This is a genomic window from Citrobacter sp. UYEF32 (genome assembly GCF_040546205.1).
Lineage (GTDB): Bacteria > Pseudomonadota > Gammaproteobacteria > Enterobacterales > Enterobacteriaceae > Phytobacter > Phytobacter diazotrophicus.
Genome location: NZ_JBEPNI010000002.1, coordinates 569,147 through 684,489, shown reverse-complemented (window position 1 = coordinate 684,489; position 115,343 = coordinate 569,147). Strand labels below are relative to the sequence as shown.

Sequence of the window (115,343 nt, the reverse complement as noted above, 5' to 3'; positions counted from 1 at the left end):
TTACAAACAGATTATCGATATGAAACGTGAGCTGGTGACCGCACGTTAATTCGCCCTCACGTGCGTTAAAAAAATAGCCCCTGGCTGAACGCCCGGGGCTTTTGTTCGAGTGTTGTCTCCGCCTGAGACCGGTTAGCCATGAACACGAATATGTCGTTTGAGCAGTATTACCAGAACATCCGAATGCGCCAGAAACGTGACACGGTCGCCTGGTCGCTTGTCTTACTCGTACTCTATTTTACTGCCGGAAACGCAGCGGAATTTAACCTGAACACCATCTGGCATTCACTGCCGAATTTCTTCGACTACATGCGGGAGACCATGCCGACACTGCATGTATCCACGCTCTTTGCCGACAGCCATACAAAGGGGTCGCTGGCCTATTGGGGCTATCGCCTGCCTATCCAGTTGCCGCTTATCTGGGAAACCCTGCAACTGGCGCTGGCAGCCTCGCTGGTATCGTTTGTCCTGGCAACGGTATTCGCTTTTTTGGCGGCAGGTAACACCTGGTCGCCGCCGCTGGTCCGTTTTGGTATCCGTGCGCTGGTGGCATTTTTACGTACCATGCCGGAACTGGCGTGGGCGGTTATCTTTGTGATGGCCTTTGGCATTGGCGCGATCCCCGGTTTTCTGGCGCTCATGCTGCATACCGTTGGTAGTCTGACCAAGCTCTTCTACGAAGCGATTGAAAGCGCTAATGACCGCCCCGTGCGCGGTCTGGCCGCCTGTGGCGCGAGCCATTTTCAGCGCGTCCGCTTCGCCCTGTGGCCACAGGTGAAGCCCCTTTTTCTCTCCTATGGGTTTATGCGCCTTGAGATCAACTTCCGCTCCTCCACCATTCTGGGGCTGGTGGGCGCTGGCGGCATCGGCCAGGAGTTGATGACCAATATCAAACTTGACCGCTACGATCAGGTCAGTATCACGCTACTGCTGATTATTGTCGTCGTTGCGGCACTGGATACCCTGTCTGGCCGTCTGCGCCAGTGGGTGCTGGAGGGTGGAAAATGAGTCACTGGCAGGCCGCACCCGATGTGGCATTAAGTCGTCAGCAACATAAGACGTTATTTCAGGCGCAGGGGCGTTATTTGCGCCATCTTGGTCTGATTGCCCTGGCGGGGTTGCTCTATTACGTCTGGTTTTTTGCCCGGTTCGGCATTCCCGCCGATCAGGCACTCAACGGCATCACGCAAATTGGCCGTTACATCCTGCGTATGTTTGTCTGGCATGACTTTATGCACTGGCCGTTTCGCTACTACTTCACCCAAATTGCCATGACGCTCGCCATCGTCTTTGCCGGGACCCTGACCGCCACCCTTATCGCGCTGCTGCTCTCCTTCTTTGCCGCACGTAATATTATGAAAGGCGGTATCGCCGGAGTGGTGGCGTTTTTGATGCGTCGTCTGTTCGATATGTTGCGCGGTGTTGATATGGCTATTTGGGGGCTTATCTTTGTCAGGGCCGTGGGGCTTGGGCCACTGGCCGGGGTGCTGGCGATCATCATGCAGGACACCGGATTGCTGGGGCGTCTGTATGCGGAAAACCACGAGGCGGTGGACCGCTCACCGGCTCGCGGGCTGACGGCTGTCGGTGCCAGCGGTCTGCAAAAACACCGCTTTAGTACCTTTACCCAGTCCTTCCCCACGTTTCTGTCGCTCAGCCTCTACCAGATTGAATCGAATACCCGGTCAGCGGCGGTGCTGGGCTTTGTCGGCGCGGGCGGGATCGGCCTGATTTACGCCGAAAACATGCGCCTGTGGAACTGGGATGTGGTGATGTTTATCACCCTGATTCTGGTGGCGATCGTGATGGCGATGGATGCGGCGTCCGCCTGGCTGCGACGCCGCTATATCACCGGAAAGCCGGTTCCGCTTTATAAAGCGCCGTAGCGGTTTAGTCCAGACGCCAGTTCAGCACCGGCCAACGGTGCTGTTCTCCCTGGGCGGCGAGCTGTGAACAGGGATTGACCAGAAAAACCTCGTCGGCACGCAGACACAGGGGCAGATCATTAATTGAATCGGTGTAAAACGTCAGCGGACCATTGGCTTGCGGATGCGCGTCGAGCCAGTGGTGAAGGCAGGTGATTTTGCCCTCCTGATAGCTCGGGGTGCCGTCAATGATGTCGGTATAGCGGTCGTTATCCATTTTAACCTCAATACCAATGGCGTGCCGGATACCCAGCACAGGCGCGATTGCCTTCACCAGCAGGCTGACGGAAGCCGAGATAATCAGCATCGGCTGATGTTGCGCCTGTAATAACTGGATAAGCGCGAGCGCCTGCGGGTAAATACGCGGACGGATGTCGGTTTGCACACAGCGCGCCACCAGTTGGTCAACGTCATCACGGCTGAGTCCGATGAGCGGAGAGAGGATCAGCGCAACGTATTCCTGCAAATCCATCTCCCCTCGTGCGTAATCGAGCATCAGGCGTTCTTCATGCAGCAAATATTCCGGGTCGCTGACATACCCTTCGCGGACCAGAAAACGGCTAAAGATGGTGCTGCTGTCGCCATCTATCAGCGTGTTGTCCAGATCGAATACGTAAAGCGGTTGCGACATTGTGGCTTCCTTTTTATCCGTTTTGGACGCACAGACTGACAAAAATATATGACATCACGATGTTGAGCGGTGCATTTTTTATGCATTGAAAAATGGCGATTTTACAAAAACAGGCACACGCTTGTGATCGGGGCAATACCGCTTTGTACCCGTCTTGATCAATGATGAGTCAATAAGAGCCGTTTTTATTTTAATTCCCCACAAACGGTGTTGCTTATAAGAAAGGAATTGGCTATCAAATCTGTAGATTCATTCAAATACCTCTAACTGGAAGCAGTGTATATCGTAACGAGACTCACTAGTGCAAATGGAGCCAGATATGAGCATGTCAGAAGATACGTCCCCGGAATCCTCCGCAGGCAAATGCCCTTTTCATGAAGGCGGCGCAAAACCCGCGAAGAAAAGCAGTGTCACCACCAACCGTGACTGGTGGCCAGAGCAATTGCGCGTGGACCTGCTTAATCAACATTCCAACCGTTCCAATCCTTTAGGCGAAAGCTTCAATTATCGTGAAGAGTTTAAAAAACTCGATTACTCCGCGCTAAAAGCCGATATCAGAAAAGTGCTGACCGACTCTCAGGAGTGGTGGCCTGCTGACTGGGGTAGTTATATCGGGCTGTTCATTCGTATGGCCTGGCACAGTGCCGGGACCTATCGCACTATCGACGGACGCGGCGGTTCAGGCCGCGGGCAGCAGCGTTTCGCTCCGCTCAACTCCTGGCCGGATAACGTGAGTCTCGACAAAGCACGCCGCCTGCTGTGGCCAGTGAAACAAAAATATGGGCAGAAGATCTCCTGGGGTGATTTGATCATCCTCGCCGGTAACGTGGCGCTGGAAAACTCAGGCTTTCGCACCTTCGGTTTTGGCGCTGGTCGCGAAGATGTCTGGGAGCCGGACCTCGACGTAAACTGGGGTAATGAAAAAAACTGGCTTGAGCACCGTCATCCAGAAAGCCTTGCCCAACAGGCCATCGGCGCCACCGAAATGGGGTTAATTTACGTCAACCCGGAAGGTCCGAACGCCAGCGGTGAACCCACTTCCGCCGGAGCGGCCATCCGTGCGACCTTTGGCAACATGGGTATGAACGATGAAGAGATTGTCGCCCTGATTGCCGGTGGGCATACGCTGGGGAAAACCCACGGTGCGGCCTCAGCCGACCATGTGGGCGCCGAGCCGGAAGCGGCGTCTATTGAAGCTCAGGGCTTAGGCTGGCAAAGCAGCTATGGCAGCGGTGCGGGTGCCGACGCCATTACCTCGGGCCTTGAAGTGGTCTGGACGCAAACCCCTACCCAGTGGAGCAACTACTTCTTCGAGAACCTCTTCAAATACGAGTGGGTACAGACCCGCAGCCCGGCCGGGGCGATTCAGTTTGAAGCGAAAGATGCGCCGGACATCATTCCTGACCCGTTCCACCCGGAGAAAAAACGCAAACCGACCATGCTGGTGACGGACCTGACGCTGCGTTTCGACCCGGATTTCGAGAAAATTTCCCGCCGCTTCCTGAACGATCCGCAGGCCTTTAATGAGGCCTTCGCCCGCGCCTGGTTCAAACTGACCCACCGCGATATGGGGCCAAAATCCCGCTACATTGGCCCGGAAGTGCCGAGCGAAGATCTGATTTGGCAGGATCCGCTGCCTGCCGCCATCCACCAACCGAGCGATCTGGACATTGCCAGCCTGAAAACGGCGATTGCCGAATCGGGTCTGTCGGTGAGCGAGCTGGTCTCCGTAGCCTGGGCGTCTGCGTCCACCTTCCGTGGCGGTGATAAACGCGGTGGCGCCAACGGCGCGCGTCTGGCGTTAGCGCCACAAAAAGACTGGGAAGTGAATGCGACGGCGGTCAAAGTACTGCCAGTACTGCAAGAGATTCAGCAGGCGTCCGGTAAAGCGTCGCTGGCCGACATCATCGTGCTGGCAGGCGGCGTGGGTATTGAGCTTGCGGCTGCCGATGCTGGCGTGAAAATCAGCGTGCCGTTCACACCGGGCCGCGTTGATGCCCGTCAGGATCAGACCGACGTTGAGTCGTTCAAATGGATGGAGCCGCTGGCCGATGGGTTCCGCAACTATCGCCGCGTGGCAGATGAGATGCCGACCGAAACGCTGCTGATTGATAAAGCCCAGCAGTTGACGCTGACCGCGCCGGAGATGACTGTTCTGGTCGGTGGCCTGCGTGCGCTGGGTGCCAACTACGACGGCAGCCGGCATGGCGTCTTCACCGACCGCGTTGGCGTGCTCAGCACCGATTTCTTCGTGAATCTGCTGGATATGCGCACCGCGTGGAAACCGGTTGATGAGAAAGCGGAGCTGTTTGAAGGCCGCGACCGGGCCAGCGGCGAAGTGAAATATACCGCTACCCGTGCCGATCTGATCTTTGGTTCTAACTCGATTCTGCGTGCGCTTGCCGAGGTGTACGCCAGCGACGATGCCAAAGAGAAGTTTGTCGCTGATTTCGTTGCCGCATGGACGAAGGTGATGAATCTCGACCGTTTCGATCTGCAATAACCGACAACCCGGCGAGACCTCTCGCCGGGTGTTTATTCGCTTAAAAAGAGATACGGTTTTTCACTGTGTGGGTGCTGCTCCACCCGCACATCCGCCTGATACCATTTTTCGATGATCGATTTCTGAATAACCGTCTGCGGCGTGCCCTGCGCCACCAGTTTTCCCTGATGTAAGAGCAAAATTCGGTCTGCCCACAGCGCCGCCAGGTTCAGGTCGTGAAGCACCGTACAAACGTGCAGTTTTCCGCGCCGGGTCAGGCTTTTCATCAGGCGCAGTAGCTGCTGCTGATGGTAGAGATCTAACGCTGAGGTAGGCTCATCAAGAAACAGCCAACCCTGCGGGCCATCATCCTGCCAGAGCTGCGCCAGACTGCGTGCCAGTTGAACGCGCTGCTGCTCGCCGCCGGAGAGCGTGCTATAGCGGCGACCCGCCAGTTCGCAACAACCGGTCAGCGCCATCACGCTGCGCACAATCTCACTTTCTTTGCCCGGTCCCCAGGGCGCGCGCCCCATGGCGATAATGCCCTCAACCGGCCAGTCAAATTGCATTCGGGTTTGTTGCAGCATCACCGCCCGGTGGCGGGAGAGCACCTCGGGCGGCCAGTCGTGTAGCGGGCGGCCATCCAGACAACACAGCCCCTCTTTGGCCTTTAAAAACCCGGTCAGCAGGCGCAGCAGTGTCGATTTCCCCGCGCCATTAGGGCCAATCAGCGCCACCAGTTCCCCTGCTTCGAGGGTGACAGAGACATCGTTAATCAACTGGCGCGCGCCCACCCAGAGGTTGAGGTGCTCAGCCGTTAAAGACTTAACCATGGGTCGCCCTCCCCTGACGGAAGATAAGCCACAGGAACCAGGGCGCGCCCAGTACACTGGTGAGCAGCCCCACCGGCATTTCCGCAGGCGCCACCACGGTGCGCGCAATCGTGTCGGCAATCAGTAACAGTATCGCCCCGGCCAGCACCGAACCGGGCACCAGCGCCCGATGGTCCGCCCCCAGCCACAGGCGCATCAGGTGCGGCACCACCAGGCCAATAAAGCTGATAATGCCGCTGATGGCAACGCTGGCCGCCACCAGCAGTGCGCTGCACAGCAGCAACAACCGCTGCAGCATGGGCACGTTCACGCCGAGGTAATGCGCTTCTTCATCGCCCAGTTGCAGCAGGTTGAGCTGCCCGGCCACGCGCCAGACCACGACGGCGGAGGGCACCATCAGCGTAGCGGCGACGGCAAGCGTTGACCACTGCGCCTGCCCAAGCCCCCCCATCCCCCACAAAGAGAGCTGGCGCAACTGGGCATCATTACTGATCCACGACAGCACACCCACCAGCGCGCCGCACAGGGCGTTAATGGCAATCCCTACCAGTAACAGTCGTGAGAGCGAACTGTCTCGGGTTTTGCTGAGGATGAAAATCACCATCATCACTCCGACGCTACCGAGAAACGCCGCCAGCATCGGGGCATACAGGGCCACCAGAGCAGGCACCGTCAACGGCAGCACCAGCCAGCAGGCTACCGCCAGCGCCGCACCACTGCTGACACCCAGCAGGCCTGGGTCTGCCAGTGGATTACGAAACAGCCCCTGCATCACGCAGCCGGAAAGCGCCAGCGATGCGCCTACAACCAGCGCCAGCAGCACGCGCGGCAAACGGATAGTCAGCCAAATCTGGCGCAACGCTTCATCACCGCTGTGCCAGAGGCTGGCAAGCGGGAGCTGCATCGCCCCCACCGTGCTGGCCATCAGCGTTAGCCCGGCCAGCAGCACCGTCAGCCCCCAGAGATAGCGGGTCACAGGGCGCATTACGGCAGTTGCTCCGCTTTGTCACGCAGCACTTTCAGCGCCTGTGGGGTGCGAACGCCAAAACCGAGTAGCGCGATATCGTCCACGATCAGCAGTTGCTTAGTGCGCCCGGCAGGTGTTTGTGCAAGACCGGGCAGTTTCCACAGGTTCTCTTCGCCGCCCATGCTTTTGACGCCGTCGGCGGAAATCACCACCAGGTCAGGTTTGCTGGCAATCACCCCTTCTTGCGAGAGGTTGCGATAGTGGCTAAAGCCCTGCATCGCATTGATTAAACCCGCGGCGCGAATCGCCCCGTCGGCAGCGGTCTCCTGCCCTGCGACCATCGACCCCATCCCGCCGTGGCTGAGGATAAACAGCACGCGTTTGTTAAGCGGTTGCGTCGGCAACGCGGCGATTTCGGCATCCAGTTTTTTGCGCAGTTCGGTCCCTTGTGCGGTTTTCCCGATGGCGGCGGCGACAGCGTCCACTTTCTTATCAATGGCCGCCACGTCATAACCGCCCGGAACGTTGACCAGCTTCACGTTGTTCTCTTCCACTTTTTTCAGCACCAGCGAGGGCTGCGCCTGGGCGCTTGCCAGTACAAGGGTCGGGCGCAGCGAGAGGATGCCTTCGGCATTCAACTGGCGCACATAGCCCACGTCGGGAAGCTTTTGCACCTCGCCAGGCCAGGTGCTGGTGCTGTCGCGCGCGACCATCTGCGGCCCCGCCCCCAGCGCCCAGGCAATTTCGCTGACATCACCGCCAAGCGTGATAATCCGTTCGGCGGCGGCGCTGGCCATCAGCGGCAGTGCCGCCAGCAGCAGGACGAGTTTTTTCATGCCGCTTTTCCTTTCTCTGCCAGCGCGTCAATCTGTGAGCGCCACTGGATCTGTTCCGGCTGGCCTTCGCTGCGCTGGCCGTACAACTGGGCGATTTGCGTGCCATCGGCGGCAAACAGCTCAAGACTGGTGACATGCCCGTCGGCGGTCGGCTTGCGGGTGATCCAACTTTCGGCAATGGTCTCCTCGCGCAGATGCAGGGTGAAGGCCGGGTTGAAGATGTTGAGCCAGCCTTTCATCGGCGTCACCTTTTCCAGCGCGCCGGTAAAGATCTGCACGCAGCCACGGTTGCCCACGAAAATCATGATTTCGTTGCCCTCCCGCAGCACGGTATTGAGCAGTTGCGACAGCGCATCGTTACCCACCCGCATAGCGAGATCATCCCTGACCAGCCGAAAGGCCTGCTGGCGGGAAATATTGTGTTGTTTCAACAGGCCAAAGAACTGATGCACATCGGTCATTGCGCGCCAGGCTTTGTCCAGCGTCGCGCCGTCGGCATCCTGCGCGTAGTCAGGTGCGTCGATGGGTTGCAGCGTTAACGGCTGTACTTGCGGGGCGCTAAAGCGGGCAACCACCTCACCCCACGCAGCGCGATCGGTCTGTTCCGTGGCGTACACCTTGAGCACCGCGTCCCCCTGATGATCAAAGAACTGTATGCTCTGGCGTTCACCGTGCGCACTTGCTTCACGCACAAAAAAGGCGCTGGCCCACTGGCTGATAAACAGGCGCAAATCCAGCGCCCGTGGGTTCAGTACCAGACCGGCACGCTCACTGATATGCAGGTTGGTAAAACTGCCCAGATGTTCATGAACCGCATAGTCATTGCGACAAATGCACTTCGTTTCCCCTACCAACTCGAGTGCGCTCAGGATCGCGCGTGCGTCATTGATCAGCGCGGTGGCGTCATGTCCTGTGCGGGCGTGCGTGAGTTCCGCTTCGCTTACCCCCAGTTCGCTGGCAATGTCGCGCGCGTATTTGCCCGGCGTCGCGGTTTTGATCTCCTGATACTGCTGCCAGAGTGCGGCGTAATCTTGCGATGAATGGGTCATGGGTGTGCTTCCTTTATGAGATTAAACCTCCGGCGCACAGGCCGGAGGGCAGGTTAAATGGAACAAAAATCAGAAATCGACGTTCACGCCCAGTTGCCATGTACGGCCAGGCATGACGGCCAGCGCTTTGTCGTAAGCATCCTGATTGGTGGTCTCCTCCTGGGTACGGCTGTTCAGGTAATCCCAGTATTTGCGATCGGTGATGTTATAAACGCCGCCGTGCAGTTTGACGTTCTTCGCCACCTGCCAGTACGCGGTCCAGTCCAGCAGGCCGTAGCCCGGCACGCGCATGTATTCGGCGCTGGATTCGCCAAGGGACGAACCGGTATTGCTGTAGGATTCACGGGTGGTCGCGGTGGCCTGCTTGCCTTTGACGAAGGTGGCGGTCAGCGCGGTGCCATACCGTTTTGCCGGGTCATCCCAGGCCACGCCTGCAATGGCTTTCATCGGTGCGACGCTATCAAGGTCGATGTATTTGTCGCCCATATAGCTCGATTTCGACTGGCCCTGCGTATAGCCGTACGCCAGGGTCGCGCTCAGGCCATTAACCTCTTCAAACCAGGTGCCGAAGTTAAATTTAGTGCTGATTTCACCGCCATAGATAAAGGCTTTATCGCGGTTTTCCGCCTGATAAATGGTGTAAATGTTGGACGGCACGCGGGTGAACTTGTCCGGGTTGCCGGTACGGGTGTAACGCGTATAGGCGATAAAGCTCTTGTAACTGTTGTAGAACAGCGCGGTGCGCAGGGTAATGCCTTCCATCACCTCACCTTTCATCCCCCATTCGAGATTATCGCTGGTTTCGGTTTTAAGGTCGGTATTACCCACCAGCGCATACTGCCCGCGCCCTGCATAGTTTGAGCCCAGATTCCAGGAGCCGTACAACTGGCTGGCGTTGGGGAATTCCGCCCCGCGTTTGTATTGCAGGTAGGTCATCAGGCGCGGCGTCAGATCGTACTGGAGGGTCAGCGATGGCAGCCACTGGGTGTCTGAGTTTTTGCCATACAGCGTGGACACGTCAGACTCATCCAGCACCGTGCTGTTGCTGGTCAGACTGGCGAGGTTGTCCGGCTTCATTGACTGATGCACAACGCGCACGCCGGGGATAATCGCAAAGTTACGATCGGCAAGGTCGAAATTAATCTGATCCTGGGCGAACGCCCCCAGCGTGTAGCCACGGCTATCGGCTTCCGGCTGCATAATCTCGCTAAACACACTCGGTATTGGCGACTGGCTGAACGGACGCTGTGTTTTGGTGGTGCTGGCGTTGAAACCGGCGCTTAAATCGTGGCGCCCGAGGGTTTTCGTCAGCGCGTTGGTGATGCCCCAGGTATCGGTATCGTAGTTTGAATTTACCGTCTCCATCGACAGCGTGGTGCTGTCCGGCATGTATGTCCAGTCGTGGGCTTCCGTATGCTGGTAGTAAACTTTGGTGGACATGCTGTCCAGCCAGGCATTCACTGGCGTCCAGTCATCTTTCAGGCTGACACCCCAGCGACGCGTCTGGCTGGTCTGGTTGGCGTTGCCGATAATGGAACTGCCTGCGCTGTTCCACGCATCGTAATGGGTGTGGTTGGTCTTGTGGTAGTAATCCAGCGTACCGGTAAATTTATGTACATCATTCGGCTGCCAGATACCGGAAGCCAGCATCGCATCGGAGTGCCAGTTGGCCGGGTAGGCGTCAATTGTGCCGCTGTTATTACGGGTCTGCTGACCGTCACGACGGCTGTAAACAAAGATGCCGCGCAGGGTTTCATCGCCGCCCGCCGCCGTCAGGCCGTTGTGCCAGCTACGATCCGCTGAATCATAATCCGACTGGTAACCAAAGTAGGTCTGCTTACCCGCGTGCAGGTAATTGTCCGCCGATTTCGGCTGGAACGAGACGTTGCCGCCGATAGAGGTATTGGCGGTTTCGGTGGAGGTGGCGCCAGACTGAATATCAATCCCACCGTACATATAAGGGTCGATATAATCGCGACCAATACCAAAGGTATTCAGGCCGGAGCGGCTGACATAACTACGCCCGGTGGCATCGGGTTGCGCAATACCGTCAACGTCGATACCGACACGGTTACTTTCCAGGCCACGAATGTTGTATCCGGTATAGCCACCACGGTCAAAGCCGCTTTTGCCATTGCCGGAACCCCCGCTTGCGCCGGTGGCGCTAATAAGCGGCTCGTAGCGCATGATTGAACCAAAGTCGTTGGCGCCTTTGTTTTGCAGATCCTCTGCGCTTACCGTATGGCTGCTGCCCGCTTTCAGTACCGGCGCAGGTGCGGTAACAACCATCTCATCGGCATTGTCCTGCCGGGTATCGGTTGCGGTGGTCTGTTTTACGTGAGCATCAGCCGCCACGGCGGAGGTCTGATACAGTGCTGCGAGCAGTGAAGTCACCAGAACGCTCTTGCGAAACGGTGTCCGGGAAAGTTGCGATGTACCCATAATGTTGCAAGCCTTAGAATTTATTAGTATCAGGCCCACCGTTGCTTCCAGTTTTTTTATTGAGCGGGTGCTGTCAGCACAAGACACACTGCACCGCTCTTTATCTTGATCGGAATCATAATGATAACTATTATCAGTTGCAACAACTTCACAATTTCTTCACGCTTTGCGCATTCTTTTGTCTACACTAAGCCAACGTTTACACTTGCTGGTTAACATGATTATGCAAAACAAACCCGCCATCACCTTACAGTACTGCTCCCAGTGCAACTGGATGCTGCGCGCCAGTTGGATGGCGCAAGAACTGCTTCACAGCTTTAGTGCCGACTTAGCTTCCGTCACCCTGATACCGGGTACGGGCGGTATTTTTGTCATTGATATCGACGGAAAGGTTATCTGGGACCGTAAAGTGGATGGCGGTTTTCCGGATGCCGCAGAGCTAAAACGCCGCGTGCGAGATTACTGCTTCCCGGAAAAAGATCTCGGGCATCTGGAAAAGAAAAGCGACTAGCCAACGTAAAATGTGCGAGCAGTTTATATTTGTTGCTCGCGCATAATCGAATAATAGTCAGACAAACAGCGCCCCGCCACCTTAATATCCCTGATCATCATTGCTATTTCACTTCCCAAAGCTACCGCTGCCAATAATTCTGCACAGAGTAAATATTTATTTACCGGATTTAATGCAACATCTTGATTCAAAATACATTATTCTATTAAAGTGATCCGCTTCATATTGTTTAGCGTTCTCTATTAAGCCGTTTCCGATGCCCGATATGATGCAAAAATATACCCAATGGAGATCGCAATGAATAAAGATGAATCAATCAAGGATATTGGCTTATTTACCGACGCAGATATCGAGTGCATGAAATCATTTTCACACCTTGCAGAAATGATCGCAGGCCTGATAGGGCCACACTGCGAAGTGGTGCTGCATTCATTTGAAGATCACAACGCGTCGGTGAATAAAATTATTAATGGCCACCATACCGGCAGAACGATCGGCTCGCCCATTACCGATATGGGACTTAAGACGCTGCAATTGTTTAACAAGACCGGCATCAATAATACGCTGAGCTATTTTACGCGAAATAAAAAAGGCGAGTTGTTTAAATCAGCGACGTCGGTGCTCTTTGGCGAAGAAGGCAAAGCGATTGGGTTATTTTGCGTCAATATCAATCTCTCTGTTCCCTTTCACCAGATGCTCGAAACCCTGATCCCGGACGGTGAGGAACCCATGCCTTTTGCCGAACATTTCGGTGCCAGCCCGCATGAGGTTGTGATGGAAGCGGCAGACAACGTTATCGCCAGCGTACAAAGAGACGTCATGATAACCAGCAAATTCAAAAACAAAGCGGTGGTTAACCAACTGTATAATAATGGCATTTTTGAGCTAAAAGACGCTGTGAAGATTGTCGCCGCCCGTCTTGGCATCACCCGCTACGCCATCTACAAATATCTGCGTGAACGTAAGTCCCGCCAGGCTTAATACCTTTCTTTGCGCGGCCATCATGGCTGCGCCCGGCTCATTTTTCCCTTCACTCCCGCTGCCAGTACCCGTGTACTTTGTGAACGGAAAACCAGGCGCCCCACTCTTTACGGTTCATTTAATTAACTGAAAAACAATGCTTTTACATCACAACACACTCTACCCGTAAAGTAATATTGACGATAATAAGTGGTCTTAATGAAATGAATGAAAGCGAAAACGGGATTTATTTCTCAATTTCGCTTCGCTGGTTCACATTTCAAAACAGCGACAAAAAAACGTCGTTCACCGAATGTTCCAGAATAAACGGGTTTATTGTGCTCTTTTTTATGTCATCATGACTTATCACTCGTACAATCAATTGAAAATACAATATATTTTATTATTACCGTGAACTTTATCACCCGTTTTACATTATTTAAAAAAGCGCCGAAATCGAATTACCCTCCCGCTATTCCCTTTGCCATCTCTTTATCGCATGATGCGTTTGCCAAATGATTCCCGGGAAAGGGAAAGGACAATAAGACGCCTCCAGAATTAACTGGAGGAATTCGATTCGCTATAACTTTTTAAATTACAGAACTCACTGGAGATATAAAATGATCTATCCGGCAGAACCATTCCGTATTAAAAGTGTTGAAACCGTCTCAATGATTCCCCGTGACGAGCGTCTTAAAAAAATGGAAGAAGCAGGCCTGAATACCTTCTTATTGAATTCCAAAGATGTGTATATCGATCTGCTGACGGATAGCGGCACCAACGCCATGAGCGACAAACAGTGGGCGGGCATGATGATGGGTGATGAAGCCTACGCAGGCAGCGTCAACTTCTATCACCTGGAAGCCACCGTACGTGAGTTGTTCGGCTTTAAACATATTGTGCCAACCCACCAGGGACGTGGCGCGGAAAACCTGTTATCACAACTGGCGATAAAACCGGGACAGTATGTGGCGGGCAATATGTACTTCACCACTACCCGTTATCATCAGGAAAAAAATGGCGCCTCCTTTGTTGATATCGTGCGTGATGAAGCGCATGACGCCACGCTGAACGTTCCCTTTAAAGGTAATATCGACCTGAATAAACTGCAAAAATTGATCGATGAAAAAGGGGCCAAAAACATTGCCTATATCTGCCTGGCGGTGACCGTTAACCTGGCAGGTGGGCAGCCGGTTTCGATGGAAAACATGCGTGCGGTGCGTGAGCTCACCAGCGCACATGGCATCAAGGTTTATTACGATGCAACGCGCTGCGTGGAGAATGCTTATTACATCAAAGAGCAGGAAAAAGGCTTTGAGAATAAGAGCATTAAAGAGATCGTGCATGAGATGTTCAGCTATGCCGATGGCTGCACCATGAGCGGTAAAAAAGACTGTCTGGTGAATATCGGCGGCTTCCTGTGCATGAACGATGACGACCTGTTCTCTCAGGCGCGTGAGCTGGTGGTGGTTTACGAAGGGATGCCCTCTTACGGCGGCCTGGCCGGACGCGACATGGAAGCCATGGCGATTGGCCTGCGCGAAGCCATGCAGTTTGAATACATCGAGCACCGTATTAAGCAGGTACGCTATCTCGGTGACAAACTGAAAGCGGCGGGCGTGCCGATTGTTGAACCCGTTGGCGGCCACGCGGTATTCCTGGATGCCCGCCGTTTCTGCCCGCATTTGAGCCAGGAACAGTTCCCGGCGCAGAGCCTGGCGGCCAGTATTTACGTGGAAACCGGGGTGCGCAGCATGGAGCGCGGTATTATCTCCGCCGGGCGTAATAAAGAGACTGGCGAGCACCATAAACCGAAACTGGAAACTGTACGCCTGACCATTCCGCGCCGCGTATACACCTATGCGCATATGGATGTCGTCGCCGATGGGATTATTCAGTTATATAAACACAAAGAGGATATTCGCGGGTTACGGTTCACTTACGAACCTAAACAGTTGCGTTTCTTTACCGCACGCTTTGAATATATTTAATGTGTTTTCCTGCCCCATGACCTGATGGGGCAGTTTTGTTTCTCGCCGATAAAAAATGATGTTCAAACTTATATAACGCTACCCTGACTATTCGCGTTGCTGCTAACCCATGTGCAATCTGAATAACGACGGGTAGGATACTTATTCAGGAATATCTATTATGGCCCTCTCTTTATCTGAACCGATTCGTGACGCCGGGCTGACCAACGGCGCCATGCTTGTTATTGCCACCGTGGTGGGTGGCGGTATGTTTTCACTGCCTATCGCTATGGCGGGCGTCTGGTTTCCGGGTGCCACCCTGATCCTTATCGCTATTTCACTGATGATGCTGATGACCGGATTAATGCTGGTTGAGGTGAATCTGCATTTTGATGTCGGTGCCAGCTTTAATACATTTACCCTGGAACTGCTCGGCAAACGCTGGAATTTCGTGGTCGGCCTCGCCTTCGGTTTTGTTTTATATATTCTGACCTACGCCTATATTTCCGGCTCGTCGGCGGTATTATCGAACACCATCGCCAAATACAGCGGGATGCACTTACCTTCCCCTGTGTCGATTATTCTGGTTAGTGTGATTGTCAGCCTGATTGCCTGGTACAGCTCGCTGCTGGTTGGCCGCATCACCACCGTTCTGATCTTCGGTAAATTTATCGCTTTTTTCGCCACTTTTTCCGGCATGATCGGCACGATTAACGTTGATAATCTGTTCGATACCGCCAGCGTCGCCTTGCCGCAAACCCGCTATTTGCCCTATGTGTTAATGACACTGCCGTTTTGTATTATCTCTTTCGGTTTTCATGGCAATGTGCCAAGCCTGGTGAAGCTCTACGGTAAAGAGAATATTCACCACATTAAAAATTCCATCATCGTCGGAACGTTATTTGCGCTGATTCTCTATATCTTCTGGCTGGCGGTGACCATGGGCAATATCAGTCGTGCCGACTTCTCGCCGATCATCGCCAAAGGCGGCAATATTGATGTGTTTGTTGAGGCGATTGGCGGGATTTTTACCAGCCGCTATATGGAATTGATTTTGACCTTCTTCGGTAACTTTGCCGTTGCCAGTTCGCTACTGGCTGCCACGCTCGGGCTGTTTGATTACATCGCCGACCTGTTCCATTTTGCCAATAACGGCATCGGGCGCTGCAAAACGGCTATTGTGACCTACCTGCCCCCGGCGGCGGTGTGCCTGTTCTTCCCCAACGGCTTTGTCCACGCCATCGGCTATGCCGGGCTGGCGTTTACCATCTGGAGCGTGATCCTGCCACCTTTCCTGGTCAAAAGCGCCCGCCAGCGCTTCGCCACAGCCGCTTACCGTGCGCCCTGCAATAATGCCACGCTTAACACCGTTATCGTCTGCGGCGGGATCGTCTATTTAACCGTTATTCTGGAAGTTTTTGGCCTGCTTCCCGTTTTTCACTGACGGACAGTAGCATGGAGGATGGCGATGTTTCTGACACTGCTCCAGTATCAGCAGCCGCTGTTTTGTCGGTTTACGTTGCTGCGTGTCATGGTGACACTTTTACGCAGCGTGGGGCTACGTAGTAAAACACGCTGCCAGTGAGCAGGGCCTGCATTGCAGGCCCCGGTGGTAAAACGCTTTGCTGTGCTCGAATCCCCGCTTAACCCGGCTCGACGGTTTGGCGGGGATTACGCCTGGCTCCTGGCTGCGGTGCTGGCGCGAACAATGTTACGCCCGGAACGCTTAGCCTCGTAGAGTGCGTCATCCGCCGCCTGAATTAAGCTGCCATAGTCTGTATGCACGCGTTGGTTGAGGCTGGCAACACCTACGCTGACGCTCACGATGTCACCCGGCGAGCCAGAATGCGGCAGCCCCAGCGCCTGAACACTCGCACGTAATCTTTCCGCCACGACGACAGCATCAGCCGAGCGCGTTTCCGGCAATAGCGCACAAAACTCTTCCCCGCCGTAACGGAAAAGCATGTCATAGGGGCGCAACAGTGAACCTCGCATGGCCGCCGCGATCTGTTGCAGGCATAGATCGCCCTGCTGATGACCGTAGCGATCGTTGTAGCGCTTGAAGTAATCCACATCAATCAACAACAGCGCCAGTGGTTTGTTATTACGCTTACTGGCACGCCACTCTTTCTCAATACACAGATCGAAATAGCGACGGTTACCCACCGCCGTCAGTCCGTCGGATAACGATTGTGAGAGCAGCACATGTGCCTGTTCGCGTAACAGCGACTCCCGGCGAACGGCCATGCTGACATCGACAATTTGAATAAGGCAGTAACGCTCCACATCGCCCAGCGGGACGATAGTGATTGCCTGGCTTAAACGCTCACCGGGCTGTGCGGGTTCCGCAAACAGCGGGAAAGGCGAACGATGCAGCGATTGCGACAACAGTGCCGGTAAGTTGTGGCATATCGCTTGTTTAATCGCTACGCCAACCCGGTGGTTACGCAAATCCGGAAAAACTGCGAAAAAATCCTGACCTTTGGCTGCGCTTGCCGCACGACCTGTATGTGCTTCTAACCACGCGTTCCACAACGTAATCTTGTAGTTCGCATCAACAACAATCACGCCCAGACTCAGGGCGGAAAATGCATCCAGTAGCAGCTTGTCATTCATGGTTATCAGAGCCCGTCGGAAGCAAGACCAGATTCAACGCGTTCAATATAGAGGCTGATTTGTTCGCGCAAATCACGCAACGCCGACATGTCCAGGATAAAAGCCAGATACCCTTCAATTTCCTGACGTTCCAGCGAAAAATCGATGCGCAACATCAGCACCGATGGGTCGCTGGGGTCGTGCGACGGGTTCAGGATCTGCTCACTGGTCCCCACACGAAACACGGGCAATGAACCCTGTAACTCTTTTTGAAACATATTCGCCAGCGTGCCCACGCAGGCATTGAGCACAATGTTGCCGATTTCGCTCATCGCTTCGCGCTCCATCTCACCCAGTTCATGGGCAGGGATGAGATCCCCTACCATCATGCGGACAATTTCAAAGCTGGCGGTCTCCGGAAACATCAGAATAGCTTCGGTGGCGTAAGCCCCTTTGTATTGCTGGCTGATGCCACACAATGAGAGACCGGCCCCGAGCTCATCGGCCGCTTCCGAACGGGTGGTAATGCGCACCGACGGGACAGACATGCGGACTTCTTCATTAACGATGTCACTCATCGCGGCAGCCGCGTGACCCACACCGATATTGAAGATCTCCATCAGGCTGTCTGCTTCGATTTCGCTCATATCCGTCAAATCGATCATCAGTTCGACTCCAGGTTTTGCAGCATGGCGCGAATTTGCGGTTCTTTAATCGGTTTGGATAAAAAGCCCAGACCAAGCTGGTCGGCCTGCGCCTGCACGGAGTTCTGCACGTTAGCCGTCAGCAGTACGATGTGCATATCCGGGTGCGTCTCACGCAGGATAGCCGCCGCCGCAAGACCGCCCATTCCTGGCATATTGACATCCAACAGGATCAGATACGGTTTTTTGATGGCCGCCATCTCAATAGCCTGCTCGCCCGTCATCGCCTCTTCAATCTGCCACTCAGGGTGCTGGCTGAGCACATACTGCTTTGAGATCATGCGTGACAACCGGCTGTCATCCACGATGAGAATATGTCTGGACATAATTTTACTTTCTCTTTTATTTATTCAACTGGCATAAAAATCACCCGACTAGCTGTGTCGGTCTTTGCACGCAGTACCGCTTATTCTCACCCTGATTGCGCAATATTTCCGTTAGGTAACACTATTCATCGGCAACAATGACGAATTAATTAGTGCCAGATTGTAAGAAGTTGCATATTGCGTGCAGCTTAGTCTGCTAATTGATGTTTTATTCGCCACAACGCCATTCTAGTGCGAAAACAGGCGGGCAATGCGCAGAAAAAAGAGGCATATGTGCAAGGCGGCCATACATTACGCAGGGTACCTCGCCGCTAAAAAGAGAAAAGCGGAGCATGGCTGCCCCGCTTTTCCCCGATGTTGACGCAATAAACGCAGTATTAGTAGAAGCCCATCGCCTTACCGCTGTAGCTCACCAGCAAGTTTTTAATCTGTTGATAGTGGCTCAGCGCGAGTTTATGGGTCTCACGCCCTACGCCGGAGTTTTTATAGCCACCAAATGCCGCATGGGCCGGATAGAGATGGTAGCAGTTGGTCCACACGCGACCGGCTTTAATGTTGCGCCCCATGCGCCATGCACGATTAATATCCAGCGTCCACAGCCCGGCCCCCAGTCCATATTCCGTGTCGTTCGCGATACGCAGCGCTTCCGCTTCATCTTTAAAGGTGGTGATCCCGATAACCGGCCCGAAGATCTCCTCCTGGAAGCAGCGCATATGGTTCTCGCCTTTGATCAATGTCGGCTGAATATAGAAGCCATTTTGCAGATGGTTATCGTGCGCAACGTGCGCGCCGCCGGTGATGATTTCGCCCCCTTCTTCTCTGGCGATATTGATATAAGAGAGGATCTTGTCGTACTGCTCGCGCGAGGCCTGCGCGCCGATCATGGTGTCGGTGTCAAAGGGGTCGCCTTTGCGGATGTTTTCCATACGCGCCACGACTTTTTCAACAAACTGCGGGTAGATAGATTCTTGTACCAGCACGCGTGACGGACATGTACAGACTTCGCCCTGGTTAAAGAAGCCCAGCACCACCCCTTCGATGGCTTTATCGATATACTCTTCGTCGCCATTGAGCACATCTTCAAAGTAGATGTTCGGCGATTTACCGCCCAGTTCGACGGTGCTCGGAATGATGTTGTCTGCGGCACAAGAGAGAATGTGGCGGCCAATAGGCGTTGATCCGGTAAAGGCGATTTTTTCAATACGCTTGCTGCGCGCCAGCGGTTCACCCGCTTCGGTACCGTAGCCGTGCACCACGTTCAGCACCCCTTTCGGCAGCAAATCACCAATTAACTCCATCAGCACGCAAATGCCGAGCGGGGTCTGTTCTGCCGGTTTCAGTACGATACAGTTACCTGCCGCCAGCGCCGGCGCCAGTTTCCAGGCGGCCATCAATAGTGGAAAGTTCCACGGGATAATCTGACCGACCACTCCCAGCGGTTCATAAATGTGGTAGGCGACGGTATTGCTGTCAATTTCTGCTGCCGTCCCTTCCTGTGCGCGGATACAGCCCGCAAAGTAGCGGAAGTGATCCACCGCCAGCGGCAAGTCGGCATTCAGGGTTTCGCGGATCGGTTTACCGTTATCCCAGGTTTCCGTCAGCGCCAGCAGCTCCAGATTCTGCTCAATGCGATCGGCGATCGCCAGCAGCACGTTGGAACGATCCTGCGCGCTGGTTTTGCCCCACGCGTCTGCGGCGGCATGGGCGGCGTCGAGCGCCTTTTCAATGTCTGCGGCACCTGAACGCGGGAACTCAGCAATCACTTCCCCGGTCACCGGCGTGGTGTTGGTAAACCAGCGCCCTTCTACAGGATCGACAAATTCACCGCCAATGTAGTTGCCATAACGTTTTTTAAAGGAGACTTTAGCGCCAGTCTGGCCAGGGTGAATGTATTTCATAAGATGTTCCTCTATTTTTATGGGTACAGGTGAGGCGTCGCGCCCTGTGCGGACATCCCTTCATAAGCAGCTCTTATGCCAAAACCTGCGCCGAACAGAGAAAATCTTTTATCTTTTTCTAAAACAGTAGGTTACGAAATTAAAATTTTTATCATTGCTGTCTGACAGGATAAAAAAATCGCACCGCCCTTCGCGAACTGTGTCGTCCATCGCTACACGCGGGACACTTTTATGCTACACAATTGTAACATCTCAGTTCTCCGGAGTGTGCCATGCCGCATCGCGTACCGTCTTTTACTCTCGCCCCGCAGACCACCGGGCTTCCCTGCCAACTGGAAGACTCCTGGCAGCGTAGCCTCAATTACGGGCTTCACCGCGACGACGACACCCAGCCGTGGGTGGCCAGGTCGATGCTGAAAGACGCGCGGGCGGAAAATGCCTGGATAAGCCAGTTAGTTGCGCCGCTTCTTGCCAGGCTGCAACCGGAATTGTCCAGCCATCCGTCTATTATGGTGATGTCGGATGCCACCGGCCTGGTACTGGAAACCCACGGCAATGCCGATTTCCTGCATAAAGCGCAGCGTTATGCGCTGGCGCCGGGCAATTTGTGGGGTGAACACGCACGGGGAACCAACGCCATTGGCACCGCGCTGGCTATGCAGCGCCACTGCGAGGTCTCCGGCGGTGAGCACTACCTTAACCGCAATGCCGGGCTGTTCTGTTCCGCTTCACCGGTGTTCCGCCCGGACGGCACCGTGGCCGGCGTACTGGACATCTCCACCCCGGCGCAACTGCCGAAACACGATGCGGCCGCCCTGATTCGCCGGGCAGTCTGCCAGATTGAGCATGCGTGGGCCGCCAGCACCGTCAGTGCCGATCGCTGGTTGCTGAGCCTGCACAGTGACGCCAGCGTGCTGGGAAGCGCTCAGGAGCTGCTGCTGATTTTTGAGCAGAACACGTTGCTGGGAGCAAACAAGCTGGCGATAGACGAGTTCTGTCTCACACCGGGACACTTTGGTGCGACAGCGATCGAGACACTGTTTCCAGGCATTACTCTTAATGCGGGTGAAACCACCCTGGAAGCCAGCAATTGTCAGCGTTATTACGCCCGCCAGACCACACCCACGCGCCGCTATATGGGGCGTGGCGTCGCCCGCACGCCGGTTACGGTTGACCCGGAAAAAGAGAAAGCGCTGCGGATTATCAATGCCGGGATTGCCCTGTGTATCACCGGCGAGACAGGAAGCGGTAAAGAGCATTGCGCCCGCGAGTTACACAGCCGCAGCCAGTGGCGGGAGGGTAATTTTGTCGCCATTAACTGCGCGGCCCTGCCCGAGAATCTGATTGAATCGGAGCTGTTTGGCTATGCCCCAGGCGCATTTACCGGGGCCAACCCGAAAGGTTATAGCGGGAAATTCCGCGAAGCCCACGGCGGCGTTCTGTTTCTTGATGAAATCGGCGATATGCCACCGGGTCTGCAAACCCGGTTGCTTAGGGTATTGCAGGAGAAAAAAGTGACGCCGCTCGGCTCAAATACCGCCTACAGCGTCAATTTTGCGCTGATCTGCGCCACCCATCAGGATCTTACCGCGCAGGTGGCCGCTGGGGCATTTCGTGAAGACCTGCTGTACCGCATTCAGGAGTTTCATCTGCGCATCCCGCCGCTGCGCGAATGGCCCGACACTCGCCAGTTTATCCAGAAATTGTGGCAGGAGCTGGGCGCCAGCGCGCGTGATATTACCCTTAGCGAAGAGGCTATCCACGCCCTTGCCGCCCGCCCCTGGCCGGGCAATGTGCGTCAGTTGTTAAGCCAGTTGCGGGTATTACTGGCGCTGGCGGATGACCATTCGGTGGTCCGGCTGGCGGATCTGCCCGGCGATCCCACTCCCGCCCCGGCGCCCGTTATGCTGTCTGCCCCTGCCGATGAGCAAATTGCCATCCGTGAGGCCCAGGGCAATATGAGCCTGGCGGCAAAAAAACTGGGAATTTCACGCAGTACGCTTTACCGGCGACTGGAAAAACGCCAGAGCGTCGGCAGCGTCTGAATTGCGCTTACCGGGGTGTTTCCCTTGCTCAGAACAGAGATTGGCTTTCCCTGCCTGTCGGGTTATTAGAGAGGATGAATCGGTGAGCCCTGATGTGAATTGATACCTCAGGGCTCACCGTTGTGCTTAGCGTAGCGGTATCCGGTGGTGATAAACGAAAATCGTCATATCGGCGTAGAGCAGCGTCTCGTCAGGTTTGCCCAACTGCGCCCTCACCGCCTCCAGGCGCGGATGGGGTGCCGTTTCCGTTTCGACTGCGGGGATCGCCACAAACTGGCGCTCCGGCGAGGTTTGCACGTAAGCATCGGTTAACCACGATCTCAGCGTCTGAGGGCGCGTGTTATCAAACTGAATATGGAAATCGGTTTGATCAAACATTACCGGGGAAATATGGATTTCACCAAACGATAACCAGTTAACGTTGTTAGATAATTTCCAGTAATCCCCGTAACCGAAAGTCAGATTATTCTTTTTCAGGAAGGAGATGTAGTCGTACGTCTGGTTTTCCTGGTCGTACAACGGCTTAGTAGTAACCTGATAAGAATAGAGAGAAGAGGCAATATAAAGCGGGAATACCAGCGCAATCACGGCCTTCTTCGTGAAGGAAAAGGCCAGAACGACCATCACAATAGCAAAACAGACCGCGCTGACAAAAAAGCGGGCGCTGATATCAGCGGGGGCATCATAGCTGATAATAAATGATGAAATAATGCCGGAGACGGTAAAGAAGCTGAACAGTGAGACAAAAATCGCCTCAGTGCCTTTCCTTAAACAAATAATAACGGCGCACAGGAACAGGGCCATCCAGATAACAAAAGAGGCGATATAGGCCAGCGGCGTGTGAACAAAAAAGAGATTCAGGCTCTTTCCTAAAAGCTGAACGACCCACGCGGCATTATCCGGCCATTGCGCCATTGGTATCAGTTTAAAACGCTGAATCGGCAAGCCCATCAGTCTTTGCAGAGCGTGGGACATGCTGATAATAAAACTCACACCCAATATGATACTGAACTTCTTAGGAAGAAGGCGTCGCCAGCTAAAATAGCCACAGGTCAGCTGTAACGGGAGAAAATACGTGGCCAAAAACCACGGGTCAGAAATAGAGGCAAAAAGCGCAATAAAGGTCGTCAGCCAGAGTACAGGTTGGGATTTTTTCTGGATATTGAAGAACGCCAGCGCAAAAACCAGCACCCCAAAGAAATTGGTAGAGTAATGCGAAAAAGGATGCGCAGCGAAACCAAAGGTGTAAACGTAAGCCGGGAGCAGAATCAGGCAAATAGCCGCAAGCAGTGCGTGCCAGGCTTTCGACATCGTATAAACGACCGATGCCAGAATAAAAGCGCTTAACCCCACAAATGCTGACGTAGACAGAACCAGCGGATGAATGCCGTCGCTCCCCATCAGCGCAAAAAAGAGGAAATTGACGGGATAGGTGGTGAAATACCAGTTATCCGGCGTGGGTGCCCAGTCTTTAAAAGCGGAAAACCCCTCGGTAAGAAACGCCCGCCAGACCAGAGGACTATTGGCAGAGTCCGGGTCCAGGGAAAAATAACGCATTGTCAAAAAGTAAGAACCACCAAGGGCAATAATTAACAACAACAGAAAGAATCCGACTTCTTTCAGGCTAAACTTAAACATTACTTATCCTTTTTCGCGCCTTTTACAATATAGCGAGGCCTTTTTTTGGTCTCGATATAAATCCTACCAATATACTCACCCAAAACCCCAATACCAATGAGTTGCACACCACCCAGGAACAGGATCGATACAAGTAACGACGGATAACCGGCCACCGCATTTCCCCATATCAGCTTATCGATAATCATCCATGTCCCATAAAGGAATGAGAGCGCGGCGACCAAAAAGCCAAGATAGGTCCAGACCCTGAGCGGTAAGGTAGAAAAGCTGGTAAAGCCTTCCAGCGCCAGGTTCCATAATTTCCAGCCGTTAAATTTCGACTCTCCGCGAACCCGTTTTGAGCGGGTATACTCGACCACCGCTACCTCGCCCTCAACCCAACTCAATAAGCCCTTCATGAACAAATTGCGTTCCTGTAGTAGCTTGATATTTTCGACCGTTTCACGCGACAACAGACGAAAATCCCCTACGTTCTCTTCAATCTTCGGTGAACTTATTTTGTTGTGGATCCGGTAAAACCAGCCGGCAGTTTTACGTTTGAAATGGCTGTCACTGCTTCTGTCGCTACGCTTGGCAAGGACCACGGACCAGCCTTCCTGCCATTTATTAATAAGCTCAGGAATAACCTCTAACGGGTCCTGAAGATCCACATCAATTGGGATAACCGCATCCCCCGTGGCATATTCGAGCCCTGCCAGCAATGCGGGCTCCTTACCAAAGTTACGGATGAAGTTAATCGCGTTAACGCCAGGATCTGCCTTCGCAAGCGCATTGATAATCTGCTCCGTGGCATCTGTACTGCCATCATTAATAAAGACAATTTCAAGATCGTATTCAGAAAGCGTCTCTTTCGCCGCCTGATAGAAAACAGGAATGGCGTCTTCTTCGTTAAAGACGGGAACAACCAAAGAAATCTTCACTTTTTCACCCTGAAGACAATGAATCTGGAGTAGATAAAACCGAAAACCAGACTGATAGCAGAAAACGCTACGAGTGTAATCACGGGGTTAATATGCGCGCGATCGGCCAGTTTACCGACGCCCGCCGCCATAGCCCCCATAAAAATGACATACAACACGTAGCGAACGGTCGTCGCCTGGGCTTTGAATGTCCAGCGGGCGTTGACGAAAAATGAAAACGTCACGGCGACACAAAAGGCAGCAAGATTGGCTATCGTCTGGCTGGCACCTGCAAAGAACAGAATGGCGAACACCAGCCAGTGGAGAAGCGTATTGATCACGCCCACGGAGGTGTATCGGACGAACAGTTTTAGCATAAGAATAGCCAGGGTTACCCTGGGCCAGGTCAGGTCGCTGTTTGGGCAGGGATTTTAGCAGTTGCCGCCATAGAGTGAAAGCCAGGATCAGGTAGCACGCAGTATGACGAGGCGAGGAAATTCGTCGGGGATGGATGGTTTTGTGGGGTATCGAGGGTTCACAAAATGCTGCACTGTGTTATTCGCGATGGTCGATCATAACAGCGCTTAGATACGCCGGATTAATTTCAAGAGTCCCTCACAAATTTGCCGCTTACCTACATCTTTCAAACAAATGTAAATCCAGGCTTAAACCGGTATTTCTTTTAAAAAGCGCTTTTTTTTAATAAGTTATAAACTTACAAACATTTACACAAAACCGTTTTCACACAATTTTTGTGTGTGTAATAGTCAGCGGACACAAGATGCTGAAGCCAAACAAGAGGGATTTTATGTTAAGCATCAGAGGATTAACTTTTTTTGAAATAGCTCAGGTGAGTGGTGGTGGCAATGCGGCTGTATCAAACATTGGTGCGACCTGTGATTTCGATTCTCATTCCAGCTCACGCTCAGGTGTGCCGTTTAGGTGATGAGCAAAATGAATTTTAATTTAACTGACTCGCTTACTTATCTGGCAAAAATCATTCTGGTTTTGCTGTTGAGTTACACTGTTTATAATCAGCTTAATAATGGATTGCAATGCAGTAACAGTCACAACATTGCAAATATACTAATTTATATGTGCCTGGTTAGCGGTATTATTTCGGTATCAAATACAGTAATTAATACAGTAGCAATGCTATTCAACAAAAAATCGATCAAAGCACCTCCTCAGTAACAGACTCACCATAACATACGAAAAGCGCCCATATCATACGGATAAGCTCCCGCCGCTCCCTGATAGTCCCTTTATCTGCACCGGGCCACTCTAAAGCAGAACCCGCCACATAAACAGCAAAACCCGCATTACCACGTACTACTCACAACATTCCAGCTTTTATCTCAAAGGCGACGGGTTGAAAGAGGCGGGATTTGAGACCGGGCGCAGCGTAACCGTGAAGATCTCACAGGGACGTATTGTGCTGATGGCAGAGGGTAACGAGGTGCAGGAGCTGCGTGAGCAGCTTTACCAGGTTAAAGAGGGGGTGAAAGAAATGAAAGGCGGAAAATCGGGCGTAATATGTGATATATAAAATAAAGGCAGCAAAGTGCTTGAGATATTTCCAGGCGTTTATTTAATGTAGGATTATTTTTCCTTTATATGGTACATATCTTTATCACTCTATATATAATACTTATATTTATCAAAGTTAATGTCTACGATAGCTAACAGGGGAAGTAACCTTCCCCTGATGATCACATATTGGTCAGAACATTGTCGACAAGCTCAAATCCGGAAACCCCCATCGTTGTGTAATTAGGGTATTCAGCAACAGACAACCGCCTGATTTCCTCCTCACCATCATATAAACCACCAGCATAATTAAATATTTTTAATTGTTTTTTTTCTTCTGTGAGATCAGCGTGACCAATAATTTTCCAAACACCTTTACTAATATTTTGATTACCAGTAAAAATAACCTTCATCTCTTTGCCAAATTTTTCAAAAGATAATGGTGTTAGTGAACCGCTATCCTTAAGTTCTTCGGTATTCTGTATTGATAAAATGCAGAACCCTATCGCTTGTTTGAACTTTTGCTTTGGAGCAAAGACAATCTGACAAAGCGCATATTTGCCATTACTCATAAGAATGACGAATATGTCACCCTCTTTATATTTTACTTTCATAAACCATTACCTTTTAGAATTGATAATGCATCTTCCAATACTTTCCCACCCCAATCACTGCTATGACCCGCAATATCATATGTACTAGCGTTTGGGTTATTAGGGATATGATCTAATTTTATTGAGGAGATTTGTTAAGGAATTCGTTGATTTAGCTCTACCATTAAGAACCATAATCCTTTGTTCTAAGTATTTAGCTTCCGCTTTGGTGCATCGCCACGTCCTACATAGATAATATTCTTTCCATCCTGTTGCATATACAACCCTGTCCATTTATAGGATCATAATGTTTGCCTGTACCTCCAGCCTGGTTGGTTAAACCAGGGTATTGCTGGCCCAGTATCAGCATGGATAGGGACGAGAACTTCATTGACTTTATATGGTTTATTCAGCGTATCCAATGGTAATGTACGTCTCTCAAAATACAAGAACTGTGCGAGCAGCTTTATCTGGCTAAAGAGGTGCTTAAGGGAATTAAGAACGTCATTGTTTAGTGAATTAAACCAAAGCCAGGTAATTAAAGAACCGAGTAGGTTTTATAATCCTCCCGGCTTTGGTTACTTATGGCATCAGTTTTTTAATATCTTCAATAGTCAAACTAAAACTATCCATAGTATTTTCATTTAATCCCAAACAAAATTCATTATCTATTTTTTTCAACCAATAATAAAACCCAATAAATATACTCTCATTTTCCTCTGTCAACTCCATAAAACCATAATCAGTATATGACAACTCTAATGACCTTATTATGCATTTAAAAACATCTTTGTTTTCGATTAAGTCATCTGATTCAACGGTCATTAAAAAACTAATTATCAATAGCTCATCCGATATATCCATTACCGTAGGAAGAGATGAGACTTTATCCTTTATTTCTCGTAATTTCATATTAATATCTTAATAAGATGAACCATCAAGAGGGATATGGGCACCATTGGATCTAATTTGAACGTTCCCAATGTACCATCAGTTCTAAAGACCTCTCCAGTCGAAGTATTTTTCATACTTACTGTTGGGCCATTTGCAGCATTGGAGTTAGGGAATTTGGCTGCCGCTAATGGATTAGCGCCACGACCATGTACGGTATAACTACCTGCATCATATTTGAATCCACCTCCAGGGAATTTTACTGGATCATGTCCCCATGTATTAGGAATACCGCCTTGACTTGCCCAGGCATCAATATCGGTTTTATTAATTCTACCATTATTTACTAATTCAGAAGGATCGTTTGGTCGTTTAGTAAAACGTCCAGTCTCATAATTTCGCTAACGATTTGATTTACTGTCAAAAGAACAACTTAACCCCAGCGGTTCGATCCAACTAAGCGGATTAGGCGCATCCGGCGCATACCGGTAAAGGTTTATCCCCCGTCGGCCCGGTCGGATCAAGGCGACGAATCTACCCTCCCGTCAATTGATACTACCAGTTTCGTTCGTACCATTCTGGGACTACTACGTCATAGTACATCCGCAATCGACATATTCAGATAACTTAGATTATTTTATTTTTAATCAGTGTGTTAGCAAGTAAAAATAAATTCAAAAACATAATAGAATTATAAAGTTGGCTATATCAGAATCTGTTACGCAAACCGTATAACCATGTACTATTCATGCCGCCCTAACAACGTAGTATCTTAAGAAATGCTGACCGGAAGAAGACCTTATCGCCACGCAGTGGATCTTCGACGGATATATGAGTAGACAATAATGGTAATACAAGAGTCGCACAAACAGCTTTATCATGCGCAGCATGTGATTATGGAGCATTAATAAACCAATTGCTTACCTATACTTATTTGCATTATTTTTAATAAACAATCCTTTGCCACCATTGCTTACCTAAAATATATTTAGAAATAATTCTTCTGGCCCATTTATCATATTTTTTTAGAAAGAAAATCATATCGGCATCAGATTTCTCTGTAATTTCAGCAGATACATTCAGGCCTAAAAAAGACAATGTATTTATTGAGTCAAATAAATGTAACACTTTCAAAAATTCCTCATGCAGTAAATTATCACCAGAATAAATCAACCTATTCATATAATTATATGTAATTTCAACAATATCCTTGTATTTAGACGTCACAACGCTATTAATAAATTCATTAATCACATCGTCACTCGTTAATTCTTTGTGCTGTAATGCTGAGTATATCTCCCCAGCCACGACTTCAATATCATGGGGTAGCCGATACCCTTTGTTTATTAACTGAACAATATTGCTCATTTTATCTGGCATGGATCAACCTCGCTAATTCGGCACTGAAAAACCAGGTGATTTTCTCAGATTATCCCAGCTTTCAGGAAAGTGAGTAAGTATAGTAGGTGTTTTACCTGTTTGACTTGTTGCTGTAAATAAACCAGTATTGGGGTCGTAATAACCGACTCTCGGTTTATTAGTATATCTATCTCTATAAGTAAATTTCCTACAATCTTGGATAGTAGTTCTGGCACTGAAATCATATTCTCTAACTGAACCAGCTCCAACTTGATCACCATGCTTAGCATAATGATCTCTCAATCCAGGTCCTTCAACTCCCTGCCTAGACTTATTCCATTTAGCATTTTTGGCTACACCGCAAAACAGTCCAAGTGGATCGATCCAGCTTAATGGGTTAGGCGCGTAACCATAAAGGTTGATACCTCCATTTAGCCCTATCGGGTCATCGGAACAATTCTATCCCTTGCGCCAATCGTACCGCCAGTTTTCACCGTAACATGCTAAAAACACCTGCATCATACAGACACGCTACCACCACACCCTGATAGTCCCTTATCTGCACTAGGCTATTTTAAGCCAGAAGTCACCATTTCCAAAACACAGCGCCGCTACAAAGTCAGCTATGTCAGAGTCCGCCACGAAAACCGCCGGAATATTACTAAAACCTACTATTCATCCCACCCCAGCCGGACCCTCAAAGGCGACTGGTTAAAAGAGGCGGGATTTGAGATCGGACGCGGCGTGACGGTGAAGATTTTGGAGGGGTGCCTGACCATCATCGCTGACAATAACGAAGTGCAGGAACTGCGTGAGCAGCTTTATCAGGCTAAACAGGTGGTTAAGGAAATTAAAGAAGCGCTTGTTTAGTGAATTGAACGACATTTAAGTAATAAAAAAGCCGGGAAGATTTGATTTCTTACCCGGCTTTATATTTTATTTGCTTTTCAGTATATTCAAACCATCATTTAATATTTTTGTATTACTTACATCCCCACCACGATCTATATATGCAGACCATTTAGGATAGTATTCTTTAAATAAAAGATTACCCAAATCAGTTAGATCAGAACTGTATAACACTAGGTCGTCCTTTACTTCCCCGTCATCCTTAAATGGTTCTAAATAAATCAAGTTATTTTCCTTAAGAAAAGTCATCAATACTTTAGTTATCTTAGTTATTTGTTCACGATAAGATAAGCTCTTATTTCTTTTCAACAAGGTTGAATAGTTAAACCTTAATACACTCATATTCATCTCCACTAATCAAGGCGTATTATTCGAGATATATCATCAGAAAGTTCAATTAACTCTTTAGTCACAGGATGGCGAACAAAATTACCACCAGAGGCCCGAATAATTTCTTCTTTTGCAGATTGAACTATTTTGGGAGCTGTTTTACTTGTTACTTCTATCCCTTTCCAGCCATCTTTCGTTTTAACTACAAAATCAAGAATACGAGAACCTTTTCTACCTTCCTGAACTATATCATCAACAAGGCCAACCATTTTCCCGTCAGCATTACGTAAATGTCGCTGACTAATAACATTTTCTTTGCCAAACATATTTTGCAATCGTTTTAACAGCTTCGCTTCTCGGGCATCCCCACTTACTTTATTTGGTATACACGTGAGACCTAACGGATCGATCCAACCTAACGGATTCGGAGCATATTGGTAGAGGTTTAATCCCCCCGCCAGCCCTATCGGGTCCTGCTGGGTAAACCTGGCGCTATCCGGGTCGTAATAACGGAACAAATTGTAGTGCAACCCGGTCTCACGATCCAGGTATTGCCCCTGCATACGCAGGTTCTGCGCATAGCCCGTCTCCTGCGGTATCGACTCGTGCAGCAGTTTCCCCCACGCGCTGTTCTGCCCTTCCCAGCGGATATGTCCTTCACGGTCCGTCATCCGTTCCGGCGTACCGTTTGGCTGACAGTGGAACCAGAAGATATCCGGATCCTTCGTGCCATCGATACGCGCCAGCGGTTCATAACTTTCCGCGTCGCTATAAACATAAGTCAGGGGCACATCGTCGTGAATTTCCTGCAACAGGCGAAAACCTTCCCACAGGAAACGTGTCGTCACCTGCTTTCCTACAGGCCTGCTACCACATCGGTTAACCAGTGCTCGCCGTCGTAACGATAGTGCCAGCGCGTCAGACCATTATTCTTCTACACGGTGCGGTTGTGAATGTCGTAACGCCAGCGAATGCCGCTCCGGTTCACCAAGCGTTTATTGGCATAACCTCCGACGCCGGGCATCAACGAAAGGTCACATGGCACTTTGGTTAAGCGAAAGATCCGCACGATTAATACAGGCATCCATTCATGCTCTGCATGAGTTTTTTTCAATATTGAATACCGTAAAGTTCTTTATTAATCATGCCTTCCCCTTTGAACAGCAAGGCCTCTTCACCTGCTTCAACGTTGAAATGATGTCACCCCTTATTGCTGTCGAATATTAATATATTAAAGCGAGTATGTTAAATCGAATAGATTAAATTAAAAAACATTCCTTCATCTCTTTTAGGAATAACCCTATATTCCTCACCAATTAATTTAAATATTTCATCCTCATCAACAAAAAAACCTCTATATATTATGGCCGAAATAATTTTTTGGAACACTTCCGAAGGAACGTTTTGTCTTAAAAACTTAAGATCGGCAGGATTATCCCTAATGATGTAATATGAGTAGTTCATCAGTATAAAATTTGATATTAATAAATTCCCTGTAGACTGATATTTATCAAAGCACTGCCCCAGGGCTTTATATATGGTTTTCTGAGATTTTTTATAAGTATATACAAAGCCATTAGGGTCGCTAAGATAGCAATTTGTATCATTGAAATGTAGATAATTATCCCGACCATCCTCAATGAACAAGAAATTCAATACCGATATTTGATAATTCTTTATTAATTTAATATCGCCGTAGTTTTTCTCTTTTGCAACCAATTCATAAAAGTGCTCTATCAAAGGCAATACTGGTACATTATCATTGCGAGTAGTATTTATACAGAACCCGTCACTGGTAACGCATAGTTTGTCATAAGCATCATAATCCATCCCCATTTCAAAACATAAAAATCTCAAAAAGAAATTTTTTGCTTTTATTGCGTAATCTTCATTGTTATTTTTTAAAGAAACGAGTTGGTATATATAAAAAAAGATAAAAATATCTTTATCTATACGCTGTCGGTTATCAATTTGAAACAGATAACCTAGTCGCGAGAGGAAAACTTCGAACGCGTAGCTTTCATCTTCACTTAAACCTAATCCCTTCAACGCACGCAGGGGCATTCCTTTGGGAAAACAAGTTTGCCAATGGCTCAATTCTGCGAGTTTTCCATTTTCTTTTTTTAAAAAAACAGGAAACAAATTTGGCTCGTCCTGTACATAAACATACTCGCCAAAGCTTTTCATCTCGGCTCTCGCATTGATAAAATGTTCAATCTTATGCAAATACATTTCAAAATTCATTAAATAATCCTCTTACCGCATTTCTTCCAATTTCCTTTAGCATCTTTGCTTTCAATCTGGAATGAAGTAATTTTATCATTAAATTTGGCAAGAATATTTTTACCAATACCCTTTGCTCCAGGTTCATTTCTCTTCGAGAGAACGCCGTCTTTTAATCCTGTTTCTTTATAATCAACTTTAGATATATCACTATGCTGATTAAGAAGTTCTACTCCAGAGTCATTAACCGTTATAACTGCTCGATATTTTACATTTCCGGGGTTAAATCCAGGTCGACTATCATGGTTAACCCATATGGCTTTATCACCACGATTATTAGGAACTAATCCACCTTTACCACCGCGTTCCGAGGCTGATGCAATAGCTTCGTCTTTACTCATATAACGTATAACTTCTTCTTGTTTTAATCCGAGGGGGTCTCTTCTAGAGAGCCCATTTACGCCATACTGATAAAGATTTATCCCCCCGCCAGCCCTATCGGGTCATGCCGGGTAAGCCTGGCGCTATCCGGGTCGTAATAACGGAACAAATTGTAGTGCAACCCGGTCTCCCGATCCAGGTATTGCCCTTGCATACACAGGTTCTGCGCATAGCCCGTCTCCTGCGGTATCGACTCGTGCAGCAGTTTACCCCACGCACTGTTCTGCCCTTCCCAGCGGATATGCCCTCCACGTTCCGTCATCCGTTCTGGCGTACCGTTCGGCCGATAGTGGAATCAGAAAATATCGGATCCTCTAACAGTTACCCAATCATTTTTATAGATACAGAAAATGTACACTTTTCTTTAAAGAATTATTTTTCGATCGCATAGCCTAATAAGATTATTTTAAACCTGGATGGTTGGCTTTCACCTGCAGCGACAATAATATTTACAGCACAACCATCAATGTTATCACTATATACATACATATCTAAGTTCATATATTTATATGAAGGCATATTATCATTTTCATAAGAAATTGTTTTAACACCGCTGATTTCATCGGAAATTTGTTTTTGGAAGACTGAATCATATTCCCATATAGGCCTCGCCATTATATTATTAAATATTATATACTTGCCAATTTTGGGAATGATTATTCCCATGTTAAATTTATAAAATCTCTCCTCCGTCCCATCATATAAAATTTTTTTTGGTTTAAAATTATAAAACTCTCTCATCATTTCAACCTTATTTCTCTTTTAACTTACCTTCGGCAAGAAGCTGATTAATCGATTTAGAAAGCTCTAACTGTGTTCCCTTACCTGGTTGGTTAACCCAAGGTATTGCTGACCTCGCATCAGCATGGATAGGAGCGAGAACTTCATAGACTTTATATAATTTATTCAATGTATCCAATGATAGTGCACGGCTCTCAAAATACAAGAACTGCGCGAGCAGCTTTATCAGGATAAACAGGTGGTTAAGGGAATTAAGGATGTGCTTGTTTAGTGTACAAAACGGGTGTTAGATAATAAAAAAACCGGGAAGAATTTATTTCTTTCCCGGCTTTCGTTTTAAATAGTTTCGAACTTGACAACATCAGGAGGGAAGCTATCGGGAAATGATTTATATTTAACCCTATTTGCTAATAAACTTTCTAAAAAAGTAGTCAGCCCATTGTCAGAATACTCAACTTCAGGTGATCTTGATGAAATAATAGCGGTCCCCCATAAATCACTATTCCCTTTAGAATTTACAACCCAAAAAATATAATCACCATTATCAGTAACTCCCACTGGAATCAATCCATTATCTTTTGGATATAATTGATATTTATAATAATCGCTATCTGACTCGTTCAGATAATTAAGATCCTCTAAAATAAATTTATATTGTTCGAAAAAATTCACATCTTCATTTTCGCTAAATGGGTTAAATATAACAATAAATTCTGCAATACGACCCGAGCCATATGTATTTATAAAATCAACATAATCAGACGGAAAAGATAAATTATCCTCAATCAAAGGCCATTTCATCACCTTGCCCGATTCTGAAGGGGAAACTGGTGGTGTTAGTATCGAAATTAGATTATTTATTGGCATATTTACATTCCCGGTGGATTAAGTACTGTAACGTGTTCGAAGAATCCTCCTGATCCTTCTGCTTTTATTGTAATACCAGCCGGTATTCTGGAAGGGCCATGATAAATAGGAGTTATGTTTAGATCAACAACTTCCCCTTGTTCCAAAGCCTTCCTTATTCGACCTTCTATTCCACTCATCACTGGTGTATTGGCCGGTCGTTGTTGAATAGTAATTAGATTGCGAACATCATCACCAGAGCCACCTAATTGACGACCAAGCAAGTGCCCTCTTGCCCGATTACAACCAGCTCCGGTAATAAATCCGGGAGGTTGAATATTGGTATTTGCGTGCGTTTCAGTATTTATATGGCTTACATTTAATCGAGCCTTCACACCTGTTGGCCGACTAAGCTATCCAGTTCACCATATTTGATACCACAATTCATTAACCCCAGCGGATCTATCCAACGAAGAAGGTTAGGCGCAACTGATAAAGGTTTATCCCCCCGCCAACCCTATTGGATCATGCTGCGTAAACCGTCCGCTGTTCGGGTCGTAGGACCTGAACAGGTTATAATGTTACTCCATTTCACAGTCAAGATACCCCCCATGAAAATACTAAATAGCTGCGTCTAATACCGTTACACTTGCCATTTATTAACATGTGGCAGCTACGCAAGAGCAAAACATAGCAAGCCCGGCGTAGCTCCTCTTAGCGGAGAGAAAAGCTCTAATGCCTTGTCCTGCAAGGGCTTGCAAAAAGTGTAGCCCTATTCCGCGCAGTTATTTAGAGTTAGTGTTTTCTAATTGTCTATATTCCTTAAGGATTTAATTTTACAAATAGATAATCATATAATGCCTCAGCAATAAATTCAGCATGCTCACTCTTTACTATCAAATTAAAAAAATAATATTGTTCATATAAATCATCAATAATTTGATGTTCGCACATAAAGAATTTGGCATAACTTATATATATACCGCTAATATCCTCGGATAGTTTTTCCAAATTAACTTGGGAGGTTGTGACATCATAAAATATATTCGTATACTCCCGATCAACTTGACTAATCTCTATAAAAGGAGCATTCAATTTCTCGCACTGCTTCCAGTGATAAGTTTTTTGATTACTATCTTTATAGATGAATTTCATGTTTAATCCTTAATCTTATAATCAGTCACATGAGTCATTCTTCCATGCTTATCAAATTTCGCCATATAATGAACAATTACGCCATTCATTTTTTGCTCCACTTTAGACCATCCTTTACCTTTAAAGTAAGTTTCTCCAATTTGATCCGCTTTAATAATCACCGTACCGTTTTCAGGATGTTTTATTACATGATCTAAAGCAAATTCTTCATTTTTGTTCCTGGGCCTCGTTCTGCCTGTCGCTTTTGATTTTACCTTTTCAGGTGTACGTGATGATGAACATTTTCTCAATCCAAGAGGATCGATCCACCCCAACGGATTCGGCGCATGCGCATAAAGGATTATCCCCCCCGCCAGCCCTATCGGGTCATGCCGGGTAAACCTGCCGCTATCCGGGTCGTAATAACGGAACAAATTGTGGTGCAACCCGGTCTCCCGATCCAGGTATTGCCCCTGCATACGCAGGTTCTGCGCATAGCCCGTCTCCTGCGGTATCGACTCGTGCAGCAGTTTCCCCCACGCGCTGTTCTGCCCTTCCCAGCGGATATGTCCTTCACGGTCCGTCATCCGTTCCGGCGTACCGTTTGGCTGACAGTGGAACCAGAAGATATCCGGATCCTTCGTGCCACCGATACGCGCCAGCGGTTCATAACTTTCCGCGTCGCTATAGACATAAGTCAGGGGCACATCGTCGTGAATTTCCTGCAACAGGCGAAAACCTTCCCACAGGAAACGTGTCGTCACCTGCTTTCCTACCGGCCTGCCCCCCAGCGTCTGCTGGCGTGTTTTGCTGATACGCCGGCCGAGCGGGTCATAGCGGAAACTGACCTGCGTTTGTGGTTTGTTGCGATCCCTAGGGACGGCCACCACATCGGTTAACCGGTGCTCGCCGTCGTAACGATAATGCCAGCGCGTCTGACCGTTGTCTTTTTCGGTGGTCCGCCCATGAATGTCATAGCTCCACTGAATGCCATTTAAACAGGTGAGACGGTTATGACGAACAGACTGCTGCAGGCTGTTATCCAGCGGGTTACCCGCCGCATCCCAGCGCCATTGCTCTTTTCCGGGGGACGTGCCGTCCTGTTCCAGCAGACGCCCGGCGCTGTCATATTTCCAGTTACACCAGTTGAACGGATCATTATCACGCTCTTCGCGCACCGGGTTGTTGCGGTAGTCGTAATCCCAGCGGCGTGACCAGCGTCAGGGCGAAGTGGGCTGAGCGTTACTGGTGAAGACATCCCGGCAATTAAGGTAATTTATTACGCTTTCTCTTACGATTGGAATCTATCTCGTAGAAATAATCCTCACAGAACGCGTCTAAAGCATTTTCCAGTCGCACAAATTTCAATCCCCGGAACCTTTTTTTTTCAATTGCTTCTTTAACCTCTTGCTTAATAATAATAAAGCCGCCTAGTAGTGTGTCGCTGAACGAGAGGATATCATATGCCAGTGCATCATTCTTAAATTCAATTTTAAAAGGTATAATATCCCCGAACTTATCTTCTTCAAGAATAGATTTTTCTTCATCTATAACATTATCGCCCGGAAAATATACATATTTGAAATCATCACGAAGAATCTGGCCATTTCCAATCGATACTGGTGTTATATCTCTATCAAAAAAAATATTGTGATTATAGTTTTCAAAAATTGAAAACAGAGACTTGTCAATCAAATGCCCAAAGTCTTTTTTATAATAATCAAATTTTAAAGCCCCAACATCTTTATTGCATAACAAAAAAATATGTTCTGGGCATGCATCATCTTTGATTCTATAAGGAAACGAAAAATCAGAACCTTCTACTTCCCAATTTACATCGATTTTTAATTTCTCATCAACAATGCCTTGTAAGTTTCTTGGCATAAGTGTTGATTTAAAGTCATTCATTATCACATAATAGCACATTAATTCATTCTCCTGCATTTTGTTGTGGGAATATGTCCCATCCAAACTTTATTTTTCATGTCAATCTGGATCCGCCTTATAGCTATTCCCGCCCCTTTGGCATCCAATCTTCCGGAATTATATTGTTGTTCAACACGAGCAATGCGCTGACGGACAGTGTCACTATAATTATGATGATTGCTGCTGTGGAAAACATCCATACCTTTCCCTGCATCTTGTTTCATCGCTGATGCGCTACCTGGAACATGAATACCATTAAATGCAGAGTTCATGTCTTTTCCAAAGCCAATATTATTGAAGAATGATTTGTTCTCTTTCCACACCTCAACGGGTATGACATGGTGGGCAGATAGTCGGTCTCCGACTTTACCAGCCATAGCTTTATCTAATATACCACTATTAGATAACCCCCATGGACCCACCCAACTCAACGCATCCGGCGCATACCGGTAAAGGTTTATCCCCCGCCAGCTCTATCGGGTACTACTGGGTAAACAGGTAGTTAAGGAGATTAAGTATGTACTGGTTTAGTGAGCTGAACGGGAATAAATAATAAAAAGTCGGAAAGGTACAATATTTCTCCGGCTTATTTTTATTTAATAATATCTAAAGCAATTATTGCTGCCTCAGAGATATCACCATCATCTGATGCTAATGATATATTCAATCCATTAATTAGCCTTTTATCAGGATATGAAGCTGCAAGTTGAGTTACCCAATATCTGACGCCTTTAGCTGTAAGAGGGTTTTCAAGTATATTTGAAATAGATATTACAACATCGTTAATATCACATTCATAAAAAACATCCTCAACTACTTGATATACTCCCCTACCATCCCCATCTCCATATGATTGCATAAATAGCGGTATAGCTTCTTTAGCAGGATTTTCAATAAAATATTTCCTAACATCATCATATTTATTAATAAGCTCCTGTGTCAGGAGTTGTTCCGATGGCATTGGCTGATGTTCTAGCAAAAATTGTAACGCTTCATCTTTAGTCATCTTTAAGTCTCCAGCCTTTTCCATAACTTTTTATTCGGACGAATTAACTCATGAAGATCTTTCCGTAAGTTAATAGTAATGCCTCTACTATATGTTGTAGGGGCTGGCAGCATTTGGAACTGCATGATGAGGAGTATGTGTTGGATTAAGACCAGATCTAAGGTTGCCTCCTCGTACCTGACCATATGTACCAACATATAAATCTTCGCCTTGTTTGGCTAAACCACATTAAAGACCAAGCGGGTCGGTCCATGACAGAGGATTCGGCGCATAATGATAAAGGTTTATCCCCCCGCCAGCCCTACCGGGTCATCGGAACAGTTCTTTCCCCTGCGCCAATCGTACCGTCAGTTTTCACCGTAACATGCTAAAAAGGCCTGCATCCTACAGACACGCTACCGCCACACCCTGATATTCCCTTATCTGCACCGAGCTATTCTAAGCCAGAAGTCACCCTTTCCAAGACACAGCGTCGCTACAAAGTCAGCGATGTCAGAGTCCGCCACGAAAACCGACGGAACATTACCAAACCTACTATTCATCCCACCCCAGCCTGACCCTCAAGGGCAACTGGTTAAAAGAGGCGGGATTTGAGACCGGGCGGAGCGTGACGGTCAGGATCTCGGAGGGGTGTATTGTGCTGATGGCGGAGAGTAACGAGGTGCAGGATCTGCGCGAGTAGCTTTACCTGGCTAAACAGGTGGTTAATGGAATTAAGTACGGGATGTTTAGTGTACTGAACGGGGATTGAATAATAAAAAAGCCGGGAAGATTTAATTTTCTACCCGGTTTTTATTATGTTATTACCTCCATCTTGATAGAGGAGAGTTATTACAGTATTTCTCCAGTAACTTATCATCAAGAATATTTTTTTTCAAATAATGGTGAAATTATTTCATCCAATATTTCAAAATCTTCCTGACAACCTGTGTTATCAAAAAGGAGAAGCAACGCATTCTGCACAAGTAAAAACTCACTTGAGTCATTTGATTTTATAATAAACTCAATAAGTTCAGATTTTATCTCTTTATTTGCAAGATATTCATCCTCTTCAGATAGATATTCTTCACTATAAAAATCATTCAGTTTTTTTGATAAGTTTTTTAATTGAGAAAATAATTCTTCGTTCATTTAATAATCTCATACGAACCAGATGGGATACCGTTAGTCAGGATTACTTCTTTATCTTTCCTGGCATATCGAGAAGCCTTACCAGATAATCCTTGTCCATTACTAACATCAATAATTTCATTATCTGATATTTTTGATAAATCTATTTTTACTTTACTGTCATTTTAATTATAAAAATCTGCGGTGCTTTCTTTTTTCGTAGTAGATATCAGTTGAGTTGATAGCTTTCCATTTTCAATATGCTCCTGTACAGAATAGTCGGCATGAGGATCTTTTGGCGGAATCTTCCCCCCTCCCTGCGCACATTTTTTCTGTCCTTTAGTCAACGCACGAAAAACATATCCAATATGAATTTTGCTAAGACCTAGCGGATCGATCCACGATAACGGATTCGGTGCATACTGATATAAGTTTATCCCCCCCGCCAGCCCTGTCGGGTCCTGCCGGGTAAACCTGGCGCTATCCGGGTCGTAATAACGGAACAAATTGTAGTGCAACCCGGTCTCACGATCCAGGTATTGCCCCTGCATACGCAGGTCCTGCGCATAGCCCGTCTCCTGCGGTATCGACTCGTGCAGCAGTTTACCCCACGCGCTGTTCTGCCCTTCCCAGCGGATATGTCCTTCGCGGTCCGTCATCCGTTCCGGCGTACCGTTTGGCTGACAGTGGAACCAGAAGATATCCGGATCCTTCGTGCCATCGATACGCGCCAGCGGTTCATAACTTTCCGCGTCGCTATAGACATAAGTCAGGGGCACATCGTCGTGAATTTCCTGCAACAGGCGAAAACCTTCCCACAGGAAACGTGTCGTCACCTGCTTTCCTACCGGCCTGCCCCCCAGCGTCTGCTGGCGTGTTTTGCTGATACGCCGGCCGAGCGGGTCATAGCGGAAACTGACCTGCGTTTGTGGTTTGTTGCGATCCCTCGGGACGGCCACCACATCGGTTAACCGGTGCTCGCCGTCGTAACGATAGTGCCAGCGCGTCTGACCCTTATTCTTCTACACGGTGCGGCCGTGAATGTCGTAACGCCAGCAAATGGTTTATCCTCCTTTCCGACTCTATCGGGTCAGGGCTATGAATCCCCCTTGTTGGCAGATCAGGCTATGAATTTCGTTCGTACATTCAAGTTGAAAATTTTAATTTCTTATCCGGCTTTTATTATAAATATTCTTGAAAGATTTTTTATTAAATTCCAATTTAATATCCTTATCACTATTAAACCCTAATGTTTTTTCGCTGAATAATACATCACCATCTATATCATTTTTAGATATATTATTTCTCTTAATTGCTAGCAATATGAGTAAGAATGGATATGAATAATATTTAGGATGGCTAATTATATCCCACACCAAATCTTCATTCACATCCAATAAATTAAAAACAGCCGGAAGCTGAGCGTTTTTTAATCTATCAAGTAATAATCTACAGGTTTTTTCAATCCCATCTTCTGTCGATGGCAATAATGGACAACCATCTTTTTCACCCATTGTAGATATACAGTAAATATATTCATCATTCGGTAAATTTGATTTGTATGGTGGATGAAATGTATCGAGTTCTGATTTTAAAGTCGGTGATTTAACTACAATTATAGCTCCATAAGCATGTAAATTATTAAGAAAAACAAAATCAATATGAGCAGTAGATTTACCCTTTTTTATTGTGACCTTATTTTTCCCAAGCTTAACGCCTTCTTGTCCATCAAACATACTTTTCAGATAAAAATCAAGTCGACTCTCAAATTCATATCTTAACTCTTTCAATGACATGGGTTACCTTTATTTTAATATCGGAGAAGCCAGAACGTTGCATCGACAATATTTACCTTTCCATCTACAGGTATACCATTAGGCCCATTTGTAGAGACTTCAAATTGCTCTTTAGTGCCTTTTGATGGACTGATTCCACCACCACCTAAACCATCATTCGTATTCGCAGCCCCTTTATCGTATACACCTGAACCTTTCTGCCCCCTCGTCAACCTACCTTTACCATTTTTTACTTCAAAGACATGATAATTACCATTTGCATCTTTCGCCACAATATCAGCTCTTATCCTCTTACCATTCACTTTCATTGTGACTTCTTCAGTAATTACAGTAAAACCATTTTTTTCAAATCTGCCTTAGCTTTAATTACGCCTCGTCTTCCGCTATATGCGGACTTACATAATAACCCCCAGGGATCCACCCAACTCAACGCATTCGGCGCATACCGGTATAGGTTTATCCCCCCTGCCAGCCCGGGTCCTGCTGTGTAAACCTGACACTATACGGGTCGTAATAACGGAGCCCCCGTCGGTTATTCATTCAGCCACAGCCAGCTTCTCAAACAAACTGGCCAGAAGCGGCAGGACTTGAGACCGGGTGGACCGTCATCATAGTAGTTTCTGAGAAATGTACTATCCCCCGGAGGATAACAGCAAGATACAAGAACTGAGCGAGGAGTTTAGTGTTTTGCTTGAGGGTTAAATAATAAAAAGCCGGGAAGATTCAAAATCTGTCCCAGCTTTTCGTGTTAATTTAATACATACTCTATAGACTTTATAATACTTCTATGGAATTGAATTGACTCTTCATCTACGGGTATTCCATCAATTAACAAGTTAGTTACTGTACCATGATGATCATAAATCTTATTTCTTATCGGGTTTTTGAAATAATGTTCAGGATAGATATCCATACTATTTGGATCTATATTTTTTAATGTTACAAAATATCCATTCTTCCAGCATGAAGCATCAGTAATAATTGGCGGCAATAACAATCTTTCTTTATTCAATACAATATCTTCACCGAGAGATGATGTGAAATTATCATATATATATATGACAATAGCATTCTTAAATGGGCCGACATCTATTTTCCCTAAAGCGACCATGCCATAACCAAACCGACCATCGCTCAATTGAAAATAAAAAACATCACCTGCCTCTGGCCATTTTTTTTGCTTTTTATTTCCTGACATTACAGTTAACTTGTCGGCCATTTTATAGTAACTCCGTTGTTATTAAGCCAATTTTCGCCCCACGAAACAGCATCTGAATATAACTTCCTCGTCGGGCTAATACAATTGATGGAATTTTCAAAGCGTTGATTATTATGAATAATTTACTGTTCTATACTCCGAGCATGCCCTCGATTCAGTGATTCTTCGGTAATTCGAACTAATTTATCGAATCTATCACTATGTTATCCAGCACGAATATCCACATCATTACTTATACCCACATCCACGGGTTTACCGTCTTTATACCCCATATACACATGGGTATTATTCATACTTTTTGCTTTCGCTTTAATCCAGTCCACAAAAGACATATTTCTCGCGGACTGTTTAGCGCTTCCGGCACCACAGGCCGTTAACCCCATGGTGATCCCCACAACTCAACGCATTTGGCACATACCGGTAAAGGCTTATCCCCCGTCGGCCCGGTCGGATCCTGCCGGGTAAACCTGACGCTATCCGGGTCATAATAACGCAACAGATGGAAGGCTGCCTGATCCTACTTGCGGATAACAACGAAGCACAGGAACTGCGCAGGTAACTTTTTTCAGTTTAAACAATTATTTAAGAGGATGTGGAACGAAACGTTTAGTGTGCCGAACGAGAGTTAAAAAAATAAAATCCGGGAGGTTTAATTTATTTCCCGGCTTTTATTTTAATATTATTTGTTTTATCCATGAATTAAATTCCTTTACTAAATAAGGATCTTGCTTTTCTAATAATATTTCTTGCAGATATAGACACGTATCTTTATTTCCCATCTCAATCACGTATAAAGCAATAGAGTCAACAATGTCGTTGTCAAAAGAATCAATAGCCACACAATATATTTTTATTAAATCTCTCAAACCATCATTAACATCAGCTTCTAGCTTATTTAAAGCTTCATTATATTCATGTCTGATATTCATAAAATCTCACATTAATTATACGGGAGGTATCCCAAAAATCTTGGAATGTGAGCATCCGCGTTATGTATTGATTACCTTGAATTAAAAGGCCTGCAGTTTACCATAGAACTTTACAAGCAAATAAGTTTCGCAACAATCATACCCCATTAGATAATGGGGTGAAATGTTTTTCAAAAATCTTTTAAGTAATATCCACTTCCTTTACCAATCCATTAATAAAGTTTCCAAATGAATTTGTCAGAAACCTTTGAAGGTTTATGTGATTCTCTTGCACAGTCAAATCTTCATCAAAAGAATCGGTTGCATAATATATGATAGAGTAATTATCCAAATCTAAACAGAAGAAATTCCCACCCCAGTCATTTGCGAAAGGAAATAGATTTTTAGGGATGACATTTCTTTCCAACATAGTGATGTAGCAACCATCGATTAAAGATTTTGGATCTTCATTTGTGTAATTATTATAAACAAACGGTTTAAAACTTGCCACTTCTATTGGCTCAAAGTCATCATCACTGTCCCACCAATTTTTATCTGGAACGCCACCATTAAATTGTAAATAATGTAAAACAAAATCTTCAGGAAGGATGATAGATAGTTTCTCCTCAACTTTACCAATATCCGCGCGTCCGATTTTTTTTTCACATTTACTGAAATGATTCATAATTCTACACCTCAATTGTGGCAGCTTGTTCGTAATTTTTCGGAACACGTTCTTTCAACCGGCTCTTGGAATGAGAGACAGCAATAGCTTCCTGGGAACCATATTTAACACCAAAATGTTTTTCGAATTGTGAGACTGAAGCCTTATGTGGGAAGTAGCTTCATGTGCAAATGTTTTCACTATTTGCATGGTTGTCTTTCGTGTGACTGGATCAAAATCATCGACATGATGCTATATATATCCGGTCGCTTCACTTTTAGAAATACCAGCCAACTTGAAAGCTTCGGTGAAATCTCTAGCTCCAGTTACTTGCATTGCAATAGTTACAATATTCTGTTTTGTTTCATTAATTGGGAAGAGATCTGGGCTCCCTGTAAAGTCGCCCCCTTTAATGCCAACCCCCACGGATCGATCCAGCTCAACGCATTCGGCGCATACCGGTAAAGGTTTATCCCCCCCGCCAGCCCTATCGGGTCAGAACATACAATCTAACTAAGGTTTGGATCATACCGCCAGTTTCGGTCGTACATCCCTGAAATCACCACGTTATAGTTCATACGCTAACACCATACCCCGATAAATTGAACTATGTGAACAATGCTTATTTTACTATCTAATCAACATGTTAAATACAAAAATATCATACCCAAAACACAGCGCTGTCTTAAAGTCGGTTATGTCAGCATTTGCCGCACCAACCGTAAAACCAAAGTCCTTACCGGATATTCGCGCAGTCCCAGCCTGCACCTTAAAGGTGACTGGCTGAAAGAGGCGGGATTTGACACCGGGCGGGGCGTGACGGTGAAGATCTCGGAGGGATGTATTGTACTGATGGCAAAGGGTAACGAGGTGCAGGAGTTGAGGGAACAACTTTACCAGGCTGAACAGGTGGTTAAGGGAATTAAAGACGTGCTTGTTTAGTGGATTGAACAGGGATTAAATAATAAAAAAGCCGGGAAGATTTAATTTTCTACCCGGTTTTTTTGTTGTTACTTTTAAGACTTACAAAGCAGTAATAATATAGAGGCCTTCTCACCAAATAAAATACTTCTACTATTTACTTCTTGTATTGACAAGAGAAAATCGTGTTTAAGATTATCAGGCAACTGATTGATATTATTAACTTCAAGTAATATATATTCATTCTGCTTTATATTTATAGATGTCATTCCTTCTTCCGGGATTCTCAAGCTGGTAAGGCAATCAATAAACGCATGAAAATTGTTACCATAAAAATCAGGAAAACCAAACAGCTGCTTAAATTTATCATGAAATTCAGCAGCATTACTTATTTCTTTAAAATCAACAGATAAAGTAATTATTTTCATTACTTCCATCCTCCAAGATCTATCTCTATGAACGAGTTGTAATGATCATGACTATAGTATGCTTGACCTGTTTTTGTATCAACAACAATGCGCCTGGCCCCTCGGTTTCCAACACCAGGGGTTTTTACAGTCCATTCTCTATAGGGGCCACTTCCAGTATTAAGGCGTTGACTATCAGGTGATATCTTAAAATTATTCTCAAATGGTATGCCATCCCGAGAATAAGCAGGTCTATTTAATTTAATATTGTCAATTGTCTTTTGTACTTCTCTCATATCAGCGGGTGTCATTTTATGACCCCACTTATCATTTATAGCTGCGTGGAATTCCTTCGGATTCTTTGCTGAATGAGAACATTTAAGACCAAGAGGATCGATCCACCCCAGCGCATTCGGCGCATACGCATAAAGATTAATCCCCCCCGCCAGCCCTATCGGGTCCTGCTGGGTAAACCTGGCGCTATCCGGGTCGTAATAACGGAACAAATTGTAGTGCAACCCGGTCTCACGATCCAGGTATTGCCCCTGCATACGCAGGTTCTGCGCATAGCCCGTCTCCTGCGGTATCGACTCGTGCAGCAGTTTCCCCCACGCGCTGTTCTGCCCTTCCCAGCGGATATGTCCTTCACGGTCCGTCATCCGTTCCGGCGTACCGTTTGGCTGACAGTGGAACCAGAAGATAGCCGGATCCTTCGTGCCATCGATACGCGCCAGCGGTTCGTAACTTTCCGCGTCGCTATAGACATAAGTCAGGGGCACATCGTCGTGAATTTCCTGCAACAGGCGAAAACCTTCCCACAGAAAACGTGTCGTCACCTGCTTTCCTACCGGCCTGCCCCCCAGCGTCTGCTGGCGTGTTTTGCTGATACGCCGGCCGAGCGGGTCATAGCGGAAACTGACCTGCGTTTGTGGTTTGTTGCGATCCCTCGGTACGGCCACCACATCGGTTAACCGGTGCTCGCCGTCGTAACGATAGTGCCAGCGTGTCTGCCCGTTGTCTTTTTCGGTGGTCCGCCCATGAATGTCATAGCTCCACTGAATGCCATTTAAGCAGGTGAGACGGTTATGGCGAACAGACTGCTGCAGGCTGTTATCCAGCGGGTTACCCGCCGCATCCCAGCGCCACTGCTCTTTTCCGGGGGACGTGCCGTCCTGTTCCAGCAGACGCCCGGCGCTGTCATATTTCCAGTTACACCAGTTGAACGGATCATCATCACGCTCTTCGCGCACCGGATTGTTGCGGTAGTCGCAATCCCAGCGGCGTGACCAGCGTGCGGGTGCCGGGCGCTGCGCATTGCCGGTGAACACATCCCGGCGATGGATGCGTCCGAGACGATCGTATTCATTGCGGCTTGTCAGCAATCCCTGCGTACGGCCGACTTCCCGGTGTAACTCATCGCGGGTAAAGTCGCTTATCGGCAGATTATCGAGAGCCAGGCTCAGCAGATGCCCGCTTCCGTAATAGAAATATTTCAGATGACGCCCGTCGGGTAACTCCACCGATGTACGGTTGTTCAGCGCATCATAAGTCCAGCCCAACCTGCCGTTTTCACCCTCTTCACTGATAACACGTCCTAGCGCGTCATAGGTAAAGATCAGCTCCTGTTCAGCTTCCTGACTCCATACGTCATCACCCAGTGGGGGATGTAACGCCACTCGCGTAACCTGCCCATTCGCAGAGTAGTGATAACGGGTCTGCCCTTCCGGCGTGCTGCGGGCAAGCAATTGGCCCGCCTTGCCCCAGCGAAATGCATGCGTTAAAGCCTGTGAATGCCCGGCGGCGAAAGTACGACGCACAGTGCGTCGGCAGGCATCATATTCATACTGTGTTGCGACACCGTCCAGCCCTGTTTCAGCAAGCAGCAGCGAATCCGCACCCCACTCAAAGTGATACGCTTCCCCGTTTTCATTTTGCAATGCCGTTAATCTGTCGCGGCTGTCCCAGCGACGGCGCACCTCTTCCCCTAGCGCGTTACGGGTTGCCACCAGCCGGCCTGCGTCATCCCAGCTAAACTCGTGGCGCTTACCGTCCGGGGTAATATGGTATTCCGGTAGTCCACGTGAGTTCCAGCCGATAGACTCCTGCCAGCCCTCCGCCCGCTCCAGTTGCAGTGGGCGACCTGCGGCATCATAGTGATAGCGGGTTTCTTCACCGTCCGGCGCTTTCACCGACTGCAGCCAACCGAGCGGGTAAAAGCGATAACGGGTGATACGCCCCGAACAGTCCGTCTCGCGGATAATCTGTCCGGCCTCGTTATACTCCTGGCGACGCGTATTGCCTGCCGCATCCACCTCTTCCACCACCTGGCCAAAAGCGTCGCGCTTTAGCAATGTGCTCTGCCCCAATGGATCGACGATGCGCGCCAGCCCGTGGTGCTCATCATAATAAAAACGGGTGGTGGCGCCATCGGCCATGGTGATAGCCGTCGGCAGCGCGCGCTGCACCAGCCACTGGGTCGTCTGAATATTGCCGTCCGGATCGATTTCCTGGATACGGTTGCCCATGTCATCGTAGACAAAGGTCGTGGCATGGCCTAGGGGATCAACGCGCCGGGTCAGTTGCTCGTCGTCATTCCACTCGAATTCCCAGCGTTCACCACGTTCATCGACAAATGCGGTGATTAAAGCCTGCGCATTCCAGTAGTGTTGACGCTTGTGTCCGTCATACTGTTCAACGGTGGTTAATCCCGCGGCCAGATCGTAGGTGAAGCGGCAGCCATCTCCGCTACTGGTACGGTTTTCCACGACTCGCCAGTGGTCAAATTTCTGCCAGCGATACTCACTCTCCAGCCCGCCAGGCATACGGTGCCAGACCATGAGTCCGTCATCGTTATAACGAAATTCACGCGTCACCACGCCCGTCGCATCTTCGACAGCAGCCAGTTGACCACGATGGTCATAGCGCCAGCGTGTCAGCAGCCAGGATTGCTGACCATCCGAATGGCGGGCCTCGGTAACCCGGGTCGGGAAACGTTCATCGCCATAAAACAGCGAGACATCAATGGCACAGGGGGCATCATGAATACGCACCAGCCGCCCATGCTCATCCCAGCCGGTTTCCAGCATGTTGCCGTACTCATCGCTGAGCGATGCCAGTCGCAATATTGATGGGTCAGAGCGTGTTGGCTTGAACAGTCGCCACACAGCACCATCGTCATCGGCAATAGCAACATCACCCTGCTCGTTACGGCGGATGATTAACCCTTCACTGATGCTGTAAAGCGCTTCGTTAATGGCAGGCAGCGTAAAGGTGAGCTCACGCCCGGTGTCGTCAAACCAGGTGGCGTTATCGCCTTCCCGTTGTAAGTAGCCGTCGAAAGCGGTGGCCCAGCCCAGGCCAAAAAGGCCTTCGCGGCGGGTAAGGCTGTTGTAACTACGTTGCCAGACCAGTGGAAAGCGCCCTGGCAAGCTAAAGTCCTGTTCTGTCTCATCGTTCAGGACTTTCACACCAGTTGCAGCATGAACCGGATGTGATGACCCAAAGACGGCGTTAATCGCCATATCCGTCAGCATGCCCCCGGCGGCGGAAGCCAGCGCACAAGGCATTGATTTGAGGATGGTACCGAAACGTCCTCGGAAAAGGGCTGTCGCCGCCATAATGACCGTCAGGCCCGGAAACTTGCCGCTTTTAATATCCCGGACGGTGAGTGTTTCACCGCCAATGATGACATTGGGTGAGACCTCTTCTGAGATGGTGGCTTCACAAGTGGTTCGGTCTTTGGCGCGTGCGGCGGGTTGGTTATTGATGAAGACGCTTTTTGACCCCTCCGCCAGATACTGCTGTGGTGAGTGTTTCTCGCACTTCACCTTGTCCTCTTCCAGCGCCGTGGTGCCTTCGGCAGCGGATGCAACCGGCGGTTGCCACATGTTGCTGCCAAACTGTGCGGCCATCGACAGCAGCATGCCGCCATAATCGGCAAAACTTTCCGGTGGCTGCGGTTCCGGTGGCGGTGGCGTACCGGCAGGCGTGAGCATACCGGCGGCGCGCGCAGCGGGCAGCTTATTGGTCAGGACGTTGTGCGAACCGTTGTCAATTTTTCCGGCGGGAGAAGGAGGGAAAATCCAGTCCCCCAGTTTATTGGCCGCATTGGAGATATCATCCGCCTTACCCAGCACGTTGGTGAGGATCCCCCCGATAATGCCGCCAAGCACGCAACTGGAACCGACGGCAGCCAGCCCTGCCGCCGCCAGACCCGCCCCGGCAAAGGGTGCCGCAACCGCCGCGATCCCGGCTACCGCCGACCCAATCGCAGCATAAGCGACCCCTTCGGCCACAATACTGGTGATATCCGCGAAGATACTTGAATGGATGATATCGTCACCCTTACGGGCTGCGTGCTTGTCACTCATCGCTTATACATTCCGATTGTTATTCAGCGTCAGACTTTGTTTGAGGGCATTCCAGTGTTCTGCATCCTGTTCGGTAAATGGACGCAATGCAGAGAAGGTAAAAATAAGCAGCATGGGTTTATCAACCGCCTGCATCGCCAGTTGCTTCTGCCAGATGCGGGTGTCAGCGCGTAAGAAGGCGGTTTCAACCTCAACGGCACGAATATTTTGTTGTGGGCCGACAAGCACGCGGGTAAACGCGCTCTGCTGCACTTCGCCCATTTGTGCGCGCAGTTGATCCCACTGGCGATGAAATTCTTTCTCGGCATCGCTGCCTTCGGGAATGGGGCCACGGCTGACAACAACCGATAACCCACTTTCGTCATCGCGCAGAAGCGTCATGCTGGTGTCCTGCCATGCAGCCGGGAAAAGCTGAAAGGAACCTTCCTGGAGGTGATATTTCATCATTTGCCTTTTAATGAAAATAATTCGCCTGCAATCGCTGAGATGAATGCAAAGGGCATTCACTTAAAAACAGCAATCCAGATAAAAAGAGGGATGTTAAACGTGCATAAACAACAAAAAGATTTCAGGCTGCGCAGATGTCAGCCTGAATCACACGTTATTTCTCGCGGGTAATCACCACACTGCTTAAACAGTCCGGATTCGTTTCGGCGAAACTAAAGGTGACTTCCTGGCCGTCGCCAATTGCAGCGGTATGACTGGTGACTTCATGGACCGAATGTCCACGCGGCGTATCGGTAATGTCCATTTTCGCATAGTGCTGACGTACCTCGCCCAGCGAGACACATTGCCCTGCATAATCGAACGCAAACAACACTTTACTGTTTGGTTTTTTATTCACCCGCAGGTCGAATGCCGACAGCGTTGCACCGCTGGCCAGTTTTACTGCATCACTGGTATAGAAGACAAAATTATCGTTTTGTGACACCTCAGTAACCGGCAAGGCGAAGCGGTTAATGGTATTCACGTTAACGGTTTTAACAGATGTGCTGAGATGAGAAATAAATTGCCAGAGATCTTCGTTTTGCATTTTTGCCTCGACAACTCCTGTCATGAGTAAATTAGCGAATATGATGGCACAGGCTTTATTTAGCCGGGTAATTTTTGTCATACCATCCTCCATAATAATCTTCGTAGTCCTGGCCGGTCACCGATGTCTGTTCGCCTCGTCCGAAGATTCGGCCGATTTTCGACTGCGCTTCCGTTTCTGTCATCTTTCCGCTCTTAACTGAATCGTAAATCGAATTATAGCTTTTTTGGTTGGCCGGATTGCCCGAAATGCCGATATCCGGCCCCCCGTTGGCGAGGATTTCTCGCTGAACTTTAATATTGTTCAGTGTAGCCGCCCCCTCATCACTTAATTTACTGTTGAGGTAAGCATCACGGGAAGAGAAATCATCTTTGGGCGTATACATTGCGTGGCCGCTCTCATGCGATAGCAGTTGTACAGTTCGTGCCGGGTCGTTCAACGCGCCCTTATCTACCGTGATCGTTTGGGTCTTACGGTTAGCCATCGTCCCCCATCCCTCATTACCCTCTTTTAGGGTCCAGCCATCGTCCTTCAGTTTTTTCAGATCATTCGTTAGCGTCGGGGATTTTGATGCCAGTTGGTCAACATCATCACCGAACCCCGTCGTTACGGCGGGTTTGGAGACCGGTTTAGCACTGTTTTTGGGGGCGCCAGCCGCCGCACCGGGAACCGCCCCTCCCGCTTTATTTTCCTTTCCTGGCGTGAAATACTCCTCAACCGCCTTATCGATATCTCCTTTCAGGCGTTCACCCGGCGCGTCGACCCCGGCTTTGCCGTCATCCGCATTCAGGTACAACTTCCCTTTGGTCGTGATATGCCCGTCGCCTTTTACAAAAAAGTTAAAGTCATTACCAATCAGGTTGATCGTACCGTTAGCCAGCAGTTCGATAGCGCTTTCGCCGGATGCCAATAGTAGCCGTGTACCCGAACTGACCACATACTGTTCAGATACCGCCTCCAGCTTATCTTTGCCCGTTAATACCAGAGACTTCCCTTTGGTGACCAGTGTCTGGTTGGTCTCCACACGTAATAGCTCGTTTTTACGGACATAGTGGCTGTTATTGCCGTTGATGGTGCTCGTGGCGTCATTCTTAACGTTGGTGTCCATATTCCGTTCGGCCTGGATCCACACCTGCTCCTCCCCCGCTTTATCTTCAAAACGCAGGGCGTTGGCGGTGTCAGAAGAACCATCTTTCGAACGGCTGAGGAACCCCATCTGGGTGGCGGCGGCGGGGAGCGCCCACGGCGGCATGCTGGCTTCGTTATAGACGCGCCCGGTGATGATCGGCCTGTCCGGGTCACCGTTAATAAAATCGACCACCACTTCATCACCGACGCGTGGCACCTGTACGCCGCCGAAACCCTGCCCCGCCCAGGCGCTGGAGACACGCACCCAACAGGAGCTGGTATCGTCGCCCTTCGCCAGTCTGTCCCAGTGGAACTTCACCTTCACCCGGCCATAGCGATCGGTCCAGATGCTCTCCCCCTGCGGGCCGACGACTCTTGCGGTCTGTGGCCCATAGGTACGCGGCCAGGCTGATTTTTGCGCCGGGCGGTATGTAACGGTGGAGGGGATCACCGTGAAATCAATGCGGTGCATCGTTTGCGAGCCACTACCGCTGGCATAATTGTTCTCTTCCAGCCAGTAGTTGGCCTCGGTGGTCAGGTATTCCGCGTTATCGCTGAAAAAGGGGGCGTTGTAGAGGGTAAACGTGTTACCCGGCGCGATGCCGAGTGCCGTGGCGCTACCATGAATCTGTTGATGCTCCACCTGCCAGCGCTCCTGGCGGATGCGGGCATAGAAATCCGCATGATCATGTTCGACAAAGCGCCCCGGCCAGTCGTACACATCAATACTGCCCGGTTGTGGTGAGACCGGGTTCTGCCGGGCCTGAAACAGCCAGGCATTCGGCTTGCGGAAATCATAATCGTCCAGGCTGTAGATCCCCGGCGTCACGCTGTCGGTCAGCGCCCACTGGCTGATCCCCTCTTCATCCGTACTGCCACCGGACGGTGTCACGTGATAAGGAATGGTTTCGTAACCGACAAACGGCTGATGCTGGGTCGCCGCATCGGTTAGCACCAGAACATGCCGCTCCGCCTCGTGGCGGAAGAAGTAGCTGATGCCCTCCAGTTCCATCAGGCGGCTGATAAAGTCGAAGCTGCTCTCCTGATACTGTACGCAGTAGTCCCAGACGCGATAGCTGCCGGTCAGCTTGTCTTCGACATTGACCTGGTTTTCAGAAAGCAGCGTTTTGACGATTTGCGGTACCGTCTGCCCCTGGAAAATACGCAGGTTACGGTCACGCTGCATTGGCCATAAGTCGGATTCAACGCTGAGTTGATAGACCGCGTAGCGGGTGCCGGACAGCTCCACGGCGCTCACCGCAACGCGGGTCACTTTGCCATTAAAGTAGCGCGGCGATGTTATATCCTGCGTCGGGACAGTCACAGTGACGGCCTTTCCCAGTAGCTGGCTGCGATCCATGCGCGCATCGGTGCCCAGCAGCGTCAGGCCAAGTGCATAAGGTTCTGACAGCGCTTCACGCCCTGACAGTTTCCAGAACAGCAGCCCTTCGACCGGAAGCTGCACGGTAATACGGTTGAGCATAAGGTTCATTCCGTTAAAAGTAGCAACGCGCTGAAATCGTCAGCGCAAATGCCATTCGATAGAGAAAATCCACCCGCTAAGATTGCGGTATTTTTACTAAATTTTGATGTCTGGTGAGGTAAATTGTATTTGCCACTCTGTACTGGCCGTTATATTTATCGCTCTGTATCGGGCACAATATAAGACCGTGTTCCTGGCTATCTGCCGAGGTTATTATCAACCTCAGTCATGCCACTATTTTATTCCGTCGGCGTATCCTCATCCGGCGCCTGGTCAAATAACGCCGCGGCCATTGAGGCAATGCGGTCATGCTGAACCAGCTTCTCTTTCCATTCCTGCGGAATCCCCGACCAGCCATATAAAGCACCGGCAAGTTGTCCGGCCGTCGCCGCCACGCTGTCGGCATCATCGGCAAGGTTCGCCGCCAGCAAGATGGCATCACGGAAACTGTCGGTGTGCCATACCGCCCACATGGCCGCTTCCAGCGTATCGATAACATAGCCACTGGAGCGGATCTGGTCGCGGCTTTTTTCTTTATATTCACCGGCGTTGATGATCAGCACCCGCGGCTCTAACGGCATCATTTGCGGGGAAAATACACGTTCTTTGTTGTACCCATTAATCAGCAGAAGCAGTAAGCAACTCAGATAATGTGCGGAACTTACAGCCTCGGTCGCACAATGGGTGGCCTGACTTTGAATTTTCGCGTTATAGAATGTCTGAGCGAAATTGCGACGAAAATAGATCGGTACAGGCGCTAATCGAATAATGGATGCATTTCCCGCTGTTTCCGGGGCCGTATTACCAAACCAGTCCGCTCCGTTAATCTCATATTGTTCCAGGGCATAACGGGTCGCATTGCCAATATCAAAACAGACACCGTTAACGCTGTTATAGCCCTCGCGATACCACTTCACCAGCTTGTCCCTGAAACATTGCCTGCTGGCATATTTGCACTCCAGCATTGTTTCAGCCAGACACAGGGCCATAGAGGTGTCGTCGGTCCACTCGCCGGGTTTCAGGCGAAATGGCCCACCACCCACCATATCCGTCACGGCGCGATGGTCACGAGGCATAAATTCCAGCGAGGTGCCCACGGCATCGCCCACGGCGAGCCCGACAAGCGCGCCTATGGCCCTGTCGCGACAGATATTCAGCGGCTTGACCTGATCAGGCGTGTCATACCATTTTGTCGACGCGGCTTCTTGCGGGTCATCTACCAGTGGATGTGCAATGTAGTCATACAGCATGCGGTGCTGCGTCCGCGCGTTAGTAAACGGAATATAGTGCTCATACTGTTTTGCATAACGCTCTATTTCCCGAATATCAGAATGTAAATCGATCACGATTGTCCCTTTCCTGTCTTTCTTTACTGCTGTATCGCAGGCAGCGGTTTGCCGCTACCGTCTTTTACAAAGACCAGGCTCTTGTCATTTTGCCCTAGCTTACCCTGATAAACATTCCCCACCTGATAAGCTGCAACGGCGATTAACCACGCCGTTTCATTATGCTTTTCGACCAGCCAGCTTTTATTAAACTGCGGTTGTTCTACCCGTAATGACATTTCAATCACCGGGTTGTTATTAATAAACAACCCACTTTGCTTCATGGATAAAATGGTGATATTGACATCGCTGCCATTAGTCAGAATGTCCTGCTCTTTGCGCTCAAGGTTACGCGCTACTCTTTTTGCCAGCCCGAAAAAGAGACATATCAGCACTATCGTTACAACAACATTCACAATTTCAAATGTCGAGATATTCATCCCTTAATACCATCCTGTCCCGTTATTACGGCGCCAGCATCAGCACTTTGAACTGGCTCGGCACGATACGCATACCAATCGCATTGGTGGAGTTTTGCAGGCTCACGCTGGTCAATCGCGTGGCGGGAGTGCCTTTTAGCAGCACGGTAAACGCACCGGTTAAATGCCGGGACGGTCCCATCACGGTCCCAGAGGCCACGCCTGTTGCCACGCCGGGGTTATCGCCGTTGGTCAGTGGCGTGATGGTCGCCATATTGTGGGCAGGCATCCCCATAAACAGGATATTAAAAGCATTGGGGATTGCCGTCGGCCCCAGCGCAATATCCGGATAGGGAATGGGCGTAGGGGCGGGCATGGGCGTCAGGCAGACATCCGGAAAGGCCAAATCAACCCCGAAAAGCTGGCAGTTCGCAAACATGGCGGTTCCTTATCCCATATGAATCTGTTCAGAATCGACTTTGGTGATCGCTTTGGACGTGATCACCGTGTTGTGGGCATGCAGGCGCGCATAATCCTCAGCCTTCATGTCCAGTTGCCCCGCGCGAACCTGCTCGGTCTGTCTGGTCGTGCGAAACAGGCTGTGGCTGATTTGGGTGACGGTCTGCCAGACAGATTCTGCCCGCTTGCCAACAACGCGCGACAGGCTGACCCACGCCGAGAGTTTCTCGCCGCTGTATTTCATCTCGTCGATATGGCAGTCACCCTGCCCGGCGGTGACACGGAGCGCCTCGCTACTCAGGCTTAGCTCCCCTGCGCTACGAATATGCAGATCGCCCGGCACGCTGAGCTCCGCAACTTGCGGGTTGGCCCGTTCCAGTACCGCCAGCAGCCAGATTTGGCGCTCTACGCTGGCAATCAACACCGTATCGCCGGTCTGCGGTGCGATAACACAACTCGCGGCACGGCGACAATGCCAGCCACGCCCTTCGCTTTCTACCGTCAGGCTGCCGTCAGCAAAGCAGTGGGTCACCACCGCCGATGCCTGTACGGGCGGCAGTATGGGTTGGGCCATCAGATGGTTGACTTTACTCATTATCTCTCCTCAACGGCGGCTCTGGCGCTGCAGGCTCCAGGCCTCAGCAGCCAATAATTCTTCGTCATATTCGAGAATGCCCTGACGCCCGGTGAACTGGGCATTCTCCTGATTTGCCCGATGCATCCGGGTGCGGGAAAAGGTCGCGCCGCGCAGGTCGGCCAGACGCAGGTCGGCACCGGTAAAATCGCTGTAGGTCAAGTCACAAAGGGTAAAACGCACACCGACAGCATTCACCTGCTGCAGGATACTTTGAAACAGGCGGCTCTCGCTGAAATCGGCTTGCTCAAGCGTGGCGCCGACAAAAATAGCCTGATCAAAAACGCTGCCACGACACTGCGCGCCGCGCAGATTCGCTTCCATAAACAGCGCCTGGGTTGCATTGACCTGGTTTAACCGCGCGGTCTGTAACGACGCCCCCTTAAAATTGCACTGGGTAAGCTGCGCGCCGCTAAAATCCGCGCCGTCTAACTGGTTGTCGGTAAACTGGCAGCCGGTAAAGCCGTGCCGGGCGTAATCTTTCCCGCGCTGATCGCAGTCGAAAAAGACCACCCGTTCAAACTGACTGCCCTCCAGCACCGTTGTACGCAAATCAATGCCATAAAAGGTGGTCAGCAGAAAACGACACCCGGCAAAGCGGGCATGAGCCAGCGGTGATTCAAAAAAGACGCTGCGTTCAGGTATTGCCCGATCAAAGTGACTGTCTGCCAGCGCGCAGTGCATAAATTGCACGGTCTGTAGCGAGCAGCCCGTAAAATGGCTACCCGTCAGCGTGCAGTCGTTGAAGATACATCCATCAAGTGGCGTTTCCTCCACCCGCAGGTTCGCCATTTCGCACTGATTAAACACCGTCTGGGTTAACCGGGCTCCCCGCAGGTTTACTCCGTTTAACGCACATTCGGTGAACGCCGTTTCCTGCAAATTGGCCCCTTGCAGGTTCACGCCCTCCAGCGAGACCTCCTGAAAAATACCGCCGGAGAGATCGCAGCCCTGCAAATCCAGCCCGTCGAGGGAGACTTCGCTGACCGGCTCGCCGCCTTTCACCCGCTGTTGCAATTGTGCTGCGGTGAGCATCGTCATATCACTTCTCCATCGCGCTTCGGCAGCGTTTTGATGCGTTTCGTCCATGCCCCATCAAGGCGGGTGGTATCGCTGATGAACGCCTGCGAGAGATCGGCGCGAAAAAGATTCGCCCCGCTAAAATTGGCCCCGCCAAGCTGACTTTTTTGCAGCAACGCCCCCATCAGGTTGGCATCGGTGAAATCGGTATCGCGAAAATCAGTGCGCACAAACAGGCTCCCCATCAGGTTTGCCTGACCAAAGTGGCTGGCGCGGCAATCCGCTTCGCTGAGGTCGCAATTCTCCAGCTTCGCCAGGGTGAATTGCGCGCCGGCGAGCGGCGTCTGACGCAGGTTGCACTGGATGAGCGAAGCCTGGCGGAAGTCGGCGCCCGCTAAAGTACTTTCGGCCGCTATCGCGGTAGCGATTAAAGTGGCCCCGGCAAAACTTGCCTGTTCCGCCTGAGTCTGGACAAAGGAGCAGCTATCCAGCCGCGCTTCGCTAAACACTGCGGCCACCAGCACCGATTGCATAAACGCGCATTTATGCAGCCGCGCACCGTGAAAATCGGGTTCGGCCAGGGTGAGTTCCATAAAAATGCAGCCGTCCAGCAAGGCGTGGTGGAAACGACAGCGGCTCAGCCCGGTTTCGCGTAACAGCAATCCATCCAGGCTGGCGTTATCGAAGATGCACGCCTCGAATAAGGCATTTTGTGTCTGCGTCTCTTTAAAGCGTGCACCGCTAAAATCGCTATCCTGACACTGAGCAAGCGCCAGGCTTGCCCCGGTAAAATCACATCGTTGTAATGAGGCGCGCCCAAATTGCGTACGGGCAAGCATCGCCCCGGCAAAACAGGCGTCATCCAGTTTGCTGTTGCGGAAATCAGCACATTCCAGCAGCGCCTTTGTGAAATTCGCACCACTGAGATCCATACCGGAAAAGTCCGCGCCGGTGAGATCCATACCGCTAAAATCGCCCCCTTGCGCGAATGTACGTCCGGCACGCTGGCGGATGATCTGTGCAAGGTCACCTGTCAGGCGTACGGCGGGGGGCTGTTGGGCCACAGCCGCCAGATACATCTGATGCAGCGCCTCGCTCGCCTGCTCGCGCTTTTTCTCACTCATCAGGTCGCTGTTGCGGTGGAGCATTTCCTGCATGCGATGCAGTGATTCCGGCCCGCGCGGCATTTGGTCATCCCTGTGCGGATATTTCGCTTCCATTTCGCGTTTGCGCTGCTCCGCATCGGCCTGTATCTGCTGCGCCTGACGCTCCATTTTTTCCATAAACTCAGGCAATTCATCGAGGGCAGGCATCTCAGGCTCTTCGATGTTGCCGAGCAGGTCGCCAATGTCGCGCCCGTTTGCTTCCAGCCTTTCCCGGTACTGTTCACGCAGCAGCTTTTCGCGATTCTTTATGTTGTCGCGCATCGGGCTCGGCGTCTGCTGCACCTCACTGTCCAGCCACGGGCCGATTAGCGATTCCGGCAGCAGATCCTTTTCGCGAAACGCGAACAACGCCCCTTTTTCTTTATCCAGGCGCTGGCTGAGGACTTTGCGATAGTGGTTGAGCGAACGCCCGGCACCGTTTTTTTCGAGCGCGGGCATTAAGTGCAAAACATCCGCCGCGTCGTCTTCATTAATGCGGATATGCCCCTGCCAGATAAGTACCATCTGCTCCAGATGCGGGAAAAACCAGACGGTGGTTGCGCGCAGGGTTATCTCTTCAAACAGGATCTCCTCCTGGCGCAACCGGCTGATAAAGCAGCGCGCATGCCAGGGCGGCAAGGTGCCTTCCTGCACAGGTTTTTGCGGGTGCATATTCCAGATACGCCACGACGCCTGTTCAGGCAGGGTGTCTCTGTCCCACCACTGATCGGGGCTGGCGGCATTAAATACCGTCCAGTCGATGTCGCGGGCAAAGCCGGGAAAATCGTTCTGCAACCAACCGGCGTCATAGTTTTTGCCCATCCGGCGAAAGCGACGCGGCCAGGAGAGATCAAGCGGCCCAAAGCTCGCAGGCTCCGGCCTCTGTTTTGGCGAGGTCATGCGCCCGTGGAGGGGCTCAATGTTCGGCAGGCGGTGGAGGCTTTGTCCCTGATGATTTTCCGGGCAAAACCCCACCCCATGCGGGTTTTCTTCACAGCCTGCACCACCCCAGGCGCGCGTCCAGTCCAGACGCATGTCGCCAAAAGGCTGCGGTGGGGTCATTTTGCTGCCCGACCAGAAACGGTCGCCAAACACCACCAGTGATTTACTGAGATTGTCGATATCCACCCGCGCCATCACCGCCGTTTTTTCCTGCTGGTGGTGAGTATAGGCATAGCCGGTGGCCAGGAATTCTGCACGGGTTTTCGGCATCGCCATATCAATAACGCCGCCGCTGGTTTGCAGTTCACTGGCGGCAAGCTGCCAGAGCTCCATCTCCGGACGCAGTGTTGGGGCCTCCCCCATATCGGTCAGCGCCATCACCGACACGCCAAGATGATTTTTACCCTGCCAGCGGAAAGGGCGATGGAGCACGCTCAGGCGCAAAGGTTTAATAATCTTCATCCGTAATACCTTATTCGCCTAATATGAGTGGCCGATCGTATAACGCAATTCTTTTCGGGTCTTTGGGGTCATATTTGATGGTGGTGCCATTACCGGCTTTAAAGCGTTCTCTCTCTTCAAAGTTCATAGATGTATAGAAGCTTGCCTGTACTTCCTGCCCCTCACGGGTTTTAAAGTTCACCGTCAGTAAATAGACAGGGTTTTCTGCATCCCACATCCCCGTTTGCCTGGCAACAATAATATCCGCATTGGCACCAATACCGGTTTTAAGCACTGATGCTTGCCTAAAGGAGTCTTTAATATAAACAATAAGGTTATCGCGCAAGCTAAGGTAGATAATATAAAAGACGGCTGAAAATATCCCAATGGGCAGCAGATACCAGTAAGTGTCAAAAAATTCCATTAATTTGGACCTTTCGTGTATACGCAGAGTTATTTCCAGAATAAACGCAGCCAGAAAAGCTTAGTCAAACACGTTCATTACTGCAATCCGTGGCAGTTTGTCATCACTGTATTTTACCGTCAGGGTTAACCCTTTTTTCAGTTTATGAATATCATTGGGTTTAACAGCGGCCCTGGCACGGTATTTCTTTCTCTTTTTAGCGAAATCCGCAAAGAAATAGCATTCGTAAAGATAATACTCGCCACGCTTCGTACCGGTACGCTGCCAGGACTCCAGAGGAACATGAATGGTTTTCCCGGCCCATTCTTCGCGTGATACCCAGTCTCGCAATAACCGCGCTTGTACCCCATACTGCTTAAAAAAAGCAACGGCAGACCACAGTCCCGCAAGGGTGATAATCAATCCAGAAATAAAGAAAGGGTCACTCATAACATTGATAAGAATGTTCATATGAATTTTATTTTAATGGCCAACCAATTTACCATTTTATTGATTTACAATCGCATGCAGCCAGATGTTTTCTTTATTTTCATCTCAAGGGCCAGGCTGTACGCCAGGAACCCTTTCAGTGCCTTTGCAACCAATAATTTTATTAAAATCATCGCCGCCGACGTTTTAAAGATGCATTCTCTATTTCCATAACAACTTGAGACGGATTATCTTTATTGTACGTAACATCAAAAAACTTCCCTATTTGATATTGTCTTAAATCAGAAGTATAAATAACCGCACTTCCTGTTCCAACGATATCAACACCCTCATCAGTGGTAAACTTATAATGTAGTTTAATATTTGTATAATCTGAAATTTTTCCAGTGTAGGCTTCAACATTCAAAATTTCAGCCTGTGCAAGCACACCATTCTTGCGGATATGCGATTTTAATTTTGCATTCCTGATATCCCTGATAAGCAAAGACACAATAACATAGGCAAAAAAAGCCAGGACGGCGAATACGATGACATCTGTAACATATCTCATATTTATCATCAATGCTCAGCTTGCATGCTCAGTACTGCTATTTTCTGTGGCGGAACACCCTGATATTTAATCACAATGGGCATCCCTTTTTTAAGCTGGGAGATTTCAGATACTTTTAGCGCGGCAGCCGCTTTATATTGTTTCACCCCACCCTCCAGATTTGCATCAAAGGTAACAATAAAGAAATAATCAAAATTATGCGTAGTGGAAGTCTGTTTCCACTCGCGCAATGTTGCCGTCGTCACCTCGCCCTGCCATTTATCTCTCGATAACCAGTATCTTATTTCTGTAACATCTTCTTTTTGCCCCTTCAATCCCTTAAGGCAGATAAAAATAAAAACCAGTATCACGCCCAACGCTATTAAATTTGAATGTTCTGAAAAAGTAGTCATCATCTGGACTCGATAAGCATTGGCTATCTATGCCAATTTGTTTTATTCATTGAATATATAGACCATGTAAATGCATAAAGAAATATACAAAATTAAAAGCAGAAATTCAAAATATCACTGTCGCGCTAGTTATCACCCAAAATCAATGGCCTGTCATAGATGGCGATGCGTTTCGGATTTTTTGGATCGTATTTTATGGTCGTGCCATTTCCTGCCTTAAAACGATCAATCTCTTCAAAAGTAAGCGGTCTCAAGATACTGGCTTCAAACTCATCCCCTTCCCGAGTTTTGAATTTAACCGTTATCCGATAGACAGGCTTCCCACCATCCCACATGGAAGTTTGTTGGGCCGCAACAATATCCGCATTAACTGCGATTCCTTTTTTCATTACCGAGTCTTGCATTGCCCCATTCTTTATGAGTGGTATAAAACTCTCTCGCAAGTCACGAACAACGACAATAATCACAAATATGCAAGCGGCAAATAAAACATAAAACCACTTTGAACTAAATTCCACTTCAATCTCCCGATCTTAAACAAACATGGTTAATAATTTGGAACTCCAGTGTAACGCACCTGATGTAACCAATGCTTTTATTTGTGTAACCTCCATCGGAGAGTTTTTACTTTCAAATGTTTTGTGACTAAAAGAAATAACGTTGCGACTTACTGCTGTATGGGTCCAACCAACAGAAGCGGTTTTAATATCCATTGCAAACCCAGTCAAGCTTTCCGATGCACCAGTGACGCTCGCACTATTTCCTGTTAGCGTTTCTTTAAAGCCGGCTATCGTATAAGACGACTTTGGTGCATCAAGATTAATATTAGTCGCACTTTTTAACGTAATATCATGTGGGCTAGTAATGGTAATCGTACCAGAATTAACGTTCTGCTCCCAATTACCGGAGTTCACATTGATGATCACCCCACCGGTAATGGTCTCCGTTTGCCCTCCCTGAATAACCGTTTCAAGGCCATTATCAATTCGCTGCATGAATTTCCCTGTCACATGCTGCAATTCATCACCAGTAATCTCAGTGGTACGTCCACCTTTCACCGTTACTGCATCACCGCCGCTGGTGATATCAAGTTTGCGCCCTTTCTGTATTGTCGTGGTCTCACCACCATTAAACGTACTGGTCACAGCGTTGGTCACTGTTGTATTCCAGATATCCTGATACGTAAGGCTTACAGCCCCTGTAACAGTGTCCGTCTGTGTCTTTTTGATCGTCGTCGTCCGGTTACCGTCGATATTGACCGTTTGATCATTCTCGACCGACACCATCATGTCTTTCTCGGAATGCATCTGCACCGATTCATTACCCGGACTGTCTTCAAAAAACAGGAAGCTGGCATTATCGACGCTGCCATCTTTACTACGGGTCATAAAGCCCATCCGGGTGGCATCACCAGGCAGGTCCCACGGCGGCATACTGGCTTCGTTATAAACACGCCCGGTGATAATCGGCCTGTCGGGGTCACCGTTAATAAAGTCAACCACCACTTCATCACCAACACGCGGGATCTGCACACCGCCAAAACCTTGCCCTGCCCAGGCGCTGGAAACACGCACCCAGCAAGAGCTGGTATCGTCGCCTTTTGCCTGCCTGTCCCAGTGAAACTTCACTTTCACTCGGCCATAGCGATCGGTCCAGATACTTTCTCCCTGCGGACCGACGACTTTCGCGGTCTGTGGCCCATAGGTACGCGGCCAGGCCGTTTTTTGCGCCGGACGGTATGTGACCGAAGAAGGAATGACGGTGAAATCAATGCGGTGCATTGTTTGCGAGCTCCCGCCGCTGGCGTAGGCATTCTCTTCCAGCCAGTAGTTAGCTTCGGTGGTCAGGTATTCCGCGTTATCGCTGAAAAAGGGGGCGTTATAGAGAGTAAAAGTATGCCCAGGGGTGATGCCCAGCGCGGTGGCGCTGCCCTGTATCTGCTGGTGCTCAACCTGCCAGCGTTCCTGATGAATGCGGGCATAAAATTCACCGTGTCCATGATCAACAAAGCGCCCCGGCCAGTCATAAACGTTAATGCTGCCGGGCTCCGGCGAATTTGGATTCTGGCGCGCCTGAAACAGCCAGGCATTCGGCTTACGGAAATCATAATCGTCCAGGCTGTAGATCCCCGGCGTCACGCTGTCCGTTAACGCCCACTGGCTGATCCCCTCTTCGTCGGTACTGCCGCCGGACGGTGTCACGTGATAAGGAATGGTTTCGTAACCGGCAAACGGCTGATGCTGGCTGGCGGCATCGGTCAGCACCATGACGTGGCGCCCGGATTCGTGGCGGAAGAAGTAGCTGATACCCTCCAGTTCCATCAGGCGGCTGATAAAGTCGAAGCTGCTCTCCTGATACTGTACGCAGTAATCCCAGACGCGGTAACTCTCGCTCAGCTTGTCTTCAACGTTAACCTTGCTTTCAGAAAGTAGCGTTTTGACGATTTGCGGTACCGTCTGCCCCTGGAAAATACGCAGGTTACGGTCGCGCTGCATTGGCCATAAGTCGGATTCAACACTGAGCTGATAGACCGCGTAGCGAGTGCCGGACAGTTCCACGGCGCTCACCGCCACACGGGTCACTTTGCCGTTAAAGTAGCGCGGCGATGTCATATCCTGCGTCGGGACAGTCACAGTGACGGATTTGCCCAGCAACTGGCTGCGGTCTATGCGCGCATCGGTGCCCAGCAACGTCAGGCCAAGTGCATAAGGTTCTGACAGCGCTTCACGCCCTGACAGTTTCCAGAACAATAGCCCGTCTACGGGGAGCTGTACGGTAATACGATTGAGCATAAGGTTAATTCCGTTACAAAAATCATGAAGAACCAGGTGCAATCATTAAATTATCGTGCCCGAACGACAAATATAATCAACCAGCAGTCAGTGAGGATATTACAAAAACGGGCAATGGCGTCCGTTTTATCTATTCATTGATATCGAGGAAGGGTGCCAGCCATTTCTTTTCAGAAAATTCCTGGCAATATGCAGTTTAGCGAAACAGCAATTAAACGAAACGGATCACCCTATGTGAACCTGCTGTTTTTGCCATCGCCTCATCGATATACTTCTTTTTTATTTCATCCGTGAGCGGTGTTTTTTCTTGCGGCGGTTCAAACTGCTGCATGCTTTTCATCACAGCGTAAAAACCGCCGATAACCCTCTCACCTTGTGCTTTAATTTTCCAGCCATCAATATCCAAAATAATATAAGCGCTCGTGCCGGTAATTTTCATTATCAGGTTACTTTGCCGTTCAAATATTCTGGCTAAGCCACACCCCGTGTTCCCCTGCTTTAGCGCAAAAAAGCACGGTAAAGTGCAGCATGATCTACTTCCCACGATGAAACTTAATACTCTGAATAATTTCCTGATATTGCTGCTGATGACGTTCGTTAAATTCCCCCGGACAGGTCGCCACATAGCTCACCAGTTTTTTTCCGGCTGGCGCTGCGTCCAGTAAAATAATGGTCTGACGCTGGAAGATAACGCGATTATCATTTTTGAACTGATAGAAAAGCTCAACGGCCGGGTAGCCATCAACCGTCAACATTTGCGTCGACTCAAGATAAAAATCGGTCAGCGTATCTTTTAGTTCGCGAAGCGTTCTGGCGGCGACAGCATGTACTTTATCGTCGGCATTTGCACTGGCGCGAGACACGACAAACGTAAATTCATTGCCACCATCAACAGTGTGTGTAAATGCATTCATAGTTCGGTCTTTGGCTGTATAGGGCATTGCCACATTTATTTTTATGCAACCGATAGACTGCCGGAGCGATATTGCGCACCGGCAGCGAAGAGATTACGGTTGCGGATTTACCAGCCAGGTACCGGCACTGGTGATATTTAACGTCTGGTGACGGGTCTGACCGTTACCCTGCAACACCAGCGCATACTGGCCCGGTTGCAGTTTCAGGGTCGCGAAACCATTGCTGGCCGGTGTTATCGACTGCGATTCCCCGTTGAGGGTCAGTTTTTCTCCCTCATTCATGCGCACATAGACCTGTGCAATCGCCGCAGGCGGCGTGGTTGCAGCGGGTTTATCCGCCGCCACAGGTGCGGTTTGTGCCGGAGCAGTCGGCGCCGTATCACGTGCTGGCGCTGCGGTGGTGGACGTAGCTGCTGGCGGCGTCGAAACCGGCGCACTGTTTTGCGCAGGCGGAGCGGCCGGTGTGGCTGGCGCGACGGGGGTATCGGCAGGACCGGTGCTTGCCGTCTGATTCGCATTCTCCTGCGGCGCATTGCCCTGATGGAACAGCACGCCGCCGGCGATCAGGCCAACCAGCACCCCGGCCGCCACCAGGCCTGGCACTTTGTAACGCCGCCAGTCCAGGACGCCAGGTTTGGTTTCAACCTCTTCAATGGGAACCAGCATGGTGCCCGGCTTTTTCACGTTCAGCACATCGTCGAGTCCGGCGACCGGCATTTCGATCAGCGCCGCAAATTCATCGATAGTTTGCGGACGGTCTTCCATTTTCAGCGCCAGCGCCTTGTCCACCGCCTGTAACAAGGACGGGGAGTAACCGGGCAGATGGCGATGGGCCAGCGGCTGATAACCATCCTGAATGCTGCGCACCACACTCACCGGCGGCGGTGAGCCCACGATCAGCGTATGGAGTACGGCACCCAGAGCGTAGATATCTGTCCACGGTCCCTGCTCGCTTTCATTATCGTCAGTGTATTGCTCAATCGGCGCATAGCCTGGGCGCAGCATGGTTTCGGTCTCGTCGGAGACCGAGCCAATACTGCGGCGGGCAGAGCCGAAATCCAGCAGGACGGGCAGGCCGTTATCCTGTATCTGGATGTTATCCAGCGAGATATCGCGGTGCAGATAGCCTTCGTCGTGGATGGTTTTAATTGCCCCAAGCAGCATCGGCAGCGTGCGGCGGATCCACGCTTCGTTGATCATCTGCGGGTTCTTTTCGCGCAAACGGGAGAGCGTAGTGCCGCTGTAAAAGACCGTCCCCATATAGGCGGTGTCGTTTTGCACCCAGAAACGCAACACGTGTAGCAGGTTCGGGTGATTAAAACGCGCCAGCAGACGCGCTTCCTGAATAAAGCTGTTCAGTCCGGCGGAAAAGGCCTTACCAAAGCGCTCGCTACGCAACACCAGCGTCATGTCGTCATTGCGTACCGCAAGCGTTGAGGGCATGAACTCTTTAATGGCTATAGTGCGTTCGAGCTGATGATCCCAGGCACGGTAGACAATGCCGAAACCGCCACCGCCAATCACCTCTTTGATTTCGAACTCATTAAAGCGGTATCCCGTCGGCAGTGCGTTCGGTACAGTCCGGTTGTTTTCGTGATCCGTCATAATGGAAAACTCTCTTGATAATGGCATTACGCCGCAAACTGACAGTGAAACTCGCCCTGTGCAAAGGTAACGTGTAAACGTCGGTACTTCTCGTCGCGCGCGCTGGCGTCAAGCAAAAGCTGACTCATTTGAGGCAACAGCGTATTGGTCAGAATCGCATCGACCATTCGGCCGCCCGATTCCACCTCCGTACAGCGCTGGACGATTTGCGTGATGACGCTTTCATCCACCTCAGAGACAATGCCATGGTTCTCCTCAAGACGACGCTGAATGCGCTTGATTTGCAGACGCACGATCAACGCGAGCATCGCTTCGCTTAAGGGGTAATACGGCACCACCAGCAGACGGCCCAATAGCGCAGGGGGAAAAACTTTAAGTAACGGAGGACGCAGCGCATCACGCAGCGCATCGGGATCCGGCAACAGTTCCGGGTCGGCGCACATACCGCTGATCAGTTCAGTCCCCACATTCGACGTCAGGATAATAATAGTGTTACGGAAATCGATATGTCGCCCTTCGCCATCTTCCATCCAGCCTTTATCAAATACCTGGAAGAAGATTTCATGGACATCCGGGTGCGCTTTTTCGATTTCATCAAGCAGCACCACGCTATACGGACGACGGCGCACCGCTTCGGTTAGCACGCCCCCTTCACCGTAACCCACATAGCCCGGAGGCGCGCCTTTCAGGGTGGAGACGGTATGCGCCTCCTGGAATTCACTCATATTAATGGTGATGACATTCTGTTCACCACCGTAAAGCGACTCCGCCAGCGCCAGAGCGGTTTCGGTTTTCCCGACACCAGAGGGACCGCACAACATAAACACGCCAACCGGTTTATTCGGATCATCCAGCCGCGCGCGGGAGGTGCGCACCCGGCGGGCTATGGCCTCCAGACCGTGGCGTTGACCAATGACCCGCTCATTGAGGGTATCCGCCAGTTTCAGTACCGCATCGATTTCATTTTTCACCATCCGGCCCAGCGGGATGCCGGTCCAGTCGGAGACCACCGCCGCAACGATATTGGCATCAACAGCGGCAAACAACAGCGGCGCATCCCCCTGAACCTCGCGCAGCGCCTGCTGCTGCTGTTCCAGTTCATTGCGCAGCGCCGGGTGTTCCTCCTCCGCCGCCTGGCTGAGCGCACGACGCAGGCGGATAATTTCATCCACGTGCCCCTGCTCCTGCTGCCAGCGCCGGATCAGGGCATCACGCATCTCACCAAGACGCTCGCGTTCGGCCTGTAGCGTTGCCACGCGGCTTTCGTCACCGGCCGCCATTCGCGCCTCGCGCCCGGCGATCTCTATCTCCACATCCAGCCCGGCAATGCGGTGCAGGCAATCTTCCAGTTGCGGCGGCGGCGCGCTGAGGCTCACCGCGACACGCGCACAGGCGGTATCGAGCAGCGCCACGGCTTTATCGGGCAACTGGCGCGCCGGAATATAACGATGGGAGAGCTTAACCGCCGCGACCACCGCTTCATCTAACAGCAGCACCCGATGGTGTGTTTCCAGCGCTGAGACGGTGCTGCGCAGCATCAGTACCGCTTTTTCTTCATCCGGCTCGGCCACTTGTACCGTCTGGAAGCGACGGGTCAGCGCCGGGTCTTTTTCGATGTATTTTTTGTACTCAGCCCAGGTCGTTGCGCCAATGGTACGCAACTGGCCGCGCGCCAGCGCCGGTTTGAGCAGGTTAGCGGCATCGCCCGTTCCTTGCTGACCACCCGCGCCAATCAGGGTGTGGATCTCATCAATAAACAGTATGATCGGCACCGGGCTGGACTGCACTTCGTTGATCAAAGCCTGCAGACGGGCCTCAAACTCCCCTTTCATGCTCGCGCCGGCCTGCAACATGCCGATATCCAGCAACCACAACTGCACATCACGCAGCGGTTCCGGCACATCGCCTGCGGCAATGCGCAGCGCCAGCCCTTCCACCACCGCCGTTTTACCAACCCCGGCTTCACCGGTGAGCAGCGGGTTGTTCTGGCGGCGGCGCATCAGGATATCCACCATCTGGCGGATCTCCTCATCACGCCCGACCACCGGGTCGATTTTGCCGTCACGCGCCCGTGCGGTGAGATCCTGCCCGTACTGCGCCAGGCTCCCCTGACGTGCGGGTGCGGCGGCTGCGTTTTCCGGCACAGCAACAGACTGCGCGGCTTCTTTGCTGTCGGCAAATATGGCGTCAAAATCATCGAGCAACGCGTCAACGCGCACCCGTTCAAACTGCGACGAGATACCTTTTAAGACCGTTGCCAGGCTCCAGGTTTTTAATAAGCCAATCAGCAGGTGGCCGCCGCGAATGCGGTTGACGCCAAATTTCAGCGAACCGTAGACCCAGGCGCGTTCGACCGCGTTATCAATATGCTCAGACAGATCGGAGACGGAGCTTGCACCGCGCGGCAGACTATCCAGCGCGTGGACGATATCCTTCGTTAAGGCTTCCTCGCTCAATGAAAAATGACGAATCACCTGCTGAAGATCGCCCTGGTCTTGTTGCATTAACGCATGCAGCCAGTGAACCAGTTCCACATACGGATTACCGCGCAGTTTGCAAAAGGCGGTGGCGCTTTCCAGCGAGGAAAATAACAGCGTATCCAGTTTGCCGAAGAGCACGGCACGGCTAATTTCTGACATGATCGATTCCGTGAATGTAAGAGATAACGCCTGGGAGACGGTGAGGGATCACCGCTCCGGACTGAAAACCAAATCACCGCGAGCAAGCGGCTGCGGCTGCATACCCAGCCAGGCGCTGTAGCCCAGGCGCCCTGAACCGCCCAACGCCGCGCCGTTCACATCCTGACTCTGTAACAACACGCGCAGGGACCATTGATACTCAATGCCGAGATACTGACGAACCCAGTCGCGAAGCCGGGTTACCCAGGCCTCTCCGGGCAGAAAATGGCGGTAGGTTTCAGCATCCAGCGGCCCCAGCTCGATGCGAAAGTTATGGGCGACATCGCGTACCGCCGCCCCCAGAAAGGCCGATTCCCCCAGACGCGGCGCACGACGCCCGCCCTGTAACCGCGCCCTTTCTCGCTCACCCAGAGGCATCCATTGTGGAACATTCGCCACCACCTTCACCGGCACGTTGAAGTAGGCACGCAGGATCTTCTCCAGCCCTTCCGGGTCACGGCCATTTCGCGTTAAATGTCCGGCCAGGGCGAAACGGGCATGCGGGCTAAGAGACCCCTTTTCCAGTTGCCCCGGCTGCCCCATGCCGATAAGCGAAGCGATATACCGCTCGAAGCGTTTGTTGTCCGGGCGATCCAGTGAAACCGTCGGTTGCGCATCGGCCCAGGCGCGATAAAACAACAGCGTCAGGCGGTGATGAAACAGGTCGGCAAACGCCGTCAGGCTCTCATCCTGATGGTGATCCAGCCGCTCGCGCGCATACTCTGTCAGGTGCAGCGGCAGTGGCCCGTTCGGCCCGAACAGACCAAAACTTAAAATCGACACATCATACAGAGATGACTGATCGCGCTGACGCACCTCTGCCAGGGTCGAAGGGGCAAAACCGAGCGACGGTTTCTGACCAATACGCAGAGGTTCAAAGCGCGGCAGCGGCGCGCGCCCCAGCGGATAACGCTCGCCGCCCTGGGCATCAACACGGCGCAACAGGGTGAACAGATCGTAACGCCAGGGCGCCGCCATCACGTTCTGCCAGAACGACGGCGGCATGGCGGTTGCCCGCGTCACGGGCGAAAGACGGGTCAGCGTTTCGCTCATATCAGCGCCCTTTTGCCCATCCGAGGTGGCCAGTAGCCCACCTCGCCGCGCTGCTGGCTGTAGAGCGTGAACTCGGTAAAGCTGTTCATCGCCACCAGCCGGGCAAAGACACGCTCCAGTACGCTACCGAACAGCCACGGGCTAAAACCGGAAAACGCCTGTTCGTCCACCGTCAGCGAGATACTCACGCCACGGGCAAAGACAATCGGCCCCGGCTCCGGTACCCGGCGGTGTACCGGCTGCAACACGCATTTGCGCACGCCGTCAATCTGTCTGGCCACCGGAGCTTCCGCCAGCCGGGTGTAGAGGCCCAGCAATTGGCGAAGCGCCGCCGCCCCTTGCCCTTCTTCGCCGTCCATCAGGCTCAGGTAATTCATCTGTAGCTGGCTCACCAGTTGCCAGGTACTGAACCCTTCCGCCAGCGCCGGACGCGGCGGCGTTGGCCCTTTGCGCAGATGCGGATTTTTAACCGGCAGTGAGTCCGGCAGCACAAATTTGCCCATCTCCTGCTGGAGCATCAGCGGCAGGTCGCGACTGGTACAGAGCACTTCGGCGGTGATGTAACGCAGATCATCGCGCCAGGGCGCGTGCTGTTCATCCACCAGCGAGGCAAATACCTCCGAGCCGATATACCCGGTACGCGTACCGTAGCGCTGGGCATGTTCGGACAGGCCGCGCTGTTCGCGGCGCAGTGAAAAGTAGGCGCCGTAGTTGCCGTTATCCTGGCTCTGGCTGCGCCAGAACGGACGAAACTCTTGATCATCACGTTGCCCGTCAACGCTGGCATGAATACGGGTAACGGCGTAAATCTCGTAATCCATCGGACGAATGTTATCGACCACCAGATGGTATTCGTGCTGGCTGTCGCTCAGTTTTTGCCGTTCCGCCACTTTGGCGAACAGGTTCACTACCGGGGTACAGTGCAGCGCCAGATGGTTTTTATCCACCACGCGCTCAAGCTGATCATCGGCTTTATCCAGCAGGATGATGATGTCAAAGGTGGTGGCATCACCGCTCTGCGCCAGCAGTGGACGCAGCCCTTTCAGGCTGAAAAAGAGGAAGCGCGACGGAAAAGCAAAATACTCTTGTAGCAGACGGTAACCGTCAAAGTTACGCAAGTCGTCCGGCAACAGTGCCTGATCGGACTCGAACCCTTCCTGGCGTAGTGCGTCTTCCGGCAGAACCAGCGGCGCGGTTGAGGTACCGGGAATCAGCGCCAGCGCCCCGACCTGATGCGCCATCAGCAGCTCCAGCAGTTGCAATGCCTGCATATCCGGGCCGCTTAAAAAGAACTCCACGCGGTCAAAATCAAGGTGTGAGAGTTTCACCGGACCGTCACAGCGCAGCCGGATCCGCAGTGCGCTGACCGCCCCGCTCTGGCCGAGGCCGATACGCAGCAGCGGCAGGTCGGCGGGTACGCCGCCCAGTTCGACGGCGCTAATGCTCAGCGGCAGTAACGTCACATCATGTGCGGTGGTGTAACTGCAGGTGACGCCATTTTTCTTGAGCGTCTGGCTGTCCATCATGGTGCCGCGCGGCACCACAAAGCCTTTACTTAAATCGCCTTTTGCCGGGTCAGGCTGCAGTTCGGCAATCGCCATTGACGGGGTGGGCGCAAGGTAGTTTGGCGCGATCATCTCCAGCAGACGCTGAGAGAACCGGGGAAATTCGGCGTCCATCTTGAGCTGCACGCGGGAGGTCAGAAAGGCGAACCCTTCCATCAGACGCTCGACATACGGGTCGGCGACGTCCATGCCCTGCATTCCCAGCCGCCCCGCTACTTTCGGATAGCGGCCCGCAAACTCCTGACCCATTTCCCGCAGCCAGGCCAGTTCGCGGTTGTAATACTCGAGTAATTTACTCTCCACGCTTACCCCACATCTTTTAACTCGAAATGGCCATTTTCCAGGTCGACATCGGTGCGAAACAAAAAGGATAACGGATACGGCACGCACCACAGGCGGCCTTTGATTTCAATCGATAAGACGTTATGCAGATCCAGCGACTTTGTATCGGAGATGCAGCGCACCATCAGCCCCTGAGGCAAAATACGCGGTTCGAAATGCAAAATCGCGTCGGTAAGCTTGCGCTGGATATCCTGCCATTCAATGTCGGACATGCGCTGACCGGCCAGTGGCGCCACGCCAAAATTGGCGACCGAGCGGCGCACGTGACTCAATTTTGAGAGATCGTTTTGCGCCTCGTTATTGATGGTGTTGAACAGCCACTGCAGGTCACGCAGTACGTGGCGACGCAGCGCATTGTGCGAGACCAGATTGCTGTTGAGCGGCTCCTGCTTTTTGTCCGGCGCGTCATCGGTCAGGCGGTCCAGCAATGACGGCTGCATTTTGTCGCGCGCCCCCGGCGACTCTTTGCCGGTTCTGGCGCGCCAGCCGCTACGCAGCAGATCGCGGTCGTCCTGAGGCTGACTACTCATGCGCATCGCCTTTGGCAAAACGCAGGCTGGCTAAATCGAGCAGTGGAAATTCCGCCGTATCGTTAAGCCACACTTTTTGGCCGCGCCCCAGGTAATGGGGCTCCTCGCCCGGCAGCGGCTGCCACTCGGTGGTACGTGAGAGCAAGAAGCGGTCTTCAACCTGATTGTCCAGCGGATAGCGCGCCGGGATCTGGCACACCTGCTCGCTACCGTCATGCAGACGAATGCGGGTGTGTCGCCAGACCAGATCGATGACACTCGCCGGGGCTTGAAACTCCATCTCTTCAATCGCGCTGAACGGCAGCCAGAAGTAGCGTCCGTTGACGATGGCCTCGCAGACCGGGCCAAAGCGGCAGTCGCCATCCATCAGCCAGTCGAAGCTGTGGGTGGTGCCATCCTGTAAGGTCAGTTCGCCGGGAATGGCCTCGGCCTGTTCCAGCGCCCCAATGCGATGTGAGCAGGCTTCGGTAGCGGAAAGATCGAGGGCGGCAACCATTGCCGCCAGCCACGGCCATTGTTTGTCCGGCATCGCAGGACGCGCCCGTCCGGCCATCACTTCTGCGCGCTGACGTTCACCATTGATGGTCTGTTCAAGCAGGGTGATGGTCGGCTGCGCCTGTGGCGTCAGCGCCAGCCAGCTTTTGAGCTGTGCCAGGGCGCGTGGCCAGTTGCCCTCAAGGCAGAGCATTTGCGTAAAGGCCGCACGCAGGTCGGCATCGGTGGGCTGCGTGCGAATGCGGTTTTCCAGTTGCCCCAGACTCTCCCGGAGGGATTCTCCCGCGAGTTGTTGCTCTAGTGTGTTCATCACCGCTCCTCTGTGTAAAACGAATGAAATTGTGTTTTTTTGCGCTCAGCGCATACCTTCGTACCGTAGCCCCGGTAAGTATCGCGCCACCGGGGGCCGTCCCGGATGGCGGCACAAGCGCCTTATCCGGGCTATGCGGTCAGGTGCTCGCTCGGTCCCCTCTTGAGGGTAAGGGAGAAAACTAGTGCACAGCCTTATACGTACCGACCGCCGGGTCGCGCAGTTGCGGACGCAGGGAGTCAATCAGCAAAATGTTGAGGGTCGTACCGGGAGCGAACCACGGGGTCCAGACCTTACGCACCTCGTCAAGCCGTGCCTGCAGCCGGGCCTGATCGTTGACCAGCTCGCGAGAAACTTCGACGGCGACGGTGCCGTTCGCCTGCCAGCCGCTCAGAGAAGGCACATAAGGCAGGATCATCCAGCTCTGCCCGAGACTGCCTTCGCTGGCCACCATTCGCTCGTTGTTCACTGTGGTTATCAACAGACGGTCGGCGTCCGCACTCTCACTCAGACCGCTTACCGGGAAACCGTGGACAAAGGTCATGGTGGTTTTACGCTCAATGCCGTTGGTGATTTGGCTAACATCACTGCGACCATTGAGCCAGCCGCCCTTCTCACATTTACCGTCGTCTTTGGCCGGGATAAACAGCGCCGGGCTGCTGCTATCACCCTGCCAGAATGTCCGCAGATGGCAGCCATCCTGGAGAGTAAACTCCTGCCACGGCGTGCGGTTCGCCGCCGGGGAGTTATCTTCCGGGCGTCCTTCCGGCAGTTGTAAGCCACTGGCGGTATTGGTCGCAGGCGGCGTACTTGTCGCCGCAGCCGCCGGAGTGACAACCGGCGCCCAGCCTTTCGCTTTGCTTGCGGTCCCCTGAGCCAGCGTGTTGTTTTGCGCATCGGTCAATTTCCAGCGCACCAGCGCCAGCGTGCCGCACTGGTTTTCGAGCAGCGCGCCCAGACGCGGCATAAAACTGTCGAGCACGGTGACTTTTTTATCGCCATTCGCCACGATACGCAGCGGTAATTCCCGCGCACACCAGCTTTTCGGCGAGTTATCCGCGATGTCGTCGATCCAGATATCCAGTTTTTGTGTAGGAGACTGCACGATACGGTAGTTTTCAGCCTGAGCGCCAAAACAGACCGCGAACAGCGCCAGCCCCGGAAGCCAAAGTTTCATAAAATTCCTTGTAAGCCTGTATCAATCACGAAGAGGGAAAAACTGCGACGCTTGCGCCAGCGAGTGCAGAAGCGTGGTGTCCTGTGGAGCACCGACCCATACCGCTACGGCGCTGTAATTGTCCTGCTGATCATGACTTTCCACGTTGGTGCGCAGCAGTATCTGATTCATTAATGTCAGCCATTCATGGGGGGTATTGACCATATGCAGGGACTGTTTCATCTGCTCTTCGCTCACCCCGTGCCAGAAACCGTCGGTACAGAGCAAAAACACATCGCCATCTTCAATCGGTACCACATCGCTGTAGCTGGCTTCGCGCTCATCGTCACCCAGCCCTAACGCGAAATAGAGCAAGTTGCTGTTAATACCCTCGGTCTGGTGTCCGGCGTCTTTCATCTGCTGTACCAGGCTGTGATCGGTGGTGACGTGGTACAGCCACCCGCGGCGAAACAGGTAAAGTCGGCTGTCTCCCGCATGTACCCAGTAGGCAAGATGGTAATCACGGTCAATAAACAGACTCACCATGGTGGTGCCCATACGCTGAAACTGCTCAGCCGCTTTTTGTTCGGTGCGAATGGCGTTGTTGGCTTCGTTGATATACTCGCGAATGTATTGCGCATTCAGATGCTGGTCGCCATCGAAGCGGGTGATGATGGCATTGCGGGCGAGCTCGGCCGCCACATCGCCGCCGGGAAGCCCGGCAATACCGTCGCATACCACGAAACATGCGGCGCGCTCGCCAATGCTTTCACCGGTTTGATCCTGGTTACTCGCACGCGCGCCCTGTCGGGACATTGAGGCGGTGCTGATATTCATTGTTGTTCTTCCGATGCGCTTTGTGAATCTTTGTACTGGTTTACTTCCATGTCGTAGGCATGCAGGAACGCCTCGCCAAACAGCGTGTGGAAGTCGTCATCGATTTCACCAGCCGTTTCAGCGTAAGAACGCACAAAATAGTCCCACAGCGCCGCTTTGCGATTGGAGAGCATGCCAAGACGCGCAGTGGCGCCGTCGCGTTTGGCGTCCTCTTCCAGCAGTTCCGGGTTAAAGGATTGCAGCATGGCGGCGATAATGGCGCGAATGCCGGAGATCATCCCTAACTGGTGGGCCTGTAAGTCGATCAACGCATCGCGCACCGACTTTTTCGGCGGCATAAAGCCGGGCATACGGGTACCGAACATCTGCATCAACACGGTTTTGCCGGAAGGCAGCAATTTAAACGGGTTGTTGGCGTCATCAAGCACCATCGTCATGTCCGCTTTTACCCCACGTTTAAGGATTGAGCGTGATGACAACAGCGCCACTGTCCCTTGCGAAAACATGCTCAACATCTGTCCGAGCTGACGCATGTTTTCCCGATCAAACTGCGGCGTGGGCTGCATATCACTGAGCCCCATCCCTTCCAGCAGCGCATCCAGCAGTTCGCCTTTAAGGACATCACCGCTGCTCTCACCGCTGCTGGTCGTTGCAGATTGCGCGCTTTCGCTCTGTACCGGGTCAATACGCAAGCGGCCTTTTGGCGTCTGGGCGGCGGCACGCTGTACGGTTTGCGGCGTGGGTAACGTGATGGGGACATATTCCGGCATCTCGCTGTTGGCTTCCGGCGCCACGGGTTCCGGCGCAACAAACAGCGGCTGCACATCCTCTGGCTCGGTGTGCGGCACGATATCGTCATGCGGCACCACCGGTTCAGGCTGCGGCGGGACAGGTGCCTGCCAGGACGGTTCCGCTTTCTTCGGCTCAGACGGGGCAACATCATCTACATGACTTAGCGGCACGGCGCCACTGAGTAGCCCCAGCGGGTCGTCATCTCGTGCCTGCTGCGTGCTCGCCCCGGCACCGCCAAAGAGAGCTAACGGATCCAGTTCATCCGGCGCGGGTGCGTCCTGTTTAGCCGTGGGTTCTACGGGCGGCACCAGCGTTGACGGCGTGACATCGGCGAAAATGCTGTCGTTTTTGAACAGCGGTTCGTCGTTAAACAGTTTGTCCGTGTCGATGGTACGCGGCGCGGCAGCGGATTCGTTTTTACTCAATAAGGCCAGCGGGTCTTCCGGGTTGCGTTCCGGCTCTTTCGGCGCGGCAAACGGATTGAGCGCCTGGGGCTCTGGTTTCGCACGGTTACTGGAGATGCTGTCGGAGATGGAAAACTCCTGCATCAGACTGTCCCAGATCTCCGTTGGCACGGCGGTGGTGGCGTTCTCTTTTTTCTCCACCGGGGCCGGATCGGGCGTAAGTCCTGCCTGCACATTCGCCGCCATACGGCTGACTGGCTGGGTGTCCAGGATCAAATCGGTCACTTCAATGCGGTATTCGTCAATATCCAGGATATCGCCATCCTGCAGTTCAACCTGGCGGCCCCGCTCCAGCGGAATGTCGTTGAGTACGACTCGGGTCACATTGCCACGGTTAGTAATGCGGCATTCACCGTTCCCGGCGATATGTACGATCGCCTGCAGGCGCGAAATGGCGCGCTCATTGTCCGGCAGCACCAGGTTATTGTCCGTTCCGCGTCCAATGGTGCCTCCCGGCGGATAGAAATCGCAGCGGCTTTGCGGAGGTTGATGGCCGGGTTTATTGGTAACTATTGTGAATCGCATAGCGTATTCCTGCTGGAGTTATTAGCGTTCCGAAAAGGGTCAGTTCTGATAACGCTGGTGCTGGAAAATAAAAATGCCAGTGAAGCCTCAGTGGCTTAATTAATGGGTTGTAAATCATTAAGTTTAATATATCCCCGCGCTTCGCCCAGCAGACCGGGTTTATTTTCATCACGTACCGCAACCTGAATCCAGTTAGCGTTGATTGTTTTTATTTTTACCAGTGGCGTTCCGGGAGTGACAGGCTGTAAATCTTTCGCCCCGTCATCGGGTTGTTGCTTGAAGTGCTTATTCTCTACCCCTGATTTTAGGGTATAGGTCATCATCCAGGGGAAGGCTTCACAACCCGCGTTTTTTTCAATTATATTGGTATCAACAGCGTTTTTAACCGCAGGTGTGAAATGCTTCAACTCGCCAGTAAAGTAACGATGATCGCACTCTGTTGATCCGGTAAGTTTATCGACCGTAACAGCACCAGCACGCTCAATGTGCCCCTCTTTCCAGGTCAAAAACTCAGATGGAAGATGGGGAAAGTAACGCTTGAGTTGCTCAGGTTCAGCGTCTTTTTTGTCAACATTAAGGTTGATGACCTTCTCGACATTGTCGCCATCTTTAGTGACGAAATAACGGTATTTCAGTTCTGGCGTATTTCGCTGACCATCGTCGCTCCATACGGGCAGCCAGTAGACCTGAAGAATACCCTGGTGCAGGGTCTGTTCTGCGGCGGTGGAGAGTGAAGCAAAAAACAACGTGCTGATAACAATAAATGTCTTGAGCATGACCCATCCCTTTCTAATTACTGCAATTTACATAACATGATGTAATCGTTACTGTAAAATTCTCAATACCTTCTTGCGTCAGGAAATTTTTCAGCTCATTCAATTTCGTTACGCTGTTGCCGACAAAGTTATCACCTTTTGATGCGCCAATAAGCAGGCAGCCATCTGTGTTGTCAGGGTAATTCCCATTATGAATTAAGATATAACGTGAGACTGGAACGGATGAGTTATAAAGCAAAGGAACAGGATTATGTGATTGCACAGTGGGAATATTACTATTATGCCACTGCAATCTATAAGATCCTTCCGGAATCCTTTTTCTTAGCCCGGATTCCGTCGTATCAGGTCCGGGGCGTTCAAGAATATAACCATTTATCGTACTGCCGGAAATATCATACGTACTGATCGTTGAACTGTCAGTTTGCCAGAGACGCTTTATGGAGATGAGATAATTTGCCATACACTCCCCTTAACGCTTTCAGCGATCCCTTTCGGGATCGCTGCAAAAGACCTTACGCTTCTTTGTTTTCTTTGATATTCCAGCCGGCACTGGTTTCAGCGCCTTTACCGCCAGAAGAAGACTGCTCCCAGTACTGCTGTTTCACTTTCGCAGCCTGGAATGCGTAAGTTACGCCAACGGTGTCGCCATTATCCGCACCGGTGTACTGCACGGAAGTTACTAACACTTCTTCCAGCGTAATGCGCGCATATTCAACCTGCTGACCGCCCGCTTTGCAGACAGAAAGCTCTACTTTGGTTAAGTGCTTGCCGCTGGCGCAGTGTTTCAGGATTGCCGTTGTGGATTTGTCAATTAATGCGTTTACATGCAGGTCATTGAAATTAACTTTACCGGCACCACCGCCGCCGCCGACGCTCATATTCCCTGGCTGTGAAGCGCCCCAGGAAAAAGAAGTAATATCAGTCCAGCCGGTGTGGTTAGAATCTTTCGACTCACCCGTAACGCCATCGACCTTCAGAAACATATCAATAGCCATAATATTTACTCTTCGTTAATGATGATTATTGCTTTCGAAAAAGCGTGTATATACCAGTCATCGCTGATGGTATAGAACTAATGGGTAAATATGGGGCCAGCTAAAACCGTCCATATTTTACCTCTCCCTCATATCCGCCATCATGACCCTGACGGATATGCTTTGCACCCTCTGAACAACAAGGGTCGCGAAGATTAACGCTGTGAATTGTCTAATAAAATAATTCTAAAAATAGATTATATTGTGTTCCCGAAACCCGTTTTCCGGGTAGCCTGAGAATAGTTTAATTTACATATCATTATTGTGATGGGCAGTTCCAGATATATCACTACATATATCGCTACGCGGGCTTTCTTTACGCCGCGCCAAAGAATAATAATGCTGTTTTAACGTTTTATAAAACAAGCTCATTTTTCCTTCTCTTTTTTGCAGGGAAAAACGTCAGATAGTGATTCAACAATAAGGGTTGATGCCCGGGTTTTACGCTCCTGCGGTGTTAAATTCGCAAAACGGGAAAAGAGATTTTCATGGGCTGAGGAGGGAAGTAGCCGTTGATAACTGCACCAGGTTTTTCCTTCCGTCGCATCCATCACGCCAAGAAAATACATTTCAGCCTTGATCCGCTCCCGTTCGTTGGTTTTCGAGAACCAGGCTTGCGCAAAACGCTCACTGCTCATATTGACGTCAAACCCTGTCAATAACCCGGTATCTCGCAGAAAATTCGCGGTGTCATCCTGGGGTAGCGGCTCTGCTCGCGGGTATTCATAGGTCTCAGCGTTTGCCAGTCCCGTCGCGAAACAACACAGCAGGCTAAGTGCGATGTAACGTTTTTTCATATCCAGCTCCCTGTTCCCGGATGCGGCAAACACCACCGAACCTGTTCCTTACGTAGCCCCGGTAAGCGCAGCGCAACCGGGGGAAATATGACCGTCGTCCTTAAAAAACATATCAATAACCATACTGTCTGTTTTTCGTTAATGATGATTATTGTTTTTGAAAAGTACTTCTATGGCAACAGCATCGCATGAGTCCGAATAACACTTTTCATATTGTACACTGGTTTTTACTACATCGAATGACATGCTATTATTCTTTCACTCCCTGCCCTTTCAAATTTAAGGATTGAAAATGAAAAAATTCCTCGCGCTGACTGCAATGTTTATTTTACTGCTTGCCGGAGTGTATACCCTTGTGGATATCATTCAATCGCTCTGGTTAGTTCTTAAATATGAATCGCTCAATCCCTACTCCACCGGCGCATTAACAGGAAAAGTGCTGTTTCTCCTGGTTGTCTGCGGTTTGTTTTTTCTTGTTCGCAGGATTTATAAGAATAAACTCACTCATCGTTAAGGGCCAACCACCCTGTTCCTGCGGTGCCTGAGGCATAAGGATGAAAATACCGTTTGCTGTATTCTTCACGCCTTTGGCGCCCTGGCAACAAAATGGTCAATGATCTGCTCGGTGAACATTCTGTTGGTACTGAGATAATTAATCGCCTCAATCCACGGTTCCAGTACGTCCTCTACCATAAAATAAAGCAAATCCAGATCGCCCGCCTCGCGCAAGGCATAGTAAATAGATTCATTAAGCTCTTTTAGATCCCGTGAGCTATAAATGGACCGTGAAATCATGGCCCCGACACCCAGCACACCGGTTATTTTGGCAGAAAGTAAAAAGCGCGGGATGATGTATGTGCCGAACCAGGAGGCCAGTTCACTGGCAAAAACCGTTTTAAAGGCCAACTTACCTAATTGAGAGCCAGCCACTTTTAGCATTATTTTTTCCAACTGCTCGTGATTTAAGCCGTGGACATAGCGATTGATGACAATATAGATAAGTTGCCAGAAGTCTTTGGACGTCACCCCACGTTTCGTTAGCTCGCCCAGGCGAATGCGCTCCCTCTCATTGAGGCCACTGTTCTCGGTATCAAACATGTCCTTTGCCAGGGTCCACATATCCTGTGGTAAAGAGACAAAGCTATCGATGGCCGCCTGCAAGACGATATCCGCTGCGCTTTGCTTCTCGGGATTTAAAATCTTTAACATCCCCTCCGCTATCTGAACGGGTGAACCAGACATAATGGTGTGCTCCTTGCTAACCAATGGATGAAACAGTATGTATGATGCACGGTGCCGCAGGCATGTTCACGGCCAGCCTGCGGCGTCTCCGCTCTTATGCCTCTTTGGTTTTCAGCGACGGCAGTTTTGATACCAGACGCAGTGAGACAGTCAGTCCTTCCAGTTGATAATGCGGACGCAGGAAGAATTTCGCGGTGTAGTAACCGGGGTTATCTTCAATCTCCTGCACCTGCACTTCGGCGGCGGCCAGCGGTTTGCGCGCTTTGGTCTCCTGAGAGGAGTTTGCCGGGTCGCCATCGACATAGTTCATTACCCAGTCGTTCAGCCAGCGCTCCATTTCATCACGCTCGCGGAAAGAGCCGATTTTGTCGCGCACAATACACTTGAGATAGTGCGCAAAACGGCAGCAGGCGAAGAGGTACGGCAAACGGGAGGCCAGACGCGCGTTTGCGGTCGCATCGGCGTCATGGTATTCCGTCGGTTTTTGCAGCGACTGGGCACCGATAAAGGCGGCAAAGTCAGAGTTTTTGCGGTGAATCAGCGGCATAAAGCCATTTTTCGCCAGCTCGGCTTCACGACGGTCGCTGATGGCGATTTCAGTCGGGCACTTCATGTCCACGCCGCCGTCATCGCTCGGGAAGGTGTGGCATGGCAGGTTTTCCACCGCCCCGCCGGATTCGACACCGCGAATCGAAGTACACCAGCCATACTCTTTGAAGGAGCGGTTGATGTTCGTCGCCATCGCATACGCCGCGTTCGCCCAGGAGTAGTTGCTGTGGTTAGCGCCATCGGTCTCTTCTTCAAAGTCGAAGCTATCAACCGGGTTAGTGCGAATACCGTACGGCAGGCGTGACAGGAAGCGCGGCATCACCAGCCCCAGGTAGCGGGAGTCTTCCGATTCACGCAGCGAACGCCAGGCGGCGTACTCGGTGTTCTGGAAAATTTTGGTCAGGTCGCGCGGGTTCGCCAGCTCCTGCCAGGATTCCATCTGCATCACACTCGGTGCGGTACCGGTAATAAACGGACAGTGCGCCGCCGCGCCGATACGCGCCATCTCGCCCAGCAGTTCCACATCCTGCGGACTGTGATCGAAATAGTAGTCGCCAACCAGGCAGCCAAAGGGTTCGCCACCGAACTGACCGTACTCTTCTTCGTAGATTTTTTTGAAGATAGGGCTCTGGTCCCAGCCGACACCTTTGTAGCGTTTCAGAACGCGGCCCAGTTCCGGTTTCGAAATGCTCATAAAGCGGATTTTCAGCATTTCGTCGGTTTCAGTGTTGTTGACCAGATAGCTCAGCCCACGCCAGGCGCTTTCCAGTTTCTGAAACTCTTCGTGGTGAATGATCTCATTGACCTGTTGAGAGAGTTTTTCATCAATCCCGGCAATCAGATTCTGAATCGTGCGATAAGTGTCCGAGGAGAAGGTGACGGTGTTAGCCAGCGCCTGCTGGGCCAGCGTCTGTACCGCAGACTCGACCGCAGAACGCGCCTGTTCCGTTTTCGGGCGAAACTCTTTGCTGAGCAGCGCGCTAAACTCGTCCTGGCTGAATGTTTCGCCCTGCGGCAAGTCTTGCTGTTGGGTTACATTGCTCATGATTTACTCCTCTTTACCTGACGTGCTATCGCGGTTGTCCGGCATCTGGCTCAGCGATTTCAGCAGTGTCGGATCTTTCAGGATTTTAGCAATCAACTCTTCCGCGCCGTTTTTACCGTCCATATAGGTCAGCAGGTTGGAGAGCTGAGTACGGGCTTCGAGCAGGGAATTCAGCGGCTCGACTTTGCGTGCCACCGCATCCGGCAGGAAATCTTCCATGCTGTCGAAGGTCAGATCGACGTTCAATTTGCCCTCCCCGGTCAGCGTGTTGTCCACCTGGAAAGCCACGCGCGGTTTCAGCGCTTTCATGCGTTCATCGAAGTTGTCGATATCGATATCAAGGAACTTACGTTCGTCAACAGAAGGCAGATTCTCAACCGGTTTACCCACCAGGTCGGCCATCACCCCCATCACAAACGGAAGCTGAATTTTGCGCTCCGCGCCATACACTTCCACGTCGTATTCAATCTGAACGCGTGGCGCGCGGTTACGCGCGATAAATTTTTGTCCACTGTTACTCGTTGCCATGATGTTCTCCATCGAAGATGCGCGGTGACGCTATCGGGATTGTTTCACCCTGTCGTCAAAGGTTATGGGTGACGCCCAAATATGTTTTCCAGTTGCTGCACGCCATCCGGCGCCAGATCGCGAACGATCGCCATAAAATCCAGTTCGATCAGCCGCTGTACGCGGTCAATCATCAGCGGGGCGGGATGGCTTGGCTCATGCTGAGCAAAATAGAGCTTCACTTTTTCCAGCATCAGTTGCGCATCGGCGCGACTGTTAAGCTGCACGCTCCGCCAGTCCGTATGATTGACAGGCGCTGCGGCGGGTGTCGTCGCCGACGCCTGAGGAATTGAAGTTGACGCTGTCTCGTCGGGCTGCGCCTCGTCGCCTGCGCGACCTGCGCGGTTAATCAAGGTTGCGGTCTTAATGAGTTGTTCCATTTCCGGCGCACCACTCTCCCCAAGACGTTCCACCAGCCAGCTACGGATGGTGAGCAACCGCCCTTCGATTTGCATCATGACGCTGGTGGCCTCTTTTCCGGCGCGGGCCAGTTCGTCAACCAGCCGTACGCGTCCGCCCGGAAAATTGGGGCACTCTGTTTTGCTGCCGTCCAGTAGCGCCTGAGCGTCGCGGACTGTCAGCTCATCGCCATTGCTACGCAGTAAAATCGACTGGCGCAGCGTGGCGGTGAGTGTGGATTTATCACTGAGTTCTGCCAGCGCGTTAATACGGTAAAACGGATCTTCTTCACCGTTTTCTGTCAACGCGGGCCACAGATCATCCCAATAGAGGGCCAGTGCCTGGCCAATAAGTGAAAGCCCGTCTGCATACCCTTCCAGACCACGGCGACGCGTCCAGGCATGGGTCAGCGCCAGCATGACGCGCAGATCTTTAGTGCGTGACAGCAGCGCGGTGGCCAGCTTTTCAACACGCGTCCAGTCTGCTGGCTCTGCGGGAATAATGGTGTCACCAAATTGCTGTTCCGCTTTGCCCTGGCTTGCCTGTTCCAGCGCCTGAAACTCAGCGTCATACTCCAGGTTTTCACCACAGGGCTGCGTCGGGCTGATGGGTTCAAGTAAGGTTTCAAGAGTCATACACAGATTCGCTTAATCAAACATCGGAGGATAAAGACCATGGCGCCCCGGTCGTGCACCGCCTGCCGGATCGAACAGCATGGTAAAAAGCTGCCCGGTAAAATTGCCGCTGTGCACATGCGTATAGAGCGGATAGCCATCGCTACGGTTGGTCCACCAGAAACTGGTCTGGCGCAGCGGGTCAAAACATTCCGCGGCCTGACGCCAGCTCAACGTCGGCGCCGCGTCGCCTTCGTAACCGATAACATCGAGGATTTCCGAGCGGTTTTCTTCTACCACGGGCTGCGGCGTGGGAATCGACAGCAGCGCCTGATCAAGTTGTTCTGCGGAGTAACTGTTGCGGATCGCATGCAGCAGGGTTCGCCCCAGTTGCTCATACCAGTCCCCCGACTGCGCCAGTTGGCGTGGAGACCACTCCAGCGGGTTTATCGCCAGCAGTGCGCACAGCGGATATTGCCGCCCGACGCTGTCGCGACCGGGTAACAGACAGCCCATCTGCACCTGCTGACCACCTAACATTGGCGGCACGACAAAATTCCATATCGGCGCATTGCCGAATTGCCTGTCCGCCGCACGCTCTTGCTCTTTTTGCCAGTTCAGTAGCCCCACCTGAAACCAGTGGGACCATTGACGCTGGAGCGCGTCCGGGAAACGTCGCTGTAAGAAGTCGCCGGCACTGGGCAATTTTCCATACCAGCTAATTGCACTCGTCGTAGTCATTCGACTTTCCTTGCGGTTAAGGGCATGCGAAACGGGGAAGCTGAAACGGGTTGCGAATGCTGCCAGGGATGAACTCAAGCGTGACCTGGTGTCCATCAACGTTGTAGGTTGCCTGGCGGCTCAGACTGCTGCTGCCCGGTGTCACACGCGCCTTGTCAACAAAGCGGTTCAGCGCCCATGCTCCATTGGTCACCAGCGTCGAGGTGGTGCCGTTCGTCAGCCCAAGCTGCATCCGTACCTGGTTGGTTCCGCCCGGCCCTGGCCAGTTCACCAGTTGCACCGCCTGTGGACCGTGGCTGTAACGGAGAATCTGCCCATCCACATCCAGCGTGAGGTTCAAAATCGCGTTGTCCATGCTCACGGTACGCACCGTCACACGATAAGAGGGCGTCGTGCTTCCTCCGGCAAAAAACGCATCACGAATAGATTGCGCCTGTTGAAACGGCGCCAGTAATCCTTCGCTACCTGGCAAGGTCTTACCATCAATGCCCGGCATAAAGCGCCAGGGTGACTGGGTGGTATCCACTTTGCTGGTCAGGTTGTCACGAAAGAAACTGTCCATCAGGCCGGTGCCAGGGGCAAACATGCGCGCCAGATCGTCTGGCGTCACTTCACTGCTGGCGTTACGAACCAGCGGGTAACGACCGGCGATGGCCTGGCGGCAAAAACCGCCCACTTCGACACTGATACGCTTGCGGACATTTTCCAGCTCGCGGCTTTGCGTATCGCTGCTGGCGCCCACCGCCATATTGCTGAACATGGACTGCAACCCGCCGGGCAGACGCCCTGCGCTGGCCTGCAGGCGACTGATGGCTTCACCGCCGGGGGCAGGCATGCCGCTGTTGGCCGCATCCTGTACCGCTGTCAGATAGCGATAAAGTTCATCAACCTGCTTTAAAAAATCATCAAACACGATGGTTTTGCCGCCTTTTTCCAGCGGCTGAGCCAGTTCGATAATTGGCGCGTAGTGTTCCGTTACCCGCTGTTCCGGCGTCTGCGCCGTCGCGGCGGCAGGCGCAGCGTTCGCGTTATCACGATTGCCAAACAACACGTTGAGTGTGCGGCTGGTGCTGTTGCCCTCCTCCGACTTTTTTTCGCCCTCTTCCGGGGTGTCACGGGTCAGCGTCAATACCTGGCTTAAGTTGACTACCAACTGGCGCAGCGGCGAACTGTTGCCCGAGAGCAGCCGTGCCGTATTAATACGCTGTGAAAGATTGGCACTGTTGTTGAGCGCGATATCACTCAGGAAGCTGTCCCACTGGCTGATAAAATCCCGCGCGTAAAGCTGGCGTACCGCGTTATCCGTCTGCTGCTGATCTTCTTGTTTGACGGTGGAACCAAGTACCCAGGCATCATCGGTATGCAGCGCGTTGGTCACCGTGCCAATCTGCTTATCGAAATGCTGCCAGTAACCGTCCGGGGTATATAAACCGGGGATACCGTCATTGAGCGACTTACCGCTCTTGCGCGAGAACACCAGCTCGCTTTGCGGGCCACCCAGCGAGGCCAGCGAAACCGGCTTGAGGTTTTCATCCGCCGCGAGCAGACGTTTCAGGCGTCCGTAGACGCGCGCCGCGAGCGGTTGCTGGTTGATTAACGCCTGCTCCCTGGCAATCAGTGCTTCATCTTTGGCAAACGGCGAGGACTGAATTTGCGGCTCCAGCAGTTGGGTCAAATGCCATTCCAGACGACGAAGCTGGGCCTGCGTCATGTTCTGCGGCAGATTACGCTCCAGGTTGAGCATGACCCACTGATGCAGGAACTTGCCGTCATAATGTTTCGGCTGGTAGAGCATCTGATACGCTTTTAACGCTTCGTAGCTGTATTCCACATCGCTGCCGTTATCATTTCGCAGCCAGGTGGTGATGCGTGACGCCACATCCGGTAACAGCAACTCCTGCAACGCTTTTTGGTACAACGCCTGCGATGCGTCAGAGACGTCATAGCCACGATACAGCCCCATACGACGGGTCAGTGGCGGGCTGTTAACATCGAAGTCCTCACTTTGCGGCAGCGCCGCGAGGCTGTTTAGCAGCGGCAGTAAGGCAAAGACATCGCCTTGCGGACGCTCGCGCAGCGCTTTAATCTCCTGGCTGATACCAGGCACTTTGGCTTCAACTTCCTGCAGATAGGTTTTGTTGTTGCTGTAACTTGTCAGCCACAGACCGCTAATCACCACCAGCAGAACCAGCAGCGCGGCATAACCGGCCCACATGACCGCCCGGTTGCGCATTTCCCACCAGCGATTCTGCCCGGCAATACCGGCTTCCTGAAAAATAACGTTTTGCAGCAGGTTTTTGATAAAGAAGCTTTGTCCTTTACCGCCGGGTACCGGCTCCTCTTTGCTGACGCTATCCCAACTGTCACCGGTATTACCGCGAGGAAGCGAGAGCGAACGTCCCAGTTCTCCCATCACCCGGTCAAACGGCAACCCTTCCTGAGTACCGCTCGCCAGATAGATACCGCGCGGTGAAAATTCGGTTTCAAAGTTCGAGCGGGCAAACAGCGTTTGCAGATAATCGGCCAGTAGCGGACGCAGCGCGGCAAATTCCTGAGGGAACAGGTAGCTTTCGGCTCTCGCTTTCGGATCGCTCTCGTGCAGTAAAATATCCGGTAAGGCCGCATCAAGGCGCTGTTGCAGTAACGCGTACTCCTGGGTAAAACGCCCCATCAGGTCAAAATCGGCCTGCTTGCCCTCCTGCCAGGGGAAGGTAAAACCCCAGATCTGGTCACGCTGGGCTTTATCGAACCCGGCAAAATAGGCACGAAAGCCTTTCAGGAGATCCGCTTTCGTCACCAGCACATAGACCGGAAAACGGATGCCCAGTTGTTCATGCAGTTCGGTCAGGCGTTTGCGTAAATTAAGCGCCTGTTCGCGTGAGGCATCGCCTGACTGGGTGAGCAGGTCGGCAACGCTCACGGTGACAATCACCCCGTTGATGGGCTGACGGCGACGGTATTTTTGCAGAAGGCCGAGGAATTTCAGCCATTCGCTGGCATCCTGCGCCTGCTCGCTCTCCTGGGTGCTGTAACGCCCGGCTGTGTCCAGCAGAACGGCTTCATTGGTAAACCACCAGTCACAGTTGCGCGTACCGCCAATCCCACGCAGCGCCGTTTTGCCAAATTTGTCGGCCAGCGGAAATTGCAGCCCGGAGTTGACCAGCGCGGTGGTTTTCCCGGCGCCCGGCGCACCAATGACGACATACCAGGGCAACTGATACAGGTACTGCGTGCTGAAACGCTGGGTCCATTGCCCGCCACGCTGACCCGGCTGGTTGAAATGCGCTTTTTTCAGCACCTGAGACGCTTCTTCAAAACGGTCAGCGAGGATTTGCTCTTCGCTGTTCAACCGTTTGTGATCCGCCGTCTCTTTCGGCGCATTGTCACTTTTCAGGTTGTCCATCAGTTTGCGGTTCAGCCACGCGTTGTAAAGACGCGGAATAATGTGGCTTTGCACCCAGATGAAATACATCACCGCGATGGTGATAATTCGGTTTTGTTCAGATTCCAGCGGGCGTGAATCAACGACAGAGAGCAGCGGACCTATCATCCATATCACCGCTGCCAGCGCTGTCATCCCAAGAAAACCCCACAATATGCGGTTCGTCAGAATTGAAAGCAGACTATTCATCCTTAGTTTCCTTGTGGCAATCCGTTCAGTTCGGCAGCCGTATTACCCGGCGAAACCAGTAACGTTATCTCCACGCGGCGGTTGCGGGCGCGGTTTTCCGCCGTATTGTTCGGCGCGATGGGGTTCATTTCACCCCGCCCTTCCGCTTTCACGCGATCCGGCTGACTTAAATGTTTTTGCAACAGCGACTGTACAGAGCGCGCACGTTCGAGGGACAGTTCATAGTTGGAAGCAAAGCGTGCGCTGCGGATCGGTACGTTATCGCTGTAGCCCACCACCAGAATTTTGCCGCTGACGTTGTTCATGGCCTGCGCGACGCGGTCAATCACCGGCGCGTAGTTTTCACGTGCCACCGTTGACCCCGACGCAAACAGCCCGTCGCCTTTTAGGGTGACAACGCTGCGATCCGTTTCATCGCGCACCGCGACTAGCCCGGCGTCGATCTCCGGTTTCAGGAAGCCGCGCAGGTTAAGCACAGGCGGCAACGATGGCGCAGGTTGGGCAATGGACGCTTCTGGCAATGTGGTCTGGTAAATTTTTGCCAGTACCGGGTTCGTGTTATCGCCAAGTCGCCAGTTAAGAACGATATAAAACAGGCAGGCAAGAAACCCGGCCAGCGCCACACAGGCCCACAGCGGGATCATTGGGCGCCAGAGTTTGCGCAGCACCGGCTGATCTTCCGGATGCGGCGACAACGGCGGCGGATAATTTCCCCGTACGCCGCGAATCATCTGCCACAAACGCTGCTTGATGGTTTCAAGCTGGGTTCGGCCATTGTCCATGACCCGATAGCGACCTTCGAAGCCCAGCAACAGGCAAAAATTAATCAGCTCCAGCAGGACGATATGCTCACGCGGGTTTTGCGACAGGCGCGCCAGCAACTGGAAAAATTTCTCGCCACCCCAGGTTTCGTTGTGAAAGGTCACCAGCAGGCCGCTGCCGGACCAGACGCCACGGCTTCCCCAGGGTGTCAGCGCCGCCGCTTCATCCAGCGCGGTACACAGGCAATAACGCGCCCCGACAATCACTTCATACGCAAGACCCGATTGCTGGCAGCGCACTTCAAAACGGCGAATTTCATCAATCAGTTGCTGGCGCAGACCGGCCTGATCGTCGTGTGAAACAGAGTGGCGAATCTGCGGTATCGCGTTAAGCAGCGGGTTAGCGGCGGTCACCAGAGGGTTGTTACCCCCCGCGCCCGCAACATCGGCATCACGGCCGTTAGCGTATTGTTCCTGCATATCTTGCGCTCGCTATTAATCTTTCGGGCTACGGACGGCCCAAAATTCCATGTCCAGTCCTGGAAATTCACCTGCCAGATGCAGCGCAAAGGCGCCGGATTTCTCCATTTCGCTCCACAGCTCGCCCCCTTTTTCCAGTTCGAAGTAGTTGTAGCCCGCATGCCAGGGAATTTGCGGCGGCGCGACAGGCATTGCCCGCAGCTTCATACCGGGAAGCTGGAGTTGCACCAGATCGCGGATTTTGGTGACCGGGGCGACTTTCATCTGCGCCGGGAAATGGGTTTGCAGCATCTCGCCTGGCACATTGGCTTTCACCGCCAGGACAAAACCAAACTCCCGCGCCATGCTGGTGGACGGCAGCGTCGCGACATTGAGGCCGTGGGTGCGTTCGGTAAGCGGCAGTTGAATGGCATGCTCTTCCAGCACCAGCGACAGCCCCTGACGTAACATCAGCACCAGACGGCTAAAGCAGCCAGCGAGGTTGTCGTGGTCATAAACCGGTAGTACCTCTTCCGGCGCACGCGCGGATGTCCAGGTGGTTAATTCGGTGGCAAAGGCCAGCCATTCGCGCCACAGCTCTTCCGGGTGCAGCAGCGGCAAGGTTTTCAGATGCGAAATCAAGCCGACGTGGTGATTGATCAACGCCAGCAGAGAGAATTCGACCATCTCCGTGGTATTGAAGCGGCCAGGCTGGCGCAGACGCTGGGCAAACTGCTGGCTACGCTGGGAGAGCAGGCTTTGCAGGTCGTTGATCATCGCGTACAGCGGCGCGCTGTTGGTGGCGTTGAGCATCGGCGGAATATAGGCCGAATCATGACGAATGTGATTATCGTTTCGCTTTTCCAGTATCTGAACCACACCCATCGCCGTCCACTCGGCGGTCAGATCTTTTTCCAGCATCAGTTTCAGGCGTAAACGACCAAACTGCACGGCCGCCGGGCCAACGGAAATGGCGTTGTCATCATCCACTTCGGCTTCCCAGGCCACGTAGCGCGCCAGTGACTCTTTATCTTCGCTGAAGATAACTTCTTCACGCCCACCCCGGCGGGCAGGTAAGGCCAGCACGACACGCTCATTGGTCACGTTATCCCCAATGGCTAATGGCGCGGGCGCATGGCGCGGATCGTGAAAGGAAAAAAAGGTGCCATCCGGTAGCAGACCGCTGGCATAACTCAGCGCGATACAGCCCTGGCGCAACATTGCGTCATCCAGTTCAAGGTCCAGAAAGCCCCATAGCCAGGGCCGTTGTAACGCCCCCCATTCGCGAATGTGGCTATGCAGGTGGCTTTCCGCACGTTGAAAATGATGAGGACGCAGAAACATACCCTCGGTCCAGACGACCTTTTCTGCTTTGTTCATGCTGTTTTCCTGTTAAGACTGGGCGCTATCTGGAAACGACGCGGATCCCGTTCACGTCGAGAAAAACGCTGGCTTCAAGTGAGTCAGACGACCATTTCCAGAATTCATAAAAGCGACTTTCACCCTGCACGGGAAGCGGAATGGAGATCCGCCATTTTTTGCCATCCAGCGCCTGATACTCCGCCATCACGCCGATATAGCGTGCTTCCGGGGTAGCCTGGCCGGTGAGTGTTTTTGTCAGTTGACCGGGCAGTAAGAAGAACTCATCGCTGTTGAGCAGGTTACCCCCAAGGGTATTTCCCGCATTGTTTTGTAGCGACCAGAAATCGGCGGACATAAATGTCGCGTCGGATTTCAACAGCAAAACCCTGACTTTGAGCGGCGCGGATGCATTGACCTGCGGGTGCGCCTGGAACTGAAGGGTGTAACTGGCAGGTACGCTATGTGAAGTCGATCCACAACCGCTGACCAGGGTGGTCAGCGTAAGGAAAAACGCCAGGATGAGCTGGCGTACCACGAAGTTAGTTTTCATATCCATCGCTCATGATGGCGAATTAGTTGAGAATCCAGGTACCTGAGTTGCTGTTTTTACACGCTTTGCTGCTACCATCAACCGACACGCAGGTCTGTTTCTGGCGGGTTCTCAGGCGCGGGGTTTGCTTGCGTACCGTTTCGTCGTACAACTCGCTTTTCACCACAGCACGCATCGGGACATAACCAATCAACTCTTCCTGACCTTCATCGGCCAGAGCCATCCAGAAGTGTTCAACCTGGCCCAGTACAACGTAGGTTTTACCGGTTTGCAGTTGACGGATCATTTTACCGCCGTAATCCGGCGTGCTCATCAGCGACGCAGGATAGAGTGCACGGTAGTTCTCTTTGATGGGTTGAAACTCTTTCGGTGGTTTTACCGCATAGCGGTGGGTAAGCGTGGTGCCATTCACCTCGCTGGTCACAATCGTGTCGTCTGTGGGCGTCGCCGGCGGTGGTGCTTTACATGCGGAGAGTGCAAAAACAAACAGAAGGGCTAATACATTTCGCATTTTCATAACGGTGATTTCCATTGCAAATATATTACTGTGTGGAACTGGAACGTTTAGGAAAGAACTTTTTCATTCTTTCAAAATAAGTCTCTCCCTTACCCTGCAAACCGATCAAATAATGAATTAAAGCCATAGCTACCGCACGAGCCGTTGCACCAGCAAGGCAGCGAAATATGACTTCATTAATGATAATCGTGTCTAAATTTTACAGACGAGACGATACAATTCAATATCATCTCAGCCTTAATGAAAAATGAATATTTAAAATTTATCTAAATTAAGATAATTCTCAAGAAATAATTTCACTTAGGTATTCTGATAGTAGAAATCATAGCCAGGCAGAGCTTAGACCCCCTTCAAATGAAGATCAACCCACTGTATTTAATGATTTTATCCATCAAAGCGCAGTGAGAACATATCACACCCGCCCTGTTATCAGATAAATCCTAAAAAGCTAATTTTGCATATTTAACCCCTCATTATTAGTAGCCAAAAAGCCACATTCACTGTGCGGAATATTGAATAACGCCTGGTAAGTCAAGACCCGTCAGGTCGATAAAGTGAAATATCAAAACCGTGCAAAGTGAATATTATTCACCTGGTCTGACCATAGCGAAATAATCAACTGCGAAAATATTTTACCCCCGCTAAATAAATTGTTTTCAGTGCGACACTATTTAGCATCGCTAACTCAATGTGAACGGCCAGTAAATGAATCAATTCAGCTTATTTGATGCAAAACAAATATGACAATTCGTTTTCAATAAGAAAAACTGATCAATCACCGTTATTTTATTTGACGGAAATCTTATTTATTTGCGGAAATACCTGTTTTCTACCTAATTTGAGTTAAAGAAATGATCAAAATGCGTGCAAAGAGCTATTAAGGCATAATTTTTACTTATAGGGATGGGCAACAAGGTAAATTGTCTGGAAGGGCGGAAAATGCCACACAGGGCACGCCGTTCGGCTGATATTCGACTAAGGTTTTCACAAGGTTGGCTACTGCGGCCTCGCTTTTCACCCGCTAAGGAGAACATTTAATGACAAGACCAGATTTGCGCCGTCAGCGCACCTTGTATCTTGCTATGCATATCGCACTGGGTGGCGCCCTGCTTTCACTTATCCCGTCGGCTCTGGCGGCAGATGCGCCCAACACCCCACAGTCGCCGGATATCCTGCTCGGCCCTTTGTTTAGCGATGTGCAAAGCGCCAAACTCTTTCCCGATCAAAAAACCTTCGCCGATGCCGTTCCCAAGGGTGACCCCTTGATGATCCTTGCGGATTACCGTATGCAGCGAAACCAGACCAGCTTTGATCTTCGCCACTTTGTTAACGTCAACTTTGATCTGCCAAAAGAAGGGGAAAAGTATGTTCCCCCGGAAGGGCAAAACCTGCGTGAGCATATTGATGGCCTGTGGCCCGTGCTGACGCGCACGACGGACAAAGCCGGTAAGTGGGACTCTCTCCTCCCCCTGCCGAAACCTTATGTGGTGCCGGGAGGCCGTTTTCGCGAGGTCTACTACTGGGACAGTTATTTCACCATGCTGGGCCTGGCGGAGAGCGGACACTGGGACAAAATTGAAGATATGGTGGCTAACTTCGCCTATGAAATTGATACCTGGGGCCACATTCCCAACGGCAACCGTAGTTACTATCTGAGCCGCTCCCAACCGCCTTTCTTTGCATTTATGGTTGAATTACTGGCATCCCATGACGGTGATGACGTGCTCAAGACCTACCTGCCAGAGATGGAAAAAGAGTACCACTACTGGATGGACGGGCTGGAGGGGCTGCAAAACGGTCAGGCCAGCAAGCGGGTCGTTAAGCTTGATGACGGTTCGGTGCTGAACCGCTACTGGGATGATAAAGACACTCCGCGCCCGGAATCCTGGCTGGATGACGTTACCACCGCGAAGAACAACCCCAATCGTCCGGCAACAGAGATCTACCGGGATCTGCGCTCCGCTGCGGCATCGGGCTGGGATTTCAGCTCACGGTGGATGGATAACCCCGAACAACTGGGGACTATCCGCACCACCAGCATCGTACCGGTGGATTTGAATGCGCTGATGTTCAAGCTGGAAAAAATGATCGCCCGCGCCAGCCAGGCATCCGGCGACAGCGCCAAAGCGAGCCAGTATGAAGCGCTGGCCTCGGCCCGCCAGAAAGCCATAGAAGCCAACCTGTGGAATGATAAAGAGGGCTGGTATGCCGATTACGATCTGAAAACCAAAAAGGTTCGTAATCAGTTGACGGCGGCCGCCCTCTTCCCACTGTATGTGAATGCGGCGGCGAAAGATCGCGCGACGAAAGTAGCGGCAGCCACGCAGTCGCGGCTGTTGAAACCAGGCGGGATCTCCACAACCACCGTCAACAGTGGTCAACAATGGGATGCACCAAATGGCTGGGCGCCCCTGCAATGGGTCGCGGTCGCCGGTTTGCAAAACTACGACCAGAAAAAACTGTCGATGGATGTCACATGGCGCTTCCTGTCAAACGTGCAACATACCTATGACCGCGAGAAAAAGCTGGTTGAGAAGTATGATGTCAGCAGCACCGGGACAGGTGGCGGCGGCGGAGAATACCCGTTGCAGGATGGTTTCGGCTGGACAAACGGCGTGACGCTGAAAATGCTCGATCTGGTTTGTCCGAAAGAACAGCCTTGTGACAGTCTGCCTGCCAGTCAGTCGGTTACCCAGACGGCAGCCGAACCGCAAAAAGCTGCGGCACAGTAACACAATAAAAGCATAATAAAAGAAAAGGCCGGTGAACAAACTCACCGGCCTTATTCATTTACGGAAACAATTAACCCCGCCGTAACAGCCTAAAGACAGCCAGTACAATGATGGCACCCACCACCGCAACCAGGAAGCTATGAAGGTTGAAACCCGTTACATCGCCGCCAAAATTAAAGCGGGTCGCCAGCCAACCACCGACTACCGCCCCCACTATCCCAAGTAGACAGGTCAAAATGAATCCGCCGCCATCCCGGCCAGGCATGATTAATTTTGCGATAACCCCTGCAATCAGACCAAAAACAATCCACGCGATGATGCCCATTTACTTTTCTCCTGCTACAACGTCATATGTACGTATCGTGCATAATTCCCGCACGTTGACTAGAGTATAGGCGATAGTGTGAAAAGCATTTTCATCTCACGGACTTAATTGCAATTCCTCAGAATATTTTTATGAATTTGTATTAAGAATTCTCCGGAATTGCCGATAGTGCATCAAGACTGTCTGTCAGTGATCAAGGAGCCTTTCGGCGTGAGTAAGTACAGTGAGCAGTTCCTGAAAAATAGTCCATTAGCCGTACTCGGCGTCTTGCGTGATTTGCAAAAGAGCCAGGTACCTGTGTGCATTGCGTGGTCGAGCGGGCAATTCATCAGTAAGATCCTCGAAGTGAACCCCGAAGAACTGATCATGGACTTTGGTAGTCAGGAGTTTGATAACACAGCAGTGCAGCGCGCCACAAAAGTGACCATCACCGCCGAAACCCAGGGTGCCAAAGTCGAATTTACCCTTCCCACACTGCACAGCGGCGATTATCAGGCTTTGCCCGCTTTTATTTCTGAACTGCCAGAAAGCCTCTATTTCATTCAGCGTCGCGAATACTTTCGCATCAACGCCCCGCTACACCCCGCCTATTTCTGTAAAGCCAAAATGCCGGACAAGAAGACGGAGCTGCGTTTCCGCCTGTTCGACCTTTCACTCGGCGGTATGGGCGCGTTACTGGATGGCACTGTTCCGGAAGGATTGCAGGCAGGTATGCGCTTTTCCCAGATAGAGCTCGATATGGCCTCATGGGGACAGTTCTATTTTGACGCACAGCTTATCGCCATCGGTGAGCGAAAAGTGGTAGACGGCAAAAACGAAACCATTACCACGCCGCGTCTGAGTTTTCGCTTTCTTAACGTCAGCCCCGGCGTTGAGCGTGAACTCCAGCGTATTATTTTTGCGCTCGAACGCGAGGCCCGCGAACGCGCCAGCCGCGTACGCTAAAAAAAAGACCCGCTTATCCAGGCGGGTCTTTTCATATTGATATGGCGTTTACATGGCGTTCATTGCTTTCTGTACTTTCCAGATGTAGCGCGGCGCCTGTGGTGCCGGGTGGTTTTCTACCACGTGTTCAAAAAAGCCGTCAGCGCTCAGGTCGTTAATCTTGTCGATCGCTTTTTTCCGGTCGGATGAGAATGTCCGCAGCAGCGCGCCTGCGCCGTTCACATAGGAGACCACCAGCGCATATTGCATCACTTGCGGATCTTTTATTCCCGCCAGTACACCGTGCTCCATAATGCTCAAATACGCAGCCCCCATGGAGATATTGCGCTCCGGGTTTTTCAGCTCGCTGGTTGTAGGTTCACCGCTCCAGCCCATATAGCGATACACTTCGCGCCCGGAGGTGGAAGCTTTTAACTGCATCAGCCCAACGGCGTTTGATTTACTGACAAGGTTGGGGTTGCCGCCTGACTCAACCGCAATCATCGCGGTAATCAGACGCGGACTGACGCCCCACGCCGCCCCCGCTTTTTCACTGACTGGCATCCACTGCATGGCCCGTTTTACCGGGACCTCCGGGTTCCAGTCCGGGTTACGGTAGTCCGTGCGTTTCGAGCTACAACCCGCCAGAAGCACAATTAAAAAAGCAAACCATCTCAATTTCACACGCAATCCTTCTTTGGTGAACGCATCACTATGGATGACAACAAACAGGGTTAGCGGCATGATAACCGTTTCCAATTAGATGTCAGCAAGGAATTGCCATGTCGAGGTTTCATTTGATTGCGCCCTCCGGTTACTGCATTAATCAGCAGGCGGCAGCGCTTGGGGTTCAACGGCTGGAGTTACAGGGACATCAGGTGGATAACCGTGGTGTCATTACCCGCCGCGACCAACGCTTTGCGGGTCAGGAGAGCGAACGTCTCCATGATCTCAACAGCCTGGTCGCGCTCGAAGGTGCGGATATTATCGTTCTCCCCGTTCGCGGCGGCTATGGCGCAAGCCGCCTGCTGGAAGCTATCGACTGGCAGGGCCTTATTCGCCGGCAACAATCCCAGCCGTTACTTATCTGTGGACACAGCGATTTTACGGTGGTGCAGATGGGCTTATTAGCCCGTGGCGGCGTGATCACCTTTAGCGGCCCGATGTTGGCCGGCAATTTCGGCGCACCAACACTGAATGAATTTACCGGGCGCCATTTCTGGCAGGCGCTGCGCCAGCCTGAACTGACCGTCGAGTGGCGCGGCGAAGGCCCACGTTGTCACACCCAGGGCACGTTATGGGGTGGGAATCTGGCGATGCTGGTTTCGCTTATTGGCACCCCGTGGCTTCCGGCCATTGAGGGAGGTATTCTGGTGGTTGAGGATATCAATGAGCATCCTTTCCGCGTGGAACGTATGCTGTTGCAGTTGCTGCATTGCGGCATTCTCGCGCGTCAGAAGGCGCTCGTACTGGGCAGTTTCACCAGCGCCGATCCCAATGAATACGATGCGGGCTACAATCTTAATACGATGGTGGAATACCTGCGAAGCAGGCTCTCGATCCCGGTGATAACGGGGCTTGCATTTGGTCACGAGCAAGAGACCGTCACGCTGCCTCTCGGCGCGCATGCGGTATTAGAGCATGATGAGCGCTCACGACTGACTATTTCCGGTCATCCCGTATTGGGCGCATAAAAAAACGTTTAACCGACTGATTAAATCTGTATTTCTGCCGTTAATATATATCGGGTTTTTAAACTATAACTGCTCAGCGTATTCAGGCACTGAGCGGTTATGGGTTTCACCATTTTCCGGGTAAGAGGAGACGCACGACATTGGATGCAGCGGCGGTAATTAGTCTGTTTATTTTGGGTTCAGTACTTGTAACCTGCAGTATTTTATTAAGTTCTTTCTCCTCCCGTCTTGGTATCCCGATCCTCGTTATCTTTCTCGCCATTGGCATGCTGGCAGGCATTGACGGTATTGGCGGCATTCCGTTCGACAATTATCCGTTCGCCTATATGGTCAGTAACCTCGCGCTGGCGGTGATTTTGCTTGATGGCGGGATGCGAACCCAGGCGAGTTCCTTTCGCGTGGCGCTGTGGCCCGCCCTCTCTCTGGCGACGGTGGGAGTGCTTATCACATCCGGGCTGACCGGGATGATGGCGGCCTGGTTGTTCCACCTTGATATCATGGAAGGGTTGCTGATCGGCGCGATTGTTGGCTCGACGGACGCGGCTGCGGTGTTCTCACTGCTTGGCGGGAAAGGGCTGAACGAGCGTGTCGGTTCAACGCTGGAAATTGAGTCCGGCAGCAACGACCCGATGGCGGTCTTTTTGACCATCACACTGATTGAGATGATTCAGCAGCATCATGCGGGCTTGAGCTGGATGTTTGTCGTGCACATTATTCAGCAGTTTGGGCTGGGTATCGTGTTAGGTCTCGCGGGCGGCTATTTGCTGCAACAGATGATCAATCGCATCTCCCTGCCCGCCGGGCTCTATCCTCTGCTGGCGCTGAGCGGCGGCATTCTGGTGTTCGCGGTGACCACCGCCATTGAAGGCAGCGGAATACTGGCGGTCTATCTGTGTGGTTTTGTGCTGGGCAATCGTCCGATACGCAATCGTTACGCCATTCAGCAAAACTTCGATGGTCTGGCCTGGCTGGCGCAAATCGGCATGTTCCTTGTCCTGGGGCTGCTGGTAACGCCATCTGATTTGCTGCCGATTGCCATTCCGGCGCTAATCCTCTCGGCGTGGATGATCTTTTTCGCCCGTCCGCTGTCAGTATTCGCCGGGCTGCTGCCGTTTCGCGGTTTCAATCTGCGCGAGCGCATTTTCATCAGTTGGGTGGGGCTTCGGGGCGCGGTGCCGATCATTCTTGCCGTCTTCCCGATGATGGCCGGTCTGGACAATGCGCGGCTGTTTTTTAATGTCGCCTTCTTTGTGGTGCTGATTTCGCTGCTATTCCAGGGGACATCGCTGTCGTGGGCGGCTAAAAAAGCCAGAGTCGTGGTCCCACCCGTAGGCTGGCCGGTTTCCCGCGTCGGACTGGATATCCATCCGGAAAATCCGTGGGAGCAGTTTGTCTACCAGTTGAGCGCCGATAAATGGTGCGTGGGCGCCGCCCTTCGCGACCTGCACATGCCTTCCGAAACGCGTATTGCCGCCCTGTTTCGCGATAATTCGCTGCTGCATCCTACCGGCAGTACGCGGCTGCGTGAAGGTGACGTGCTGTGCGTGATTGGTCGTGAACGCGACCTGCCCGCGTTGGGTAAGCTGTTTAGCCAGTCTCCTCCCGTCTCGCTAGATCAGCGTTTCTTTGGCGATTTTATTCTCGAAGCCGATGCGAAGTTTGCCGATGTGGCGCTGATTTATGGTCTGGAAGAGGGACTGGAGTACCGTGATAAACAACAAACACTCGGTGAGATTGTTCAGCAACTGCTCGGGGCAGCGCCCGTGGTAGGCGATCAGGTCGAGTTTGCCGGCATGATCTGGACGGTTGCAGAGAAAGAAGAGGACGCGGTGCGTAAGGTTGGTGTCCGGGTCGCGGATGACGAGGCGGAGTGACCGCCTCACCATTGTTACACTGTCACAACGGGGACGCGCGGTGCGAGTGCGCACATTAATTCATAGCCAACCGTCCCTGCGCATGCGGCCACTTCATCAATTTTGATCTCGTTACCCCAAAGTTCAACTGGCGTACCGATGCCCGCTTGCGGGCACGGCGTCAGGTCAACCGTCAGCATGTCCATCGAAATGGCGCCTACCGTACCGGTGCGAATACCGTCCACCAGCACGGGTGTACCGGTTCGGGCGAGACGCGGGTAACCGTCCGCATAACCGCAGGCTACGATGCCGATACGCTGCTCCTGTGAGGCACGATAGCGGCTGCCATAGCCCACACAGTCCCCCGCACGCAACGTTTGCACGGCAATAATCTGGCTTGTCAGGCTCATGACCGGTTTGATGCCACTGCCAGCCACATCCTGCCACTCCCCGGACGGGGACGCGCCATACAGCACGATGCCGGGGCGCACCCAGTCGCCGTGAGCTTCCGGGTGCCAGAGCGTGGCGGCGGAGTTGGACAGCGAACGCGGGCAATCAAGCCCCTCCGACGCATGGTTAATGCGTGTCATCGCCCCGGCAATCCCGTCCGGTTTTTCCGCATCGGCAAAATGGGCCATCAGAGTGATATCACCCACATTGCTCAACTCCCGCAGTTGCCGCCAGAGGGTTTGCACACGCTCAGGCTGAAAGCCCAGCCGGTTCATGCCACTGTTCATTTTCAGGTAAACATCCAGCGGCGCATGAAGCCGGGCATCCTGGAGGGCTTTAACCTGCCAGTTGCTGTGCACGCTGGTGGTCAGGCGATATTTATCAAACAGCGGCAGCTCGTCGGCGTGGAAAAAGCCTTCCAGCATCAGAATCGGCCCTTTCCAGCCGCGCTCGCGCAGGAGGATCGCCTCCTCCAGATTAAGCAGCGCGAAACCGTCGGTGCCTTCCAGCGCACGCCAGACACGATCGATTCCATGACCGTAGGCGTTAGCCTTCACCACTGACCAGACGCGGCTGTGTGGTGCGGCACGCCTGACTACCTGCAGGTTCTGCCGAAGTGCGTGTAAGTCGACAGTCGCCTGGACAGGACGAGACATACGTTCTCCTTGTTTTTAGGTGGACGGTTTAGTTGTGAGCACCGTGCAAATGTTGCGGCCGCGATGGGGTAAAACCCGGCTGGTAGCGCGCCACACTCAAATCCTCAAAGGGAATGGCTGGCGTGCGGCCGGAAATCAGGTCGCTCAACAGTTGCCCTGACCCACAGGCCATCGTCCAGCCCAGCGTGCCATGCCCGGTATTCAGCCATAAGTTTTTAAACGGAGCACGCCCCACCACCGGCGTACCGTCTGGCGTCATCGGACGCAGCCCGGTCCAGAAGGTTGCCTGCTCCACATGTCCGCCGCGCGGAAAGAGATCTTTGACCACCATCTCCAGCGTGGCGCGGCGTGGTTTAAGGAGCTCGGTATTAAAGCCGACGATCTCCGCCATTCCACCGACACGAATACGGTTATCAAAACGGGTAATCGCAATCTTGTAGGTTTCATCGAGGATAGTCGAAACCGGCGCGCCCGCCTCCTCCGCAATGGGTATAGTCAGCGAATAACCTTTCAGGGGATAGACCGGGATATCGACAATTCCTTTTAGCATCGCCGTGGAATAGGAACCAAACGCCATGACGTAAGCATCGGCTTTCACCACTTCATCACCACATTTGACGCCGTAAATTTGCTCGCCCTCGTACAGGAGCCTGTCGACCGGGGTGTTGAAGCGGAATGTGACGCCCGCCTGCGCCGCCATCTGCGCCAGTTGCTGAGTAAAGAGCTGGCAGTCGCCGGTTTCATCGTTTGGCAAACGCAGACCACCACTGAGCTTGTGTGCAACCTGCGCCAGTGCCGGTTCCACGTCTGCCAGCCGGGCCGACTCCAGCAGTTGATAAGGCACCCCGGCGTCTTCCAGTACGGCAATATCCCGGGTGGCGTTTTCGTACTGCTCTGGGGTACGGAACAGTTGTAGCGTCCCGCCCTGACGCCCTTCGTACTGAATTTGGGTAGTTTCACGCAACAGCTTTAAACAGTCGCGGCTGTACTCTGCAAGCCGCACCATGCGGCCTTTGTTTTCCATATAATGGCGGGTGTCGCAGTTACGCAGCATCTGCCACATCCATTTGAGTTGAGTTGAGGTGCCATCGAGACTAATTGCCAGCGGCGCATGGCGCTGGAACATCCATTTAATCGCTTTCAACGGTACGCCTGGTGCCGCCCAGGGCGCTGCGTAGCCAGGCGAGATTTGCCCTGCGTTCGCCGCACTGGTCTCCAGCGCCGGGCCAGATTCCCTGTCAATGACCGTCACCTCATGTCCCGCCTGACTCAGATACCAGGCACTGGTAACCCCCACCACGCCACTTCCCAGTACAACGACTCGCATAACCTGCTCCCATGTGTAAAGCACAATCATCTGATTACAAATTGATAACTCAGATGAAAATGTTATTCAACATATGGCTTTTTTATGGTGACACCCCTCACACCTTTCCGTAAATAAAGGCGTCAGGATATTTAGAATCTCCTGCTGCGCGACATTTCGCCGCAGAATAAAATTCTGCCAAAGAAGCTTTTTACCCCTCTCTTGCAAGGTGTTATCGCGAAGAAAAAAAGCGACGTCACGTACAGTTTTTATTGTGTGTTCTATGCTTGAAATGAGACTCTCCATACAGAGAGAGTTGCTAACAACGAGGGCGCGCTAATGGCTACGATTGATTCCATGAATAAGGACACCATACGTCTCAGTGATGGACCTGACTGGACCTTCGATCTACTGGATGTGTATCTCGCAGAGATCGACCGGGTGGCGAAACTTTACCGCCTGGATACCTACCCGCACCAAATCGAAGTCATCACCTCCGAACAGATGATGGACGCCTACTCAAGTGTCGGGATGCCCATTAACTACCCCCACTGGTCATTCGGTAAAAAATTTATTGAAACCGAGCGACTTTATAAGCATGGACAGCAAGGTCTGGCCTACGAGATTGTCATTAACTCCAATCCTTGTATCGCCTATCTGATGGAAGAGAACACCATCACCATGCAAGCGCTGGTCATGGCGCATGCCTGCTATGGGCATAACTCTTTCTTTAAGAATAACTATTTGTTCCGTAGCTGGACGGATGCCAGCTCGATTGTCGATTACCTGATTTTCGCCCGTAACTACATCACCGATTGTGAAGAGCGCTACGGTGTGGAAGAGGTGGAAAAACTGCTCGATTCCTGCCACGCGCTGATGAATTACGGCGTTGACCGTTATAAACGTCCGCAAAAGATCTCCCTGCAGGAGGAGAAAGCCCGCCAGAAAAGCCGTGAGGAGTACCTGCAAAGCCAGGTCAACACGCTATGGCGTACCCTGCCTAAACGTGAAGAAGAGAAAGCCGTTGTCGAAGCGCGCCGTTACCCTTCTGAGCCGCAGGAAAACCTGCTCTATTTTATGGAGAAAAACGCCCCGCTGCTGGAGCCATGGCAGCGTGAGATTTTGCGCATCGTGCGTAAAGTCAGCCAGTATTTTTATCCGCAGAAACAGACCCAGGTGATGAATGAAGGCTGGGCCACTTTCTGGCACTACACCATTCTCAATCATCTGTACGACGAAGGGAAAGTGACAGACCGCTTTATGCTGGAATTCCTGCACAGCCACACTAACGTGGTGTTCCAGCCGCCTTACAACAGTCCGTGGTATAGCGGCATTAACCCGTATGCCCTTGGGTTTGCGATGTTCCAGGATATTAAACGGATTTGTCAGTCTCCGACGGAGGAAGACAAATACTGGTTCCCGGACATTGCCGGTTCCGACTGGCTGGAAACGCTGCACTTCGCCATGCGCGATTTTAAAGATGAAAGCTTTATCAGCCAGTTTATGTCGCCAAAAATCATGCGTGATTTCCGCTTCTTTACCGTGCTGGATGACGATCGCAATAATTATCTGGAGATTGCGGCGATTCATAACGAAGAGGGCTATCGTGAGATCCGCTCGAAACTGTCATCTCAATATAACCTGAGCAACCTGGAGCCCAATATCCAGGTGTGGAATGTGGATTTGCGCGGCGATCGTTCTCTGACGCTGCGTTATATTCCGCACAATCGCGCCCCGCTGGACAAAGGCCGCCGGGAAGTGCTCAAACATGTGCATCGGCTGTGGGGGTTTGATGTACTGCTGGAACAGCAAAACGAAGATGGCAGTGTAGAACTGCTGGACCGCTGCCCTGCCCGCAGCAATACCCTCTGATAGCAAAAAGCCCCTCCGCCGGAGGGGCTTCGCTTTGCTTAACGCCCGCTGATGGACAAATCCCCAGGCAGTGTTTTATGCATGCGCTGCCAGATCTCACCACTGTCATGCCCATAACGACGCACGGTTTCGTACACCTGGTCATGCAAACCTTGCTCACAGATTTCTGCCAGACGGTGATAAAAACCGAGCGCCAGGCTGCGTGCTTCCGGGCTTGCGAAGTAATGACGCCCGATGCGGGTATACAACCCTTTCATACCGTTGAGGATCAGGCCGTAAATCGGGTTGCCGGAGGCAAAAGCCAGTCCACGGAAAATGTTGTAATCCAGTTCAGCAAACGCATCGCCGTGATCTTCCACTTCGCGCGCGCTGGCCAGCACGGCTAACGCGTCTTCTGGATGCTGGCGGAATGCGGTACGGATGAAAATGGTCGCGATATTGGTACGCACCGACAGGAGGTTATCGATGAGTTGTGGAACGCTCTCATGGTCCAGACGCGCCAGTGTTTCCAGAATATTGAGCCCGGACGTTTCCCAAAAGTTGTTTACTTTTGTGGGTTTACCGTGCTGAATAGTAAGCCAGCCATCGCGGGCCAGACGCTGTAACACTTCACGCAATGTAGTACGAGTGACGCCAATCAGTTCGGAGAGTTCGCGCTCTGCTGGAAGTATCGACCCCGGAGGGAAACGGTTATTCCAGATACTTTCAATGATGTATTCTTCCGCGAAACCCGCCGGGCTCTGCGCCTTTATAACCATAGTGAGATTTCCATTATACAACTAAGCAAAGATCACTCATCATACCAGACCACTTCGGGGGCAGATAGCAGGCGAAATGAAGAAAAAGGGGATCGCCGATCCAATTTGAAAGATTCACCCGATGTACGGTTTACTCCCCATTTTATTCACGACAATTCCCTCTTTACTGAAAGTCATTTACCACATTTATCATAAATGCTTTTCCTGTTAGCGCTTTGCTTACATTCCTGACAGCAAGATTTGACTTTTCGCATGATAAACATCCGATTACGTATTATTTTCTTATGCAATAGTGGCTTGCTAAGTGATTTCGTTTACACTGCTGTGTCTACGCATGTCCCAGGGAAATGATTATGTTGCGATATTTAAACAAGTGCTCTCGCGGGCGCGGCGCCTGGCTATTAATGGCGTTCACCGCACTGGCACTTGAATTAGTGGCGTTGTGGTTCCAGCACGTCATGCTGCTGAAACCCTGTGTCCTGTGTATTTATGAGCGTTCTGCCCTTTTTGGTGTGATGGGTGCGGGTATCGTCGGTGCGATTGCGCCGAAGACGCCGTTGCGCTACGTCGCCATCTTAATTTGGTTGTACAGCGCCTGGCGCGGTATCCAACTGACGTATGAACACACCATGATCCAGCTTCACCCTTCTCCTTTTATGACCTGCGACTTTGCTGCGCGTTTCCCTTCGTGGCTGCCACTGGATAAGTGGCTTCCGCAGGTCTTTGTTGCTTCGGGCGATTGTGCTGAAAAACAGTGGCAGTTCCTGTCGCTGGAAATGCCGCAATGGCTGTTAGGTATCTTTGTCGCTTACTTTGTTGTGGCGGCGCTGGTGCTCATCGCACAGCCCTTCAAACCGAAAAAACGCGACCTCTTCGGTCGTTAACAGAACGCTCCTTCGGGAGCGTTTTTTTATTGCCGCAAAATTGCATACGCTTCCCGTAGGTGTTACTTCACCGAGCGGCGCGATACACCCTTGATAAGACTGGCCTAATACACCCCGTTATAGCCATCCAGATACGTTGCCGATAATTCATTGCCTATCGAGTCGGCATCTTTCGAATCCGCCTGTACCCTATCGCCAGATCTGTCATATGTTTCGGTGAGATGACGGCTGGCCTGCTCTCTGAGTATTCCGGCATACTTAATGGCGTAATGCACATCATGACCCACTATGCGGTCCAATTTTCCTTTATCGTACGCTTCTTCAAAGGCGGGAATGATGTTGCGATATGTACCACTTGCCGAGAACCGGACACCACCGTCCGTTGAGCTGTGATTTTCCGTAAAGGCGATAGCGTGCCGCTGTGGAGAGGGTTTAGACGCCGTACATCCTGCGAGCAGAGCACCTGCCGCTACCAGCACAATGAATTTATTCATGACAGACCCCATTGATGTTTTAGCTTATTTAAGACATGAAAACATTTTAGGGCCTTGTTTTAAATGACTTTTTAATCATCTCAGGCAGGTCGCGGTATAACAAAAGAGATTATTGCGCCCAATCGGGTTTATTTAAAATATGATCCTGCCAGTCGCGGACTTCGGACTCTTTTACCGCAATATGGCGAACCGTGATGCGCTGTTTGTGCATCATCTCCTTCGAACCGGTACGCAACGGATGCCACACCGGCAGCGCCTTCCCTTCGGCCAGCAGACGATAGGCGCAGGTGGGCGGCAACCATTCAAAGGTGGGTAAATTATCGCGCGTCAGCTTGATGCAGTCCGGCTCATACTCAAAGCGACGCTCGTAGTTACGACACTGGCAGGTTTTGATGTTCAACTGGCGGCAGGCCACATTGGTGAAATAGATCTCGTCGGAATCTTCATCCATTAGCTTATGCAGGCAGCACTGACCGCAGCCGTCACACAGCGATTCCCACTCCGCGTCCGTCATTTGTTCAAGAGTTTTGCTTTGCCAGAAAGGTGTGTCGCTCATAAATCAGTTCGCCATTTAAAACCAGGGAGCACCTTATAACCAGTCTGGCATGGGTATGCAAGTTTTGCCGCCGTTCAGGCGGCAAATCGACTTATAATACGCGGGTCTTTAACGAGAGGCCGTTGAAACTCACTTCCAGTTCGTCCCCGCCGTGCAGCGGACCAACACCTTCCGGCGTACCGGTCAGAATGACATCCCCGGCTTTGAGCGTGAAGAAGCGGCTCATATAAGCAATCAGCGGCACAATTTTGTGGATCATATCGGCAGTGGTTCCCTGCTGGCGGACTTCACCGTTGATGCTGAGCCCAAGCGTCGTGTTCTGCGGATCGCTGGTAAACTCTGCCGCCGGAATAAAACCGGAGATCGGGCAGGAATTATCAAAGCCTTTCGCTTTTTCCCACGGCTGACCCGCCTTTTTCATTTTGGCCTGCAGATCGCGAAGCGTGAGATCCAGCGCCACACCATAACCGGCAATGGCTTTTCGTACATGCTCTTCGGTCGCCTGACGCAGCGTTGCCCCAATGAGCACGGCCAGTTCAACTTCGTGATGTACGGAACCGAAATCCTGTGGCAGCGCCAGCGGCTGGCGAATATCGCACAATGCGGTTTCCGGTTTAATAAACAGCACCGGCTCTTCCGGCGTGGCGCTGCCCATTTCTTTAATATGTTTCGCATAGTTACTGCCAACGCACACGACTTTACTCACCGGGTAATCCAGGAGTGCGCCCTGCCAGTTATGATGTTGGTACATGTCTTTCCCCTAAGTAACGCATTGAACAAGTGCGAAAAATGACTATCCGCGCCACATGGCGGTTTGTCAAATAGCAAACTTTGTCATTCAATGCGTATGCAAGAGGAAAGCAAATGGCGGAATCGATCCGCCACTTTGCCTGGCGGGGATGGCTATCTTTCGCTGTCTAAATGTTGTTTCAGCAAATTTTCTGGCGGCGGTGGAATCTGTAAATAATATCCCTGCGTACGTAACGCCTCTTTTACTTTTTCCAGATCCGCACTGGCCAGTTTTTTACGTCCGTCGAGGGGCAATAACATGGCTAACTGAGGCTGGCCAAAGCTTTTCATTAATTCTTCCGGCACGCGTGAAAAATCGTCTTTTTTTTCGACATACAGATAAGTCTGTTCACGTCGGGAACTTCGGTAGATCACACAAAACATACTTTTGCTCTGAATTAAGGGGTGGTTACTTGCCTGAATATAATAGTGACTATAACATGCTTGATAGTCTTCGGAATATCGCTCACTCATGAGTGATAATAGCAAAATGAGTAAGGTCAGGATGTCAAACACGCCCATCGAGCTAAAAGGCAGTAGTTTTACCTTATCTGTGGTTCACTTGCATGATGCAAAACCCGAGGTTATTCGCCAGGCGTTAGAAGACAAAATCGCTCAGGCTCCCGCTTTTTTAAAACATGCTCCTGTTGTTATTAATGTTTCTGACCTTGAGGGCCCGGTCAACTGGTCGCCGATTCAACAGACTATTCTGGCGACGGGGTTACGGGTTGTCGGTATCAGCGGCTGTAAAGACAGCGAACTGAAAGCCGACATTGAACGTGCCGGGTTGCCGCTTCTGACCGAAGGCAAAGAAAAGCCGCAACGTCAGGTTGCTGTTCCTGTCCCCGAGGCCCCCATTGTTACTCCGGTCACAAAAACACGCTTGATTGATCTTCCTGTTCGTTCCGGGCAGCGTGTTTATGCGCCAAACTGTGATCTGATTGTCACCAGTCACGTAAGCGCAGGCGCAGAGTTGATTGCCGACGGCAATATCCATGTTTACGGCATGATGCGTGGCCGCGCGCTGGCTGGCGCAAGCGGCGACAAGGATGCGCAAATATTTTGTACTCACCTCACGGCGGAGCTGGTATCCATCGCAGGGGAATACTGGCTGAGCGATCGAATCCCGGCCGATTTTTATGGCAAAGCGGCGCGCTTACGTTTAGCGAATAACGCTTTGACTATTCAACCGTTAGATTAAGCCCTTTTAACAAGGAACTCCTATGGCACGCATTATTGTTGTTACTTCGGGTAAAGGGGGCGTGGGTAAGACCACCTCCAGCGCGGCCATCGCAACCGGTTTGGCCCAGAAGGGAAAGAAAACCGTCGTTATTGATTTTGATATCGGACTGCGTAACCTCGACCTCATCATGGGCTGTGAACGTCGCGTCGTGTACGACTTCGTGAACGTCATTCAGGGCGATGCGACGCTGAATCAGGCGCTGATTAAAGATAAACGCACGGAAAATCTTTATATTCTCCCGGCTTCGCAGACGCGCGACAAAGACGCGTTAACGCGTGAAGGCGTTGAGAAGGTGCTTGATGAGCTGCAGAAAATGGAGTTCGACTTTGTTATTTGCGACTCACCGGCGGGGATTGAAACCGGCGCGCTGATGGCACTCTATTTCGCGGATGAAGCGATCATCACCACCAACCCGGAAGTCTCTTCCGTCCGTGACTCTGACCGTATCCTCGGCATCCTGGCGTCCAAATCACGCCGCGCCGAAAACGGCCAGGAACCGATTAAAGAACACCTGTTGTTGACCCGTTACAACCCGGGGCGCGTTAATAAAGGTGATATGCTCAGCATGGAAGACGTGCTGGAGATCCTGCGCATTAAGCTGGTTGGCGTGATCCCCGAAGATCAGTCAGTCCTTCGCGCATCCAACCAGGGGGAACCGGTTATTCTGGATACCACTGCCGATGCAGGCAAAGCGTACGCAGATACCGTTGAACGTCTACTGGGAGAAGATCGTCCTTTCCGCTTCATTGATGAAGAGAAGAAAGGTTTCCTCAAACGCCTGTTCGGAGGATAAGTTATGGCATTACTCGACTTTTTTCTCTCCAGAAAAAAGAACACCGCCAGCATCGCCAAAGAGCGTCTGCAAATTATTGTTGCGGAACGCCGTCGCAGTGACGCTGAACCACATTATTTACCGCAGCTAAAGCGGGATATTCTGGAGGTGATTTGTAAATATGTTCAAATCGATCCGGAAATGGTTTCAGTCCAACTGGAACAACGTGGTGACGATATTTCCATTCTGGAACTCAACGTTACCTTGCCAGAACCAGAAGAGACGAAATAATCCGGCAGTTGATCGCTGCGTCAGGAGTAATAAAAAAGGCAGAAACCCTCTGCCTTTTTCTTTTATTAACACTTAACCCCTGTTTTTATATACAGGGATTAACGCGGATATTCCGTTAATAATGCGTTGAGCCGCTCAGCCATCAATTCCGCACGCCAGCCACTGATTAATTCCGGTAAATTTGTCTGCGGTTTTAATTGCCAGTGCCAGTTAAGTAATTGATTAATTTGCCGACGAGAAGCAATTAATTCTGCGCTCAGTCCTTTGCTTTCGCTAACGTCCTGCACCAGTGCCTTGATAGCTTTAAAGGCTTTGCGATAGCCGGGCATATCCACCAGGTTCAACAGCGGCTCCGGCAGCGCGTCTTCCGGCAGTGCCTGCGCCTGTGCAACCAGAGACAGCAGCGTTTTACCGTGAAAACGGATTTCGCTACCGGAAAGGCCAATGCTGTCGAGCTCACCCATGCTGCCTGGCATATAACGCGCCACGGCCCACAGATTCTCTTCACGAACAACGAAATTGACCGCCAGGTCACGCTCGCGGGCTTTACGCAGACGCCAGTCCGCCAGCAAACGCAGGCATGCCAGTTGGCGGGTACGTAACTGCCAGGCGTTGCTGATGTCACGCCATGCCTCTTCCGGCGCCAGAATTTCGCCACGCCGTTGCATCATCAGGCGGCATTCGTCCAGCGCGGCATTAAGCCACCCTGCTTCTTCGGTTTCAGCCAGCAATTTTCGCGCGATAGGCAGCAGATACCAGACATCGGCCGCCGCATAATCGCACTGACGTGTCGTTAACGGACGCGCCAGCCAGTCAGTGCGCGACTCGCTTTTATCCAGCGCCACACCAGTGTACTGCTCCACCATTGCCGCAAAACCCCAGGAGAGCGCACGCCCGGAGAAGGCCGCGAGAATTTGAGTATCGATCATCGGCTGCGGCATGGCGCCGAAAGCGTTGAGGAAGACTTCGAGGTCTTCACTACCGGCGTGGAGGAATTTTGTTACCTGAGTATTGGTAATCAGATCGCGGAACGGTGCCCAGTCAGTGATGGTTAACGGGTCGATTAACGCCACATTCTCCCCGTCATAAAGCTGGATTAAACCAAGCTGGGGATAATAGGTACGAGTGCGGACAAATTCAGTATCAAGCGCAATAGCATCGGTGCCAGCCGCAGCTTCACACAGCGCTGCCAGCGCCTCGTTCGTCGTGATCATCTGGTAATTCAAATCGTCTTCTCTTTAGTTTGCGCCCACAAAAAACGCCGGATTAACCGGCGTTCTGGCGACTAACGCATAGCTCAGGCTTTATTGTCTACTTTGCCGCGCGCTTCGTCACGCAATTCTCGTCGTAAAATTTTACCGACGTTCGATTTCGGTAGCTCAGCGCGGAATTCCACCCTTTTCGGCACTTTGTAACCCGTTAACTGGCGGCGACAAAACGCGATAAGCGCTTCTTCGGTCAGCGAGTCGTCTTTTTTCACCACGAAAATTTTAACCGCTTCGCCGCTGGCATCGGAAGGCACGCCTACGGCCGCCACTTCCTTAACGCCTTCATGCTGCATTACGACATCTTCAATTTCGTTCGGATAGACGTTAAAGCCGGAGACCAGGATCATGTCTTTTTTGCGATCGACAATACGCATAAAGCCTTCGCCATCCATCACCGCGATATCGCCGGTGTACAACCAGCCATCTTTGATGATTTCATCGGTCGCCGCCGGGCGCTGCCAGTAACCCAGCATGACCTGCGGGCCTTTCACGCACAATTCACCCGGTTCACCCGGTGGAACTTCATTGCCGGCATCGTCCACCAGCTTCACTTCTGTCGACGGGACCGGCAAGCCGATACTGCCACTGTGGTAGTCAATATCATGCGGGTTGACGCTCACCAACGGCGAGCATTCTGTCAGACCGTAGCCTTCCAGCAGGTATTCGCCGGTAAGTTTCACCCAGCGCTCGGCAACGGCCTGCTGTACGGGCATGCCGCCGCCCGCAGAAAGGTGCAGCGAGGAAAAATCGAGTTTGTGGAAATCGTCGTTGTTGAGCAATGCGTTAAACAGGGTGTTTACCCCGGTCATGGCGGTGAAAGGGTATTTCGCCAGCTCTTTCACCAGCCCCGGAATATCGCGCGGGTTGGTAATGAGCAGGTTCTGTCCGCCCAGTTCGATAAACAACAGGCAGTTCATAGTCAGGGCGAAAATGTGGTAGAGCGGCAACGCGGTGACCACCAACTCTTTACCGCGATGCAGCAACGGACCGTAGGTTGCATTCACCTGTTCCAGGTTGGCCAGCATATTGCGGTGCGTCAGCATCGCCCCTTTGGCTACCCCGGTCGTCCCGCCGGTATATTGCAGAAACGCCAGATCGTCGGTCGTGACTTCCGGCTTGATATACTGCAAACGGTAGCCCGCCTGCAGCGCACGGCGAAACGAGATAGCATCCGGGAGATGGTATTTCGGCACCAGGCGCTTCACATATTTAACGACAAAGTTAACCAGCGTGCCCTTCGCCGGAGAGAGCTGATCCCCCATGCGGGTCAGGATCACATGGCGAACCTGCGTCTTGTCGACCACTTTTTCCAGCGTGTGGGCGAAGTTGGAGACAATCACAATGGCGGATGCGCCGCTGTCGTTAAGCTGATGTTCCAGTTCGCGCGGTGTGTACAGCGGGTTGACGTTCACGACTATCATGCCCGCGCGCAGAATACCGAACAGCGCCACCGGATATTGCAGAAGATTCGGCATCATCAGCGCCACACGATCGCCCTTTTGCAACCCTAAGCCCTGTTGCAGGTATGCGGCAAAAGCGCGGCTACGCTCTTCCAGCTTGCGGAAGGTCATCACCTCCCCCATGTTGACGAACGCAGGTTGGTCGGCGTATCGCGCCGTCGCGTGTTCAAAGAGTTCAACCAGGGATTGATAACGATCGGGATTAATATCCGCAGGCACATCGGCGGGATAACGGTTTAGCCAAACCTTCTTCAATGCATCACCTCTAAACTGTGTATTTGTCGTCATCACAACCCCTGTTAATAAACAAGTCGTTAACATTATATTAACTCAGCGTACCAGTTTATTAATTGTTCGAATTGAAGGTTGCGAAGCGCATCACTAATTATTTTTGTTATGGTTTTCAAATAAAGAAACAGCGGACCAGCCGCTGTTTCATTTTTCATGCAGAACAGAGCGTTACTCTGTTACAACACTCTGTTCATAGGCGGGGCCGGGATTATACCAGCCCCAACCGCCGTACCCGCGATGCCACGGGTGTGGCCCCATCATCCACGGATCCATCGGTTGCGGCGGCAGTACGACCTGCTTTGTGATATGCCAGCGTTTATAGCCATCAGCACGGATCACCGCGAATTTATAGGCAGCGCCGCCCACCTGGCCGTCATAGATGCCGGTAATCGGTCCGACGACGGTCACCAGTTGGTTCTGGAAGTCCACCGGGTCGAGGAAACCGTTCACGTCGGCCATAATACGCCCGACAGAGGTTGCGCCCAGGATCGGTCTCGCCCCGTCATCTAACGGCACGGTGGCTATCTCAAGGCGAGTTTTCCCTTGCTGATTCTCGATTTTCACCACTTTGCCGCCGAAACGGGCTTCCTGACCGATATAGAGATTTGGCGCATTCATCACGCGCACCAGATCATCCTGCGGCGTCGGACTGGTTCCTTTGATCGCGTCAGGCACAGAAACACACCCACTTAACGCTGCGGCGACCACACCCACCAGTAACCAGCGCATACCTCTTTTTTGACTCGCCATGATGCGACTCCTTCACTCAGCCTTGTAATTACTGAGATTCATTCCCGGCCTGGAAGTTTCTTCCAGGCCACTTCGTTACGCAAATAAACCGGCTCGGCATGCTCAACGGCAACGGTATGCCCCAGCGAAAGCTGATGGTGCGCGATAGGCAGCATATCTTGTGCTTCCGGCAACGATACGCCGCCGTCTGTCAGCGTCAGGCCGGTATCTTTTGCCATATCCGGCCACGCTTGCCAGCCGGTGCCGACGGTTGCCCACTCGCCGGAGAGCGCGCTGAGGCGCGCGGTCACCGCGTCCGGTTTGAGGACCGCTTCGGTCTCTTCGCCGTGCCAGACGCCGTCGGCATCACGCTGATATTCCGCCCAGTAGACTTCGCCCATACGGGCATCAATGGCTGCCAGCACACGGGTGGCCCCAGATTTACGCCAGGCGCCTTCTGCCATCGTCGCAAGCGTAGAGACGCCAATCATCGGCAACTCCGCGCCCAGCGCCAGCCCTTGTGCAATACCAATACCAATGCGCACGCCGGTAAAGCTCCCCGGACCACGGCCAAAGGCCAGCGCATCCAGTTCAGACAGAGCAACGCCGCCCTCGGTGAGAACATCCTTCACCAGCGGCAGAATACGTTGCGTGTGTTCACGTGGGCAGAGTTCGAAATGAGCAAAGAGGGTTCCGTCGTTGTTCAGCGCGACGGAACAGGCTTCTGTGGCGGTATCAATGGCCAGAATTCGCATGGGTAATCGCAGTCCCGGTAAAACAAAATGGCGCGCATATTAACACAGTCTGCGCCAAATTACTCCGTCACAGAGGCCGCAAGAAAGGCAACCGCGCGGCGAATATCCCGCGTACGCGGTGCGGGCGGCAGGCTTGCGAGGAACACCGCGCCGTAAGGGCGCATCACCAGACGGTTATCGCAAATGACCAGCACGCCCCGGTCATCAACGTCACGAATCAGGCGCCCCACCCCCTGTTTGAGGGTAATCACCGCATCCGGAAGCTGGACTTCATCAAATG

At 51.5% G+C, this 115,343-nt stretch carries 113 protein-coding genes and 11 pseudogenes (2 of these 124 running past the window's edge); 24 read left to right on the top strand and 100 right to left on the bottom strand.

All coding sequences use genetic code 11. The features are described 5' to 3' along the window. The 3 genes from phnD to phnE (ABIB59_RS07675) all read left to right on the top strand — a co-directional run. Positions 1-49, top strand: the 3' portion of a protein-coding gene (gene phnD, locus ABIB59_RS07685) for a phosphonate ABC transporter substrate-binding protein (RefSeq protein ID WP_107224548.1). Its footprint begins 893 nt before the window's first position; only the last 49 of its 942 coding nucleotides appear in the window; its start codon lies off the left edge, out of view; it ends in the stop codon at positions 47-49. A gap of 89 nt (positions 50-138) precedes the next feature. Next, the gene (phnE, locus tag ABIB59_RS07680; RefSeq protein ID WP_354034801.1) at positions 139-1,008 is read left to right on the top strand and encodes a phosphonate ABC transporter, permease protein PhnE; all 870 of its coding nucleotides are present in this window, start codon (positions 139-141) and stop codon (positions 1,006-1,008) included. Next, complete coding sequence (phnE, locus tag ABIB59_RS07675) at positions 1,005-1,886, top strand: phosphonate ABC transporter, permease protein PhnE (protein ID WP_354034799.1); 882 nt, start codon at positions 1,005-1,007, stop codon at positions 1,884-1,886. Before phnE (ABIB59_RS07680) ends, phnE (ABIB59_RS07675) begins: the two co-directional genes overlap by 4 nt. A gap of 4 nt (positions 1,887-1,890) precedes the next feature. On the opposite strand, the gene ABIB59_RS07670 is transcribed toward phnE (ABIB59_RS07675), so the two are convergent. Then, a complete protein-coding gene (locus tag ABIB59_RS07670; RefSeq protein ID WP_071196119.1) occupies positions 1,891-2,556 on the bottom strand; it encodes an HAD family hydrolase in 666 nt (221 codons plus the stop codon). Between the two features lie 319 nt (positions 2,557-2,875). Here ABIB59_RS07670 and katG point away from each other — a divergent pair, with 319 nt between their 5' ends. Continuing rightward, entirely contained in the window at positions 2,876-5,059 is a 2,184-nt protein-coding gene (katG, locus tag ABIB59_RS07665) for a catalase/peroxidase HPI (RefSeq protein WP_039079410.1), read from the top strand. A 32-nt stretch (positions 5,060-5,091) separates the two neighbouring features. Here katG and ABIB59_RS07660 read toward each other — a convergent pair whose 3' ends face one another. From ABIB59_RS07660 to ABIB59_RS07640, 5 genes are all read right to left on the bottom strand, one after another. Further along, a complete protein-coding gene (locus ABIB59_RS07660) occupies positions 5,092-5,871 on the bottom strand; it encodes a heme ABC transporter ATP-binding protein (protein WP_165158813.1) in 780 nt (259 codons plus the stop codon). After that, the gene (locus ABIB59_RS07655; RefSeq protein ID WP_110294819.1) at positions 5,864-6,856 is read right to left on the bottom strand and encodes a FecCD family ABC transporter permease; all 993 of its coding nucleotides are present in this window, start codon (positions 6,854-6,856) and stop codon (positions 5,864-5,866) included. The genes ABIB59_RS07660 and ABIB59_RS07655 overlap by 8 nt, the downstream gene beginning before the upstream one ends. Further along, on the bottom strand, positions 6,856-7,674 hold the full coding sequence (locus ABIB59_RS07650; RefSeq protein ID WP_354034796.1) for a heme/hemin ABC transporter substrate-binding protein: 819 nt from the start codon (positions 7,672-7,674) through the stop codon (positions 6,856-6,858). Before ABIB59_RS07650 ends, ABIB59_RS07655 begins: the two co-directional genes overlap by 1 nt. Next, entirely contained in the window at positions 7,671-8,723 is a 1,053-nt protein-coding gene (locus ABIB59_RS07645; protein ID WP_354034794.1) for a hemin-degrading factor, read from the bottom strand. Before ABIB59_RS07645 ends, ABIB59_RS07650 begins: the two co-directional genes overlap by 4 nt. A 69-nt stretch (positions 8,724-8,792) precedes the next feature. Further along, positions 8,793-11,165 (bottom strand): TonB-dependent receptor domain-containing protein, encoded by a 2,373-nt coding sequence (locus ABIB59_RS07640; RefSeq protein WP_354034792.1) that lies wholly within the window; start codon positions 11,163-11,165, stop codon positions 8,793-8,795. A 223-nt stretch (positions 11,166-11,388) separates the two neighbouring features. Between ABIB59_RS07640 and ABIB59_RS07635 the strand changes: the two genes are divergently transcribed. The 4 genes from ABIB59_RS07635 (at position 11,389) to ABIB59_RS07620 (ending at position 16,050) form a co-directional block, all read left to right on the top strand. Further along, positions 11,389-11,676 (top strand): Rdx family protein, encoded by a 288-nt coding sequence (locus ABIB59_RS07635; protein WP_108702334.1) that lies wholly within the window; start codon positions 11,389-11,391, stop codon positions 11,674-11,676. A gap of 297 nt (positions 11,677-11,973) precedes the next feature. Beyond that, positions 11,974-12,657, top strand: a complete 684-nt coding sequence (locus ABIB59_RS07630; protein ID WP_108701498.1) for a helix-turn-helix transcriptional regulator — start codon at positions 11,974-11,976, stop codon at positions 12,655-12,657. A gap of 599 nt (positions 12,658-13,256) precedes the next feature. Further along, entirely contained in the window at positions 13,257-14,627 is a 1,371-nt protein-coding gene (locus tag ABIB59_RS07625; protein WP_107224555.1) for a tyrosine phenol-lyase, read from the top strand. 160 nt (positions 14,628-14,787) lie between these two features. Continuing rightward, entirely contained in the window at positions 14,788-16,050 is a 1,263-nt protein-coding gene (locus ABIB59_RS07620; protein WP_354034790.1) for an aromatic amino acid transporter, read from the top strand. 227 nt (positions 16,051-16,277) lie between these two features. On the opposite strand, the gene ABIB59_RS07615 is transcribed toward ABIB59_RS07620, so the two are convergent. The 4 genes from ABIB59_RS07615 to exaC form a co-directional block, all read right to left on the bottom strand. Beyond that, entirely contained in the window at positions 16,278-17,222 is a 945-nt protein-coding gene (locus tag ABIB59_RS07615; RefSeq protein ID WP_039079418.1) for a diguanylate cyclase, read from the bottom strand. A gap of 5 nt (positions 17,223-17,227) precedes the next feature. Then, the gene (locus ABIB59_RS07610; protein ID WP_071196129.1) at positions 17,228-17,866 is read right to left on the bottom strand and encodes a chemotaxis protein CheC; all 639 of its coding nucleotides are present in this window, start codon (positions 17,864-17,866) and stop codon (positions 17,228-17,230) included. Then, entirely contained in the window at positions 17,866-18,231 is a 366-nt protein-coding gene (locus tag ABIB59_RS07605; protein WP_223878705.1) for a response regulator, read from the bottom strand. Before ABIB59_RS07605 ends, ABIB59_RS07610 begins: the two co-directional genes overlap by 1 nt. 377 nt (positions 18,232-18,608) lie before the next feature. Beyond that, positions 18,609-20,129: an acetaldehyde dehydrogenase ExaC gene (gene exaC, locus ABIB59_RS07600; protein ID WP_039079421.1), complete on the bottom strand. Its 1,521-nt coding sequence runs from the start codon at positions 20,127-20,129 to the stop codon at positions 18,609-18,611. Positions 20,130-20,401: 272 nt separating this feature from the next. Here exaC and ABIB59_RS07595 point away from each other — a divergent pair, with 272 nt between their 5' ends. Continuing rightward, positions 20,402-22,174: a sigma-54-dependent Fis family transcriptional regulator gene (locus ABIB59_RS07595; RefSeq protein ID WP_354034787.1), complete on the top strand. Its 1,773-nt coding sequence runs from the start codon at positions 20,402-20,404 to the stop codon at positions 22,172-22,174. A gap of 126 nt (positions 22,175-22,300) precedes the next feature. Here ABIB59_RS07595 and ABIB59_RS07590 read toward each other — a convergent pair whose 3' ends face one another. Genes ABIB59_RS07590 through ABIB59_RS07580 form a run of 3 tightly spaced genes read right to left on the bottom strand, consistent with a single transcriptional unit; the run spans position 22,301 to position 25,088 of the window. Next, positions 22,301-23,812, bottom strand: coding sequence for a hypothetical protein (locus ABIB59_RS07590; protein ID WP_354034785.1), 1,512 nt, complete (start codon positions 23,810-23,812; stop codon positions 22,301-22,303). Continuing rightward, entirely contained in the window at positions 23,812-24,732 is a 921-nt protein-coding gene (locus tag ABIB59_RS07585) for a glycosyltransferase family 2 protein (RefSeq protein ID WP_039079423.1), read from the bottom strand. The genes ABIB59_RS07590 and ABIB59_RS07585 overlap by 1 nt, the downstream gene beginning before the upstream one ends. Beyond that, positions 24,729-25,088: a GtrA family protein gene (locus tag ABIB59_RS07580; protein ID WP_103245679.1), complete on the bottom strand. Its 360-nt coding sequence runs from the start codon at positions 25,086-25,088 to the stop codon at positions 24,729-24,731. Before ABIB59_RS07580 ends, ABIB59_RS07585 begins: the two co-directional genes overlap by 4 nt. A gap of 926 nt (positions 25,089-26,014) precedes the next feature. On the opposite strand from ABIB59_RS07580, the gene ABIB59_RS07575 reads away from it, so the two are divergent. Beyond that, the gene (locus ABIB59_RS07575) at positions 26,015-26,260 is read left to right on the top strand and encodes a SymE family type I addiction module toxin (protein ID WP_354034959.1); all 246 of its coding nucleotides are present in this window, start codon (positions 26,015-26,017) and stop codon (positions 26,258-26,260) included. Between the two features lie 163 nt (positions 26,261-26,423). Here ABIB59_RS07575 and ABIB59_RS07570 read toward each other — a convergent pair whose 3' ends face one another. The 5 genes and pseudogenes from ABIB59_RS07570 to ABIB59_RS26370 form a co-directional block, all read right to left on the bottom strand. After that, the gene (locus tag ABIB59_RS07570) at positions 26,424-26,855 is read right to left on the bottom strand and encodes an immunity 26/phosphotriesterase HocA family protein (protein ID WP_354034783.1); all 432 of its coding nucleotides are present in this window, start codon (positions 26,853-26,855) and stop codon (positions 26,424-26,426) included. A gap of 281 nt (positions 26,856-27,136) precedes the next feature. Beyond that, on the bottom strand, positions 27,137-27,256 hold the full coding sequence (locus ABIB59_RS07565) for a glycohydrolase toxin TNT-related protein (protein WP_354034781.1): 120 nt from the start codon (positions 27,254-27,256) through the stop codon (positions 27,137-27,139). Positions 27,257-27,416: 160 nt separating this feature from the next. After that, positions 27,417-27,746, bottom strand: coding sequence for a hypothetical protein (locus ABIB59_RS07560; protein ID WP_354034779.1), 330 nt, complete (start codon positions 27,744-27,746; stop codon positions 27,417-27,419). Positions 27,747-28,670: 924 nt separating this feature from the next. Then, on the bottom strand, positions 28,671-29,105 hold the full coding sequence (locus tag ABIB59_RS07555; protein WP_354034777.1) for a hypothetical protein: 435 nt from the start codon (positions 29,103-29,105) through the stop codon (positions 28,671-28,673). A gap of 345 nt (positions 29,106-29,450) precedes the next feature. Then, a pseudogene (locus tag ABIB59_RS26370) lies at positions 29,451-29,537 on the bottom strand (RHS repeat-associated core domain-containing protein); the annotation flags it as partial. Between the two features lie 138 nt (positions 29,538-29,675). Between ABIB59_RS26370 and ABIB59_RS07550 the strand changes: the two are divergent. Continuing rightward, positions 29,676-29,954 (top strand): SymE family type I addiction module toxin, encoded by a 279-nt coding sequence (locus tag ABIB59_RS07550; RefSeq protein ID WP_223878804.1) that lies wholly within the window; start codon positions 29,676-29,678, stop codon positions 29,952-29,954. Positions 29,955-30,020: 66 nt separating this feature from the next. Here ABIB59_RS07550 and ABIB59_RS07545 read toward each other — a convergent pair whose 3' ends face one another. The 16 genes and pseudogenes from ABIB59_RS07545 to ABIB59_RS26360 form a co-directional block, all read right to left on the bottom strand. Further along, positions 30,021-30,335 carry a hypothetical protein gene (locus ABIB59_RS07545; protein ID WP_108701518.1) on the bottom strand — a complete coding sequence of 105 codons (315 nt, stop codon included), beginning with the start codon at positions 30,333-30,335 and terminating at the stop codon, positions 30,021-30,023. A 377-nt stretch (positions 30,336-30,712) separates the two neighbouring features. After that, positions 30,713-31,323 (bottom strand): annotated as a pseudogene (locus ABIB59_RS07540) (RHS repeat-associated core domain-containing protein); the annotation flags it as partial. Between the two features lie 245 nt (positions 31,324-31,568). Next, the gene (locus ABIB59_RS07535) at positions 31,569-32,567 is read right to left on the bottom strand and encodes a hypothetical protein (RefSeq protein WP_354034775.1); all 999 of its coding nucleotides are present in this window, start codon (positions 32,565-32,567) and stop codon (positions 31,569-31,571) included. Then, a complete protein-coding gene (locus ABIB59_RS07530; RefSeq protein ID WP_223878815.1) occupies positions 32,567-32,947 on the bottom strand; it encodes a hypothetical protein in 381 nt (126 codons plus the stop codon). The genes ABIB59_RS07535 and ABIB59_RS07530 overlap by 1 nt, the downstream gene beginning before the upstream one ends. A gap of 23 nt (positions 32,948-32,970) precedes the next feature. After that, positions 32,971-33,282 (bottom strand): annotated as a pseudogene (locus tag ABIB59_RS07525) (RHS repeat-associated core domain-containing protein); the annotation flags it as partial. Between the two features lie 77 nt (positions 33,283-33,359). Then, positions 33,360-33,731, bottom strand: a complete 372-nt coding sequence (locus ABIB59_RS07520; protein WP_354034773.1) for a hypothetical protein — start codon at positions 33,729-33,731, stop codon at positions 33,360-33,362. A 7-nt stretch (positions 33,732-33,738) separates the two neighbouring features. Beyond that, positions 33,739-33,933, bottom strand: a complete 195-nt coding sequence (locus ABIB59_RS07515; protein ID WP_502910488.1) for a TNT domain-containing protein — start codon at positions 33,931-33,933, stop codon at positions 33,739-33,741. A gap of 131 nt (positions 33,934-34,064) precedes the next feature. Then, on the bottom strand, positions 34,065-34,595 hold the full coding sequence (locus ABIB59_RS07510; RefSeq protein WP_354034771.1) for an SMI1/KNR4 family protein: 531 nt from the start codon (positions 34,593-34,595) through the stop codon (positions 34,065-34,067). Between the two features lie 2 nt (positions 34,596-34,597). Next, positions 34,598-34,969, bottom strand: coding sequence for a DNA/RNA non-specific endonuclease (locus ABIB59_RS07505; protein ID WP_223878713.1), 372 nt, complete (start codon positions 34,967-34,969; stop codon positions 34,598-34,600). A gap of 44 nt (positions 34,970-35,013) precedes the next feature. Next, positions 35,014-35,155: pseudogene (locus tag ABIB59_RS26365) on the bottom strand (RHS repeat-associated core domain-containing protein); the annotation flags it as partial. 241 nt (positions 35,156-35,396) lie between these two features. After that, positions 35,397-35,729, bottom strand: a complete 333-nt coding sequence (locus tag ABIB59_RS07500) for a hypothetical protein (protein ID WP_354034769.1) — start codon at positions 35,727-35,729, stop codon at positions 35,397-35,399. Positions 35,730-35,731: 2 nt separating this feature from the next. Further along, positions 35,732-36,979, bottom strand: a pseudogene (locus ABIB59_RS07495) (RHS repeat domain-containing protein); the annotation flags it as partial. Then, complete coding sequence (locus ABIB59_RS07490) at positions 36,975-37,616, bottom strand: Imm43 family immunity protein (RefSeq protein ID WP_354034767.1); 642 nt, start codon at positions 37,614-37,616, stop codon at positions 36,975-36,977. The pseudogene ABIB59_RS07495 and the gene ABIB59_RS07490, both read right to left, overlap by 5 nt. A 17-nt stretch (positions 37,617-37,633) precedes the next feature. Continuing rightward, positions 37,634-38,011: an AHH domain-containing protein gene (locus ABIB59_RS07485; RefSeq protein ID WP_108701505.1), complete on the bottom strand. Its 378-nt coding sequence runs from the start codon at positions 38,009-38,011 to the stop codon at positions 37,634-37,636. Positions 38,012-38,226: 215 nt separating this feature from the next. Beyond that, entirely contained in the window at positions 38,227-38,640 is a 414-nt protein-coding gene (locus ABIB59_RS07480) for a hypothetical protein (protein WP_108701506.1), read from the bottom strand. A 231-nt stretch (positions 38,641-38,871) separates the two neighbouring features. Then, positions 38,872-38,960: pseudogene (locus ABIB59_RS26360) on the bottom strand (RHS repeat-associated core domain-containing protein); the annotation flags it as partial. A 93-nt stretch (positions 38,961-39,053) separates the two neighbouring features. Here ABIB59_RS26360 and ABIB59_RS07475 point away from each other — a divergent pair. Next, positions 39,054-39,391 (top strand): annotated as a pseudogene (locus tag ABIB59_RS07475) (SymE family type I addiction module toxin). A 107-nt stretch (positions 39,392-39,498) separates the two neighbouring features. On the opposite strand, the gene ABIB59_RS07470 reads toward ABIB59_RS07475, so the two are convergent. From ABIB59_RS07470 to ABIB59_RS07445, 7 genes and pseudogenes are all read right to left on the bottom strand, one after another. After that, entirely contained in the window at positions 39,499-39,771 is a 273-nt protein-coding gene (locus tag ABIB59_RS07470) for a hypothetical protein (RefSeq protein ID WP_354034765.1), read from the bottom strand. A 353-nt stretch (positions 39,772-40,124) separates the two neighbouring features. After that, positions 40,125-40,811: pseudogene (locus ABIB59_RS07465) on the bottom strand (RHS repeat-associated core domain-containing protein); the annotation flags it as partial. A gap of 99 nt (positions 40,812-40,910) precedes the next feature. Beyond that, positions 40,911-41,546, bottom strand: coding sequence for a hypothetical protein (locus ABIB59_RS07460; protein ID WP_354034763.1), 636 nt, complete (start codon positions 41,544-41,546; stop codon positions 40,911-40,913). A 14-nt stretch (positions 41,547-41,560) separates the two neighbouring features. Continuing rightward, positions 41,561-41,854 carry a hypothetical protein gene (locus ABIB59_RS07455; protein WP_108701509.1) on the bottom strand — a complete coding sequence of 98 codons (294 nt, stop codon included), beginning with the start codon at positions 41,852-41,854 and terminating at the stop codon, positions 41,561-41,563. A gap of 95 nt (positions 41,855-41,949) precedes the next feature. Further along, positions 41,950-42,065, bottom strand: a pseudogene (locus ABIB59_RS26355) (RHS repeat-associated core domain-containing protein); the annotation flags it as partial. A 229-nt stretch (positions 42,066-42,294) separates the two neighbouring features. Then, entirely contained in the window at positions 42,295-42,765 is a 471-nt protein-coding gene (locus ABIB59_RS07450) for an Imm26 family immunity protein (RefSeq protein WP_354034761.1), read from the bottom strand. A 203-nt stretch (positions 42,766-42,968) separates the two neighbouring features. Next, the gene (locus ABIB59_RS07445) at positions 42,969-43,148 is read right to left on the bottom strand and encodes a hypothetical protein (protein WP_354034759.1); all 180 of its coding nucleotides are present in this window, start codon (positions 43,146-43,148) and stop codon (positions 42,969-42,971) included. A gap of 119 nt (positions 43,149-43,267) precedes the next feature. Between ABIB59_RS07445 and ABIB59_RS26350 the strand changes: the two are divergent. Then, a pseudogene (locus tag ABIB59_RS26350) lies at positions 43,268-43,394 on the top strand (SymE family type I addiction module toxin); the annotation flags it as partial. A gap of 39 nt (positions 43,395-43,433) precedes the next feature. Here ABIB59_RS26350 and ABIB59_RS07440 read toward each other — a convergent pair. The 3 genes and pseudogenes from ABIB59_RS07440 to ABIB59_RS26345 form a co-directional block, all read right to left on the bottom strand. Next, on the bottom strand, positions 43,434-43,694 hold the full coding sequence (locus ABIB59_RS07440) for a hypothetical protein (protein WP_317087583.1): 261 nt from the start codon (positions 43,692-43,694) through the stop codon (positions 43,434-43,436). Positions 43,695-43,875: 181 nt separating this feature from the next. After that, positions 43,876-44,358: an SMI1/KNR4 family protein gene (locus tag ABIB59_RS07435; protein ID WP_354034757.1), complete on the bottom strand. Its 483-nt coding sequence runs from the start codon at positions 44,356-44,358 to the stop codon at positions 43,876-43,878. A gap of 392 nt (positions 44,359-44,750) precedes the next feature. Then, positions 44,751-44,834, bottom strand: a pseudogene (locus ABIB59_RS26345) (RHS repeat-associated core domain-containing protein); the annotation flags it as partial. Between the two features lie 121 nt (positions 44,835-44,955). Between ABIB59_RS26345 and ABIB59_RS07430 the strand changes: the two are divergent. Beyond that, the gene (locus ABIB59_RS07430; RefSeq protein WP_354034755.1) at positions 44,956-45,279 is read left to right on the top strand and encodes a SymE family type I addiction module toxin; all 324 of its coding nucleotides are present in this window, start codon (positions 44,956-44,958) and stop codon (positions 45,277-45,279) included. A 74-nt stretch (positions 45,280-45,353) separates the two neighbouring features. On the opposite strand, the gene ABIB59_RS07425 is transcribed toward ABIB59_RS07430, so the two are convergent. From ABIB59_RS07425 to ABIB59_RS07270, 32 genes are all read right to left on the bottom strand, one after another. Beyond that, a complete protein-coding gene (locus ABIB59_RS07425) occupies positions 45,354-45,686 on the bottom strand; it encodes a barstar family protein (protein ID WP_317087579.1) in 333 nt (110 codons plus the stop codon). Then, positions 45,686-50,035, bottom strand: coding sequence for an RHS repeat-associated core domain-containing protein (locus tag ABIB59_RS07420; RefSeq protein ID WP_354034753.1), 4,350 nt, complete (start codon positions 50,033-50,035; stop codon positions 45,686-45,688). The genes ABIB59_RS07425 and ABIB59_RS07420 overlap by 1 nt, the downstream gene beginning before the upstream one ends. Before the next feature lie 3 nt (positions 50,036-50,038). Beyond that, a complete protein-coding gene (locus tag ABIB59_RS07415; protein WP_039079427.1) occupies positions 50,039-50,479 on the bottom strand; it encodes a DcrB-related protein in 441 nt (146 codons plus the stop codon). Between the two features lie 157 nt (positions 50,480-50,636). Beyond that, positions 50,637-51,149: a hypothetical protein gene (locus ABIB59_RS07410; RefSeq protein ID WP_132438843.1), complete on the bottom strand. Its 513-nt coding sequence runs from the start codon at positions 51,147-51,149 to the stop codon at positions 50,637-50,639. Beyond that, positions 51,124-53,679 (bottom strand): type VI secretion system Vgr family protein, encoded by a 2,556-nt coding sequence (locus ABIB59_RS07405; protein WP_354034751.1) that lies wholly within the window; start codon positions 53,677-53,679, stop codon positions 51,124-51,126. The genes ABIB59_RS07410 and ABIB59_RS07405 overlap by 26 nt, the downstream gene beginning before the upstream one ends. A gap of 239 nt (positions 53,680-53,918) precedes the next feature. Next, positions 53,919-55,025 (bottom strand): ADP-ribosylarginine hydrolase Tri1, encoded by a 1,107-nt coding sequence (gene tri1, locus ABIB59_RS07400; RefSeq protein WP_354034749.1) that lies wholly within the window; start codon positions 55,023-55,025, stop codon positions 53,919-53,921. Positions 55,026-55,048: 23 nt separating this feature from the next. Next, positions 55,049-55,444 (bottom strand): hypothetical protein, encoded by a 396-nt coding sequence (locus tag ABIB59_RS07395; RefSeq protein WP_223886922.1) that lies wholly within the window; start codon positions 55,442-55,444, stop codon positions 55,049-55,051. Positions 55,445-55,469: 25 nt separating this feature from the next. Next, complete coding sequence (locus ABIB59_RS07390) at positions 55,470-55,862, bottom strand: DUF4150 domain-containing protein (protein WP_107223419.1); 393 nt, start codon at positions 55,860-55,862, stop codon at positions 55,470-55,472. 9 nt (positions 55,863-55,871) lie between these two features. Then, the gene (locus ABIB59_RS07385) at positions 55,872-56,477 is read right to left on the bottom strand and encodes a DUF3540 domain-containing protein (RefSeq protein ID WP_039079464.1); all 606 of its coding nucleotides are present in this window, start codon (positions 56,475-56,477) and stop codon (positions 55,872-55,874) included. Between the two features lie 9 nt (positions 56,478-56,486). Further along, a complete protein-coding gene (locus tag ABIB59_RS07380; protein ID WP_334748403.1) occupies positions 56,487-57,557 on the bottom strand; it encodes a pentapeptide repeat-containing protein in 1,071 nt (356 codons plus the stop codon). Then, positions 57,554-60,085 (bottom strand): DUF2169 family type VI secretion system accessory protein, encoded by a 2,532-nt coding sequence (locus ABIB59_RS07375; RefSeq protein ID WP_354034745.1) that lies wholly within the window; start codon positions 60,083-60,085, stop codon positions 57,554-57,556. The genes ABIB59_RS07380 and ABIB59_RS07375 overlap by 4 nt, the downstream gene beginning before the upstream one ends. Positions 60,086-60,095: 10 nt before the next feature. Continuing rightward, a complete protein-coding gene (locus ABIB59_RS07370) occupies positions 60,096-60,488 on the bottom strand; it encodes a DUF3592 domain-containing protein (RefSeq protein WP_071195239.1) in 393 nt (130 codons plus the stop codon). Positions 60,489-60,548: 60 nt separating this feature from the next. Continuing rightward, positions 60,549-60,938 (bottom strand): hypothetical protein, encoded by a 390-nt coding sequence (locus tag ABIB59_RS07365; RefSeq protein WP_335257337.1) that lies wholly within the window; start codon positions 60,936-60,938, stop codon positions 60,549-60,551. Positions 60,939-61,086: 148 nt separating this feature from the next. After that, entirely contained in the window at positions 61,087-61,476 is a 390-nt protein-coding gene (locus tag ABIB59_RS07360) for a DUF3592 domain-containing protein (RefSeq protein ID WP_354034743.1), read from the bottom strand. Continuing rightward, complete coding sequence (locus tag ABIB59_RS07355) at positions 61,476-61,862, bottom strand: hypothetical protein (RefSeq protein ID WP_354034741.1); 387 nt, start codon at positions 61,860-61,862, stop codon at positions 61,476-61,478. The genes ABIB59_RS07360 and ABIB59_RS07355 overlap by 1 nt, the downstream gene beginning before the upstream one ends. 122 nt (positions 61,863-61,984) lie before the next feature. Next, positions 61,985-62,377, bottom strand: a complete 393-nt coding sequence (locus ABIB59_RS07350; protein WP_107223414.1) for a DUF3592 domain-containing protein — start codon at positions 62,375-62,377, stop codon at positions 61,985-61,987. A 15-nt stretch (positions 62,378-62,392) separates the two neighbouring features. Further along, complete coding sequence (locus tag ABIB59_RS07345; RefSeq protein WP_317078448.1) at positions 62,393-64,651, bottom strand: type VI secretion system Vgr family protein; 2,259 nt, start codon at positions 64,649-64,651, stop codon at positions 62,393-62,395. 211 nt (positions 64,652-64,862) lie between these two features. Continuing rightward, positions 64,863-65,090 carry an Imm74 family immunity protein gene (locus ABIB59_RS07340; RefSeq protein ID WP_354034738.1) on the bottom strand — a complete coding sequence of 76 codons (228 nt, stop codon included), beginning with the start codon at positions 65,088-65,090 and terminating at the stop codon, positions 64,863-64,865. 94 nt (positions 65,091-65,184) lie between these two features. Then, entirely contained in the window at positions 65,185-65,592 is a 408-nt protein-coding gene (locus tag ABIB59_RS07335; RefSeq protein ID WP_072039746.1) for a DcrB-related protein, read from the bottom strand. A 66-nt stretch (positions 65,593-65,658) separates the two neighbouring features. Further along, positions 65,659-67,170 (bottom strand): serine/threonine protein kinase, encoded by a 1,512-nt coding sequence (locus ABIB59_RS07330; protein WP_071195234.1) that lies wholly within the window; start codon positions 67,168-67,170, stop codon positions 65,659-65,661. A 26-nt stretch (positions 67,171-67,196) separates the two neighbouring features. Then, entirely contained in the window at positions 67,197-69,809 is a 2,613-nt protein-coding gene (gene tssH / locus ABIB59_RS07325; protein ID WP_354034736.1) for a type VI secretion system ATPase TssH, read from the bottom strand. A 48-nt stretch (positions 69,810-69,857) separates the two neighbouring features. After that, positions 69,858-70,901, bottom strand: a complete 1,044-nt coding sequence (tssG, locus tag ABIB59_RS07320) for a type VI secretion system baseplate subunit TssG (RefSeq protein ID WP_039079474.1) — start codon at positions 70,899-70,901, stop codon at positions 69,858-69,860. Then, positions 70,898-72,769, bottom strand: coding sequence for a type VI secretion system baseplate subunit TssF (gene tssF, locus ABIB59_RS07315; protein WP_039079475.1), 1,872 nt, complete (start codon positions 72,767-72,769; stop codon positions 70,898-70,900). The genes tssG and tssF overlap by 4 nt, the downstream gene beginning before the upstream one ends. Positions 72,770-72,771: 2 nt before the next feature. Next, positions 72,772-73,338, bottom strand: a complete 567-nt coding sequence (gene tssE, locus ABIB59_RS07310) for a type VI secretion system baseplate subunit TssE (protein WP_071195232.1) — start codon at positions 73,336-73,338, stop codon at positions 72,772-72,774. Continuing rightward, positions 73,331-74,143, bottom strand: a complete 813-nt coding sequence (locus ABIB59_RS07305; protein WP_039079477.1) for a type VI secretion system accessory protein TagJ — start codon at positions 74,141-74,143, stop codon at positions 73,331-73,333. The genes tssE and ABIB59_RS07305 overlap by 8 nt, the downstream gene beginning before the upstream one ends. Positions 74,144-74,324: 181 nt before the next feature. Then, positions 74,325-75,320 (bottom strand): hypothetical protein, encoded by a 996-nt coding sequence (locus tag ABIB59_RS07300; RefSeq protein WP_354034734.1) that lies wholly within the window; start codon positions 75,318-75,320, stop codon positions 74,325-74,327. Between the two features lie 21 nt (positions 75,321-75,341). After that, complete coding sequence (locus tag ABIB59_RS07295) at positions 75,342-76,136, bottom strand: PP2C family protein-serine/threonine phosphatase (protein ID WP_039079479.1); 795 nt, start codon at positions 76,134-76,136, stop codon at positions 75,342-75,344. Beyond that, a complete protein-coding gene (gene tagH, locus ABIB59_RS07290) occupies positions 76,133-77,917 on the bottom strand; it encodes a type VI secretion system-associated FHA domain protein TagH (protein ID WP_039079480.1) in 1,785 nt (594 codons plus the stop codon). Before tagH ends, ABIB59_RS07295 begins: the two co-directional genes overlap by 4 nt. Before the next feature lie 95 nt (positions 77,918-78,012). Beyond that, the gene (locus ABIB59_RS07285) at positions 78,013-78,693 is read right to left on the bottom strand and encodes a hypothetical protein (RefSeq protein ID WP_169039550.1); all 681 of its coding nucleotides are present in this window, start codon (positions 78,691-78,693) and stop codon (positions 78,013-78,015) included. A 13-nt stretch (positions 78,694-78,706) separates the two neighbouring features. Then, on the bottom strand, positions 78,707-79,153 hold the full coding sequence (locus tag ABIB59_RS07280) for a DUF5675 family protein (protein ID WP_169039551.1): 447 nt from the start codon (positions 79,151-79,153) through the stop codon (positions 78,707-78,709). A gap of 52 nt (positions 79,154-79,205) precedes the next feature. Then, positions 79,206-79,688, bottom strand: coding sequence for an Hcp family type VI secretion system effector (locus tag ABIB59_RS07275; protein WP_039079483.1), 483 nt, complete (start codon positions 79,686-79,688; stop codon positions 79,206-79,208). Positions 79,689-80,095: 407 nt separating this feature from the next. After that, the gene (locus ABIB59_RS07270) at positions 80,096-80,524 is read right to left on the bottom strand and encodes a Rap1a/Tai family immunity protein (RefSeq protein ID WP_178107406.1); all 429 of its coding nucleotides are present in this window, start codon (positions 80,522-80,524) and stop codon (positions 80,096-80,098) included. Positions 80,525-80,816: 292 nt separating this feature from the next. On the opposite strand from ABIB59_RS07270, the gene ABIB59_RS07265 reads away from it, so the two are divergent. Next, positions 80,817-81,038 carry a hypothetical protein gene (locus tag ABIB59_RS07265; RefSeq protein ID WP_039079485.1) on the top strand — a complete coding sequence of 74 codons (222 nt, stop codon included), beginning with the start codon at positions 80,817-80,819 and terminating at the stop codon, positions 81,036-81,038. A gap of 65 nt (positions 81,039-81,103) precedes the next feature. On the opposite strand, the gene ABIB59_RS07260 is transcribed toward ABIB59_RS07265, so the two are convergent. The 10 genes from ABIB59_RS07260 to ABIB59_RS07215 form a co-directional block, all read right to left on the bottom strand. Next, entirely contained in the window at positions 81,104-81,766 is a 663-nt protein-coding gene (locus tag ABIB59_RS07260; RefSeq protein WP_052249280.1) for an Ssp6 family T6SS pore-forming effector, read from the bottom strand. A gap of 94 nt (positions 81,767-81,860) precedes the next feature. Then, positions 81,861-83,360, bottom strand: coding sequence for a type VI secretion system contractile sheath large subunit (tssC, locus tag ABIB59_RS07255; protein WP_039079486.1), 1,500 nt, complete (start codon positions 83,358-83,360; stop codon positions 81,861-81,863). Positions 83,361-83,363: 3 nt separating this feature from the next. Beyond that, positions 83,364-83,888: a type VI secretion system contractile sheath small subunit gene (gene tssB / locus ABIB59_RS07250; protein ID WP_039079487.1), complete on the bottom strand. Its 525-nt coding sequence runs from the start codon at positions 83,886-83,888 to the stop codon at positions 83,364-83,366. A gap of 62 nt (positions 83,889-83,950) precedes the next feature. Next, on the bottom strand, positions 83,951-84,961 hold the full coding sequence (gene tssA / locus ABIB59_RS07245; protein WP_110294789.1) for a type VI secretion system protein TssA: 1,011 nt from the start codon (positions 84,959-84,961) through the stop codon (positions 83,951-83,953). A gap of 12 nt (positions 84,962-84,973) precedes the next feature. After that, positions 84,974-85,681, bottom strand: coding sequence for a type VI secretion system-associated protein TagF (gene tagF, locus ABIB59_RS07240; protein WP_039079489.1), 708 nt, complete (start codon positions 85,679-85,681; stop codon positions 84,974-84,976). A 16-nt stretch (positions 85,682-85,697) separates the two neighbouring features. After that, entirely contained in the window at positions 85,698-89,312 is a 3,615-nt protein-coding gene (gene tssM / locus ABIB59_RS07235) for a type VI secretion system membrane subunit TssM (protein ID WP_354034706.1), read from the bottom strand. A gap of 2 nt (positions 89,313-89,314) precedes the next feature. After that, the gene (locus tag ABIB59_RS07230; RefSeq protein ID WP_039079491.1) at positions 89,315-90,553 is read right to left on the bottom strand and encodes a DotU family type VI secretion system protein; all 1,239 of its coding nucleotides are present in this window, start codon (positions 90,551-90,553) and stop codon (positions 89,315-89,317) included. Positions 90,554-90,568: 15 nt separating this feature from the next. Further along, positions 90,569-91,912 (bottom strand): type VI secretion system baseplate subunit TssK, encoded by a 1,344-nt coding sequence (gene tssK / locus ABIB59_RS07225; RefSeq protein ID WP_039079492.1) that lies wholly within the window; start codon positions 91,910-91,912, stop codon positions 90,569-90,571. A 25-nt stretch (positions 91,913-91,937) separates the two neighbouring features. Beyond that, on the bottom strand, positions 91,938-92,444 hold the full coding sequence (gene tssJ, locus ABIB59_RS07220) for a type VI secretion system lipoprotein TssJ (protein WP_039079493.1): 507 nt from the start codon (positions 92,442-92,444) through the stop codon (positions 91,938-91,940). A gap of 22 nt (positions 92,445-92,466) precedes the next feature. Continuing rightward, entirely contained in the window at positions 92,467-92,961 is a 495-nt protein-coding gene (locus ABIB59_RS07215; protein WP_039079494.1) for a hypothetical protein, read from the bottom strand. 1,037 nt (positions 92,962-93,998) lie between these two features. Here ABIB59_RS07215 and ABIB59_RS07210 point away from each other — a divergent pair. Continuing rightward, positions 93,999-95,693, top strand: coding sequence for an alpha,alpha-trehalase (locus ABIB59_RS07210; RefSeq protein WP_354034703.1), 1,695 nt, complete (start codon positions 93,999-94,001; stop codon positions 95,691-95,693). Positions 95,694-95,763: 70 nt separating this feature from the next. Here the strand turns inward: ABIB59_RS07210 and ABIB59_RS07205 are convergent, their stop codons facing one another. Beyond that, a complete protein-coding gene (locus ABIB59_RS07205; protein WP_039079496.1) occupies positions 95,764-96,018 on the bottom strand; it encodes a GlsB/YeaQ/YmgE family stress response membrane protein in 255 nt (84 codons plus the stop codon). A gap of 210 nt (positions 96,019-96,228) precedes the next feature. Here ABIB59_RS07205 and ycgR point away from each other — a divergent pair, with 210 nt between their 5' ends. Next, positions 96,229-96,963: a flagellar brake protein YcgR gene (ycgR, locus tag ABIB59_RS07200; RefSeq protein ID WP_039079497.1), complete on the top strand. Its 735-nt coding sequence runs from the start codon at positions 96,229-96,231 to the stop codon at positions 96,961-96,963. A gap of 48 nt (positions 96,964-97,011) precedes the next feature. Here the strand turns inward: ycgR and emtA are convergent, their stop codons facing one another. Continuing rightward, positions 97,012-97,626, bottom strand: a complete 615-nt coding sequence (gene emtA / locus ABIB59_RS07195) for a membrane-bound lytic murein transglycosylase EmtA (protein ID WP_039079519.1) — start codon at positions 97,624-97,626, stop codon at positions 97,012-97,014. A 98-nt stretch (positions 97,627-97,724) separates the two neighbouring features. Here emtA and ldcA point away from each other — a divergent pair, with 98 nt between their 5' ends. Together ldcA and ABIB59_RS07185 are read left to right on the top strand one after the other, a co-directional pair. Continuing rightward, positions 97,725-98,636, top strand: a complete 912-nt coding sequence (gene ldcA, locus ABIB59_RS07190; protein WP_354034700.1) for a muramoyltetrapeptide carboxypeptidase — start codon at positions 97,725-97,727, stop codon at positions 98,634-98,636. 140 nt (positions 98,637-98,776) lie between these two features. After that, positions 98,777-100,510 carry a potassium/proton antiporter gene (locus ABIB59_RS07185; RefSeq protein ID WP_039079499.1) on the top strand — a complete coding sequence of 578 codons (1,734 nt, stop codon included), beginning with the start codon at positions 98,777-98,779 and terminating at the stop codon, positions 100,508-100,510. Between the two features lie 14 nt (positions 100,511-100,524). Here ABIB59_RS07185 and dadX read toward each other — a convergent pair whose 3' ends face one another. Together dadX and ABIB59_RS07175 are read right to left on the bottom strand one after the other, a co-directional pair. Beyond that, complete coding sequence (dadX, locus tag ABIB59_RS07180) at positions 100,525-101,595, bottom strand: catabolic alanine racemase DadX (protein WP_354034698.1); 1,071 nt, start codon at positions 101,593-101,595, stop codon at positions 100,525-100,527. 28 nt (positions 101,596-101,623) lie between these two features. Continuing rightward, entirely contained in the window at positions 101,624-102,922 is a 1,299-nt protein-coding gene (locus ABIB59_RS07175; protein WP_039079501.1) for a D-amino acid dehydrogenase, read from the bottom strand. 318 nt (positions 102,923-103,240) lie between these two features. On the opposite strand from ABIB59_RS07175, the gene ABIB59_RS07170 reads away from it, so the two are divergent. Continuing rightward, on the top strand, positions 103,241-104,773 hold the full coding sequence (locus ABIB59_RS07170) for a SpoVR family protein (protein ID WP_039079502.1): 1,533 nt from the start codon (positions 103,241-103,243) through the stop codon (positions 104,771-104,773). Positions 104,774-104,811: 38 nt separating this feature from the next. Here ABIB59_RS07170 and fadR read toward each other — a convergent pair whose 3' ends face one another. Then, positions 104,812-105,531: a fatty acid metabolism transcriptional regulator FadR gene (fadR, locus tag ABIB59_RS07165; protein WP_039079503.1), complete on the bottom strand. Its 720-nt coding sequence runs from the start codon at positions 105,529-105,531 to the stop codon at positions 104,812-104,814. Between the two features lie 353 nt (positions 105,532-105,884). Between fadR and dsbB the strand changes: the two genes are divergently transcribed. Continuing rightward, complete coding sequence (dsbB, locus tag ABIB59_RS07160; RefSeq protein WP_039079504.1) at positions 105,885-106,415, top strand: disulfide bond formation protein DsbB; 531 nt, start codon at positions 105,885-105,887, stop codon at positions 106,413-106,415. Positions 106,416-106,519: 104 nt separating this feature from the next. Here the strand turns inward: dsbB and ABIB59_RS07155 are convergent, their stop codons facing one another. The 4 genes from ABIB59_RS07155 to ABIB59_RS07140 form a co-directional block, all read right to left on the bottom strand. Further along, positions 106,520-106,909 (bottom strand): Exc2 family lipoprotein, encoded by a 390-nt coding sequence (locus ABIB59_RS07155; protein WP_039079505.1) that lies wholly within the window; start codon positions 106,907-106,909, stop codon positions 106,520-106,522. Between the two features lie 109 nt (positions 106,910-107,018). Then, the gene (ycgN, locus tag ABIB59_RS07150) at positions 107,019-107,465 is read right to left on the bottom strand and encodes a cysteine cluster protein YcgN (RefSeq protein WP_039079506.1); all 447 of its coding nucleotides are present in this window, start codon (positions 107,463-107,465) and stop codon (positions 107,019-107,021) included. 91 nt (positions 107,466-107,556) lie between these two features. Next, on the bottom strand, positions 107,557-108,216 hold the full coding sequence (locus ABIB59_RS07145) for a fumarylacetoacetate hydrolase family protein (RefSeq protein ID WP_039079507.1): 660 nt from the start codon (positions 108,214-108,216) through the stop codon (positions 107,557-107,559). Between the two features lie 152 nt (positions 108,217-108,368). After that, positions 108,369-108,638, bottom strand: a complete 270-nt coding sequence (locus ABIB59_RS07140; RefSeq protein WP_039079508.1) for a YcgL domain-containing protein — start codon at positions 108,636-108,638, stop codon at positions 108,369-108,371. Between the two features lie 121 nt (positions 108,639-108,759). Between ABIB59_RS07140 and minC the strand changes: the two genes are divergently transcribed. From minC to minE, 3 genes are read left to right on the top strand one after another with little or no spacing between them, the layout of a single operon-like run. Next, the gene (gene minC / locus ABIB59_RS07135; protein WP_039079509.1) at positions 108,760-109,455 is read left to right on the top strand and encodes a septum site-determining protein MinC; all 696 of its coding nucleotides are present in this window, start codon (positions 108,760-108,762) and stop codon (positions 109,453-109,455) included. Positions 109,456-109,477: 22 nt separating this feature from the next. Beyond that, positions 109,478-110,290, top strand: coding sequence for a septum site-determining protein MinD (gene minD / locus ABIB59_RS07130; RefSeq protein ID WP_039079510.1), 813 nt, complete (start codon positions 109,478-109,480; stop codon positions 110,288-110,290). Between the two features lie 3 nt (positions 110,291-110,293). Then, positions 110,294-110,560, top strand: a complete 267-nt coding sequence (gene minE, locus ABIB59_RS07125; RefSeq protein WP_039079511.1) for a cell division topological specificity factor MinE — start codon at positions 110,294-110,296, stop codon at positions 110,558-110,560. A gap of 98 nt (positions 110,561-110,658) precedes the next feature. Here the strand turns inward: minE and rnd are convergent, their stop codons facing one another. The 5 genes from rnd to yoaA all read right to left on the bottom strand — a co-directional run. Next, entirely contained in the window at positions 110,659-111,786 is a 1,128-nt protein-coding gene (gene rnd, locus ABIB59_RS07120) for a ribonuclease D (protein WP_103245689.1), read from the bottom strand. 71 nt (positions 111,787-111,857) lie between these two features. Continuing rightward, complete coding sequence (gene fadD / locus ABIB59_RS07115; protein ID WP_125125698.1) at positions 111,858-113,543, bottom strand: long-chain-fatty-acid--CoA ligase FadD; 1,686 nt, start codon at positions 113,541-113,543, stop codon at positions 111,858-111,860. Between the two features lie 204 nt (positions 113,544-113,747). Then, the gene (locus tag ABIB59_RS07110; RefSeq protein WP_107223342.1) at positions 113,748-114,329 is read right to left on the bottom strand and encodes a Slp family lipoprotein; all 582 of its coding nucleotides are present in this window, start codon (positions 114,327-114,329) and stop codon (positions 113,748-113,750) included. A gap of 38 nt (positions 114,330-114,367) precedes the next feature. Continuing rightward, entirely contained in the window at positions 114,368-115,063 is a 696-nt protein-coding gene (gene tsaB / locus ABIB59_RS07105) for a tRNA (adenosine(37)-N6)-threonylcarbamoyltransferase complex dimerization subunit type 1 TsaB (RefSeq protein WP_071195216.1), read from the bottom strand. Between the two features lie 59 nt (positions 115,064-115,122). Next, positions 115,123-115,343: the 3' end of a DNA repair helicase YoaA gene (gene yoaA, locus ABIB59_RS07100; RefSeq protein WP_039079522.1), read on the bottom strand. The gene runs 1,690 nt beyond the window's last position; only the last 221 of its 1,911 coding nucleotides appear in the window; its start codon lies off the right edge, out of view; its stop codon occupies positions 115,123-115,125.

Coding starts and splice junctions, on each gene's coding strand:
- ABIB59_RS07330 (WP_071195234.1), bottom strand. CDS start 67,170: ATGACGGATCACGAAAACAACCGGACTGTACCGAACGCACTGCCGACG.
- ABIB59_RS07450 (WP_354034761.1), bottom strand. CDS start 42,765: ATGGCCGACAAGTTAACTGTAATGTCAGGAAATAAAAAGCAAAAAAAA.
- phnE (WP_354034801.1), top strand. CDS start 139: ATGAACACGAATATGTCGTTTGAGCAGTATTACCAGAACATCCGAATG.
- ABIB59_RS07520 (WP_354034773.1), bottom strand. CDS start 33,731: ATGATGAGAGAGTTTTATAATTTTAAACCAAAAAAAATTTTATATGAT.
- ABIB59_RS07360 (WP_354034743.1), bottom strand. CDS start 61,476: ATGATAAATATGAGATATGTTACAGATGTCATCGTATTCGCCGTCCTG.
- ABIB59_RS07470 (WP_354034765.1), bottom strand. CDS start 39,771: ATGAACGAAGAATTATTTTCTCAATTAAAAAACTTATCAAAAAAACTG.
- ABIB59_RS07145 (WP_039079507.1), bottom strand. CDS start 108,216: ATGTACCAACATCATAACTGGCAGGGCGCACTCCTGGATTACCCGGTG.
- ABIB59_RS07405 (WP_354034751.1), bottom strand. CDS start 53,679: ATGCTCAACCGTATTACCGTGCAGCTTCCGGTCGAAGGGCTGCTGTTC.
- tssK (WP_039079492.1), bottom strand. CDS start 91,912: ATGAACAAAGCAGAAAAGGTCGTCTGGACCGAGGGTATGTTTCTGCGT.
- ABIB59_RS07275 (WP_039079483.1), bottom strand. CDS start 79,688: ATGGCTATTGATATGTTTCTGAAGGTCGATGGCGTTACGGGTGAGTCG.
- ABIB59_RS07560 (WP_354034779.1), bottom strand. CDS start 27,746: ATGAAATTACGAGAAATAAAGGATAAAGTCTCATCTCTTCCTACGGTA.
- tagH (WP_039079480.1), bottom strand. CDS start 77,917: ATGCGATTCACAATAGTTACCAATAAACCCGGCCATCAACCTCCGCAA.
- tssM (WP_354034706.1), bottom strand. CDS start 89,312: ATGAATAGTCTGCTTTCAATTCTGACGAACCGCATATTGTGGGGTTTT.
- ABIB59_RS07670 (WP_071196119.1), bottom strand. CDS start 2,556: ATGTCGCAACCGCTTTACGTATTCGATCTGGACAACACGCTGATAGAT.
- tssA (WP_110294789.1), bottom strand. CDS start 84,961: ATGACTCTTGAAACCTTACTTGAACCCATCAGCCCGACGCAGCCCTGT.
- ABIB59_RS07430 (WP_354034755.1), top strand. CDS start 44,956: ATGCTTATTTTACTATCTAATCAACATGTTAAATACAAAAATATCATA.
- ABIB59_RS07500 (WP_354034769.1), bottom strand. CDS start 35,729: ATGAAATTCATCTATAAAGATAGTAATCAAAAAACTTATCACTGGAAG.
- ldcA (WP_354034700.1), top strand. CDS start 97,725: ATGTCGAGGTTTCATTTGATTGCGCCCTCCGGTTACTGCATTAATCAG.
- ABIB59_RS07370 (WP_071195239.1), bottom strand. CDS start 60,488: ATGGAATTTTTTGACACTTACTGGTATCTGCTGCCCATTGGGATATTT.
- ABIB59_RS07510 (WP_354034771.1), bottom strand. CDS start 34,595: ATGCCAATAAATAATCTAATTTCGATACTAACACCACCAGTTTCCCCT.
- katG (WP_039079410.1), top strand. CDS start 2,876: ATGAGCATGTCAGAAGATACGTCCCCGGAATCCTCCGCAGGCAAATGC.
- ABIB59_RS07345 (WP_317078448.1), bottom strand. CDS start 64,651: ATGCTCAATCGTATTACCGTACAGCTCCCCGTAGACGGGCTATTGTTC.
- ABIB59_RS07590 (WP_354034785.1), bottom strand. CDS start 23,812: ATGTTTAAGTTTAGCCTGAAAGAAGTCGGATTCTTTCTGTTGTTGTTA.
- ABIB59_RS07410 (WP_132438843.1), bottom strand. CDS start 51,149: ATGACAAAAATTACCCGGCTAAATAAAGCCTGTGCCATCATATTCGCT.
- ABIB59_RS07260 (WP_052249280.1), bottom strand. CDS start 81,766: ATGTCTGGTTCACCCGTTCAGATAGCGGAGGGGATGTTAAAGATTTTA.
- ABIB59_RS07640 (WP_354034792.1), bottom strand. CDS start 11,165: ATGGGTACATCGCAACTTTCCCGGACACCGTTTCGCAAGAGCGTTCTG.
- ABIB59_RS07635 (WP_108702334.1), top strand. CDS start 11,389: ATGCAAAACAAACCCGCCATCACCTTACAGTACTGCTCCCAGTGCAAC.
- ABIB59_RS07660 (WP_165158813.1), bottom strand. CDS start 5,871: ATGGTTAAGTCTTTAACGGCTGAGCACCTCAACCTCTGGGTGGGCGCG.
- ABIB59_RS07355 (WP_354034741.1), bottom strand. CDS start 61,862: ATGATGACTACTTTTTCAGAACATTCAAATTTAATAGCGTTGGGCGTG.
- ABIB59_RS07280 (WP_169039551.1), bottom strand. CDS start 79,153: ATGGCAAATTATCTCATCTCCATAAAGCGTCTCTGGCAAACTGACAGT.
- ABIB59_RS07335 (WP_072039746.1), bottom strand. CDS start 65,592: ATGCCCTATACAGCCAAAGACCGAACTATGAATGCATTTACACACACT.
- ABIB59_RS07265 (WP_039079485.1), top strand. CDS start 80,817: ATGAAAAAATTCCTCGCGCTGACTGCAATGTTTATTTTACTGCTTGCC.
- ABIB59_RS07625 (WP_107224555.1), top strand. CDS start 13,257: ATGATCTATCCGGCAGAACCATTCCGTATTAAAAGTGTTGAAACCGTC.
- minC (WP_039079509.1), top strand. CDS start 108,760: ATGTCAAACACGCCCATCGAGCTAAAAGGCAGTAGTTTTACCTTATCT.
- ABIB59_RS07340 (WP_354034738.1), bottom strand. CDS start 65,090: ATGAAAATTACCGGCACGAGCGCTTATATTATTTTGGATATTGATGGC.
- ABIB59_RS07270 (WP_178107406.1), bottom strand. CDS start 80,524: ATGAAAAAACGTTACATCGCACTTAGCCTGCTGTGTTGTTTCGCGACG.
- ABIB59_RS07645 (WP_354034794.1), bottom strand. CDS start 8,723: ATGACCCATTCATCGCAAGATTACGCCGCACTCTGGCAGCAGTATCAG.
- ABIB59_RS07615 (WP_039079418.1), bottom strand. CDS start 17,222: ATGAATGACAAGCTGCTACTGGATGCATTTTCCGCCCTGAGTCTGGGC.
- ABIB59_RS07415 (WP_039079427.1), bottom strand. CDS start 50,479: ATGAAATATCACCTCCAGGAAGGTTCCTTTCAGCTTTTCCCGGCTGCA.
- tssE (WP_071195232.1), bottom strand. CDS start 73,338: ATGAGTAGTCAGCCTCAGGACGACCGCGATCTGCTGCGTAGCGGCTGG.
- ABIB59_RS07285 (WP_169039550.1), bottom strand. CDS start 78,693: ATGCTCAAGACATTTATTGTTATCAGCACGTTGTTTTTTGCTTCACTC.
- ABIB59_RS07305 (WP_039079477.1), bottom strand. CDS start 74,143: ATGAACACACTAGAGCAACAACTCGCGGGAGAATCCCTCCGGGAGAGT.
- ABIB59_RS07570 (WP_354034783.1), bottom strand. CDS start 26,855: ATGAAAGTAAAATATAAAGAGGGTGACATATTCGTCATTCTTATGAGT.
- ABIB59_RS07385 (WP_039079464.1), bottom strand. CDS start 56,477: ATGAGTAAAGTCAACCATCTGATGGCCCAACCCATACTGCCGCCCGTA.
- ABIB59_RS07620 (WP_354034790.1), top strand. CDS start 14,788: ATGGCCCTCTCTTTATCTGAACCGATTCGTGACGCCGGGCTGACCAAC.
- ABIB59_RS07155 (WP_039079505.1), bottom strand. CDS start 106,909: ATGAATAAATTCATTGTGCTGGTAGCGGCAGGTGCTCTGCTCGCAGGA.
- minE (WP_039079511.1), top strand. CDS start 110,294: ATGGCATTACTCGACTTTTTTCTCTCCAGAAAAAAGAACACCGCCAGC.
- ABIB59_RS07655 (WP_110294819.1), bottom strand. CDS start 6,856: ATGCGCCCTGTGACCCGCTATCTCTGGGGGCTGACGGTGCTGCTGGCC.
- ABIB59_RS07445 (WP_354034759.1), bottom strand. CDS start 43,148: ATGGGGTTAACGGCCTGTGGTGCCGGAAGCGCTAAACAGTCCGCGAGA.
- tssJ (WP_039079493.1), bottom strand. CDS start 92,444: ATGAAAACTAACTTCGTGGTACGCCAGCTCATCCTGGCGTTTTTCCTT.
- ABIB59_RS07650 (WP_354034796.1), bottom strand. CDS start 7,674: ATGAAAAAACTCGTCCTGCTGCTGGCGGCACTGCCGCTGATGGCCAGC.
- ABIB59_RS07485 (WP_108701505.1), bottom strand. CDS start 38,011: ATGGCTGGTAAAGTCGGAGACCGACTATCTGCCCACCATGTCATACCC.
- ABIB59_RS07545 (WP_108701518.1), bottom strand. CDS start 30,335: ATGAGTGTATTAAGGTTTAACTATTCAACCTTGTTGAAAAGAAATAAG.
- ABIB59_RS07300 (WP_354034734.1), bottom strand. CDS start 75,320: ATGAAACTTTGGCTTCCGGGGCTGGCGCTGTTCGCGGTCTGTTTTGGC.
- ABIB59_RS07605 (WP_223878705.1), bottom strand. CDS start 18,231: ATGTCCAGACATATTCTCATCGTGGATGACAGCCGGTTGTCACGCATG.
- exaC (WP_039079421.1), bottom strand. CDS start 20,129: ATGAAATACATTCACCCTGGCCAGACTGGCGCTAAAGTCTCCTTTAAA.
- ABIB59_RS07610 (WP_071196129.1), bottom strand. CDS start 17,866: ATGATCGATTTGACGGATATGAGCGAAATCGAAGCAGACAGCCTGATG.
- tssB (WP_039079487.1), bottom strand. CDS start 83,888: ATGGCAACGAGTAACAGTGGACAAAAATTTATCGCGCGTAACCGCGCG.
- ABIB59_RS07215 (WP_039079494.1), bottom strand. CDS start 92,961: ATGAAAATGCGAAATGTATTAGCCCTTCTGTTTGTTTTTGCACTCTCC.
- ABIB59_RS07380 (WP_334748403.1), bottom strand. CDS start 57,557: ATGACGATGCTCACCGCAGCACAATTGCAACAGCGGGTGAAAGGCGGC.
- ABIB59_RS07375 (WP_354034745.1), bottom strand. CDS start 60,085: ATGAAGATTATTAAACCTTTGCGCCTGAGCGTGCTCCATCGCCCTTTC.
- ABIB59_RS07455 (WP_108701509.1), bottom strand. CDS start 41,854: ATGAAAGTGAATGGTAAGAGGATAAGAGCTGATATTGTGGCGAAAGAT.
- ABIB59_RS07395 (WP_223886922.1), bottom strand. CDS start 55,444: ATGAATATCTCGACATTTGAAATTGTGAATGTTGTTGTAACGATAGTG.
- dadX (WP_354034698.1), bottom strand. CDS start 101,595: ATGTCTCGTCCTGTCCAGGCGACTGTCGACTTACACGCACTTCGGCAG.
- tssC (WP_039079486.1), bottom strand. CDS start 83,360: ATGAGCAATGTAACCCAACAGCAAGACTTGCCGCAGGGCGAAACATTC.
- tssH (WP_354034736.1), bottom strand. CDS start 69,809: ATGTCAGAAATTAGCCGTGCCGTGCTCTTCGGCAAACTGGATACGCTG.
- ABIB59_RS07110 (WP_107223342.1), bottom strand. CDS start 114,329: ATGGCGAGTCAAAAAAGAGGTATGCGCTGGTTACTGGTGGGTGTGGTC.
- tagF (WP_039079489.1), bottom strand. CDS start 85,681: ATGACTACGACGAGTGCAATTAGCTGGTATGGAAAATTGCCCAGTGCC.
- ABIB59_RS07210 (WP_354034703.1), top strand. CDS start 93,999: ATGACAAGACCAGATTTGCGCCGTCAGCGCACCTTGTATCTTGCTATG.
- ABIB59_RS07420 (WP_354034753.1), bottom strand. CDS start 50,035: ATGAGTGACAAGCACGCAGCCCGTAAGGGTGACGATATCATCCATTCA.
- ABIB59_RS07530 (WP_223878815.1), bottom strand. CDS start 32,947: ATGAGTAAAGACGAAGCTATTGCATCAGCCTCGGAACGCGGTGGTAAA.
- phnE (WP_354034799.1), top strand. CDS start 1,005: ATGAGTCACTGGCAGGCCGCACCCGATGTGGCATTAAGTCGTCAGCAA.
- minD (WP_039079510.1), top strand. CDS start 109,478: ATGGCACGCATTATTGTTGTTACTTCGGGTAAAGGGGGCGTGGGTAAG.
- ABIB59_RS07440 (WP_317087583.1), bottom strand. CDS start 43,694: ATGAATATCAGACATGAATATAATGAAGCTTTAAATAAGCTAGAAGCT.
- ABIB59_RS07630 (WP_108701498.1), top strand. CDS start 11,974: ATGAATAAAGATGAATCAATCAAGGATATTGGCTTATTTACCGACGCA.
- ABIB59_RS07175 (WP_039079501.1), bottom strand. CDS start 102,922: ATGCGAGTCGTTGTACTGGGAAGTGGCGTGGTGGGGGTTACCAGTGCC.
- ABIB59_RS07140 (WP_039079508.1), bottom strand. CDS start 108,638: ATGTTTTGTGTGATCTACCGAAGTTCCCGACGTGAACAGACTTATCTG.
- ABIB59_RS07170 (WP_039079502.1), top strand. CDS start 103,241: ATGGCTACGATTGATTCCATGAATAAGGACACCATACGTCTCAGTGAT.
- ABIB59_RS07490 (WP_354034767.1), bottom strand. CDS start 37,616: ATGAATGACTTTAAATCAACACTTATGCCAAGAAACTTACAAGGCATT.
- tssG (WP_039079474.1), bottom strand. CDS start 70,901: ATGAGCGAAACGCTGACCCGTCTTTCGCCCGTGACGCGGGCAACCGCC.
- dsbB (WP_039079504.1), top strand. CDS start 105,885: ATGTTGCGATATTTAAACAAGTGCTCTCGCGGGCGCGGCGCCTGGCTA.
- ABIB59_RS07580 (WP_103245679.1), bottom strand. CDS start 25,088: ATGCTAAAACTGTTCGTCCGATACACCTCCGTGGGCGTGATCAATACG.
- ABIB59_RS07435 (WP_354034757.1), bottom strand. CDS start 44,358: ATGAATCATTTCAGTAAATGTGAAAAAAAAATCGGACGCGCGGATATT.
- ycgN (WP_039079506.1), bottom strand. CDS start 107,465: ATGAGCGACACACCTTTCTGGCAAAGCAAAACTCTTGAACAAATGACG.
- ABIB59_RS07480 (WP_108701506.1), bottom strand. CDS start 38,640: ATGACTAAAGATGAAGCGTTACAATTTTTGCTAGAACATCAGCCAATG.
- tsaB (WP_071195216.1), bottom strand. CDS start 115,063: ATGCGAATTCTGGCCATTGATACCGCCACAGAAGCCTGTTCCGTCGCG.
- ABIB59_RS07460 (WP_354034763.1), bottom strand. CDS start 41,546: ATGTCATTGAAAGAGTTAAGATATGAATTTGAGAGTCGACTTGATTTT.
- ABIB59_RS07595 (WP_354034787.1), top strand. CDS start 20,402: ATGCCGCATCGCGTACCGTCTTTTACTCTCGCCCCGCAGACCACCGGG.
- ABIB59_RS07295 (WP_039079479.1), bottom strand. CDS start 76,136: ATGAATATCAGCACCGCCTCAATGTCCCGACAGGGCGCGCGTGCGAGT.
- ABIB59_RS07230 (WP_039079491.1), bottom strand. CDS start 90,553: ATGCAGGAACAATACGCTAACGGCCGTGATGCCGATGTTGCGGGCGCG.
- fadR (WP_039079503.1), bottom strand. CDS start 105,531: ATGGTTATAAAGGCGCAGAGCCCGGCGGGTTTCGCGGAAGAATACATC.
- ABIB59_RS07425 (WP_317087579.1), bottom strand. CDS start 45,686: ATGAAAATAATTACTTTATCTGTTGATTTTAAAGAAATAAGTAATGCT.
- ABIB59_RS07535 (WP_354034775.1), bottom strand. CDS start 32,567: ATGAATTTTGAAATGTATTTGCATAAGATTGAACATTTTATCAATGCG.
- ABIB59_RS07205 (WP_039079496.1), bottom strand. CDS start 96,018: ATGGGCATCATCGCGTGGATTGTTTTTGGTCTGATTGCAGGGGTTATC.
- ABIB59_RS07555 (WP_354034777.1), bottom strand. CDS start 29,105: ATGCCAGATAAAATGAGCAATATTGTTCAGTTAATAAACAAAGGGTAT.
- ABIB59_RS07365 (WP_335257337.1), bottom strand. CDS start 60,938: ATGAACATTCTTATCAATGTTATGAGTGACCCTTTCTTTATTTCTGGA.
- ABIB59_RS07390 (WP_107223419.1), bottom strand. CDS start 55,862: ATGTTTGCGAACTGCCAGCTTTTCGGGGTTGATTTGGCCTTTCCGGAT.